The following is a 114395-nucleotide window of genomic DNA, read 5'->3' on the forward strand; positions in this document are numbered from 1 at the left end:
GTGCTCGACGCCGCGCGCTACTACGCCGACGTCACGGGCCGCCGGGTGTCCATCGAATACGCGTTGATCCGCGACGTCAACGACCAGCCTTGGCGCGCAGACCTTTTGGGCAAGAAACTGCACAGCAAGCTGGGGGCGCTGGTGCACGTGAACCTCATCCCGCTCAACCCCACGCCGGGCAGCAAGTGGGACGCCAGTCCCAAACCTGTCGAACGGGAGTTCGTTCGCCGGGTTCAGGCCAAAGGCGTGTCATGCACGGTTCGCGATACCCGGGGGCGTGAAATCGCCGCAGCCTGTGGTCAGTTGGCCGCCGAGGGCTGAGCCGTCACTGCTCTGACTCTGCGCGTACGGCGCTGTGTACTCGTGTTTTATCGCCAAGGATGCAGAATCAACGGGGCTGACGGAGCAGTCACTTCGTCGGCGGGTTGGCGAACCAGAGGTTCTCCTCACGCAGGCCGCGACTGCGCCAGCCGTCGGGTGTGCGAACCAGTTCGTGGTGGTAATACCCGCCGCACGCGCTGGTCTCTGTCATGCCCGGCAACTGCATGGGGTTGTAGAACATCGCGCGCACGGTCGCGTTGTCGCCGTCGTTCTCGAGGATCTCGACGTTGGTGATGTAGTGCATGCTCCACGGGATCACGCCGAAGTTGGCGGCGAACCAGTCGACGACGTCATCACGTGTCCCCACGATGGCGCCCGCCGACGAGTAGTCGATCTGGGCGTCCTCGGTGAACACCGACCGGTACAGCTCCCAGTCCTTGGTGTCGACTGCCCGGGCGTACCGGTACAGCAAGGCCTGGATCAGCAATTCGTCCATGGTCATCCTTCCCGAGCGTGCACACAGATCGCGTTCCGAGGCCAGATCGCGATCTGTGTGCACCGTCGGCGTAGTTACTCGGGCATGCCGATGGTCTTGGACTCGAAGTACTCCTTGAAACCTTCCTCGCCGTTACGCCGGCCCAGGCCGCTCTGCTTGGAACCGCCGAACGGGCTGTTGATGCCGAAGTGGCTGCGGCTGTTGATCGTGACGTTGCCGGTCCGGATGCGCCGCGCGATCGCGAATGCGCGGTCCACGTCGCCGGACGAAACCTCCCCGGACAAGCCATAAATGGAGTTGTTGGCGATGGCGACGGCCTCGTCGTCGGAGTCGTATGGGGTGACGGTCAGCACCGGGCCGAAGATCTCCTCCTGGGCGACCTGTGAGTCGGGGTCGACGTCGGCGAGCAGGGTGGGCTGGGTGTAGTAGCCCGTGGGCAGGTTCTCCGGAACGCCGCCACCGGTGACCAGCCGTGCACCCGAATCGATTCCGGACTTGATCAGGCCGAGCACCTTCTCGCGCTGGGTCTGGCTGATCTGTGGACCCTGCATGATGCCCGGGGTCCACGGGTCGCCGACCGGAAAGTTCTCCATCGCGCCCTTGAGCAACTCGACGCCCTCGTCGTAGCGGCTGCGGGGGAGCAGTATCCGGCTGGGCAGGATGCAGGACTGTCCGCTCATGACGCAGGCCATCATCGCCGCGATCGGCAACGCCGAGTTGAAGTCGGCGTCGTCGAGCACGATGTGGGCGGACTTGCCGCCCAGCTCGAGCATGGTCTTTTTGACCGTGGAAGCGCCGGCGGCCAGGATGGCGCGCCCGGTCGCGGTCGATCCGGTGAAGGTGATCATGTCGACCCGGGGGTCGGCGGACAGTGCGGCGCCGACCTCGTTGGCATTCGAGACGACGACGTTGAACACGCCGGCCGGGATGTCGGTGTGCTCGGCGACGATGCGGCCCAACTCGGTCCCCGACCACGGGGTCAGCTGGGCCGGCTTGAGCACCACGGTGTTGCCCGCCATCAGTGCCGGAACCGTCTCGGCGATGTTGAGGTAGAACGGCACGTTCCACGGGGTGATCGCCCCGACCACGCCCACGGGTTCGTAGGCGATCTTGCGCCGCGCCGGCCCCAGCTGGGTTTGGTGCACCCCGTTGTCGACGACGTAATCGAAATTCTTGCCGTGCTCTGCCCAGTGCTTGACCTCGCCGATCGGGTCCTCGATCTGCGAGCCGGTGACGGTGATCGGACAGCCGACCTCGGTGATCAGTACCCGCCGCAGCCGCTCCTTCTCGGCCTCCAGCGCATCGTGCAGCTGCATCAGGCAGTGGTACCGGAACTCGACGTCGCGGCTCCAGTCGGTTTCGTCGAAGGCACGCCGGGCGGCGCCCACCGCACGTTCGACGTCGGCCACCGTGCCATCGGTCGCCTGGCCGGCCACCTGCTCACTGGCGGGATGGATCACGTCGAATTTCGCACCGCTGCCGGTGTATTGGAGCTCGCCGTCGATGAGCATCCGCTCGTCGCCGGCCAGCACGCCGGTGTCGCTCTGCACCTGAGTCATACCGACAGCTTTACAAAATTTGCGTGTCGTGTCACCCCTTTGGGGAAACGATTGACCGATCGGCAAGTCTCTGCGATCGTAGAGTGTCACGAAAGGGTGGCGGTGGACATTCGAGAGTCATGCCAGTGTGGCGGAGCGGAGGTGCCCAGGGCTCCCCGAGGTCAAGTGCGGGAGCAGATCAGTTTGCGTCGGTCTGCTTGATGCCGACGGCGTGACGCAACTGCGCGAGGAACTGATCGCCGTCGTCGCTGCGCACGATGTAATGCGAGATCGCGACCCGGATCGCGGTGGCAGCCTTGACCGGGGCGTTGGCGCCCGACAGGAGTTTGAGCAGCCGAGCGCGCATCAGCGGTATCACGTTGGCCAGCTGGGCGATCACGACTTCGGGTTCGATGTCGACCAGCCGGACACCGGAATACGACTGCTGGTATCGCACGATGAAACGCAGTGCGGCGTCGAGCTTCTCGGTGCCCCGGAGGCCGACGGTGGCGCGGCTCATGCCATGGTCGAACATCTCGCGCTCATAGGTGCCGAAGGCGTCGAGAAGTTCCTGTTTGTCGGCGAACCAGCGGTACAGCGTGGGCCGGGAGACACCGGCCTGCAGTGCCACCTCGGAAAGGCTCAATTTGGTCTGGCCGCTACGGGCCAGCACCTCGGCCGTCGCGACCAATATCCGGTGTCGCGTCGAGGTGTCTTCGACTGATGCGTCCCGCTGTGCGGGTACAGGTTCATTCACGTCCTGGCCTTGGTTCATGGTGGTTCACCAAATGGTAGGACCATCAGAGCAACTTCTTGAGTATTGCCACAGTCTCCAGGTCGGCCAAAGCAGCTACGCCCCGCCGCGCGCCTTCCAATGCGATGCCTTCGTCCTGCATACCGCCGAGTCCGGCGGTGATGACCGGTGCGGCGTACGCGTAGATCGCCCCTAGTCGGTATCGCTCCCACAAGTCGTCACGATCGAGCGCCGGACCACCGGCCGCGGCCAGCGCGCGGCGGTATTCGTCGAGCAGGTCACGTTCGGCGGCCTGCCGATCCGGCGTGGTCATGCAGGTGGCGAGCGTATACGCCAGCTCGCGGCCGGGATGGCCGCGGCGTACGGCCTGCCAGTCGAGCAGGCCCGCCTCGCCGTTGCGGAAGAACAAATTGCCCGGATGCGCGTCGCCGTGCATCACCGTGTGCGGCGGACGGTCGAGGAGTTGGGCCGCCGCCCGATAGTTCTCGTCGATGAACCGGCCGTCGGCCACGGGGATGTCGGTGGTCTCGGCCAGCCGTTTGGTCGCCAGCTTGAGCAGGGAGCCGGTCATCAGCGAGGTGTGATCACCCGATGCCGAGTACAGCCATCCGAGCGGTCCGCTGCCGGGGCGCGCCGGCAGCCGATTCCAGAACGCCGCATGCACCCGGGCCAGTAGCTCGACGGTCTGTGCCGCACGGTCCTTGTCCAGGGGGTGCAGGGTATCGAGGAACTCACAGGGGCTCGACCCCAGGTCCTCCAACACCACGACGTACCGGCCGGTGAGGCCGTCGAAGGCCGCGCCGTAGGCACGCGGAACCCCGGGCAGCCCACCGGCCAGTTGTTGATAGAAACGCACCTCGGTGTGCCCCAGCCGGCCCAGCTCGCCCATCATGCGGGTGGCCGCGGTTTCGGCCGGCATCTTCACGAACACCGATTCGGGCACCCCGGCACCCGTCAGCGCCAGCCGGGCGCGCGACGACGTACCCGCATCGCCGCCGATGACCGACACCGATTCGACCTTGCTCCCGGTCAGTTCCGACAGGTACGCCGCATCGAGGTCTGCGATGCGGCGGGGCAGTGCCCGCATGCGCCCGATGACCGCGTCGGTTGCGATACGTTGCACGCCGTGGCCGATGTGTGCGGCCAGGCCCGCGACAGGGACGAGGCGGCGGGCCGGTGTGAGCATTCGTCAAGTTTACAAATGTGCGACAGATTGTAAAGCGCTTTCGGAAAGGGAAATGCGATGGCGGGTCCGTTGGAGGGGTTTCGGGTCATCGAGTTGGGTGTCTGGGTGGCCGCGCCGGCCGCCGGAGCGATCCTGGCCGACTGGGGTGCCGACGTCGTCAAGATCGAGCCGCCGTCGGGCGACCCGGCGCGAACGTTCGGGCGGATGCTCGGCCTGGATCCGGACCTGGGTGTGGCGGCCAACCCGCCCTTCGAGATGGACAACCGGTCCAAACGCAGCATCGTGCTCGACCTGGGGACCGCTGATGGACTCGGTATCGCAAGCGAATTACTTTCCAGCGCAGATGTTTTCCTGACAAACGTGCGCCCTGCCGCGTTGCGGCGGCTGCAACTCGACTTCGACACCGTCGCGGCACGCAACCCGCGTCTGGTGTACGGACTTCTCACCGGATACGGACTGACCGGACCAGAGGCCGACCGGGCGGCCTATGACGTCGCCGCCTTCTGGGCTCGCGCGGGCTTGGCCGATCTGCTGACCCGCCCCGGAGACACCCCACCCTTCCAGCGCGGCGGTATGGGGGACCACTCCGCGGGAATGACGCTGGCCGCCGCCGTGTGCGCTGCGCTGCTGGCCAGAAACCGCACGGGCACAGGACAATTGGTCAGCACCTCACTGTACCGCCAGGGTGCCTACACCGTCAGCTTCGACCTCAACACGCTGCTGATGAGCGGTCAGCAGATCGCGATCGGACAGCGCGAGGCGATGGCCAACCCCTGTATGAACAACTACACCGCAGGCGACGGGAAACGGTTCTGGATCGTCGGACTGCAAACGGACCGGCACTGGCCCGCACTGTGTCGGGTGGTGGCTCGCGAAGAGTGGTTGACCGATGAACGTTTTGCCACTGCGCGGGACCGATACGTCAACGCGCGCACGTTGATCAGTGAGCTGGACGCCATCTTCGCCGGCCGGCCCATGGAGCACTGGGCCGGATTGTTCGACGAGGAACCCGACTTCTTCTGGTCACCGATCAACAGCCTCGACGACGTCATCGCCGACGAACAGTTCCATGCCGCAGGAGGCATCGTCGAAGTCCCCGACGGGGTTTCGACAGTGCCGATGGTTGCCAGCCCGGCCGACTTCTCGAACACCCCATGGCAACCGCGCACGGTCGCCCCTGCGCTCGGGGCGCACACCGACGAAATTCTTGCCGAGCTACGGGCGGTCAGGCTCGCTGAGCGTTGATCCCGGCGAGCAGCTCATCGAGCTGCTCACCGGTGACCTTGCCCGCCGAGAAGCCGGCCATCCGTCCGATCGGTACGGATTCCAGCATCCGCAGCAGGTTCATGCCGAGTGCGGAATCGTCTGTGCCGAAAGGGGAAGCGCTGCTCAGCACCGTCGCGATCGTTTGTGCGGCTACCGGGTCGGCGAGCAGCTCACCCAGCGTTGATTCGCGGGTGAACGGTCGCAGCGGCTCGTCACCCTCCACTGTCACCGACACACTCAGCCGCAGGTCCCGGCTCGACGCGCCGATCGACACCAGATACTCGCCGGATTCGAGCACCCAGCGTCCGGCATCTAGACTCCAGTACGCGAGATCGGCTCGGCTGACCGGGATTTCGACCTTGCTTCGCTCACCCGGGTCGAGGGTGACGGAGCCGAACCCGGCCAGCCATCGGACCGGCCTGCCGACGGCGGAGCCGGGGTGCCCGGCGTAGACCTGCACCACCTCACGGCCCGACCGGGTGCCGATGTTGGTCACCGTCAGGCGCACGACGAGCCCCTCGCCGGTGGCGGCCACCTCAAGACCGGAGTAGTCGAACCGCGTGTAGGACAAGCCGTGTCCGAACGGGAACGTCACCGGCATGTCCCGGGCGTCGTACCAGCGGTAGCCCACGAACATCCGTTCCCCGTAGACGGTATGGCCCGCTTCGGACGGAAAGTTGAGATAGGCCGGAGAATCCTGCAGTCGCAGAGGCACCGTCTCGGCCAGCCGGCCCGACGGGTTGACGGCGCCGAACAGTACATCGGCCAACGCTCCGCCGCCGGCCTGCCCCAGCAAGGCTCCGTCCAGCAGAGCCGGGGCCAGGCCGGCGACAGCGTCGAGGCGCACCACGCCGCCATGGGACAGCACCAACACCGTGCGGGGCTGGGCCGCGACCACGGCGCGGAGCAGGTCGAGTTGGGGCGCGGGCAGGTCGATGTGCTCGCGGTCGTATCCCTCGGACTCCTCTTCGGCGGTGAGGCCGAGGAATACGATTGCGGCATCGGCAGATTCAGCGGTTGCCACCGCAGCGGCGATGTCGGTTCCCTGGGAGTAGCTCACCGGGTGATCGCCTGCGAACCTACGGATCTCGTCGAGCGGAACGTCGAGGCGCGTGGGATTCACATGGGAACTGCCACCGCCCTGATATCTGGGCTCCTGGGCGAATCCGCCGATGACCGCCAGTGGTGACGGCTCCAGTGGCAGCAGATCATCATCGTTCTTCAGCAATACGATCGCCCGCTGTGCCGCCTCGCGGGCGAGTTGGTGATGTGCATCGACATCAAAAGATGTTGCGGTGCCGGCCGTTTCAGTAGCCTTCGTGGCCAGCCGGGCCACTCGGCCCGCCGCCTGGGCGACCACATCCGCGTCCAGTGTGCCGGCACGTACTGCGTGCACCACCTCGGCGTCGGAGATGCCTCCGGTTGTCGGCATCTCCAGATCCAAACCAGCGGCCACGGCGGCCACCCGGTCTGCCACTGCGCCCCAGTCGCTGACCACCACGCCGTCGAATCCCCATTCGTCGCGCAGCACCGTGGTCAGCAGCCACGCGTTCTCCGACGCGTAGACCCCGTTGATCCGGTTGTAGGAGCACATCACCGTCCACGGCTGGGCCTGGCACACCACGATCTCGAACGTCCGCAGGTAAAGCTCACGCAGTGTGCGAGCGTCGACGTCGGAACTGGCCCGCATCCGGTCGTGTTCGGCGTTGTTCACCGCGAAATGCTTGAGCGATGCGCCGACACCGCGGCTCTGCACCCCGCGGACCCACGCAGCACCAAGCGTGCCCGACAGCAGTGGGTCCTCCGAGTAGTACTCGAAGTTGCGCCCACAGCGTGGATCACGCTTGATGTTGACTCCGGGGCCCAGAAGCACATGCACACCGAGCGCGCGGCTTTCGTCGCCCAGCGCCCGACCGACGCGTTCGACCAGTGCGGGATCCCACGTCTGGCTGAGACCCACCGCAGGCGGAAAGCACGTCGCCGGTTCGCTGCCGGACAGACCCAGATGATCTGTCGCGCTACCTGATTGCCTGCGCACGCCGTGCGGGCCGTCGGTCAGCACGATCTCCGGCACGGGGCCGACCGCCTTCGTGGTCCAGAAGCTCGCGCCGCTGCCCAGCGCGGCCTGTTCGGCCAGATCGAGTCCGGCGGTGGGATCAGCTGAGTCGGTCACCGAGCCCAGGGTAGCGTCGTACGTGGAAAGCCCTGGTCAATGCTGGTTCTTGACCCCGGCAGCATGGCGGAGCTGCGCGAGAAAGTCGTCGGCGTCGTCGCTGCGCACCAGGTAGTGGCAGACCGCCACCCGCACCGCGGTGGCCGCCGCGATGTCGGCATCCGGTCCGGTTGTCAGGCGTTGCAGGCGTTCGCGCATCAGGGGGATCACCTGGGTGAGCCGCTTGATGACGTGTTCGGGTTCGATGTCGACCATCCGCAGCCCCGGATACGACTGCTGATATTCGACGACCGTCCGCAGTGCGGCGTCCAGGTGTTCGTCGTCGGGAAGTTCCGCGGAGGCCTGCGCCACGGCCTGCTCATAGGTCTTTCGCTCCCACACGACGAACGCGTCGAGAAGTTCCTGTTTGGAGGCGAACCAGCGGTAGAGCGTGGGCCGGGAAACCCCGGCCTGCAGGGCGACCTCGGACAGGCTGAGTTTGGTCATCCCGTTGGCCCCGAGCACCTCGGCGGTGGCAGCCAGGATCCGTCCTCGAGTGCTGCTGTCGTCATCGGTGGACGATACTTCCGCCATGCCCACAGCTTTACAAACTATTGCTCAACTGTCACGCTAATTCGTGGCGCGACATCGTCGTCGGACGCCCGTGGAGGAGGGAATCCCAGTGACAGTTGCCAGCTCACCGCAGGCGCGCGAGTACAGCCCGTTCGACATCACGTCGCACGATTTCTGGAGCCGGTCCTTCGCCGAACGTGACGAGACGTTCGCGCAGTTGCGTGCTCGTGACGGCCTGAGTTGGCACCAGCCGCTGCCGACCCTGTTCGACGTCGAAGAGCCCGGCTTCTGGGCGGTGACCCGACGTGCCGACATCCAGTTCGTCAGCCAGCACCCCGAGCTGTTCACCTCCACCAAGGGCGTGGCGCTGGATCCGATGCCGGCCGACGTGCAGAAATTCGCGACCTTCTTTCTGATGATGGATCCGCCGGAGCACACCACCTACCGGCGCCTGATCAGTTCGGCGTTCACCCCACGCAACGTGCGCCGGATCGAGGAGCAGATCCACGCGAACGCGGTCGCTGTCGTCGATGACCTGATCGGTGCCGGGGACGTCGACTTCGTCGAGGCATGCTCGGCGCAACTGCCGATGCGGACCATCTCCGACATGCTCGGTGTGCCGACCGCCGATCAACCGGCGCTGGCCAAGGCCGCCGAGAAGTTGTTCAGCATGAGCGACGACGAGTACTCGACGCTCGAAGAACGCGCCATGGCCACCATCAACGAAATCATGCTGATCTCGAACACGGGCGTGGAGCTGGCCAAGTTCCGGCGCACCAATCCCGGTGACGATCTGATGACCAGCATCGTCAACGCCGAAATCGACGGTCACCGGCTGACCGACGAGGAGATCGGCGCGTTCCTGATCCTGCTGGCCTCGGCGGGCAACGACACCACCAAACAGACCACCACTCACGCGATGCTGGCCTTGGCCGCGAATCCAGACCAGAAGGATTGGCTGTTAGAGGATTTCGACAACCGAATAGGTCTGGCCACCGAGGAGTTCGTGCGATGGGCCACCCCGGTCATCCAGTTCGCGCGGCACGCCACCGAGGATGTCGAGCTGGCCGGCCAGCAGATCCGAGCCGGCGACAAGGTGGGCCTGTTCTACTGTTCGGGCAACCGGGATGAATCGGTGTTCGCCGACCCACAGCGATTCGACCTGAGCCGTTCGCCCAATCCGCAGATCGGATTCGGCGGCGGCGGTCCACACTTCTGTCTGGGCAATCAGCTGGCCAAGACCGAGTTGCGGCACTTGTTCCGCGAGTTGCTGACTCGGCTCAAGTCCATCGAATTCGGTGAACCCGAACTGTTGTACAGCAGCTTCGTGCACGGCATCAAGCGCGTGCCGGCGCACATCGCCTAGGTCGGTACACGCTTCCGGCCGAGTGGCCAGTTATGTCACGCCCACCGCGAAATGCCGTGACATAACTGGCCATTCGGCACCTATTTGGGTGGGCGGGGGCGCACCAGCACCGACTGCTGGATCGCGCCCACCGCGCCGGTCTGGTCGAACAGCGTGCCCACCGTGGCACCGATGCCGTCGGGCCCGTAGTTGGTGTCGGCGCGGATGCCGATCCAGTCCCCGTCGGGGACCCGGTGGATGTGCACCACCAGATCGGTGTTGAGAAATGTCCACTTGCGGATGTCGATCTTGGAGCCGATGCCGTTGGCGTCGTCGGCCACCGCGAACAACCGTTGCAGCGGCGTCATCGACTCACCCTGGACCACGTCGACCGTCGGTCTGAGCCAGGATTCGCCCGGGCCGGGGGCCTGCGGGACGGTCAGCCAGCGCCAGTCCACGCTGTGCACGTAGTTGGGCTCCCAGTTCTTGGCCATGTCGCGGCTGCGGGCCCGCTCCAGCGGCGGCAGTGGCTCGACGCCGGTGTGGGCGATCGCGCTGGTGTCCAGTTGCAGCATCCGCCACCCGCTGGCCCGCGCCACTGTTCGGGGTGCCCCGTCGGGCCCGGGGGCCAGCATTTCGGCGCTGACCAGTTCGATCTGCTTGCCGGGCCTTTCCAGTTGTGCACGCACCCACAGGTCACCCTCCGATGGCACGCCACCCATGAGGTCGATGGCGACCCGGCTCAGCCGGGTATCCGCGCGGTGCTCGCAGCGTTCGAGGGCACGCACCAGCAAGGCCGAGACCGGCGCGCCGTGCTGGATGTCGGCAGACCAGGTGCCGCGGGCCATATCGGTCGCAGCGAATTTCTCACCGATCGGGTCGTTCTCGTCGATCAGCTCGTAGTAGGCGTCGGACATATCTACCGTTCTGGTGGTGGTCTTCAATGATGGTGAAGCATGTCGTGATCGCCCGGTGCCGGTGTTTCGACCATCAGCGCGTCGACCCGTGACAACTTGGTGCCGATCAGGCGCTCCGGATACGCGTCGGTGGTGGTGACCATGAACAGGGTGCGTCCCTCGACGCCGCCGAGGGCACACGCGATCGCGGTGCGTCCGTCCGCATCGATTCGGTCGGTGACCCCGGAGCCATCGGGCGCGATGCGCTGGAATTCGTGTGCCAATGTCAACGCCGCCCACACCCCGCCCTCGGCATCGACGGCGATACCGTCCGGCGGCCCGTCCAGGCCTTCGGCGAACACCCGCCGGCCGGTGAGGCCGCCGTCGGGGCGGATGGTGAATGCGCTGAGCCGTCGCGCGGTGGACTCCGCGACGATCAGAGTGGTGCCGTCCGGGGTGATCGCCATGCCGTTCGGGAAGTCGAGATGCTCGGCGACAACGGTCGCCCGGTTGTCGGGGTCGATGCGCACGATCACCCCGCCGGTTCGGGCTTGCGATCCGACATAGGCCCGGCCGTGTTCGTCCACCACCATGTCGCCGAGGGCTGCTGGGACCAGATCGCTGAGATCGACCAGCAGCTCCACGGTGTCGCCGTCGTAGCGCAGCACCTGACGGCGCTCGGTGGACACGATCAGCAGGGTGCCGTCGGGCCGAAAACCCAAACCCGACGGGGAATGTCCGGGAACGGGCAGGGTGGTCATGGAACCTGACAACGTGACCGTGTGTAGGGCTTCGCCGAGCATGTCGGAAAACCACAGCAGTCCTTCGAACCACCGCGGCCCCTCGCCGAAACAGAAACCCTGCGCCAGTTCAGTTGTCCCGGTTTGTTCCGTTCCTGCAGTCATGTCTCCGCACCTTTACAAAACACGTCACAAGTGTCACGCTCGCAGGGTGCCACTGTCAACCACCGGAGCGCCCTAGATGAAGAAGTTCTATGGCCACACGCTGCTGTATCTGCACGAAACCATCGATCTGGGGTCGGCTCGAACCGACCAGTTCGTGGAGACGTTCGGTGAGACCTACCAACCGATGATGGAGGATCTCGGCGCTCGGTTGTTCGCGATCTGGGAAACCACGCCGTACAACGGACACTGGCCGCAGGTGACGATCATCTGGGAGATCGACGCCTTCGCCGACTACGCCCGGATCGGCAAGGCGCAGGCAGTCGGCGGCACTCACGAGAAGCCCGCACTCCAGTGGGCGGCATACCTGTCCGAGCTCGGCGCCCGTGGTGAGGGCCGAATCATGTACGCGGGCAAGTACAACAGGACCCTCGCGCAGCTGCGAGAGGCGAACTTCGGGGCAGGCCTGGTGATTCAGGAAATCATGCAGACCAAGCCCGGCCGCCAGGACGACTACATCCGCGAGCTGGAGCGGCTGTATGTGCCGTGGTCGGAAAGCACCGGCAAACGCTGGCTGGGCTCGTTCATCACCACCTTCCGGTTCAACGAGGTGATCCACTATTGGGCGCTCGACGGTGACTGGGATTGTTTCGAGAACCATTACCCATCGTGGAAGGGCAACCCGCCCGCGGAGATCGTCACCTGGATGAGCGTGGCCCCCGCCCTTCGTGACGGCTGGGAGGATTCCATCCTCTCGGCCTTGCCGCCCTCGCCACTGAAGTAGGTCTGCTGTGAATCAACCTGTGCTGCAGGATTTCACCTACGATCCGTTTGATCCAGACGTGATGGCCAACCCGCTGCCGTACTACCGGATCCTGCGTGACGAGTACCCGGTGTACTACATCGACAAATGGGACACCTACGCGCTGTCCCGGTTCGGCGACATCTGGGACATGCTCGGGGTCAACGACGGAACCTTCGTGGCGTCCGAGGGCACCCTGCCCGCCGCGAACGTGCTGGCGCATCGCAACGACAGCGCGGTGCCCGACCCATCGCTGCACCCGATGCCCTTCCACGCCAACTTCGATTCGCCCATCTACGAGGACGTGCGGCGCTGCACGTCGGCACAGTTCCGGCCGCGGTCGGCGGCCAAGCTGGCCGATCGGATCAGGACGCTGGCCAACGAGCGCCTCGACGAGCTGCTGCCGCGCGGCACCTTCGACCTGACGCAGGACTACGGCGGCATCGTCGCGGCGGCCATGGTCTGCGAATTCGTGGGTCTGCCAGTCGATCTGGCGCCGGACGTGCTGGCCACCGTCAACGCGGGCAGTCTCGCGCAACCCGGAGAAGGAGTCGAGGTCGGCAATGCCCGCCCCGGTTACCTGTCTTACCTCACCCCGATCATCGAGAACCGGCGCGCAGAAGGCCACGACGGCAGCGTGCCGATCGCCGATGCCCTCATCGATTACCGGCTGCCCGATGGCTCTGCGTTGGGTGACACGGAGGCCGCGGTTCAGATGCTCGGTGTGTTCATCGGTGGTACGGAAACCGTCCCGAAGATCACCGCGGCCGGTCTGTGGGAGCTCCTTCGCCACCCAGACCAATTGGCCGCAGTACGTTCAGACCTCGACGGAAATGTGCCCGTCGCCCGCGAAGAGATCATCCGGTACAGCGCTCCCGCGCAGTGGTTCGCCCGAACAGTGCGGCGGCCGTACACCGTGCACGGCACCACGATCAAACCCGGCCAACGGGTGATCACCCTGCTGGCCTCCGCGGCGCGCGACGAGCGCGAGTACGACAACCCCGACGCATTCGTGTGGAACCGGCGCATCGAACGGCTGTTGTCGTTCGGCCACGGGCAGCATTTTTGCCTCGGTGTACACGTGGCCCGCCTCGAGATCACGATCCTGATTCAGGAGTTCCTCAAACGCGTGCCCGAGTATCGCATCGACGAGGCCGCGGCATCGCGGCCACCGTCGAGTTTCCAGTGGGGCTGGAACAACATTCCCGTGGAGGTCTGACGTGTGGTCCTACCGGCTCGTCGCCCCGTATACGTTTGAGCGGAGCGAGGTTTCAGAGCCCTCACCGGAATCGTTGACAGATGGCCAGGTGCTGCTCGACTTCCTGGCCGCCGGCATCTGCGGCAGCGATCTACCCGGATTCCGTGGCACCCAGGGCAAGCTGCCGGGGGACACCGGATGCTGCGCGGCAGAGATGGATGGCTTTCCGATCCACGAAATCGTCGGTGAGGTACTGGCCAGCCGGCATTCCGATCACCGGCCGGGGGAGCGCGTGGTGGGCTGGGCTTCGGGCTTTGACGGGCTGATGGGCCGCGTGATCGCGGACGGAGCCGGGCTGGTGTCCTACGATCCGGCGCTGGCGCCGGAACTGGCTGTCGGCCTGCAACCGTTGGCCTGTGTCCTCTATGCCGTCGAACAACTGCCGGATCTTCGAGGGTGCCATGTGGCGGTCATCGGGCAGGGCTCGATCGGGTTGCTGTTCTCCTATGTGGCAAAGGCTTTCGGCGCATCACGGGTCACCGGTGTCGACCCGGTGGACCGGTCATCGGTGAGTGCCGGCTTCGGGGTCGACGACTCCGTCCGGGCCACCAGCGACCGTTGGGTGAGGCACTTGGGGCCGACCGGCAGGCCCGACATCGTCATCGAGGCCGTCGGGCATCAGGTCGCCACGCTCAACCACGCGCTGGAAGCCTGTGCTTTCGGGGGCACGGTGTTCTATTTCGGGGTGCCCGACGACGACAGCTACCCCGTCAGTATGCGCACCATGCTCCGCAACAATCTGACCCTGAAATCCGGTGTCACACTGGACCGTCAGCGGGTGCTGCGGCGTGCCGACGAGTTCGCCCGGGCGCATCCCGACCTGCTACCGGGCTACGTGACCCACACCTTCGGCTCCGGCGACGTGCAGGCGGCATTCGAGCTCGCCTGCGCTCCGGTGCCCGAGCGCGTCAAGATTGCGATCACCCGATGAACCCCAGCAGGTTGCAGGTTGCGCTGGCAACCCATGCCCAGGTATGGGGCGGGTGGGTCGTCGGTCCGACCATCCTGGGTCCCGAGGAGTTCGCGGCGGCCGGTTACCACTACGTCGGATTCGACGTACAGCACGGCTATCTCGACGACGCCGACGTGGCGCTGCTGTTGCGTCGCCTCGAGCATGTCCCGATCGCCACCGCGGTACGGCTGCCCTCGGCTGATCCTGCTCCGATCGGCCGGGTGCTCGACGCCGGCGCCGACGCGGTGATCATCGCCATGGTCGAATCCGCCGAGCAGGCTGCCGCGGCGGTCGCGGCCACCAAGTACGCCCCGGCCGGGGTGCGCAGCTTCGGACCGCTTCGGGCGAGCCTGGGACACGACACCGCCGAACTCGAAGACCGGGTGAGTGTGTTCGCGATGATCGAGACGGCCCGCGGCCTGGCCGCGGCCGAGGAGATCTGCGCGGTGCCCGGCCTCACCGGGATCTACGTCGGTCCGGCAGATTTGGCGATCTCCATGGGGTACCGGCTCGCCGATGCCTGGACACAGCCCGAAGTGCGTGCCGCGATGGTGGCCATCCAGTCCGCCGCGCACGGCGCCGGGCTGATCGCCGGAATCCACGCCGGGGCGGGGAAACTCGGAAAAATGCTGGGCGACTTGGGATTCCAGATGATCACGCTGGCCTCGGAATCTCAAGCGCTGCGCCGCGGCGCCGGCGAACACCTCACCGAGGCAACAGGACAGGCCGAAGGCGCAACCCCATCCGGGCACACCGCGACCGGCACCGATCGAGGAGGCTACAACTGAACGCAGGAGCAGGGAATGGCAGCCGCGTCGCGCTGGTGACCGGGGCCGCCCGTGGCCAGGGCGCGGCCATCGTGCGCAGACTGGTGTCCGACGGCTACCGGGTGACCGCCGGGGATCACCTGATCGACGAACTCACCCCCACTACAACCACGTTCGGCGACAGCGTGTTGGCAGTCGAACTGGACGTGACATCGCCAGAGCACTGGCAGGCCGCAGTAGCAGCCACGGTGGCCCGATTCGGCGGGCTCAACGCACTGGTCAACAACGCCGGTGCATTGCACCGCGCACCGATCGCCGAGGAAACGCCGGCCGGGTTCGAAGGTTCTTGGCGGGTCAACTGTCTGGGACCGTTCCTCGGATTGCAGGCAGCCCTCGAACCGCTGCGCCGCGCAGAAGGCGCCGCTGTGGTGAACACCTGCAGCACTGGCGCGATCCGCCCGTTTCCGCACCACGCGGCCTACGGTTCGTCGAAGTGGGCGCTGCGCGGGCTCACCCAGCTGGCCGCCGCCGAACTCGGTCGTGACGGCATCCGGGTCAACGCGATCTTTCCCGGACCCGTCGAGACGCCGATGCTCGACGCGTCCACCCAGGCCAGGCTGGCGGAGCGGGCGACGTTGGGGCGGCTGGGCAAGCCGAGCGAGATGGCCGACGCCGTGGCGTTCCTGTTGTCGGACCAGGCGGCGTTCATCACCGGCTCGGAACTCGTCATCGACGGCGGCCAATGTCTGCGGATCGGATGACGCAGGTGCCGAGTTCGTCATCACCGTCGGTGGGCATCATCGGCGCCGGCCCTGGCGGGCTGGCACTCGGAATCTTCCTGAAAAAGGCCGGTTTCGACGATTTCACGATCTTCGACCGCGAAGACGGGGTCGGTGGAACGTGGCGGATCAACACGTATCCGGGGCTGGCCTGCGACGTGAAATCGCACCTGTACTCGTATTCGTTCGATCTGAATGCCGACTGGAGCCGGCTGTGGGCGGGGCAACCGGAGATCTTGGCGTACTTCGAACGGTGCGCCGAGCGCTATCGATTGGGTCCGCATCTGCGGCTGAAGACCGAGATCACCGCGGCTCGGTGGGATGCCCGCGCGAACAGTTGGGTGTTGACCACCGGATCGGGTGAGCAGCACCGGTTCGACATCGTGGTCTCGGCGATCGGACTGTTCACCCAGCCGCTGCGACCGGAACTGGTGACCGAAGAACCGTTCACCGGCACTCTCATGCACACCGCCGAATGGGATCACGACGTCGCGCTCGAGGGCGCGCGGGTCGCCGTTCTCGGTACGGGATCAACTGCCTCACAGGTGGTTCCGGAACTGGCGAAGGTCGCCGAGAAGGTGTACTCGGTGCAGCGCTCGGCGACCTGGGTACTGCCGAAACCCGACCGCCCGTACACCGAACGGGAACGCTGGCTGTTCGCCCACGTGCCGTTCGCGAAGAAGATCTACCGGACTCGGCTCTGGCTGCGTAGTGAGTCCAACATCGCCGTCATCGAGAACGGCAGCGACAAGACGCAGGAGTTCAAGGCACTCGCCCTCAACCTCCTCGAATCGACCGTCGCCGATGACCGATTGCGGGCCCAACTGACCCCGGACCATCCGCTGGGTTGCAAGCGGCTGGTGTTCTCACCCGATTTCATCGCCACCCTGACCAGGCCCAACGTCGAGGTGGTGTCCAGCCCGGCCCGCGCGCTACGGGCCCGGTCGCTGGTCACCGAAGATGGTCGGGAACTCGAGGTCGACGTGGTGGTGTGCGCCACCGGGTACGCAGCCGCGGACTACCTGGGACAGATCGAGGTGTCCGGTGAAGGCGGGGTGTCGCTGCACGACACCTGGCGTGACGGGGCATTCGCCTACCTCGGGATGACGGTGCCGGGCTTCCCGAACTTCTTCATGCTCTACGGACCCAACACGAATGTCGGCTCGAACAGCGTCATCTTCATCCTCGAAGCACAGGCCCGGTATGTGGTGCGGGCTCTGAAATATCTTCGGCGCAAACGCAAGTCATACCTCGCGGTGCGTCCCAGCACGATGGCCGCATTCCTCGCCGACATCGACCGGTGGATGCAGGGCACGGTGTGGCTGACCCGGTGCAGCAGTTATTTCCGGGCACCCAGTGGCCGGGTGGTCACGCAATGGCCACGCAGTGCACGAGCATTCTGGTCGATGACCCGGCGGTTCCGGTCCGCGGACTACACTTTCGAACCGCCCACCAACTACCCGGCCCCGGTCACCGCGGCCGCCGATCGGACGGACGGCTGAGCCATGGCGTGGCTGGAGCGCCTCGACACCGCCCTACACGGGTTCGCCGAGGCCCGCACGGACCTGACCACTGAACAGTTGGGTGTGGTGCGTGCCTCGCTGGATCAACGGCGCCGCGACGCCGCGCAGGTCCTGGACACCCCAGGGGTGGAGATCGTCGGGGCTCGCGTCGCACTGGGGCGACGCACCATCCCGGTGCGGATCTACCGGGGAGGCCCCTCGCCGTCACCCGCGGTGGTCTACTGCCACTCGGGCGCCTTCGTCCTCGGCAATCTCGACACCGACCAGATCCAATGTGTGGAGCTGGCCCGGCGGGCCCGCTGCACGGTGATCGCGATGGACTACCGGCTGGCGCCCGAGTATCCCTACCCGGCCGCCTTCGACGACGCGATGGTGGTGCTCAACTGGACGGCCACGCTGGCAGGCGACCTCGACATCGACCCGGGGCGCATCGCGGTGGCCGGAAGCAGCGCCGGTGCCGCGCTCGCCGCGCTGCTGGCGCAGCATTCCACTGCCGGCTCCGCACCGCCGATCGTGTTCCAGGCACTACATCAGCCGGTGCTCGACGACCGGCCCACGCGGTCCAAGGAGGAGTTCGCCGACACCCCGGGCTTCGACGGTCCGGCGACGGTGGCGATGTGGCGCCACTATGCCGGTGGCCGGGACGTGCCGGAGCCTGCCGTGCCAAGCCGGGCTGGCTCGCTGACCGGAGTGGCTCCGGCGCTGATCACCTGTTCGGAACTCGATCCGCTGCGCGACGAAGCGCTCGACTACGCGCGCCGATTGTTGGCCGCGGAGGTTGCCACCGAACTCCATCTCTTTCCCGGGACGTGCCACGGCTTCGATTCGCTGCTTCCGGACTGGGAGGTCAGCCAACAGCTTTTCGCGCTGCAGGGCGCGGCGCTGCGCCGTGCACTGCACGGTTGAGCTGATAGCTGGGCCACCCCGGCGGACGCTCGGCTGTGGTTGTGATCGACGTTGTGGGCAATAATGCAGGTCTGTTGCAAGTGAAACTCGTGCGGACAGTCGAAGCGGCCGGTGCGCCGGTGGCCTTGACGGTGCGTCAGCACATCGGACGGTCAATCGGGTATGCCGTAGCGAGTGAGCGATTGAGAGGTAAACATGTCGGCCGACGACGACCGGCTCATGTACTCCGGAGACGCCAAACACGCCAGGGATCCGCTGGCCTACGGCGGGCTTGACGCCCTGCTCGGCGGCCCGGTGGCAGCGCTGCCCAACGGGCGATCCCGGCACGGCGACGCCAGGGTATCCACCCCGCCAGTCGTGCTGACCTCGAATTTCGCCGCCCCCCGCGAAGCGGAGATCACCACCCAGCTCCCGGTCGTCCCGGGCCGCCCGATCAGCGGGTCCTCCTCGGCCGGCAGCTGGATCCTCGAACAGCCGATTCCCGCGGCCGCACCCGGTGAGGCCCGCGCCATCGACAATCTGTCCCGCGTCGGCGTGCGCTCGTCGGTCAAGATGCAGCCACGACGCGGCTGGCGGCGGGCGGTCTACGTCACCACCCGGCTCAATCTCGGCCTTTCCCGTGACGAACTCTATGAACTCGACCTGTACGCCAGGGTGCGCCGCACGGCCCGGGAGTCCCATCAGATCGGCGTCTTCGGCCTCAAGGGCGGCGTGGGTAAAACAGCCGTCACCGTGGCGCTCGGATCCGTGCTGGCCGCGGTGCGTGGCGACCGGATCCTGGCCGTCGATGCCGATCCCGCCAGCGGCAACCTGGCCGACCGGGCCGGACGGCAGTCCGCGGCGACGGTGCGCGATCTGCTGGCCGCCGGCGACCTGTCGCGCTACAACGATGTCCGGGCGTTCACCAGCATGAACGAGTCCAAGCTCGAGGTCCTCGCCGGCGATGAGTACAGCGGCGCGAGCCGGGCCTTCAACGATGCCGACTGGAACGCCGCGACCGCCGCCGTCTCCAAGCACTACAACCTGGTGCTGGCCGATTGCGCGGCGGACATGTTCGCCCCGGCCGGCCGCGGCGTCCTCGCGACGGTGTCCGGCGCGGTCATCGTCGCCAGCGCCTCGATCGACGGTGCCCGGCAGGCCGCGGTGACGATGGACTGGCTGCGGCACAACGGCTATCAGGATCTGCTGAACCGCTCCTGCGTCGTGGTCAACCACGTCGGGCCACGCAAACCCAACGTGAACACCGGCGACCTGGTGCATCAGTTCCAGAAACATGTGGCGCCCGGCCGGGTGTTCGTATTGCCGTGGGACAAGCACATCGCCGCGGGCACCGAGATCCATTTCGACCTGCTGCGGCCGGCGTTCCGGCGCCGCACGCTGGAGTTGGCGGCGGCGCTTTCCGACGATTTCGACGGCGGCGCGGCGCTGGCTTGATTCTCGGCTCGCCGAGGTGGCTTGATTCTGGGCCCCGCCGAGGTGGCTTGATTCTCGGCTCAGCCGAGCGCCAACTCCCGCGCCACCGCGGCGTGATAGGCGTCGATGTTGGCCGGATTGACCACGCGGAACAAGGCGTCCGGCAGCGGCGCATCCTTGTAAGCCTCGATGGTCATCGTGCGGCTGAACAGTGTGATGTCGTTGCCGGGGCGGGTGAACTGATATTGCACGGTGATGCGGCCTTCCATACCGCCGTTGCCGTCACTGTCGTGACCGAGCCGGCCGACCGAGTTGAACACCCACATGCGGGGGCGCATGGCGATCGCCAGGTGCCAGGTATAGATGTGTGCCCCGTCCGGTCCGGCCTCGGTCCAGGTGTCACCCACCTGCAGTGGCAGCCGCTCCGGTAATCCGCCGATGTGGGCGCTGCCGGGATAGGTCTTGACCCAGTTCGCCGGATTGGTCACGAAGTCGTAGACCTCCTCGGCGGACTGGGTGAAAGCCGTCTCGGAGCTGCTGGTCACGATTCCCAATGGTGTTCGCTTTCCTCGGTTTTGCCGGTCAGAGTTCGCAACCGCACGTGGCCGTCGTCCCGGACGACGGGAGTTCGGCCAGCACGTCCACGCGCGTTGCGTCGAAGCTGAGGAATCCCTGGATGGGCAGGGATTCCGGAGGGGTTTCGGGGTAGCTCCACGCCACATCGGCGATGACGGTGTCGCCGACGACCGCTGACCAGTAGGTGGCGGTGCCCTTGTAGTTGCAGTACGACGTGGTCTGACTGGGCTGCAGAAGGTCCGTGCGGACCCGGGCGGGAGCCACGTAGAGCCGCGGCTGAAGGGACGTCTCGAAGACGATGACGGTGTCGTCGGTGTCGACCAGAACGGTGTCGCCTGCCGTGACCCGCAAGCCGCGGCGGGTCGGCCGGCAGTCGACGCGGTGGTAGGGGTTCGGCGGGTAGTGCACCAGTTTGCGGCCCTCTTCGAACCACGCGTCGACGGCATCCCAGGGCACCGAGACGTATCCCGGTGCCTCGATCACCGGCTCGTGCGGAAGGTTGCCGACCTCATCGCTGGGGAACGCGTAGCTCAGCGGGTGCCCGGCCCGGTGGACCATCAGGGCGTGCTCGGTGTCGATCTGTACGGTATCGCCGCGGAACGCCTGGATGCGGCGCGGATGCGGCTCGATGTAGACGGTGCCCTCAGCCAACGGAGGGGTGAACCAACCGGCCGGTTGTGCACTCAACGGCCCCCGTCCTGCGACGAGACTCATTGCAGCACCTCCAATTTGGCTGATCGACCTGACCGTACGGCTCTGCTGGACGCGTCGGCGGCCATGTGCGCGGCCGGTCGACGCGTCACGATAGAAGCTTTACAGATTCTCTTGAGAATGTCACGCTGTTGGGTGAGGCGGACCACACCGCAACAACCTGTCGAGAGTGCCGGCCGCACAGGCCTTGGACCCGGAATGGATGCACCTATGTCCCTACAGTCAGGAATGTCCGCGCAGTTGTCCGAGGTGCCCGGCGGCAACACGGTCGCAGTCCCGTTCGCCCGGCCGTTGGTGCGTCCCGAAAACGCCCTGCAGTACGAGGTGAAGGTGGTGGCACCCGATGTCGCCGGCACCGTGTCAGGAATCGGTGGATGGTTGTTCGACCGGGCGATGGCAGGTTGGCGGGTCGGCGTCGTCGTCGAGGAGGGTGGAGATGAGCGTGCATTGCGCGTCCTGGGCCTGAATGCCGTTGGTCTGAATGCTCTGTGGTCATCGGCGGGGGCGGACTCGGTGGCGATGACGGTGATCGGTACCTCCTGCTTCGAATCTGGTGACCACGGACTCACCGCGAGCTGTGCCGTCGGAGATGTGGTCTTCTTCGGGTCGCACGCTCCGGATGGCTTCGGCGAACAGATCAAGCGGGTGGAGTACCGGCCGAGTGCGGCGGCGCTGGCGTTCAAGGCCCACGCGTGGGCCATGGCCGGGGGAGACCCCGGGCCCGTCGGTAGCGTCGAGACCCTGTTCCGGTACGGCCGGTCGGCGGGCTTGCCCGACGCCGACCTGGCTCCGGTGTGTTGATCCCGGCGCAGGCGTCGGTGGACGGCCTTCTCGAGGTGTTCGATGTGGCACCCGACGGACCGGATCGATTCGTCGGCGTGACCGGACCGGCCGGAACTGACGGCAGGCGGGTGGCCAAAGGGGCGCAGGCGCTGGGCCAGGCCATCGTCGCGACGGCAAAACGATTCCCGGACAAGACGATTAGGTCAGCACATGCGGTCTTCGCCAGGCCGGTCGACATCGATTCCATTGTCGAACTGTCCGTCGGTGTCGTACATGAGGGCCGATCTGTGGCGACCGCGGTCGTCACCGTCGGCCAGGGTTCACGGCTGTGCGCAACGGTGACAGTGCTGGCGGACGTGCCCACGCCCGATGTCGTCAGGCACCACGCCTTGCGTCCCGATGTCGGGACGCCCGACGACGCCTGCCCCGCCGGTCCGGCCATGGCTGGGCAGGAGCTGCGCCTCGTCGACGTGGTCGACGTCAACAGCCCTGACGAAGTCGGGCCGCCCGAACTCTATGCCTGGCTGGCGTGTGACCCGGTACCCGAACGGGACGATCTCGCCAAGGCACTACTGTCGTATTTCACTGGGCAACTTGGTATTTCGACCACCATGCGGCCGCACCGCGGGATCGGTACAGCGCAGGCGCACGCGACTGTGTCGACGGCGTTGATGTCGGCGTCGGTCTGCTTCCATGAATCGGTGCAGTGGGATGGCTGGTTGCTGTACAGCCATGAGAGCACCGCGGCCGGACACGGCATGTCGTATGTCCGCGGTCAGGTGCACACCGAGGACGGTGACCTGCTGGCGTCATTCACCCAGGAGGGGATGATCCGCCCGATGCGACCGGTGGATACCGCTATCGACATGCCGGCCCGGTTGTAGGGACGGCATGCGGGGTGAGCGGCTAGCGAATCCAGCCGCGGCGACGCAACCAGATGTTGCGGACGACGGCCAGGAGGATGAGCGCCGCGAACGTGATGAGGAACCAGTTCTCGACGTGTCCGATGTGATTGCCGCGCATCATGACCAGCAGGAAGATCGCGGAGAGAATGCCGCCGAGGTGGATCACCCTGATGTTGAGTTCCGACCAGCCCCACGCTGCGGACGGCACTTCCTCGACGTCGACGCCGTTGTTGCGCTCCACTTCGGTGCTGGCCACGGTTGCTCCTCCGGATCGAACTGGCTTCAGGCTTGGCTTGCGGACATTCTGACATACGACGCTGCGTCGTATGCCGGCCCTGGGGGGTCAACCCCGGCGTCGGTATCTCCGCAGCGCCTCCAGCCGCTCCTCGCCGTGGTCGACGATCGGTTCCGGATAGGACGCCGGCCGGTCGACACCGAGTTTGTGCACGTCGATGACATCGCTCAGCTCCGGTACCCATCGCCGGATGTAGGCGCCGTCGGGGTCGAACTTGGCCCCCTGCAGGGTGGGGTTGAAAACGCGGAAGTAGGGGGCGGCGTCGGTGCCGCAACCGGCCGCCCACTGCCACCCATGTTGGTTGTTGGCGAGATCACCGTCGATCAACTGATCGAGAAACCAGCGCGCGCCCCATTGCCAGGGCAGGTGCAGGTCCTTGACCAGAAACGAGGCCACGATCATGCGCACCCGGTTGTGCATGAACCCGGTCGAGGCCAGCTGGCGCACCCCGGCATCGACGATCGGGAATCCCGTCCGGCCCGCCTTCCACGCTTCGAAGGCCTGCCGGGCGGCCTCGTCGTCGTCTACTTCGATCGCGTCGAAATCGCGGTTCCAGTTTCGCCAGGCGCTGTCGGGCCAGTGATACAGGACCGTCGCATAGAAGTCGCGGAAGGCCAGCTCCCGCAGGTAGGCGTCGGCACCGGAGTCGAGGTCGACAGCCATGGTCCTTGGGTGGATGGCGCCGAACTTGAGGTGCGCCGACATCCGGCTGGTGGCGTCGAGGTCGGGGCGATCGCGCCGGCTGGGATAGTCGGCCAATCCGTGCTCCACGAATTCTCGCCACTGCGACCTCGCCGCCCGCTCGCCCGCATCGAACATCAGAATGTCTGTGGCAGAAGGTATTTCGATGCGCTCGCCGATCTCGGCAGATATTGCGTCGGGGTCGATCCAGCGGGCCGACGCGGGTCCGGAGTCGGCGGGAGCGCGCCGGCCATGAGCGCGCCAGGCGCGGTAGAAGGGGGTGAACACCTGGTAGGGCGCGCCATCCGCCTTGGTTATTCGACCGGGCGACACGAGATGACCCGATCCCGTTGCGCACAGGGTGGTCTCACCGAGGGCTGCCCGGACCGCGTCGTCGCGACGCCGCCCGAACGGCGAGTAGTCCTGCGAGATGTGCACCGAGGTAGCGCCGACGGCTCGGGCCAGCGCAGGAATCCGCCGTTCGGGCCGGCCGCGGGTGACCAGCAGATTCCCGTCGAGGGTGGCGGACAACTCGTGCAGCGCCCCGTACAGATATCGCAGCCGGCGCGCGCCCGAAGATGCCTCCAGTCGTGGATCGAGCACGTAACAGGCCAGTACCTCACCGTCCTGCTCGGCAGCCTCGAGCAGGGCTGGATGGTCGGAGCAGCGCAGGTCTCGGCGAAACCAGAGCACGGTGGGCATGCACTACATGGTGCCCACGCACACACCGGAAAACACGGAAGGTCTTCAGATGCAGTTTTGGGGCGGTACGGCGTTCATGGACACCACCGACGCGCTGACGGTGGCGCCGTTGCTCGACGAAGCCGGTTACCACGGCATCGTGTGCTCCGACCACATGATCTACCCGCGCGAACTGTCTTCGCCCTACCCGGATTCTCCGACCGGCAAGCCCCCGTGGGCACCCGAGACCGGCTGGCCGGACTCCTGGGTCCTGATCGGCGCGATGGCCGCCCTCACCCGCCGGCTGCGGTTCTCCAACGCCGTGTACGTGGCGCCGGCTCGTCCGCTGCTGGAGGTCGCCAAGCAGGTCGCGACAGCAGCGGTGATCTCGGGCGGGCGGGTGTCCCTCGGTGTCGGCGTCGGCTGGATGCGGGAGGAATTCGAGCTCATGGGCCAGGATTTCGACACCCGCGGTAAACGCCTCGACGAGATGATCCCGGCGTTGCGCGAGATCTGGCGCGGTGGCTGGGTGTCCTACGAGGGGCACTATTTACAGGTTCCGGAGATGATGATCGAGCCTCACCCGCCCGCGCCGGTCCCCATCCTGTGCGGCGGCGAATCCGAGGCGGCACTGCGACGCGCGGCACGGTCGTGCGACGGCTGGATCGGTTACGCCTACACCCTCGAACAGGCCACCCGTTACACCACGCGACTGGCTGAACTACGTCGCCACTACGGCCGGGAGCGCGAACCGTTCGAGATCATCCTGGCCCTGCTGGATCCGCCCTCGCCCGATCTGTACCGGCGCGCCGAGGATCTGGGAATCACCGCGGTGATGTGTGCGCCGTGGCTCGCCATGCCCAACGGTGCGACGGGCGTCGACCGGTTCCGTGGTCCCATCGAGCAGTTCGCCGAGACCGTCATCGCCAAGGCGGGGTAGACGGAGGCGGTCGGTCGCGCACCGGTCGTCACTATGATCACGCAAAAACCGGTGGGAACGGGGGCGCTCATGAATCGCGCGCTGCGAGTCGGTCGGTCCGGTGCTGCCGGTGCCGTCATCGCGCTCGGTGTCGGGATCGGCGCGTACAACGCGTGGTGGGTGGCGCTGTGTGTGTCGATTCCGCTCGTCGTGGTGGGGCTTTTGCTGGTGCCGAGGTCAACTCGCACGTCCGAGTTGGACGTGTTCGACACTGCGCCACACGACCGGTCGGTACCTGTCCGTGTCGAAGCCCTGACTCGCAGCAGCCTCACCGATGACGACCTGCAGCCGACGTTGGTGACGGCGACGGTCAGCCCGCCGCACGACACCGCATTCCAGGCGCGATGGATCACACCGATGGCCGGCGATCACTTTCGGTCGCTGACCGCGAGTCCGAGCATCGCCTTGGCGCCGGATCGGCTGCCAGCTAGGGATCTGACCCGCACACCGGAATTCGGCGATCAGCCCGGCAAATGGGCCGTGATCTACCCGGCTGTCACCGTCCTGGTGGCGCTGACGGTGCTGTTCGGTGTCGGCGACGCCTGGCATATCTCCTTCGACCGGCCGACATCGCCGCCTTCGCGGGCCGCCGACACCGGACCAGAGTCCAAGGACATGAACTTGAACGCCCGCCGAGACGGCATGATCCGGGCCATCGTCGAGCAATTCGGGCCCGCCGCCGCCAACAATCTGCTCAGCCTGCGCTTCACCGGCAGCGGGTCCGATTACGGCACGGTCCTCGACCCGACCAACGGCGACACCACGATCGTCTACCTCAACAACAGTGGGGACGCGTTCACCACGCCATCTGCGCAGGTGCTGCGCAAGGACAGCACCTTCACCGCCGCTGACATCGCGTCCGCCGATCTGACGGCGATCGCCGACAAGATGGCACAGCAGCTCGACGCTGCGGGGCGGCGCAGCGATCTGGAAACCCTTGAGATCAAACGTTCAGGTCCCGGCGCCATGGTGATTGTGAGCGGCGACTTCGGCGGCAAGACCATCAACGGCCTGCCGAACGGCACCGTCGGCGAGATCTTCGATCCGGCCGATTTCGCGGTGTCGTTCCAACGTGCGCGAGATGCCCTGGCATTGGCGGGAATTGCGCCGTCGGACCGGGTACTGACGAACTTCGAGATCCGGGGCACCCATCGGGCGACACCCACGGCCCACGCCAGTGAACTCCAGAGCAGCGGAGGCGTGATGCTCGAGTTCCACACCGGTGACCGGTCCGGTCAGATCGTCATCGTGCCCGGTGAACTCCCTGAGGTCACCGACACGTCGTACCAATCCCGATCGCAGCCGTTTGCTTTCGACGAGATCTCCCGGGACGCCTTCGAATCCGTTCGTACCCAGGCGATGCAGCGGGGCGCGCTGGAACCCTACGAACGCGAAGCCGTCGAAATCTGGATGACAGACAGGGAGATCGATCAGCACCGGTTGGCGATCCGGATCGAGTTGGCCGGGGTGGAAGCGGCAGCCGGGACCTACTCGGTCACCGGCGAGTTCCTGACGTCGGGGGCCACCTGACCGGTCAGCGGGGCTTCGCCGCCACTGAGTTCAGCTCGACCTTGCGGCCACTGAGTTCAGCTCGACCTTGCGGCCTCGATAGCCCGCCGGGTGACGCCTTCCAGTTGCGCGAGTTGAACTTTGGGCGGGTGTAGCACGCCGCGGTCAGTGAGGTTTCTGACGATGTCGCGGACGCGGCCGTAGTAGGTCGCCTGCTCGGCAAGTGTCGTACTGGACGCGGCGTGGTTGTACAGCTTGAGCGCGGTATCCAGGTCAGCGCGTTCGGTCGCATCCAGGTAGGAGGTGCCGACCTTCTTCCCGTGCGATTCGCAGGCAATCCACGCCCGGCGGAGCGCGACGACAGCCTGTTGGTAGGCGTCGGCCAGTCCTCGGTTGCCGGGATAGCTGTCCGTGCGCAAAGCGGCGGCCTCGTCGAGCGCGACGTGGAACGTCTGGGTGGGTTCGACGGTCACGTCGGTGATGGCCGGGTAGCGCAACAACATCGCCGGATCGAGTTCGTATGCGCCGTACGCGCCGAGGATGTCGTCGTGACGTCGGAAGGCTTCCTCCCACAATCGTTTCGCGGCCTCATCGGTACCGGCGTCGGCGATGCGCGCGCCCGAACCAGTGCTCTCGGTACCGGATTCACCGTCGGCGTCGGTTTCGTTGAGTGTCGCCTTCAGGCGACGCAGTACCTCTTCCGCCGCGGGATCGGGTCCGACGACCGCCACCCGCCACTCATCGGTCCCGATGCCATCAGTGGCGAAGGTCAGCGTCAGGTACTTCTGCCCGCGGATCGTCAGCCTCCGGTTGTTCGACCGGGTTTGGTCGGCCGGACCCGCCAGGCTCACCGCGACGAGGGAGGACAACGGGTATGCGGTGATGTCGCGGGCCTCGTCGCCGAGGTAGACGGTCTCGTCGTCGACTGTGATCAACACCGCTCCCGGCGTTCGGAGCCGTCCGAAGGCCAGGGCGCCGAGTGCGACGGCGACGAGCGCCATCGCCACAGTGGCCGTGACGGGCCCGGGTGTCCCGGCGTAGTTGAGTGCGACCAGCGCGACCATGGCGGTGATCAGCGCCGTGCCCGACGCGGTGGCGGCCAGTCGGTGGTGACCGGTCAGATACTCGGTCCGAGCGGTCACGGGGACGACCCGGGCATCCTCGGCGGCATTCATCCGAATCACCTTACGGGCACCTCGGGGCAGGTATTTGAGGTCCGTCGCGGCATGCAGGCGCCGGTATGACACTTGCGGTGACATCAAAATGATGTCACCATGACACCATGGACTTGCAGCCATATGTCGAGACCGTCCGGCACGAACTCGGTATCGCAGCCGCAGCGGGAGGTGCCGATGCCGAGGCGTTGGCCCAGCGGCTGACCGCCCCGCTGGAATCCGCGTTACGGCTCGCGCTGCTGGAAGCCCTGTCCGAGGCGGCCGAGCAGATCACGCGCGACCTCGCGCCCGGATCCGTGCATGTCCGGCTCAATGGTCGCGATCCTGAGTTCACCGTCGACCCGGCCGAGGTCGAGGCTCCCGTGACCGAACCTGCAGTGGACCTGCCTGACGACGACGGCGGCGGGACCTGGCGGGTGTCCTTGCGACTCCCGGAGAGCCTGCGTGCCGGCGTGGAGGGCGCCGCTCGCCGTGACGGCGTATCGGTGAACGCGTGGCTCGTCCGTTCCGCTGCGGCCGCCCTCGGCGGGAGCGGGCGCCCGAGTCGTGGCGACGACAAGACGTTCAGCGGCTGGGTCCGCTGAACCTGACAGAGCTGAACCCGACAGATAGGAGATTTCCGATGCCCACTTTCCACACACCCGAACCCATCACCGCTGTCGTCGAAGTCGTGGCCGGTGCGGTGCACCTGGCATCCACCGACCGCGACGACACCGTCGTCGACGTCCAGCCGCGCGATCCCGAACGCGCATCTGACGTGCGCGCGGCCGAGCAGGCCCGCGTCGATTTTCACAACGGCAACCTTGTGGTGACCGCGGGCAGAAAAGTCTTGTCGTTGGGGCGCGGGGGAGCGGTCCGCGTCGACATCGCCCTGCCGACAGGTTCGCGGCTCAACCTTTCCTCCGCATCGGCCGACATCGACGCGCACGGCGCTTACTCGGACTGCCGCTGCGCCTCTGCCAGCGGTGCGATGCGGGTGGCGACCGTCACCGGGAACATCAAGGCGGACAGCGCATCCGGAGACATTGCGATCGGCGATGTCGCGGGGAACGCGCGGATCGCCACGGCCTCCGGTGATGTTTCGATCGATCGCATCGACGGCGACGTCAAGTTCCAGGCGGCCAGCGGCAGCCTGGCGATCGGGACACTGCGTGGGCACGTCCAGCACCAGAGCGCGTCGGGTTCGGTCACGGTCGGTGTCGGCGTCAGCGGTGCCCTGAGCACTCAAACCGGTAGCGGTGAAGTCGAAATCGGCATACCGCAGGGCACCGCGGCGCGACTCGAACTCAAGACCCGCTCCGGCACCGTCGACAACGGCCTGCACACTTCGGACGGCCCCGCCGACGGCGATGAGACGTTCGTCGTACACGCCCGCACCGGTTCGGGGGACATCTCGATCCGCCGCGCCGTGTCGTCGGCGGCCACGTCCTAGGCCGGGTCGAACCGGAACACCGTCAAACGTCCTGCCAATGCCTCGAATTCGTCAGGTGTACCGTCGACGACGAGGCCGCTGCGCTTGGCGAACCCGACGCCGACGGGCACCTTGACCGCGAAAGCGCGCAGCACCGGGCGTGACTGGTCGGCGGTGAGTTCGATGATCCTGACCGGTCGCGACCGGCGGCCCCGCGTCAGCGTCCCGGCCCCGGCGGCGCGGGCGTTGGCCGCCCAGTCCGAGCCGGGATAGCCCGCGACCGTGTAGAGGCCGCCGTCGAGGTCGAACGGGGTCATGGGAGTGCTGCGGAGCTTCCCGGTCTTGCGGCCGGGAACGGTCAGCACCATGGCCGGCCCGGTGGGGAGTCCGAGGCGCTGTACCGCCATCATCACCCGGTTCATCGGCTTGAGCCATCGTGGCGGCTGCAGGCCGGTCTTGTGTCCTGACATGTCCTGTGCTCCTTAGCTGTTGGCGAAGAACTCGCGGTGGTCGGCCACCCAGTCGGCGAACGTGGTCGCCGGCCGGCCGAGAATCTTGTCCACCTCATGAGTGACGAGCGCAGGCCGCTCGACGGTGTCGGCCAGCAGGCCCATGTATGCGTCGGCGAACGCGGCGCCAAAGCCCAGATCGACGAACCGTCGGCGCACCACATCGGTAGGCGCCTCCTGGTAGCTCAGCGTCCTGTGCAGGACCCGCCCGATCGTCTCCACCAGTTCGGTGTTGGTCAGCGCCTGCGGTCCGGTCAGTGGAATACGCTGTCCCACAAGATCGTCGGTGAGCAGGGCGACCGCGGCCACCGCCGAGATGTCGGCGTCGACGATCACCGCTGTGGACGCCGCGGCGTACGGGCCGCTCACCACATCGCCGGCCCGGATCTGCGCCGACCACATTCCGGCGAAATTGGAGGCGAACACGGTGGGGCGCAGGCTGACCCATTCCAATCCGGAGGCAACGGCCAGCTGTTCGACTTCCCGGTTGCGGTCCCCGCGCACGCGTGACGGCTGCCGGGAATCGTCGTCGTCGGCGTTGATCGCCGACAATGCGACCAGGCGTTTCACCCCCGCCGCGCGGGCCAGGTCGACCGTCACGGCCAGCTCCTGACCCAACGCACGCGAATTGAGGAAGACCGCCGAGACGCCCGCGAGCCCGTCGGCCGCGGATCGGACCTGTTCGACGCCGGGTGGGAAGCCGGCCGTTTCGGGACTGCGGGTGACCGCGCGCACGGGGGCACCGGCACGGACGAGTTCGGTGACAAGCGGGCGGCCGACGTTCCCGGTTGCGCCCGTGACGAGAATTGTGTTCATGCCATCAAGGACGGGGCGGCCGTCCGAAAAGTTACAGCAGAAGTCGATCGGACATCCGGTAACTTTTCCGCCGTCGGATTCGTCGTAGTCTCATGAACGATGTAGTCACATGAACGATTCCGCGGGCCTCGAAGCGGCATGGCGCGACCACCACCCATATCTGGTCAACCTCGCCTACCGGATGCTCGGCGACATCGGCGACGCCGAAGACGTCGCACAAGAGGCCTTTCTACGGCTGGCCCGGGCCGACCCGGACCATCTCGACGATGTCCGGGCCTGGTTGACCGTGGTGGCCGGCCGGCTGTCGCTGGACATCCTGCGGTCGGCACGCGCCCGGCTCGAACGCCCCGACGGCTCGGCCGCGCTCGAGATCACCGCGGTCGACGGCTCCGACCCCGCCGACCGCGTCACGCTCGATGATCGGGTCGGCTCGGCACTGCTGGCAGTGCTTTCCCGGCTCAGCCCCGGTGAGCGCGTCGCGTTCGTCCTGCACGACATCTTCCGGATCCCGTTCGACGAGATCGCCGACACGGTGGGACGGCCGGTCGGGACGTGCCGGCAGCTGGCGCGCCGCGCTCGAACGAAGGTGACCGGCGCCGCGCCGACGTCGGCCGAGGTCAGCGCCGACGAGCACCGGCAGGTCACCGAGGCGTTCATCTCAGCGTGCGCCAACGGGGATCTGGACGCGTTGGCGTCGGTTCTCGACCCGAGCGTCTGGGGTGTCGGCACGGTGCTCACCGACCCCGCGCTCCGCCAGGTCAACCACGGCCGCCGCGACGTCGCGACCAATCTGCTGCGCTACCTCGGCCCGGGGGCGACAGTGGTGTGCGCGGCCGAGCCGGTGCTACTCGCTTACGACCGGCGGCGGTTGTTCGCCGTGGTGGTGCTGACCATCCGCGACGGACTGGTGCTCAAGATCGAGGCGACCGCCGACCCTTCCGCGCGGGAGCCCCGGAAGTCTCCGGAGCCGGGCCGGGCCTGAGCCCGACAGGACGGTGGCCGGTACGCGGTGACGGCACATTAGGGAAGGCCCGCCACAGCGCGGCACAATGGACTGGTGAGCGACAGAATGCGCGTGCTGATACTCGGGAGCACCGGCTCGATCGGCACCCAGGCGCTCGAGGTCATCGCGGCCAACCCCGACCGGTTCGAGGTCGTCGGTCTGGCCGCCGGCGGCGGCAACCCCGACCTGCTCGCCGCCCAGCGAGCCGCGACCGGCGTCACCAACATCGCCGTCGCCCACCAGGTGGCGGCCGACCAGATCGGCGACGTGACGTACGCCGGGCCTGACGCGGCCACCCGCCTGGTCGAGAACACCGAGGCTGACGTGGTGCTCAACGCGCTGGTCGGAGCTTTGGGCCTGAAGCCGACACTGGCCGCCCTCGGCACCGGCGCGCGCCTGGCCCTGGCCAACAAGGAATCGCTGGTCGCGGGCGGCCCGCTGGTGCTCAAGGCGGCCGCACCGGGGCAGATCGTCCCCGTGGACTCCGAACATTCGGCGATGGCGCAGTGCCTACGCGGTGGCACTGCCGACGAGGTCGCCAAGATCGTGCTCACCGCCTCGGGCGGGCCGTTCCTGGGGTGGTCGGCCGCGGACCTGGAATCGGTCACCCCGGAACAGGCCGGTAAGCACCCGACCTGGTCGATGGGCCCGATGAACACACTGAATTCGGCGACCCTGGTGAACAAGGGCCTGGAGCTCATCGAGACGCACCTGTTGTTCGGCATCGACTACGAGCGCATCGAGGTGGTGGTCCATCCGCAGTCGATCGTGCACTCGATGGCCACCTTCACCGATGGTTCGACACTGGCTCAAGCCAGCCCACCGGATATGAAACTGCCGATCGCGCTGGCACTGGGCTGGCCGGAGCGGGTTCCCGGCGCGGCAATGGCCTGCGACTTCACCACCGCCTCCACCTGGGAGTTCCTGCCGCTGGACCACGAGGTGTTCCCCGCGGTGCAGCTGGCCGCCCACGCCGGAACCCGCGGCGGCTGCCTGACCGCGGTGTACAACGCCGCCAACGAAGAGGCAGCGGAGGCGTTCCTTCAGGGTCGGATCCGTTTCCCTGCCATCGTGCAAACCGTCGGTGACGTGTTGCACGCTGCCGACCAGTGGGCCGATGAACCCGCTACCGTGGAAGACGTACTCGATGCGCAGCGGTGGGCCAGAGAAACGGCACGGCAGGCCATCGATACGCGCCTTGAGCAGAAATCCGTCAGAAAAGGGCTCGTCACCAAATGATGTTCGTCATCGGCATCGCGCTGTTCGCGCTGGCCATCCTGGTATCGGTGGCCTTGCACGAATGCGGGCACATGTGGGTGGCGCGCGCCACCGGGATGAAGGTCCGTCGCTATTTCGTCGGATTCGGCCCGACGCTGTGGTCGACGCGGCGCCCCAATGAACTGGGTGAGACCGAGTACGGCATCAAGGCCATCCCGCTGGGTGGGTTCTGCGACATCGCGGGCATGACATCGGTCGACGAAATCGCGCCGGAAGACCGGCCCTACGCGATGTACAAACAGAAGGTCTGGAAGCGCGTCGCGGTGCTGTTCGCCGGGCCCGCGATGAACTTCATCATCGGCCTGGTGCTCCTCTATGCCATCGCGATCATGTGGGGCCTACCCAACATCAAGCAGCCCACCACCGCGATCGTCGGCGAAACCGGTTGTGTCGCCGCACAAGTGAGCCTCGACAAGATGGGTGAGTGCACGGGGCCCGGCCCCGCGGCGCAGGCCGGTATCCGGGCGGGCGACGAGATCGTCAAGGTTGGTGACACCACGGTCTCCGATTTCAGCCAGATGGCCGCCGCGGTGCGCAAGCTCAACGGCCCGGTGCCCATCGAGCTCAAGCGTGACGGCCAGACCATCAACACCGTTGTCGACGTGACCCAGACGCAGCGCTTCACGAGTGCGGACGCGAAGGCGCCTGCCACCGTCGGGGCGATCGGCGTCAGCGCGGTCCCCGTCCAGCCGCCAACCCCGTACAACCCGATCGAGGCGGTGCCGGCGACCGTCTCGTTCACCGGGGACATGATCGTCGAGTTGGGCAAGTCCCTGGCCAAGATCCCCACCAAGATCGGCGCCCTGGTGGACGCCATCGGAGGCGGCGAGCGCGACAAGGAAACGCCGATCAGCGTCGTCGGCGCAAGCATCATCGGCGGCGAGACCGTCGAAGCCGGGTTGTGGGTGGCGTTCTGGTTCTTCCTGGCGCAGTTGAACTTTGTGCTCGGCGCGGTGAACCTCGTGCCGCTGCTCCCGTTCGACGGCGGCCACATTGCGGTGGCGACGTACGAGAAGATCCGCAACATGATCCGTGCGGCCTTCGGCAAAGTCGCCGCGGGCCCGGTCAACTACCTCAAACTCATGCCGGCCACCTACGTGGTGTTGTTGGTCGTGCTGGGCTACACGTTGCTGACCGTCACTGCCGACCTGGTCAACCCACTCAGCATCTTCCAGTAGGAGATCCCACATGACAGCGTCCATCGGTTTGGGAATGCCCGCACCCCCGGCGCCCACCCTGGCGCCACGGCGTAAGACCCGCCAGCTCGACGTGGGCGGCGTCGGCATCGGCAGCGAGCACCCGATCGCGGTGCAGTCCATGTGCACCACCAAGACTCACGACATCAACTCGACGCTGCAGCAGATCGCCGAGCTGACCGCGTCCGGTTGCGACATCGTGCGGGTGGCCTGCCCCCGCCAGGAGGACGCCGACGCGCTCGCCGAGATCGCCCGGCACAGTCAGATCCCGGTGATCGCCGACATCCACTTCCAGCCCAAGTACATCTTCGCCGCGATCGACGCCGGCTGCGCCGCCGTGCGCGTCAACCCAGGCAACATCAAGGAGTTCGACGGCCGGGTCAAAGAGGTGGCCAAGGCTGCGGGAGACGCGGGCATCCCCATCAGGATCGGTGTCAATGCCGGCTCGCTGGACCCGCGGTTGATGAAGAAGTACGGCAAGGCCACACCCGAGGCGCTCGTCGAGTCGGCGCTGTGGGAAGCCTCGCTGTTCGAGGAGCACGGCTTCGGCGATATCAAGATCAGCGTCAAGCACAACGACCCGGTGATCATGGTCGAGGCCTACACGCAGCTGGCCGCCCAGTGCGACTACCCCCTGCACCTCGGTGTCACCGAAGCCGGCCCGGCCTTCCAGGGCACCATCAAGTCCGCGGTGGCCTTCGGTGCCTTGCTGTCCAAGGGCATCGGCGACACCATCCGGGTCTCCCTGTCGGCGCCGCCGGCCGAAGAGGTCAAGGTCGGCAACCAGATCCTGGAGTCGCTGAACCTGCGGCCCCGTGGTCTGGAGATCGTGTCGTGTCCGTCCTGCGGACGCGCCCAGGTCGACGTCTACACGCTGGCCAACGCGGTGAGCGCGGGCCTGGATGGGCTCGACGTCCCGTTGCGGGTCGCGGTGATGGGATGTGTGGTGAACGGTCCCGGCGAGGCCCGCGAAGCTGATCTCGGGGTTGCCTCCGGCAACGGCAAGGGCCAGATCTTCGTCAAGGGTGAAGTCATCAAGACCGTCCCGGAGGCGCAGATCGTGGAGACGCTGATCGAAGAGGCGATGCGGTTGGCCGAACAGGCGGGTTCCGATGATGCCTCCGGTTCGCCAGTGGTGACCGTAAGCTGATAACGACCCTGTGAGCGGGGTCACCCAGCCTCGGCTTCAACAGAGAGAATCGTCCATGTCGGCTCCGCCACTGTTCCGCCTCGTCGACGAGCGCCGAGTTTCGGTGGTGCGTGACGCCGCCGCCTGTCTGCAGGTGTTCGACGACGACCCGGTGGGGTCGTGCATGGTGGCTGCACGCGTGGCCGACTTCGGTGTCGAACCGGGCGCCATCGGCGGGGAATTGTGGACCAGGCGCGGCGTCGCCGAGTCACTGTGTTACGCCGGGCCCAACCTGATCCCGTTGCGTGGGGACGCCGAGGATCTCAAGGCGTTCTCCGACAAGGCGATGAGCACCGCTCGTCGCTGTTCTTCCCTGGTCGGTCGTGCCGAGTTGGTGATGCCGATGTGGCGGCGGCTGGAATCGGTGTGGGGCACCGCGCGTGACGTCCGCGAGCAACAACCGTTGATGGCGCTGAACTCGATGCCGCAGTGCATGATCGACCCGGCGGTCCGCCCGGTGCGCATGGACGAGCTCGACGCCTACCTGGTGGCCGCCGTCGACATGTTCATCGGTGAGGTCGGTGTCGACCCTCGGCTGGGCGACGGCGGCCGCGGCTACCGCCGCCGCATCGCCGGCCTGATCGCGGCGGGACGGGCATGGGCCCGGTTCGAGCGGGGCGAGGTGGTGTTCAAAGCCGAGGTCGGGTCGCAATCGCCGTCGGTCGGCCAGATCCAGGGTGTGTGGGTGCATCCCGAGTGGCGCGGCCATGGCATGGGGACCGCCGGAACCGCGGCGCTTGCGGCAGCCGTGGTGGGTTCGGGCCGCATCGCCAGCCTGTACGTCAACAGCTACAACACCGTGGCGCGATCAACGTACGCCCGCATCGGATTCGAACAGGTCGGCACGTTCGCCACGGTGTTGCTGGACTGAACCGTCGGCCTGACCCAGGTCGCTACGACCGGGCCTTCGCTGTCTTGTATTCGGCCGCGTATTGCTCCGCCGCGGCGATCATCGCCCTACCGATCTCCTCGTACTGGACGTCACGAAGGTTCGCCAGCGAGACGCGTATCGACCACTCCGGTCCCTCGAATCCGCCGCCGTTCAACAACACCACGCCGGTCTGCTCCGCCAGCCGAAACAGAATGTCGGTCGGCTCGTAGTTCGCCTTTACCCAATCGATGAACCCCGGATCGCCGCGTTCGGCGGCCCAATTGAGGAAATCGAGTTCGACGTAGTAGGCCACGCGATTCGGATCCTTGGCGAGCTGGATCTGCATGCCGTCCTGCAGCGACTTGAACCGTCTGGCGATCAGCTCCTGCGCCTCATGCTTGTAGTGGTTCGCCTGGTCCAGCAGGCAGTAGGCGCTGAACAGCAGCATCTGGCACTGCTGAGGCAGCGACAGTCCTGCGGTGTGGTTGAGCGCGACGTTGCGGCTGTCTGCGACCAGCCGGTCGATGAACCTGATCTTGCGAGGCTCAAGCGTCAGCGGGCTGTAGCGCTTGTCGAGTATCAGTTTGTCTTCTTCCGGGAGATCGGCGAGCTTCTCGTCGAACACGTTGTCCCGGGCGATTCCGATGGTGCCCAGGCGCCAACCGGTCGCGCCGAAGTACTTGGAGAACGAGTAGACCGTGATCGTGTTGCGCGGTGCGACGCCCATGAGCGACTGGAATCCGTCGATGAACGTGCTGTACACGTCATCGGTGATGACGATCAGATCCTGCCGCTTGGTGTTGACGATCTCGGCGATCCGGTCGAGAGTGTCCGCAGCGATGCGCACCGACGGCGGGTTGGTGGGATTCACGCAGTAGAGCACCTTGATATCGGGATCCAGAAGCTTGTCGATCTCGGAATCGGGGAACTGCCAATTGTGCCGTCCGTCTTCGTAGGTGCCCGACGCCTGGATGAAGACCTGCTCGAAGTTGAACTCGTCGAGTTCGGTGATCTCGAGGTAGGGGGTGAAGATCGGCGTCATCAGCGCGACCTTGTCGCCGCGGTGGACCAGCCGGTTGAGCATGAGCGAGTTGAAGATGTAGCACATTGCCGCGGTGCCGCCTTCGACGGCGAACAGGTCGTACTCGCCGAGGTCTCTGCCCGGAGCCAGTTCCTGCATGAGGTACCGCTTGGTGATCTCTTCGTTGTGCACCAGCATCCGGTCCGGCGAGGGATAGTGGTCGCCGATGATCGAGTCGGCCAGCTCCCACACGAAGGAGTCGGGGTTGAAGTCGCACTGCTCGATCCCGTATTTGAGGACGCGACTGAGCAATTCGATGCCCGGCTCACCTTGATGCTTGTCCAGCCAGTTGCTGAACCGGTCGGCGATACCGTCCTTCTGCGGTACGCCGACGAGTTCGGGATCCCACTCGCGGTTGGCCCGGGATTCCTCCAGGGCGAATCCGCCCAAAGCGAAGAACGCCTCCCGTGGGGTGGGCGCGATGAAGTTCGGGTTGCCGCGTCCGGCGTTGAGCATCTGAAACGTGGTGCGTTGCTCGTGCTCACCGGCGAGCTGGATCAGCTTGGATTTGAGTTCGAACGGCGAAAGATGCTGCAGCTCGGCGATTTCCTCGCGGGAGATGTGCTTGATGGTCACGTGCTGTCCTTCCGGTCTGTGCGGGTCGAGGTTGAGCCGGTGCTAAGCCATGAAGGCGACGACGATCGCGCCGCCGACGGACAAGAAGATGTTTCCGATCGCGTAGGGAACGGTGAATCCCAAAAGCGGCACACTCGATTTCGCTGCTTCGCGCACCGAGCCGACCGCCGCGGTCGTGGTCTGTGCACCGGTGAGCATGCCGAGCGTCAAGACCGGATCGAACTTGAACACGTAACGGGCCAGGTAGGTCATCACGACCAGCGGGACCATCGTCACCACCACGCCGGCCACGAACAGCGATACACCATAGCTTTGTAGGCCTTTGACGAAGCCCGGTCCGGAGGTGATGCCGACAACTGCGATGAACGCGGTCAGCCCGACCCCTTCGAAAAACCATTGGGCACCCGGCGGGATCCGCCCGAACGTCGGCGATTTGGACCTGCGCCAGCCGATGAGCAGGCCCATCAGCAGCGCGCCCACACTGGTTGTCAGCGACATCGGAATGTTGTGAATCATCACCGTCGGCAGGCCGATGACGGCACCGGCCGCGATACCCAGTCCGATGGTGACCATGTCGGTCTCGGGAGTGGTGCGCTCCGGATAACCGATGGCCTTGATGGCACTTTCGACGAGGGAACGTTCGCCGACGAGCCGAACCTCGTCGCCCCGTTGCACTTTCACCTCGGGCGCTATGGGGATCTCCTGGCCGGCGCGCAAGATGCGTTTGAGGTACACCCCGCGGAATGCCGGGTCGACATAGGCTTCGCGGACGGTGATCCCGTCGGCGGTGTCGCTTGTCACGACGACGTCGAGCTCTTCGAGCGGGTACGAAAGCAGGCCGGGGTCATCGGTTTCGACGCAGAGCGCGGTCACCGGGCCGCCGATCATCCACTCCCGGCGCCCGTTGACCGCGACGTGGTCACCCGGGACCACCAGGAGGTCGGGATCGGCGGGTACCACCGTGTCGCCATGCCGTACCCGGGAGATGAACACCCGGCCGCCGGTCTCGTCGAACAGATACTGTTCGATCTCGGCCACTGTCATGCCCTCGCCGTGCCGGTCTGGCCTGCCGCGAACGATCTCGTAGGACCGGCGCACGATCTGGTCGTAGGCCGGTACGACGTTGGCCATTTCTTCTTCAAACCCCAGGCGCCGTTCCAGATCTCGGGCCGCTGCGGGCAGATTCTTGATGCCCAGCAGTCGGGGAGCGATGTTGCCGCAGTAGATCGCCGCGCCGATGGTGCCGAAGATGTAGGTGACGGCGTACCCCACGGACACCAGATCTTGCCATTGCGCAATCGTTTCGGCGTTTTCGCCGAGGCCGGCGATCGAGGTTTGCGCGACACCGATGATGGCCGACTGGGTGAGCGCTCCGGCGGCCAGGCCAGCGGCCAGACCGGGGTCGTACTTCAGCACCTTGGCCAGCACGATCACCGTTCCCAGACCGACGACGATGAGCACCACGGTGAAGATCGCCTGGGGCAGACCGTCGCCCTTCAGGCCTGCGAAGAACTGGGGGCCCAACTTGTAGCCGAGGGCGAACAGGAACAGCAGGAAGAACACCTGCTTGATCACGCCGTCGATGTGGATCGTGTGGCCGCCGGTCTGCAACACCGCGCCGATGAGGACGCCGCACAACAACGTTGCCGTCACGGCGCCCAAACCCAGCCCTTTGTACTGGAATTTCCCGAAGTAATATCCGCCGGCAAGTGCCAAGAAGATCGCTATTTCAGGATGATCGATAAATGCCTGGGCAATCGTGTGCAACGGCGAACTCCCCTCGGGCGGGTGGATTTCGATGCAGTGCAGTCCAGCAGATAGTGGCACAAATCGGTCGGAATGCGGGGCGCAATGCCCGGTGGCCTTCGGCGACGAACTACTCGATTATTTGCTGTATCTCGCATTGAGTGGCGCGAATATGCCGTCATTGCCGAACAATTGAGTTGTCGATGCGTCCGGCGCGCCCACAAACCGTGACCGGTTGACATTGACCGGATACGAATGGGCCGGCGGTCATCGCGTCCCGGCTCGCGGGGCAGGCGGATGCTGGTCTGGGGAAGATCTCGCGACAGTCTCGGTTCGGTCTCGGTGCGCCTCCGACGAAACCGGCGTCGAGGTTCCTAACATCAGCCTCAATGGCAACTCAAACATCACCAGTCACACGGACCACAGGCCTGCTGGCTGTCCTCGTGGTCCTCGGGGCAACCGCGCTCAGCGCCTGCACCCCGCGGCCCGACGGGCCCGAACCCACTGCCGAGCAGTTCTTCGCGGCACTGGCCACTGGTGACACCGCGGCCGCTGCGATGCTGGCCGACCGGCCCGAGGATGCCAAGACCGCTCTGAGCGAGGCATGGAACGGCTTGCAGGCCACCCGGCTGGACGCGCAGATCATCGGTTCGAAGTACGCCCAGGACACCGGGAGCGTCACCTACCGCTACACCTGGCACCTGCCGAAGGACCGCACCTGGACCTACGACGGACAGCTCAACATGATCCGCGACGAGGGCCGCTGGGAGGTGCGCTGGAGTGCCACCGGGCTGCACCCGAAACTGGGCGAACACCAAACCTTCGCCCTGCGGGCCGACGCACCGCGACGGGCCTCGATCAACGAGCGCGGCGGCACCGATGTGCTGGTGCCCGGCTACATCTATCACTTCGCGCTCGATGCCAGGACGGCCGGCTCCGCGCTGATGCCGACGGCCCGGGCGGTGGCCGACGCGCTGCGGGGCTTCGATCCGGCCCTGGGCGACCCCCAGCGACTTGCCGAACAGGCCAGCGCGTCAGCACAGCCGATGAGCCTGATCACCCTGAAGCAAGCGGACAACGACCGCGTAGCGCCTGCCATCGGCAGGCTGCCCGGCGTCGTCGTCACTCCGCAGCCCGAAATGTTGCCCACCGACGAATCTTTCGCCCCGGTCATCGTCAACGAGGTCAAGCGGTCGGTGTCCGACCAACTCGACGGTCAGCCGGGCTGGCGGGTGGTCTCGGTCAACCAGAACGGCGTCGACGTCGACGTGCTCAACGAGGTCCCGGGCGATCCGGCACCGTCGATCACCATCAGTCTCGACCGCGCCGTGCAGGACGCCGCGCAGAACGCCGTCAACACCACGGGCAAGCAGGCGATGATCGTCGCGATCAAACCGTCTACCGGTGAGATCCTGGCGGTCGCGCAGAACGCGGCCGCCGACGCCGTCGGGCCGCTCGCGACCATGGGACAGTTCCCGCCCGGCTCGACGTTCAAGATGATCACCGCGGGCGCCGCGATCGAACGTGACATGGCAACGCCCAACACACTTTTGGGCTGCCCCGGCACACTCGACATCGGGCACCGCACCGTCACCAACTATGACGCGTTCGATCTCGGCACGGTGCCGCTGTCACGGGCATTCGCCAATTCCTGCAACACCACCTTCGGCGAACTCGCCAGCCGGATGCCGCCGCGCGGCCTCACCCAGGCTGCGGCGCGCTACGGCATCGGCACCGACTATCAGGTGGACGGCATCTCCACGCTGACCGGTTCGGTACCCCCGACCGTCGATCTCGCCGAGCGCACAGAGGACGGATTCGGCCAGGGCAAGGTTCTGGTCAGTCCGTTCGGGATGGCACTGGCCGCGGCCACGGTGGCCGCCGGTAAGACGCCGGTGCCGCAACTCATCGCGGGACGCCAGACGATGGTCGACCGCGCAGGCGCCCCGATCAGCCCGAAGATGGTCGAGGGCTTGCGGCCGATGATGCGGTTGGTGGTGACCAACGGCACGGCCAAGGACCTCAACGGGCTCGGTGACGTGCGCGGTAAGACCGGTGAGGCCGAGTTCATGGGTGGCTCGCATTCCTGGTTCGCCGGCTACCGCGGGGACATGGCCTTTGCGGCACTCATCGTCGGCGGCGGCAGTTCGGAGTACGCGGTGCGGATGTGCAAGACCATGTTCGAGGGGTTGCCCCCGGCCTACCTGGCCTGAACGGCGGTACCGTTGAACCTGCCATGACTGGGATCAATGACCAATCCGTGCATCTGCGGGTCTCCGATGCCGATCGCAACGGCACGCTGCGGCGTCTGCACAACGCGGTCGCCCTCGGGCTGATCGACATCGCCGAGTTCGAGGAGCGTTCGGCGAGGGTGTCGCACGCCCGTCTGCATTCGGACCTGGATGCGTTGGTGGGGGACCTGCCCGGCCCCGGAGCGATCGTCACCACGGCGACCGACCGGGTCGAGTTGCGGGGCGTGCTCGGTTCCCTGAAACGGCAGGGTGAGTGGACGGTGCCGACCCGGCTGGCGTTGGTGCGCCGGATGGGTTCGGTCGAGCTGGACCTGACCCGGGCCCGATTCGCCGGGCCGATGGTGGTCATCGAGCTGGACATGAAATTCGGGTCCGTGGAGATCCGGCTGCCCGAAGGAGCCAGCGCATCGATCGACGATGTCGAGGTGATCGTGGGCAGCGCCGACGACCACCGCCGCGACGCGCCGGCCGACGGCACCCCGCACATCATCCTCACCGGCAAGGTGGTGTGCGGTTCGGTGGATATCCGCGGCCCGCGCCGGAACTGGAAGCTGACGCTGCGCCGGTCCTGAGCCCGGCGGCTCTCACCGCGGTTCGAGCACCGCGAACGTCAGCGTCGCGCGGGCGGCGAGCCGATCGCGGGTGACGTCGGTGACATCGACCGAGGTCACGATCAGGCGTTTGCCTGCCCGCACCACCTTCGCCTCCGCGCGGGCCGTGCCCATGATGGGTGCCAGGAAGTGGATGTTGAGGTCAGCGGTCGTCACGTCGTAACCGACACCGCTGGCATTGCCGGCCAGCATCCCCGCCGCGATGTCGATCAGGGTTGCCACCAGCCCGCCCTGCAGAGCGCCGCGGACGTTGGCGAGGTCGGGTCGGTTGTCCATCTCCAGGACCAACCGGTCGGCGGTCGACTCGACTTCGCGATAGTCCAGCATTTGCAAGACATGAACGGTCTCGGTCATCGCCGTGCCTCAGTCATTCCCGTACGGTAACACCATTACCGATAACCGAGAGCGGCACTCTCTCGTGGTCTCCCCGCAGCGCCCTGGCCCGATGGGGCGGCGATTAAGCTGTGCACATGCCTGTTCGTACCGCCCTGCGCCCCGGTGTGGTCTCACCTACCCTGCCGGTACCCAAGTCGATCCCGCGGCCGGAATATGCCTGGCAGCCCACCGTGCGCGAGGGCAGCGAACCGTGGGTGCAGACCCCCGAGGTGATCGAGAAGATGCGCGTGGCGGGACGCATCGCGGCCGCCGCCCTGGCCGAGGCCGGCAAGGCCGTGGCGCCGGGCATCACCACCGACGAGCTCGACCGCATCGCCCACGACTACATGATCGACCACGGTGCCTATCCATCGACGTTGGGCTACAAGGGCTTTCCCAAATCCTGCTGCACCTCGCTGAACGAGGTGATCTGCCACGGCATCCCGGACTCGACCGTCATCGAGGACGGTGACATCGTCAACATCGACGTCACCGCATACATCGAGGGCGTGCACGGCGACACCAATGCCACCTTCCTGGCCGGCGACGTTTCGGAGGAGCACAGGCTGCTCGTCGAGCGCACACACGAAGCGACCATGCGCGCCATCAAGGCGGTCAAGCCGGGGCGGGCGCTCTCCATCGTCGGCCGGGTCATCGAGGCTTACGCAAACCGGTTCGGCTACAACGTCGTTCGTGATTTCACCGGCCACGGCATCGGCACCACGTTCCACAACGGGCTGGTGGTGCTGCACTACGACCAGCCGGCGGTCGAGACCGTGCTGGAGCCGGGGATGACGTTCACCATCGAGCCGATGATCAACCTGGGCTCACTGGACTACGAAATCTGGGACGACGAGTGGACCGTGGTGACCAAGGACCGCAAATGGACCGCTCAGTTCGAGCACACCCTGGTGGTCACCGAGGACGGCGCCGACATCCTGACCCTGCCGTGAGACTCCTCCCGCGAGCAGACGTCAAAACCCCCTCAAACCCTGGATTTTGGGGGGTTTCACGTCTGCTCGCGCCAGAAAAATGAGCGGGGCGCTGCTGGTCGCGGGGACGACCTCCGACGCCGGCAAGTCGATGGTCGTCGCCGGGCTCTGTCGGCTCTTGGCCCGTAAGGGCCTGTCCGTGGCGCCGTTCAAGGCGCAGAACATGTCGAACAACTCGGCGGTCACCGTCGACGGCGGCGAGATCGGCCGCGCCCAGGCCATGCAGGCCCGTGCGGCTGGGCTGGCGCCCAGCACCCGGTTCAACCCGATCCTGCTCAAGCCCGGCGGGGACCGCACCTCGCAGTTGGTGATCAGGGGACAGGTGGCCGGAACCGTGGCCGCGGGCGACTACTTCACCCACCGAGACCGGCTCGCCACGGTCGTCGCCGAGGAGCTGGCCTCGCTGCGATCCGAATACGACGTGGTGATCTGTGAAGGTGCGGGCTCGCCGGCCGAGATCAACCTGCGCGCCACCGACCTGGCCAACATGGGGCTGGCCCGCGCCGCGGACCTGCCGGTGGTCGTGGTGGGCGACATCGACCGTGGCGGCCTGCTGGCCCACCTGCACGGCACCGTGGCGGTCCTGGACGCCGAGGATCAGGCGCTCATCGCCGGCTTCATCGTCAACAAGTTCCGCGGCGACCCGGCCCTGCTGGAACCCGGGTTGCGCCGACTGCAGGAGCTGACCGGTCGCCCCACCTACGGGGTGATCCCGTTCGATGACGGAATCTGGCTGGACACAGAAGATTCCGTTTCGGTCCGGCCGGGAGGCATGGTGGGGACACCGCAAGCGCCCCACGGCACCCAGACACTCACTGTCGCCGCGGTCAGACTGCCCCGAATCTCCAACTCCACCGACATCGAGGCACTGGCATGCGAGCCGGGTGTCGAGGTGCGGTGGGTCGCCGACGCCGCCGACCTCGCCGGTGCACACCTCGTGGTGATCCCGGGGAGCAAGGCCACCGTGAACGATCTGGCCTGGCTGCGACAACGCGGGCTGGCCGAGGCCATCCGCGCCCACGCGGCGCAGGGCAGGCCCGTACTCGGGGTGTGCGGCGGGTTCCAGATGTTGTGCCGTCGCATCGAGGACGCCGTAGAAGCGGGAGCGTCCGCGGCGGTCTGCGTCGAGGGCTTGGGTCTGCTCGACGCCGACATCGAGTTCGCCGCCGAGAAAACCCTACGGCATTGGGAAGAGCCCTTGTGGGGCTACGAGATTCATCATGGTCAGGTGACGCGTGCGGCCGCCGAGGACTGGCTCGGGGTGGGGCTGCGCCGCGGCGCGGTATACGGCACGCATTGGCACGGCCTGCTCGACAACGACCGGCTGCGCCGGACCTGGCTGACCGAGATCGCCGACAGTGCCGGGCGTGACGGATTCGTGGTTGCCGACGACACCGACGTCAGCGGTCGCCGCGATGCACAGCTGGACCTGATGGCCGACCTACTGGCCGCCCATCTCGACATCGACGCAGTGCTCGACCTCGTTCAGCACGGGACGCCGCCGCGGCCCACGATGAGCACTGCGCTCGTCACTCCGCCCCGGTAACCTGGGCAGATGATTCGGTGCCATCGACGGGTGGCAGCTTTGGCGGGGTTGGCCGCCCTATTCCTCTCCGGCTGTACGTCGGTGATCGCCGGTGCGCCCACCTGGCCCGGCGCCACCATGGAGAAGGTGTTGCTGACACCCGCCGACTTTCCGCCCGGCGTGCAGGTCGATCGGGTCACCGACGACGGCGCGGGCCCGGCGGAGCCCGGCGGTCCGTCGCCGATGCTGTCCACACCGGCCGGTTGCAGCGACGGGCTGACCAGAGTGATCGCCGGATCCGCCGAGCGGGGTCCGGGCAGTGCGGTGCAGATCATCGCCGCCTACGACGGTGCGCGCATGGTGCTGACCGTGATGACCTCGCCACTGCCGCTGGATCAGTTGGCGGCTACGGCGGAGCGCTGCGCGAAGTTCTCCACGTACTTCGATCCCGCGGACAAGGGCATCCCGATGACCACCACCAAGCTGAGCGCACCGCGTCCGTCGGCGTTGGCCTATCAGCAGACCATGCGGCTGGGCGCTAGTGAGCAGAGCATCTTCTTCGCCTTCGAAAACGTCGGCAACTGGGCGGTTTTCGGCATCGCGTTCCCCACGCCGAATCCGTCGATCGTCGCCAAAGGTGCATTGCCGCAGACATTTCTGGATGTTTTCGGTATGCAGGCCGAGCGTCTTACCGCCCGCTGACGCAGGCGTCAGGACAATGCTGATTCCCGCCCGCCCGCAGCTACTGGGCGGTAGTTTGTCCGAATGCTTACGACCGTCGCGACGATCGACGGATACACCACACCCGTCGACGTCTCGGGGCCCGAGAAGGGTTCCACCGTGGTGGTGCTGAGCGCAGGCCATCACGGCCCGGCCGCATACGAGCCGATCTGCCGGCGCCTTCACACCGCTTCGCTGCGCACTGTGATCATCGGTCCCGATCCGCGCCTGACCGCCAAGTCGGTGGTCGGCATTCTCGATTCACTCAACATCAAATGGGCGCTGTTGGTCGGCGACCGGCTCGGGGGAGAACTCGCCTGGGAGCTCGCCGCGACCCGGCTGGACAAGTTCATCGGTCTGGTGGTGGTGGATCGCGGCCATCCTCGGGTCGCCGATGCCACCGGGACGATCCGCGACGACGAATGCCCGCCGGTGGAGATGAACACCACGGTGCTCGTCAGCACACCCGCGGCCCGCGCCGTCGCCAAGGCCAGCCAGCGCTATGTGTACGGCGACTTCCGGCTGGTGGAGATAGCGGGCCGCCGCAACGCCGGCGACTCGACCGCCCAGCTCGCGGCGGAGATCGTGCTGCGCACCAGCAGTTGGTGAATAGCGCGAGCGCTCAGTCAGCCGCCACTGGGCTTGATACTCGGCGGCCTGCCTTCGCGCGAGCGCTCAGTCAGCCGCCACTGGGCTTGATACTCGGCGGCCTGCCTTCGCGCGAGCGCTCAGTCAGCCGCCTCGGAAGGCGTCCAGGCTTGCGGCAACCCCGGCTGCTGCGGAAACAGAAAGTCCACGAAGGCCGCGGCCGTCGGCTGCGGCTCATGATTGGCCAGGCCCGGCCGTTCATTGGCTTCGATGAAGACGTACTCCCGGCCCGTGACATCGGGTACCAGCAGGTCGATCCCCGTCACCGGGATACCGATGGCCGCGGCGGCGGTCACGGCGACCCGGCACAGCTCGGCGTTCACCTCCGCGGTGACGTCGTGAATGGTCCCGCCCTGATGCAGGTTCGCCGTTCGGCGCACACGCAGGCGCTCGCCCTCGGGCAGCACGTCGTCGAAGGACCAGCCGGCATCGGCGACCGTGCCCACGGTGACGTCGTCGATCGGGATGCGTGATTCTCCGCCGGTGGCCGCCGACCGGCGCCGCGACTGGGCCTCGATCAACTCGCCCACGGTGTGCCGTCCGGTGCCGACGACCTCGGCGGGCCTGCGAATAGCCGCGGCCACCACCTTGCCGTCGATCACCACCAGGCGAAGATCGTCGCCGGCGGCCCGCTGCTCGATCAGCACCTCGGGATACTGCTCGCGGGCCCGGTGCAACGCCGCGTCCAACTCGTCGCTGCCGTCCACCCCGACGGTGATGCCCTTACCCTGCTCGCCGCGGGTGGGCTTGACCACCACATCGCCGACTTCGGACAAGAAGTCGTGGTCCTCGTGGTCGAAAGTCGCCAGCCGCCCCTTGGGCACCGAGATGCCGGCCTCCGAAACGATCCGACGGGTCTGCCGCTTGTCGTCGCACCGGGCCATGGCCACCGCGGAAGTGAACTCCGACAGCGACTCTCGGGTGATGACTGTGCGCCCGCCATGAGACAGTCGCATCTCGCCCGCGCCCGCGTCGAGCACCTCGACCCGGATGCCGCGACGCATCGCCTCGTCAGCGATGATGCGCGCGTACGGATTCAGATCGTCGACCGTTTCGGGCGGGTGGGTGAACAACGGCTCGTTGATCGCGTTCTTGCGCTTGACGGCAAGCACCGGCACCCGTTGGAACCCCAACTTCTCGTAGAGCCCGATGGCCGCGGAATTGTCATGTGCCACTGACAGATCCAGATAAGCCCGGCCGCGCTCACGGAAGATTCCGGCCAGGGTCCGGGTCAGCGCGTCCCCGACGCCGGGCAGTCCGGCCGCCGGGTCCACGGCCAGGCTCCACAGGCTCGAGCCGTCCTCGGGGTCGGCGAACAGCCGCTTGTGGTCGACGCCGGTGACCGTGCCCACCACGGAGCCGTCGTCGTCGCGCACCGCGACGAGGTAGACCACTGCCGGCGTCAGGGTGTGGTTGTGCCAGATGACGTCGACCGGGGCGGGCACCATTCCGCACCGCACGTACACACGGTTCATCGCGTCGGCGTCGCTCGGCGTCTGCAGAGTGCGCACGGTGAACCCTAGGGGTTCTGCGGCGGTGAACTCGTCGGTGAACCGCAACCGGTAGGTGTGGCTCGGGTCGATGAACAACTCGGCGGGGGAGCGGGCGATGAGCACGTGCGATTCACGGGCGTAGATGCAGATGTCCCGCCGGCCGGGGCCCTCCTGCTGCAACACCTCGGCAAGTTGTTCGGGGTCGGCGAAGGTCTGCCCGAATATGAGACGGCCCCAGCCGAGTTCGAGCACCACGTCGTCGGCCATGGCGTCAACCAGGTGTTGCGGGGACGCGTCGTGCAGGCCCAGCGTGATCGCCTCGGTGTGATCGGCGCCCAGCGAGTCTGCCGATGCATCATGATCAGTTGCGGTCACGCCGCGGCCCCCGTCACACCGTGGCGCTGCAACCACAACTCGAGCAGCGCGATCTGCCACAACTCATTGCCCCGCAGCGGGGTGAGCCTGCCGTTCGGGTCGGCCAGCAACCGGTCGACGGCCTCGGGGCGAAACAGACCGCGCTCCTTGGCTTCTGGCGCATACAGGGCATCGCGGACCATGTCCAGGTACGGCCCCTCGAGGTGGGTCAGTGCCGGAACCGGGAAGTAGCCCTTCGGGCGATCGATCACGGCTGCCGGAATCACCCGGCGCGCAGCCTGTTTGAGCACGCCTTTGCCCCCGTAGGCGGTCTTCAGGCCCGGAGGGCAGGTGGCGGCCAACTCGACGAGCTCGTGGTCGAGGAACGGCACCCGGCCTTCCAGGCCCCATGCCATCGTCATGTTGTCGACCCGCTTGACCGGGTCGTCGACCAGCATCACGGTGGTATCCAGACGCAACGCCCGGTCCACACCGGTCTGCGCTCCCGCCGCGGCGAAATGCTCGGTGACGAACACCCCGCTGGGATCGCCGTCGGCCCGGTATGCCTGGCTGATCAGCGCGCCCACGCCGGTGCTGTCCCGGTCGAAGAATGCGCCGCGGTAACTGGACACCGAGCCTTCGAGGCCGGCTGCGCCGGGTTCGGCCATCGGCGGATACCAGTGGTACCCGGCGAAGACCTCGTCGGCGCCCTGCCCCGATTGCACCACCTTGACGTGCTTGGCGACTTCCTGGCTGAGCAGATAGAAGGCCACGCAGTCATGGCTGACCATCGGCTCGCTCATCGCGGCGATGGCGCCGTCGAGTGCGGGCAGCATGCGGTCGGTGCCGATGCGGATCTGGTGATGGTCGGTCTCGAAGTGTTCGGCGATGATGTCGGAGTACTTGAACTCGTCACCGGCCACCCCGCCGACCGACTCGAAGCCGATCGAGAAGGTGGACAGGCCGTGCTGGCCGGCCTCGGCGAGCAGTCCGACGATCAGGCTGGAGTCGACACCGCCGGACAGCAGGCATCCGACGGGCACGTCGGCCACGAGCCGGCGCTCGACCGCGCGCCGCAGCGACTCAAGTACCGCGTCCTCCCAATCCCGTTCCGACCAGTCGGCCCGGTCGGCCTGCCGGGTGAAGTCCGGTGACCAGTAGACCGTGGTGTGCCGGCTGCCGTCGGGTTCGATGGCCACCACCGATGCGGGCGGCACCTTCTTGATGCCCTGCAGGATCGTCAGCGGGGGTGGGACCACGGAATGGAACGTGAGGTAGTGGTGCAGCGCGACCGGATCGATCCGGGTGTCGACGCCACCGCCGGCCAGCAGGGCGGGCAGTGAGGACGCGAACCGGATCCGGTGCGTGTCCTCGGTGATGTAGAGCGGCTTGATGCCCAGCCGATCGCGACCCAGCAGGACGCGGCCGGTGTCGCGCTCGACGATCGCGAACGCGAACATCCCCATCAGGTGCTCGACGAACCGGTCACCCCAGTGGTGATAGGCCTTGAGCAACACTTCGGTGTCGCTGTGCGAGAAGAACCGGTACCCGTGCCCGGACAGTTCGCGGCGCAACTCCTGGTAGTTGTAGATGCAGCCGTTCCAGCAAACGGTCAACCCGAGTTCGGGATCGACCATGGGCTGGGCGCCCGCTTCGGTCAGGTCAATGATTTTCAGGCGGCGGTGACCCAGTGCGACCCGGCCTTGCGACCACACACCGGCCGCGTCCGGACCTCTGGGTGCCATCGCGTCAGCCATGGCCGACACCGCTGATATATCCGGTGTCCGGCCATCGAGACGCACCTCCCCGGCGGCTCCACACATCGATATCGACCCTACAAGGATCTCGCTGCGGTGTCGCAACCAAGGTGGGTCGGCCCGTCGCGACGGCGTGTCCCGGTCTTGTCGGCAGGCAGCCGTATTCTCCTCGCATGAGGCCTGGATTCGGCTTCCGGATAGCTCGTGACGAGCTGATTCGCGATTTCGGCGCGCAGGCGACCGTGCGGGGTGAGCGCTATGCCGCCGAAGGCCGCGTGCGTGACATCGAGTTCGATGACGACGAGCACCTGCTGCGTGGACGGTGCGTGGGTTCGCATGGTCAGCTCTATGTCCTTGAGGTCGGGCTGTCACCGGGCAGCCGGGCTGTCGTCGAATGGGCTCTGTGTTCATGCCCGGTCGGCTCGTTCTGCAAACACGCGGTCGCCCTGGTGACGGCGGCCTCGCCCGCCGACCCGGCCGCCCCGGCGGTCGAGCGCTGGCGCTACGTGTTGGACAAGGTGCTCGACGAGGTGGCGGTTCCCGCGGGCGGCGGCAAACCGATCGCGCTGGAGTTCTCCGTGGGCACCCCGACGCGCTACCGCCCGGGGACATTGCTGATGCTGCGCCCGCTGACGATGGGGAAACGGGGCAACTGGATCTCCCGGGCGTTGACGTGGCGGCGCCTCATGGATCATCCCGACGCGGGCGAGTTCGACCGTGACCAGTACCGGGCGGTGCGGGCACTGGTGTCGGAGATGGAGCGGTACTACCCGTCGCGCGGCAGCGAGGGGATGTTGCTCAACGGAATGCCGGCCACCCTGTGGCCCCGGCTGGACGAGGCGCTGGATGCGGGCGTGACGGTTCTGGCCGACGACTCGAGCGGGATCCGCGCGGTCGAGCTGGTCAAGAACGTCCACCTGCGGTTGGATTTCGCCGCCGACAACGGTGGCGGTGCCGTGATGTCGGTCGCGCTGATCGTCGACGGCGAGGACAGCGACCCTGACGGCGTCGGGCTGATCGGGATGCCCGCTCCGCACGGAATGTTTCAGGTTGTCGATTCGGTGCTGCGCCTTGGCGCCTTCGACCCGGTGCCGGGGCGCACCATGGCCGAGTTGCTCGGGCATCACGAGCAGGTGCACATCCCGGCCGACATGGCGCGCGAACTCGCCGTCGACATCCTGCCGCGCCTGGCGGGCACCGTGGACACCGAAGTCGCAGACGGTCTGTTCGTCCCGCCGACCATCACGGGTCCGATTCCCGCGCTGACGGTCAAGGTGGTCGACGGCGGCGCACGGGCGTTCTGGAGTACGCGGTACGAGGTCAACGATCAGCATCACGACTTCGACCCGATGTCGTCGGCGGGTTTGATCGGTTACCGCGATGCTGCCGCCGAACAGGCACTCTGGCAGCGGGTGATGCCCGCGTTGCAGGCGGTGGCAGCGGCCGCGCAGGACTGGAAAAGGCAAGCGGCACAGCATGTGAACCGCCGTATCACCACGACGCTGGACACCGATGCAGTCCACGAGATGCGGGCCATCGTCAACGCGCAGAGCGCCCGGGATGCGGTCGCCGTGGCGTCCCGGCAGACGCTGCTGGGCGGCGTGAACCTCACCCTCGTGGAGGCTGCCGTGCTGTGCGATCAAACCCTGCCCCAGCTGGACTGTTTCGCCGATCTGACGGTCGATGCCGACGAGCGATACCGCGCGGCCGGCGCCGATCCGGTGCTGACGTTTGCCGGGGACACCTCGCTTCCGGGCGATTGGTTCAGCCTCAACGTCACGGTGAGCGTTGACGGCGAGACCGTGGCGCTGGCCGAGGTGATCCGCGAATTATCCTCTGGCGCAACCCATATGCTTCTTCCGTCCGGCATCTATTTCCGGCTGGACACCCCCGAGCTGGTCCGGTTGCGAGCCCTGCTCGACGAGGCACGCGCGCTCGGCGAGATCGACGGGGACCGGGTCAATGCCGCCTCGATGAACATCACCCTGTGGGACGAGCTTCTCGAGCTCGGTGTCGTCGACGAGCAACTCGCCCGGTGGCGGACCAACCTGGCGCGGCTGGCCGCAGCCCGCCCGCCGGTCCCCGTCGACCTGCCCGCGGGCCTCGATGCCGAATTGCGTGACTACCAGCGTGACGGGCTGGACTGGCTGTCGTTCTTGTGGGACAACGGAATCGGCGGAGTGCTCGCCGACGACATGGGTCTGGGCAAGACCGTGCAGACCTTGGCGCTCATCGCCCGTGCCGTGGCGGGCGGGGCCGGCAAGTTCCTGGTGGTGGCACCGACCAGCGTGGCGCGCAACTGGGTGGCCGAGTGCTGCAAGTTCACCCCGGGTCTGAACGCGGTGGTGATCACCTCTACCGACGCGCGGGCCGGAGTGGGACTGGCCGAGCAGGTGGCGGAGGCGGATATCGTCGTCACCTCCTACACCCTGCTGCGCATGGATGTCGCCGCATACTCTCAGATCCAATGGGCCGGAATGGTTCTCGATGAAGCGCAGTTCGTGAAGAACCACGACAGCAAGACCCATCAGGCCGCGCGGCTCCTCGACGTGCCGTTCAAGTTGGCGATCACCGGCACCCCGATGGAGAACAACCTGATGGAGTTGTGGTCGCTGCTGTCGATCACGGTGCCCGGGCTGTTTCCGTCACCGAAGGTGTTCGAGACGTATTTCCGCAAGCCGATCGAGTCGGGCTCGGCCGACGATCTGCTCCCGGTACTGCGCAGGCGGATCAAGCCGGTGCTGCTGCGTCGCACCAAAGGCCAGGTGGTCCGCGAGCTTCCGCCGAAGAGTGAACAGGTTCTCACCATCGGCTTGACCGCCAAACACCGCAAGATCTACGACACCCGACTGGCCAGGGAACGGCAGAAGGTGCTGGGGCTGCTGGGGGACTGGGAGAAGAACCGGTTCCAGATCTTCCGGTCGCTGACCCTGCTGCGGCAATTGAGTCTGCATCCGGGGTTGGTCGACGACTCCGCACGTTCGGTGGGGTCGGCCAAGATCGACTTCCTGGTCGAACAACTCGATCAGCTGGTCGCCGAGGGGCACAGCGCGCTGGTGTTCAGCCAGTTCACCGGATTCCTCGCCATCGTGCGGGCACACCTGGACTCGGCGGGTATCGCCTACAGCTACCTTGACGGCTCCGTCGACTCCGACGGAAGGGCCAGAGCCATCGAGGAATTCGGTGACGGCACCAAGCAGGTGTTTCTGATCAGCCTGAAGGCGGGCGGATTCGGGCTCAATCTCACCGCCGCCGACTACTGCTTCCTGTGCGACCCGTGGTGGAGCCCGGCCGCCGAGGCGCAGGCCGTCGACCGGGCCCACCGCATCGGGCAGACCCGGCCGGTGACCGTCTACCGCCTGGTCGCGGAGAACACCATCGAGGAGAAGGTGGTCGCCCTGCAGGACCGCAAGCGGGCCCTGTTCGCCGCCGTCGTCGACGACGGAGATCTGTTCGGCTCCACCATCTCCGCCTCCGACATCCGTGAGCTGCTCGGGTGATCAGCGGGGCAGGCCAGCGGCCGGGGCCTCCACCTGCTTGATCGGCCCGGTGAACCAGTGCTTCACCGACACGTGCCAGTAGACGAACAGCAGCACCAGCACGCCGCCGACCAGCAGCGGGGTGTAATTCACGAACTTCCAATGGAAACTCGGGTCCCACGGCATGCCGCCCAGCGACGTCGGAAACATCGCGATGATCGAGGTCACGATGATCTCGATGATCGCCACCGGTGCCATCCACTTGTATCTGTTGCCGACGTTCCAGCGGCCCCGCTCGAAGGAGTCGCCCGCCTTCCACCGGTAATAGATCGGCACTGCGAAGCACAGGTACAGCCCCACCACGCCGATCGAGACGACCGCGTAGAACGCCACCGGTGAGGGCACCTCGACGCCGTTGACGGGAATTTTCACGGGCACGATGGCGGGCAGCGTGATGATCGCCGCGATCACCGCGGTGATCATGACGGCGTTGGCCGGTACGCGCGTCGCGTTGACCTTCGACCACAGCTGGTGTCCCGGGACCGCTCGGTCCCGGCTGAACGCGAACAACATTCGCGAGGCGCTGGTCTGGCAGGCGGTGGTGCAGAACAGCTGACCGGCGGTGGCGATCAGCAGCACCACGCCGGCCCACTTCGATCCCAGCGCCTGGGTGAAGATGGTCGCCACCGCCCCACCGTTGGCCGACACCTCATCGGAGTTCTGCACCGCGAACAGGAACGAGAGCAACAGGATCCAGCCGCCGATCGCCGAGTAGAAGATCGACTGCCAAATCCCCTTCGCGGCGGCATTGGCCGCGCTCTTGGTCTCTTCGGACAGATGCGCGGACGCGTCATAACCGGTGATCGTGTACTGCGTCAGGATTGCCGAGATCGGCAGCACGAAAAGCAGGAAGCCCCAACCGGACGTGGAACCGGAGAAGATCCCGGAGTTGTTGATGGTCTTGGCGAAAACCTCGGAGACCCCGGCGTGTTGGTCGGGCAGCAGCCACAGGATGGCGATCACAGCGGTGGCGCCCGCGACGTGCCACCACACCGAGACATTGTTGATGACCGCCAGCAGGTGCGACGAGAAGATGTTGATCACGGCCGAGGCCGCCAGAATGATCAGGAACATGATGAAAACCCGGGTCAGGCTGTAACCGGCCAGCCAGGTTTCACTGAAGGTGCCCAGGGTCAGGTCCAGGAATGTCGCGCTGCCGTAGGACACCGACGCCAGAATCGCGATCAGGCCGATGAGGTTGAGCCAGCCGGTGTAGAAGCCGGCCTTGGGGCCGCCCAGTTTGGATGCCCACCAATAGATTCCGCCCGAGGTCGGATAGGCGGAGACGAGTTCGGCCAGGCAGAACCCGATGATGAGGATGAAGACCGAGATGATCGGCCACCCCCAGGCGATGGCGGCCGGCCCGCCGTTGTTCCAGCCGAGTCCGAATGAGGTGAAGCAGCCCGCCAGGATCGAGATGATCGAGAACGAGATGGCGAAGTTGGAGAATCCGGACCAGGACCGCTGGAGTTCCTGGACGTAACCGAGCTTGGCGAGATGTTGTTCGTCGTCACTGAGTTGAGCGGTCGGTTCTTCGTGGCCCTCGGGCATGGCGGCTCCTCGTGATGCGGGCGGGTTGAGCGGATGAATCTGCGCTGAACACGGAGAATAGGGCGTTATTGGTCTGTTGTCCTACCTTTTGAGCGTGACAATCATGCTAATTCGGTGCACGATCGTCACGTCATACGCGAGGCAATGGTCGGCTTGAGGGCGGGTTGGCCGGCGAGTCCCCACACGGGCAGGAGGGTGCGCAATGAGCCAGAACCCCGGCATGCTGGCAAAGGCCGACCTGGAGCAAATGGTGGCGGCCGGTGAGGTCGACACCGTGATCGTCGCCTTTTGCGATATGCAGGGCCGGCTCACGGGCAAGCGGGTTTCCGGCCGGTTGTTCGTCGAGGAGGTCGCCGCGCACGGCGCCGAGTGTTGCAACTATCTGCTCTCGGTAGATGTCGACATGAACACGGTCGGCGGCTACTCGATGTCGAGTTGGGACACCGGGTACGGCGACATGGTGATGACCGCCGACTTCACCACCTTGCGGTTGATCCCGTGGCTACCCGGCACCGCGCTGGTGATGGCGGACCTGTCGTGGCTCGACGGTCGCCCGGTCGAGCAAGCGCCGCGCAGCATCCTCAACCGCCAGATCGACCGGCTGGCCGAGCGGAAGCTGATCCCTTACGTCGGTACCGAGCTCGAATTCATGGTGTTCGACAACACGTTCCGAGAGGCCTGGGCTGCCGGTTACCGCGACCTGACCCCGGCCACCGACTACAACGTCGACTACGCCGTGATGGCATCGACCCGGATGGAGCCGCTCCTGCGCGACATCCGGCGCGGTATGGAGGGCGCCGGGCTGTACTGCGAGGGCGTCAAGGGCGAGTGCAACCTGGGCCAGCAGGAGATCGCGTTCCGCTACGACCACGCCCGCACCACGTGTGACAACCACACCATCTACAAGAACGGTGCCAAGGAGATCGCCGAGCAGCACGGCAAGAGCCTGACGTTCATGGCGAAATTCGATGAGCGCGAGGGCAACAGCTGCCACATCCACATCTCGCTGCGCGGCGAGGACGGCAGCCCGGTGTTCGCCGACCAGGACGACCCCCAGGGGATGTCGCCGATGTTTCGCAGTTTCGTCGCCGGCCAGCTGGCCACGTTGCGCGAGCTGACGCTCATGTATGCGCCGAACATCAACTCTTACAAGAGGTTTGCCGAGGGCAGCTTTGCGCCCACGGCCATCGCCTGGGGTCTGGACAACCGCACCTGCGCGCTGCGTGTGGTCGGCCACGGCTCCGGCATGCGGGTGGAATGCCGGGCGCCCGGCGGCGACGTCAACCAGTACCTTGCGGTGTCGGCGCTGATCGCGGGCGGTCTGTACGGCATCGATCACGAGCTGAAGCTGACCGATCCGTTGCCGGGCAACGCCTATGCCAGTGAGGCGCAACGGTTACCCACCACACTGGCCGAGGCGGCCGAGCTGTTCGAGAAATCCGAGGTGGCGCGTACCGCGTTCGGGAACGACGTCGTCGAGCACTACCTCAACAACGCGCGGGTTGAGCTGGCGGCCTTCAACTCTGCGGTGACCGACTGGGAAAGGGTACGTGGTTTTGAGCGGCTCTGAGATGGGTGCAAGCCCGGTCCGCCCCGTCCTCGGCATGACGACGTATCTGCAGCGGGCGCAGACCGGGGTGTGGGATGTGCAGGCGAGCTTCCTGCCCCAGATCTACTTCGAAGGTGTCACCCGCGCCGGCGGCGTTGCGGTGCTGTTGGCGCCGCAGCCGGTGAACCACGACATCGCCGACCGGGTGCTCGACAGCGTCGATGGCCTGGTGATCACCGGGGGGCCGGACGTTGACCCGGCGCGCTACGGACAGGAGCCGCATCCGGCCACCAACGAGCCGGCCACCGCGCGCGACGACTGGGAGTTCGCGCTACTGGAAGCTGCACTGCGGCGCGGCATCCCGGTGCTCGGCGTATGCCGGGGAGCCCAGGTGCTCAACACCGCACTGGGCGGCACCCTGCACCAGCATCTGCCCGACGTGATCGGGCACACCCACCATCAGAAGGGCAATGCGGTGTTCGGCACGTCGGCCGTGCACACCGTGCCCGGCACCCGGCTGGCCGGGCTGATCGGCGAGACATCCGACGCGCAGTGCTATCACCACCAGGCCATCGACAGGCTCGGTGAAGGCCTGGTGGTCAGCGCCCGTGACACGGACGGCGTGATCGAGGCTGTCGAGGTGCCCGGCGACGCCTTCGTGGTCGGCGTGCAATGGCACCCCGAGGAAACCCTTGACGACCTGCGGCTGTTCGCCGCCGTGGTCGATGCCGCCAGAAACTATGCGACAGAAAGGATCTCATGACTTCCAGCCAGGTCGTCAATCCCGCCACCGAGCAGGTGTTGACCACCGTCGAGCACCTTGACGTGGGTGCCGTCGACGATGCGGTGGCCCGTGCCGCCGTGGCGCAACGGTCGTGGGCACGGCTGGCTCCGGCCGAGCGGGCTGCGGCGCTACGCGCGTTCGCCGCCGCCGTCGACGCCCACATCGACGAGCTGGCCAACCTGGAGGTCGCCAATTCGGGGCATCCGATCGGTCAGGCTGAATGGGAGGCCGGGCATGTCCGGGATGTCCTGCAGTTCTATTCGGCCACCCCGGAACGGTTGAGCGGCAAGCAGATCCCGGTGGCCGGGGGGCTGGATGTCACGTTCAACGAGCCGCTGGGTGTCGTCGGGATCATCACGCCGTGGAACTTCCCGATGACCATCGCCGCGTGGGGCTTTGCCCCGGCGTTGGCGGCCGGGAACGCGGTCGTGCTCAAGCCCGCCGAATGGACACCGCTCACCTCCATCCGGCTCGGTGAACTCGCGGCCGAGGCCGGTCTGGACCCGGATCTGTTCCAGGTGCTGCCGGGCCGGGGTTCCGTGGTGGGTGAGCGGTTCGTCACCAATCCCGGCGTGCGCAAGGTGGTGTTCACCGGCTCCACCGAGGTGGGGATGCGCGTGATGGCCGGCGCGGCGGCTCAGGTCAAGCGTGTGACACTGGAATTGGGCGGCAAGAGCGCCAACATCGTGTTCGACGACTGTGATCTGGAGAAGGCTGCCGCCACCGCACCGTACGGGGTCTTCGACAACGCTGGGCAGGACTGTTGTGCGCGTAGTCGGATCCTGGTGCAGCGCAGTGTCTATGACCGATTCATGGAACTGCTGGAACCGGCGGTCAAGGGTGTTGCCGTGGGGGATCCGACGGCGCGTGACACCGAGATGGGGCCCTTGGTCTCACGTCCGCACTGGGAGTCCGTGTCGGCCTACGTGCCCGACGGCGCCCCCGTGGCATTCCGGGGCAGCGCCCCCGATGGCCCCGGGTTCTGGTTCCCGCCAACGGTATTGACGCCGCAGCGCAGCGACCGCACCGTGACCGAGGAGATCTTCGGCCCGGTGGTGACGGTGCTCGCCTTCGAGGACGAGGCCGACGCGATCGCGCTCGCCAATGACACCCCCTACGGGCTGTCGGGCTCGATCTGGACCGATAATCTCTCGCGCGCCCTCCGGGTGTCGCGCGCGGTGGAATCGGGCAATCTCAGCGTCAATTCGCACTCGTCGGTGCGCTACAACACACCGTTCGGCGGTTTCAAGCAGTCCGGGCTGGGACGCGAATTGGGGCCCGACGCGCCACTGTCTTTCACCGAGACCAAGAACGTCTTCATCGCCGTCCAAGACTCACAGTAGAGATTCGCAGTAGAGGAGCAACAGATGGATCTGACCCAACGCCTGGCCGGCAAGGTCGCCGTCATCACCGGCGGTGCCAGCGGTATCGGGCTGGCGACCGGCAAGCGGCTGCGGGCCGAAGGGGCCACGATCGTGGTGGGCGACATCGATCCCACCACCGGAAAGGCCGCGGCCGACGATCTCGGCGGATTGTTCGTGGAGGTCGATGTGGCCGATGAGGCCGCGGTGGACAACCTCTTCGACACCGCCGCGGCCACATTCGGCTCGGTCGACATCGCCTTCAACAATGCCGGTATCTCCCCGCCAGAGGACGACCTGATCGAGAACACCGAATTGCCGGCCTGGCAGCGGGTGCAGGACATCAATCTGAAATCGGTGTATCTGTCCTGCCGGGCGGCACTGCGTCACATGGTTCCGGCCGGTAAGGGTTCGATCATCAACACCGCGTCGTTCGTGGCGGTGATGGGTTCGGCCACCTCGCAGATCTCCTACACCGCCTCCAAGGGCGGCGTCCTGGCGATGTCGCGCGAGCTGGGCGTGCAGTACGCGCGCCAGGGCATCCGCGTCAACGCCCTGTGCCCGGGCCCGGTGAACACCCCGCTACTGCAGGAGCTGTTCGCCAAGGACCCTGAGCGCGCCGCGCGGCGGTTGGTGCACATACCGCTGGGCCGCTTCGCCGAGCCAGAAGAACTGGCCGCCGCGGTCGCGTTCCTGGCCAGTGAAGACGCGTCGTTCATCACCGGCTCGACGTTCCTGGTCGACGGTGGCATCAGCTCCGCGTACGTGACACCTCTGTGACACCCTGGTAAGTCGCCATGACAGCCGAACCGGATCCACAGCAACCGACCGCCGGGTCATCTGATTCGCGGCTGGCCGGGGAGGCGGCCACGGGTGCACTGCTGCGTCCGGTCCGGCTGGGCAACGCGTTCGAGGACACCGTCGGCCGGCTGTTGGAGACGATTCGGCTGGGAGTGCTCGGTCCGGGGGAGTCGTTGCCGCCCGAGCGTGAACTCGCCGCACGCCTCGGCGTCAGCCGCGACACCGTTCGCGAGGCGATCAAATCGCTTGCCGACGCCGGTTACCTGGTGTCCAAGCGGGGGCGGTACGGCGGCACATTCCTGGCAGCCGAGTTGCCCCGGCACACCGCCGACGGGCCGCGCCCGACGCGCGAGGAGATCGACGATGCACTGCGGTTGCGCGAGATTCTGGAGGTCGGGGCGGCGCGGATGGCGGCCGGTCGCACCTTGAGCGCGGCCGAGCGGGACGGATTGTGGTCGAGGCTGGCCGATGTCCGCGCTGCCGAACCCGACGACTACCGCCGGCTGGACTCGCGTCTGCACCTGGCCATCGCCGAGGCGGCGGGCTCCCCGTCGCTGGTGCCGCTGGTGGCCGAGAACCGGATGCGGCTCAACGCCCTGCTGGATCGGATCCCGCTGTTGTCCCGCAACATCGCCCACTCCGACGAACAGCATGAGGCGATCGTCATGGCGATCCTGGCCGGGGACAGCGAGCGGGCCGCGGCGGCCATGCTGGCCCATGTCGGGGGATCGTCGGCATTGCTGCACGGCTTCCTGGACTAGATTCGAACGGTGGACCAGCCCGGGAACGAAACCCAGGTAGCGCGTGCGTCGTCGGCTCTGGCCGATGTCGATACGCCGGCATGGGCACAGCGTTTCGACCTGCTGTCCGACCCGCATCGGTTGGAGATCCTGCTCAGCCTGCACCGGGCGCCGGATATCTGCGTGAGCGATCTGGCCGCCGCGCTCGGCCGGTCCGAGAACGCGGTCTCTCAGGCGCTTCGGGTCCTGCGCGACCAAGGATGGGTGAGTTCGGCCCGCGTCGGGCGGATGGTGAGGTATCGGCTTGACGACGACATCGTGCACGACCTGCTGCATTGGATCGGTGCCAGGCACGGCTGACTTTCATCTGTTCACATAGACAGATGACACGTTGAGCCCTACGCTCGGCCGATGACCATCGGCGCGCCGACCGAAACGATCACTGGACCCGCTCGATTGGACCGCGCCGACTGGATGTCGATCGCCACGATGGCCGGTGTCGTGCTGTTGCTGCACGTATTTGGCTGGGGCGTGTTGGTTTTCGGTGTCGCACCGCAACACATCACGCTCGGATCCGCCGGAGTGTTCGGGGTCGGTCTGGGGGTGACCGCCTATCTGCTGGGCGTGCGACATGCCTTCGACGCCGACCACATCGCCGTCATCGACAACACCACCCGAAAGCTCGTGGGGGAGGGCACCCGCTCGCTGTCGTCGGGCTTCTGGTTCTCGCTGGGGCATTCCAGCGTGGTCTTCGGGCTTGCTTTCCTGTTGGCGCTCGGGGTCAGGGCCCTTGTCGGCCCGGTGCAGGACGAGGGCTCACCGATGCTGCAGACCCTGGGACTGATCGGTTCGCTGGTGGCCGGGACGTTCCTCATCCTGATCGGGTTGACCAATCTGGTTGCCGCGGTGGGTATCGCCAAGGTGTTCCGCGCCATGCGCAGCGGTGAATTCGACGAGGCCGAGTTGGAACGTCAACTGCAGCAACGCGGATTCCTGGCCCGGCTGCTCGGCCGGGTGATGCGGCGGGTCAACAAGCCGTGGCACCTGTATCCGGTCGGCTTCCTGATGGGTCTCGGCTTCGACACCGCGTCCCAGGTGGCGCTGTTGGTTCTCGCGGCCGGAACAGCGGCGTTCACGCTGCCGTGGTACGCCATCCTGGTGCTGCCGGTCCTGTTCGCCGCCGGGATGAGCCTGTTCGACAGCCTGGACGGCATTTTCATGGCGCGCGCGTACGGCTGGGCGTTCCTGCAGCCGATCCGCAAGGTCTACTACAACCTGACCGTCACCGTGCTGTCGGTGATCGTCGCGCTCGTTGTCGGCGTCATCGTGCTGGCCGGATTGCTGGTCGAACGACTCGGTGTCACCTCCGGACCGCTCGCCCTGATCGGCGCGGCGGACCTGGAATTCGCCGGCTTCGCGATCGTCGGCATTTTCGTGGCCAGTTGGGTCGTGGCTCTGGCCATCTGGCATTTCGGCCGGATCGAGCAGCGCTGGAGCACCAGCGTCTGATCGACCTCGCCGAAATCACCGCGTGACTGCGCTTCTGCAGCAGCCATTTCGTTGATCTCGCGGTATCAGCCCTCGGTCAGACCCAGCAGGGCGTTCTCGATCACCTCGGGCAGTGCCGGGTGAATCCAGTACTGGCCCCGGGCAACCTCTTCGGCGGTCTGCCCGAAGCTCATCGCCTGGATCAGCGGCTGGATGATCGAGGAGGCCTGATAGCCCATGATGTGCGCGCCCAGGATCCTGCCGGTGTCGCGATCACCGATCAGCTTGGCGATGCCGGTGGTGTCCTCCATCGCCCAGCCGTAGGCGGTGTCGCCGTAGGCCTGAACTTTGGTGACGTAGTCGTAGCCCTCATCGCGGGCCTGGGCCTCGGACAAGCCGACCATGGCGATCTGCGGTTCGGTGAACACCGCCGACGGTACGAACCGGTGATCACTGCGCACCATCGTCTCGGTGGCGTCCCAGTCACGCAGCAGGTTCTCCTTGACCACGCGTGATTCGTGGTTGGCCACATGCTTGAGCTGATACTCCGACGACACGTCGCCGAGCGCGAAAATGCCACGCGCCGTGGTGCGTTGGTACTCATCGACGATCACCAGGCCGTCCTCGTCGACTTCCACGCCGGCCAGTTCGGCGTCGAGCAGATCGCCGTTGGGAACCCGGCCGGTGGCCACCAGCAGCATGTCGGCGGGCAGTGTCTTGCCGTCGTCGAGTTCGAGCACGATCTTGTCGCCCTCGTGGTGGGAGCCGATCACGTTCTCGTGGGTGCGAACGTCCCACTTCTCGGCGGCCAGGGCGCTGAACCGGTGGCAGATCGTCTCGTCGCAATGACTGAGCAGGCAGTCGCCACGCACCACGATGGTGACCCGCACACCCAGCGCCGAGAACACGTGGGCGAACTCGGCCGAGACGAACCCGCCGCCGACGATCACCAAGTGCTCGGGCAGCTCGGGGATGCGCATGATGTCGTCGCTGGTGTAATAAGTGACACCGCAGTCCACGATGGCCGGTGGTACGTAGGCGCGGGATCCGGCGGCGATCACCACCTGATCGCTGCTGAACTCGTCACCGGCCTCGGTGCGCAGCGTGTACCGCCCGTCGGCGGTCTTCGGGCCGAACCGGGTGTGGCTGGCGTACACCGTGATGTGCGGGTCGTTGCGGCGGTAGTCTTCGCCGCCGGCCGCGATCGGATCGATACGGCCGAACACCCGCGAGACGATCTCGGGCCAGCGCACCTTGTCGATGTGGGCATCGACGCCGTACTTGGCGCCGGCCTTGATGGTGTCAGCGACGTCGGCGGCGTAGACGAGCATCTTGGTCGGGATGCAGCCGACGTTGAGGCAGGTGCCGCCGAACGTGCCCTGCTCGCAGATCGCGACCTTCTTGCCGGCGTAGCGCTCATCGAGAATGCTGTTGCCCGAGCCCGTGCCGATGATCGTCAGGTCGTAATGTTCCATGTGCGCTCCCTATCCGGAAGATGTTGTGCTCGGTAGGTTTTGCAGGCTCAGGTAGAAATCCAGCCAGCGGTCGAGCTCGCGATAGGCCGCCGTCCGGGCGTCGGCCATGGACAGGAAGACGTCGTGTTTGGCGTCGGTTATCGGGGCGATCGTGCTGTGGTTGCCCACGCAACCGGACCACCGCGCGATCTGACGGACGTCGAGCACGGCATCGCCGCGCTGCATCGCTGCCGAATCCGTTGATTCGGTGACACTGCGGTTCGAACGCAGGATCAGGTTAGGTACCCCGACGTCCAGGCCTCGATGCAGCCGGGCCTGCCCGCGACGGATGGCGTTGATCCAGCCGAGGGTGATGGGGAAGCCGCCCAACGGTTTCCACTCGAGGTTGTAGTCGAACTCGCCGTCGTAGTCGCGGTGCAGTGTGGTGCCGTAACCACCTTCGGTGGGCTTACGGATCACCGACAGCTTGCGCAGCCGGGCCAGGGCGATCAGAGCGGCCGACGTGGGTGCGGTGCGCAGGATGGCCGGTCCGTGCAGATCGAAGAACGGGCTGTTGAGGACCAGCCCGCCGACGTGGTGGGCGGCCAGCTTGCCTCTCCGGCGCAAACGGTCGGCGAACAACGTCAGAATCAGCCCGCCCGCCGAATGCCCGTACAGGCACACCGTGGCGTTGCCGGTGTCGGCGGCGATGGTGGCCAGGGCACGCTCCAGTTCGGTGTCGTAACGGGCCAGGTCGGTGGTGAAGTGCGGGGTCTGCCCCTCTTGGCGGGAGCGTCCGCATTTGGACAGATCCAGCGCGTAGAACGCGAACCCGCGGTCGGCGAATCGATCCGCGAGCTCGGTGTGGAAGAAGTAATCCGTGTAGCCGTGCAACGCCAGCACGGCGTGGGCCTGCGGGGCCGCTTCACCGCGGCGCACCAGGGTGGCGGTCAGGTGGCCTTCGCCATCGGGATCGGGCCCCACGTCGATGGTCTGCTGCCAGAACCCCGGCAATACATCCGGCTCCCACGCGGGCTCCCGTGACGTCACGGTTCCACCCTAGCTGCGCGCCGAAAGCCAGAGCAGCAACGTATGCCCCCGACCGGCAAATATGTGGACACGGTCTCCGCTTGTCGGGTCGAGTTCGGGAGCACCGGTGGCTACTTGTCGGCTGGTGGCGGCCGATGGGTGACAGACAGCACTACCATGCCCGGCCAACTGGGATTCGTCGCGCGATAACCTTGGCATAACAGCAAGCCGTCGACGTCGACGGGCAGCGCGATACGAAGGACGAGCGATCAGGGTGTCTGAGGCAAACGTGGGTACGACCGTGAAGACAGACGTCGTGCTGGTTGGCGCCGGCATCATGAGCGCAACCCTGGGCGCCCTGATCCGCCTGTTGGAGCCAGACTGGTCCATCACCATGATCGAGCGCCTCGACGGTGCCGCCGCGGAGAGCAGTGACCCGTGGAACAACGCGGGTACCGGGCACTCGGCGCTGTGTGAGCTGAACTACACGCCCGAGCTGTCCGATGGCTCCATCGACACCACCAAGGCCATCAACGTCAACGAGCAGTTCCAGGTGTCGCGGCAGTTCTGGGCCTACGCGGCCGAGAACGGCGTGCTGCCCGACGTGCGCGGCTTCCTCAACCCGATCCCGCACGTCAGTTTCGTTCACGGCGCCGCCAACGTCGATTACCTCAAGCGCCGTCACGAGGCGCTCGTCGGCAATCCGCTGTTCGCCTCGATGGAGTTCATCGCCGACAAGGACGAGTTCGCCCGCCGTCTGCCGTTCATGGCCGCCAAGCGGGACTTCTCCGATCCGGTCGGGCTGAACTGGTCGCAGCACGGTACCGACGTCGATTTCGGCGCGCTCTCGCGCCAGCTGATCGGCTTCACCGCGCAGCGCGGTATGGACACCCTGTTCGGCCACGAGGTGCGCAACCTGCGCAAGGAGTCGGACGGCACCTGGACGCTGAAGGTGACCAACCGGCGCACGGGACTCAAGCGCAAGTTCAACGCCAAGTTCGTGTTCGTCGGTGCCGGCGGCGGTGCACTGCCGTTGCTCCAGAAGTCCGGTATCCCGGAGGCCAAGGGCTTCGGCGGATTCCCGGTGGGTGGTGCGTTCCTGCGCACCAACAACCAGGCGCTGACAGCGGGCCATCAGGCCAAGGTGTACGGGTTGCCGCCCCTGGGCGCCCCGCCGATGTCGGTGCCCCACCTGGACACCCGCGTGATCAACGGCAAATCCTGGCTGCTGTTCGGTCCGTTCGCGGGCTGGACGCCGAAGTTCCTCAAGCAGGGCAAATTCACCGACCTGCCGTTGTCGGTCAAACCCAACAACATCATGTCCATGCTCGGTGTCGGACTCACCGAGATGGGCTTGGTCAACTACCTGGTCGGCCAGCTGCTGCTCAGCGAGGCCGCGCGGGTCGACACCTTGCGCGAATTCGCGCCCAGCGCAGTCGATTCCGATTGGGAGTTGGACATTGCGGGCCAGCGGGTGCAGGTGATCCGCCGCAAGGGCGCCGGTGGTGTGCTCGAGTTCGGCACCACTGTGCTCACGGCTGCCGACGGCAGCATCGCCGGTCTGCTGGGCGCCTCACCCGGCGCGTCCACCGCGGTGCCGGCCATGCTCGACGTGCTTGAGCGCTGCTTCACCGACCGCTACCAGAGCTGGCTGCCCAAGCTCAAGGAGATGGTGCCGTCACTGGGTACCAAGTTGTCCGACGAGCCCGGCCTGTTCGACGAAGTCTGGGCGTGGGGGACCAAGGCGCTCAAGCTGGACGAACCTGTGACTGCGTGACCGGGGCGGGCGGATGACGGTCGCACTACGCCGTAGCTGGGCCAAAGACCTCGACGTGCCAACGCTTTACGAGCTGCTCAAGCTCCGTGTCGAGGTGTTCGTGGTCGAGCAGGCGACGCCTTACCCAGAGCTCGACGGCCGCGACCTGCTCGCCGAGACCCGCCACTTTTGGCTGGAAAGCCCCGATGGAGAAGTCATTTCGACTTTGCGGCTGATGGAGGAGCACCCCGGCGGCGAAAAGGCGTTCCGGATCGGCCGGGTGTGCACCAAACGCAGTGCCCGGGGGAGCGGACACACCACCCGGCTCATGCAGGCCGCGTTGGCCGAGGTCGGCGACTACCCGTGCCACATCAACGCCCAGACTTACCTGATCGATATGTACGGCCGGCACGGATTCGTCCGCGACGGCGACGAATTCCTTGACGACGGAATCCCGCATGTGGCGATGGTGCGGCCCGGAGCCGATGCGACGCGAGAGCGAGTCTGATGACGGCGGAGAGCCACGCGTACCCCTTCAGCGCGCTGGTCGGCCAGGACCGGCTGCGGCTGGCATTGCTGCTGTGCGCAGTCCACCCTGAGATCGGCGGCGTGCTGATCCGCGGCGAGAAGGGCACGGCGAAATCCACAGCGGTCCGCGGCTTGGCCGCGGTGCTGTCCGCGGTCGACGACGATGCCCGGTTGGTCGAACTGCCCATCGGCGCGACTGAGGACCGGGTGGTCGGTTCACTCGACCTGCAGAAGGTGCTGCGCGACGGCGAGCACGCCTTTTCGCCGGGCCTGCTGGCCCGCGCCCACGGTGGTGTGCTCTACGTCGACGAGGTCAACCTGCTGCACGACCATCTGGTCGACGTGCTGCTCGATGCGGCTGCCATGGGCCGGGTACATGTTGAGCGCGAAGGGATTTCGCACTCGCACGAGTCTCGGTTCGTCCTCATCGGCACCATGAACCCCGAGGAAGGCGAGTTGCGCCCGCAATTGCTCGACCGCTTCGGGCTGACGGTGGATGTGGCTGCCTCCCGCGACGTCGACGTTCGCGTCGAGGTGATTCGGGCCCGCATGGCCTACGAGGCCGACCCGCGGGCTTTCGTCGATCGTCATGCGGCTGCCGACGCCGAGCTGGCCGAGCGAATAGCCACGGCCAGGGCGGCTATCGGCTCGGTGGTACTGCCCGACACCGAACTGCGCCGCATCGCCGCCCTGTGCGCGGCATTCGACGTCGACGGGATGCGCGCCGATCTGGTGGTCGCACGCACCGCCGTCGCCCACGCGGCGTGGCGCGGCGCCACCACGGTTGCCGAAGACGACATCCGGGTGGCGGCCGAACTGGCGCTGCCGCACAGGCGCCGCCGCGATCCGTTCGACGATCCGGGACTGGACCCCGAGCGTCTTGAGGAGGCCATGCAGCAGGCGGGGGAGTCCGCGGCGCAGACGGAGCCAGAGGCGGGGCCCGAGCCCGATCCGGACTTCGATCCCGATTTCGACCCGCCCGGCGGCGGGGCCGACTCCGCTCCTGAAAATGCTGCACCGCAGGGTAATTCGAAGTCGTCTACGCGTCCGAGTGCCCCGCCGGCGGCGGTGTTCCGGACCAGGGCGCTGGTGGTCCCTGGTGTCGGGGAGGGCGCCCCGGGCCGTCGATCGCGGGCCCGCAACCGCACCGGCACGCCGATCGCGGCGACCGCCGAAACCGGTAGCGGGCACGGGCTGCACATGTTCGCCACCCTGCTCGCCACCGTCGGTCGCCAACAGGATGCGGGTCGTCCGCGGCCCCGTCCCGAGGACATTCGTCGTGCGGTACGTGAAGGCCGCGAAGGCAATCTGGTGATCTTCGTCGTCGATGCCTCCGGGTCCATGGCCGCCCGCGACCGGATGTCGGCCGTCACCGGTGCGACGCTGTCGCTGCTGCGTGACGCCTACCAGCGCCGGGACAAAGTCGCGGTGATCACGTTCCGCCGGCAGGACGCCCAGGTGCTGCTTCCGCCCACCACCTCGGTACACATCGCCGGCCGGCGGCTGGCCCGGTTCGACACCGGGGGCAAGACCCCGTTGGCCCAGGGTCTGATGGCGGCCCGCGATCTCGTCATCCGGGAGAAGGCCCGCGACCGCGCTCGGCGCAGCCTGGTGGTGGTCCTCACCGACGGGCGCGCGACCGGTGGCCCGGATCCGCTGGGCCGCACCAGGCAAGCCGCGGCCGCGTTGGTGGCCGAGGGTGCCGCCGCCGTGGTGGTCGACTGTGAAACATCGTTTGTGCGCCTGGGATTGGCCGGACAACTGGCCGAACAACTGGGGGCGCCGGCGGTACGGCTCGAGCAGTTGCGCGCGGCCGAGCTGACCCGGCTCGTCCAGCACCAGACCGCCGCTTGACCGGCCCCAGACTCCGCGCAGGAAGGACCGCACCATGCCACAGGGACAGCCGCTGACCGTCCCCGACGACGGCCTGACCACCAAGGCCCGCCGCAATGCGCCGCTGCTCGCGGTGCACACCGGTCCGGGGAAGGGAAAGTCGACCGCGGCGTTCGGGATGGCGCTGCGGGCGTGGAACCAGGGCTTCTCGGTGGCGGTGTTCCAGTTCGTGAAGAGCGCGAAGTGGAAAGTCGGGGAGGAGGCCGTGTTCGGACAACTCGGTCGGCTGCACGACGAACACGGGGCCGGCGGACCGGTGGAATGGCACAAGATGGGATCGGGCTGGTCCTGGACCCGCAAGCACGGCAGTGACATCGACCATGCGGCGGCCGCCGCAGACGGCTGGGCCGAGATCCGCCGTCGCCTGGCCGAGGAGCGCCACGGCTTCTACGTGCTCGACGAGTTCACCTACCCGCTCAAGTGGGGGTGGGTCTCGGTGGAAGAAGTCGTCGAGGTGCTCAGCACGCGGCCCGGCACGCAGCACGTGGTGATCACCGGACGCGACGCCCCGCAGGCCCTGATCGATGCCGCGGATCTGGTGACGGAGATGACCAAGATCAAGCATCCGATGGATGCCGGCCGCAAGGGCCAGAAGGGCATCGAGTGGTAGGCGGGACGTGGTGAGCGCGGTGCGCGGGTGACCACTCCGGCGGTGGTGATCGCCGCACCGGCCTCGGGCAGCGGGAAGACCACGGTGGCAACGGGTCTCATCGGTGCACTGCGCCAGGCCGGTCATGCGGTGGCCCCGTTCAAGGTCGGGCCGGACTTCATCGACCCCGGATACCACGCCCTGGCCGCTGGCCGTCCTGGCCGCAACCTGGATCCGGTTCTGGTTGGCGAGGATCTGATCGGTCCGCTGTACCGGCACGGCTGCGCGGGTGCCGACATCGCGGTCGTCGAGGGCGTCATGGGCCTGTTCGATGGCCGCATCGAGGGACAGATGACCGGTATTCCGCGCGGTTCGGCCGCCCAGGCCGCCGGTCTGCTGGGAGCTCCGGTGGTGCTGGTGGTCGACGCCCGCGGGCAGAGCCACAGCATCGCCGCGCTGCTGCACGGATTCGTCACGTTCGACCCCGCGGTGCGGATCGCCGGGGTGATCCTCAACCGGGTCGGCTCGGACCGGCACGAGGCGGTATTGCGCCAAGCCTGTGAGCACGCCGGGGTCGCGGTACTCGGCTCGATCCCGCGGGCCTATGAATTGACGGTTCCCTCAAGGCATCTCGGGCTCATCACCGCTGTCGAACACGGCCGTCAGGCGCGCGACGCGGTGGCCGCCATGACCGCGCTGGTGGCCCGTCACGTCGACCTGGACGCCGTTGTCGCCGCATCGGCCGCCCACGTGACTGCCGAGCCGTGGAGTCCGGCGGTGGAGTCGGTGACCGATGTCACGGTGGCGCTGGCCGCCGGGAAGGCGTTCAGCTTCAGCTACGCCGAACATGCCGAACTGTTGCGCGGTGCCGGGGCTCAGGTGGCCGAGTTCGACCCGCTGACCGAACCGCTGCCCGCAGGTGCCGACGCACTGGTGCTGCCGGGAGGGTTCCCCGAACAGTTCACCGCCGAACTGTCGGCCAACGATCTTGTCCGCCAGCAGATCAGGGACCTGGCCGCCCGCGGCGCCCCGGTGCATGCCGAATGTGCGGGCCTGACCTATCTGGTCGACGACCTCGACGGGGTACCGATGTGCGGTGTGCTGGCCGGCTCGGCGCGGTTCACCGAGCGCCTGACCCTGGGATACCGCGATGCCGTCGCTGTCGTCGATTCCTGTCTGCATGCCGCCGGTGACCGCGTCACAGGGCATGAATTCCACCGAACCACAGTGGAATTCGTCGACGACGTGCCACCGGCGTGGGCCTTTGCCGGTCCCGGGCAGGCGGTTCGGCGCGACGGCACGGTTCGGGGCGGCGTGCACGCCGGTTACCTGCACACCCACCCCGCGGCGCACCCCGAGGCCATCGCCCGCTTCGTGGCGTCGGCGGTGCCGACCCAGCGGGCCCGCAGTAGCAACCTCTAAGCTCGGCGGGTGATCCGCACGCGAGGAGGAATGTGGACGCCGCGCACGCGAGGAGCAATATGAACCCGGAGAATGCCTACCTCGTCGGCCTGCGGTTGTCCGGCAAGAAGGTCGTCGTTGTCGGCGGCGGGACCGTCGCGCAACGTCGGCTGCCCCTGCTGATCGCCCACGGCGCCGACGTGCACGTGATTGCCCGGGCGGCCAGCCCCGCGGTCGAAGCGCTGTCGCACGACGAACCGGGGATCACGCTGCAGCTGCGCGACTTCCGCGCCGGCGACCTCGAGGGTGCCTGGTATGTGCTCGCGGCCACCGACGACTCCGAGGTCAATGCCGCCATCGCCGCCGAAGCCGACGAACGGCGGATCTTCTGTGTCCGGGCCGACGTGGCCCGCGAGGGATCCGCAGTCACCCCGGCCACGTTCGACTCCGACGGCCTCTCGGTGGGTGTCCTCGCCGGTGGCGAGCATCGCCGCTCGGCGGCCATCCGCACCGCGATCCACGAAGCACTGCAGCGCGGCGTGCTCTCCGCCGATGCCGGTGCGGAGCCGGGAGAGGCCCCCAAGGGCGTGGCGCTTGTCGGCGGCGGTCCCGGCGACCCCGAGCTGATCACTGTGCGGGGACGGCGCCTGCTGGCGCGCGCCGACGTCGTCGTCGCCGACCGGTTGGCCCCTCAGGAGCTGTTGGCCGAACTCGGACCCCATGTCGAGGTGATCGACGCGGCCAAGATCCCCTACGGCCGGGCGATGGCGCAGGAGGCCATCAACCAGGTTCTGGTCGACCGCGCCCGCGCCGGAAAATTCGTGGTCCGCCTCAAAGGCGGCGATCCGTTCGTCTTCGCCCGCGGTTATGAAGAGGTCCTGGCGTGCACCGAGGCCGGTATCCCGGTCACCGTCGTTCCCGGTGTGACCAGCGCCATATCGGTACCGGCGCTGGCCGGGGTTCCGGTCACCCACCGGGGCATGACGCACGAGTTCGTGGTGGTCAGCGGCCATGTTGCGCCCGGCCACCCCGAATCGTTAGTGAATTGGGATGCGCTGGCGGCGATGACCGGCACGATAGTGCTGCTGATGGCGGTCGAACGCATCGAGTTGTTCACCAAGGCGCTCCTGGATGGCGGCCGACCTGCGGATACGCCAGTCCTGGTGGTGCAACACGGCACCACCGTCGCGCAGCGCACCATGCGGGCCACCCTCGCGGACGCGCCCGAGAGGATTCGTGCGGACGGCATTCGACCTCCGGCGATCATCGTGATCGGCCCCGTGGCCGCCTTCGCTGGTTAAAGGATTCTTAAGATTCCGGTAAGGTGGCGCGGTATGACGGCACTCAACGACGCCGAGCGCCAGGGCCTCGCTGCCCGCCTCCCGTCCTGGTTCCCGTCCTGGGGCTTCCTTTCCGCAGTCATCGCGATCGGCGGTATGCAACTGCTGGCCACCATGGACAGCACGGTCGCGATCGTCGCGTTGCCACAGATCCAGGACGAACTCGGCCTTTCCGACGCCGGGCGCAGCTGGGTCATCACCGCCTACGTCCTCACCTTCGGCGGCCTGATGCTCCTCGGCGGACGGCTCGGGGACACGATCGGCCGCAAACGCACCTTCATCGTCGGTGTCGGCTTGTTCATCATCGCGTCGATCCTGTGCGGCATCGCCTGGAATGAGACCACCCTGGTCATCGCCCGGCTGCTGCAGGGCGTCGGCGCCGCTATCGCGGCACCTACAGGGCTCGCGCTCGTCGCGACGACGTTCCCCAAAGGCCCGGCCCGCAACGCCGCCACCGCGGTGTTCGGCGCCATGACCGCAATCGGTTCGGTGATGGGCCTGGTGGTCGGCGGAGCTCTCACCGAGGTGTCCTGGCGGTGGGCCTTCCTGGTCAACGTGCCCATCGGGCTGGTGATGCTGTACCTGGCCCGTACCTCGCTGCAGGAAACGCACCGCGAGCGCATGAAGTTGGATGCCGCCGGCGCGCTGCTGGCCACCCTGGCCTGTACGGCTGCGGTGTTCGCCTTCACCCAGGGCCCCGAGAGCGGCTGGTTGTCCCCGATCACGCTCGGCTCCGGCGCTGCGGCAGCAGTCTTCGGCATTGCCTTCCTCATCGCCGAACGCAGCGCCGAGAACCCGGTGGTGCCGTTCGACCTGTTCCACGAGCGCAACCGCGTCGCCACGTTCGCGGCGATCTTCCTGGCCGGCGGCGTTCTATTCACCCTGACCGTGCTCATCGGCCTGTACGTGCAGGACATCCTGGGCTACAGCGCGTTGCACGCCGGCATCGGCTTCATCCCGTTCGTGATCGGTATGGGCATCGGGCTGGGGGTCTCGTCGCAAATCGTGCGGTTCTTCCAGCCGCGGCTCGTGGTCATCGCGGGCGGCATCCTGGTGCTCGGAGCGATGCTCTACGGCTCCACGCTGCACGCCGGTATTCCGTACTTCCCGAACCTGGTGGTGCCGATCACCATCGGCGGTATCGGCATCGGCATGATCGTGGTGCCGCTGACCCTGTCGGCCATAGCCGGTGTCGACATCGACCGGATCGGTCCGGCCTCGGCCATCGCGCTGATGCTGCAGAATCTCGGTGGTCCACTGGTCCTGGCGATCATCCAGGCCGTCATCACCTCGCGCACCCTCTATCTGGGCGGGATCACCGGGCCGGTCAAGGACATGAACGGGCCGCAGCTGGCAGCACTTGATGCCGGCTACACCTACGGGTTGTTGTGGGTGGCCGCGGTCGCGGTCCTCGTCGGCATCGCGGCACTGTTCATCGGTTACAGCTCTGCTCAGGTGGCCCACGCCCAGGACGTCAAGGACGCGATCGACGCCGGAGAACTCGAGGTCGACTGACGGCTTGAGAGGTCGACGCCGATGAATCGCCGGGAGATTTCCGAGGCCATTGGCCCGCTGGGCTGGCGCCTGGTGTTGGGAGCGCTCTACACCGAGGTGTTGGCGCCGTCGATGGCCGATGCCGCCGCTGCGGCCTCTCATGCTGTGCACGCGGCCGGTCCCGATGCGTCGGGCCACCTTTCGATCGACATCCGGGCCGACCGGGCCGTGCTGCGGCTGCGCACCCGCGACGCCCATGCGGTGACCGAACGGGATCTGACGCTCGCCGGCGCGGTGTCACAGGCGCTCGCGGCACACGGCTTCGAGCTGACCACCGGGCCCGGCGCGATCCAGGCATTCGAGATCGCGATCGACGCTCTCGACATCGGCGCCATCCGCCCGTTCTGGAAGGCCGTCACGGGCTATGTCGACGAGCCGGGCGACATCGACCTCAATGCGGGGCTTGTCGATCCGTTCGGTCGCGGCCCGGCCATCTGGTTCCAGCAAATGGATTCCCCACGGCCGCAGAGAAATCGGATCCACCTCGACATCGACGTCATCCACGATGCGGCGCAGGCCCGCGTCGACGCGGCATTGGCCGCCGGCGGCAGATTGGTCAGTGACCGGGTGGCGCCACGCTTCTGGGTGCTGGCCGACGCGGAGGGCAACGAGGCCTGCATCTGTACCTGGCAGGGCCGTGACTGAAGACACGCCTTAAGGTTGTCGCCTGTGATCACCCGCATGTCCGAGCTGTTCCTGCGAACTCTGCGCGACGACCCCGCTGATGCCGAAGTACCCAGCCACAAGCTGCTGATCCGGGCCGGCTATGTCCGTCCGGTCGGCCCCGGCATCTACAGCTGGCTGCCGCTGGGTCTGCGTGTGCTGCGCCGGATCGAGAAGATCGTGCGGGAAGAGATGAACGCGATCGGCGGCCAGGAGATCCTGCTGCCCGCGCTGCTGCCGCGCGGCCCGTACGAGACCACCAACCGCTGGACCGAGTACGGCGACACGCTTTTCCGGCTGCAGGACCGCCGGGGCAACGACTATCTGCTCGGGCCGACGCACGAGGAGATCTTCACGCTGACGGTCAAGGGGGAGTACTCCTCCTACAAGGACTTCCCGGTGATCCTCTACCAGGTCCAGACCAAGTACCGCGACGAGGCGCGGCCGCGCGCGGGCATCCTGCGTGGCCGGGAGTTCGTGATGAAGGACTCGTATTCGTTCGACGTGGACGAAGACGGGCTCAAGAACGCCTACCACGCCCACCGCGAGGCGTACCAGAAGATCTTCGGCCGCCTCGGTGTGCGCTACGTGATCGTGTCGGCGGTCTCCGGCGCGATGGGCGGCAGTGCCTCGGAGGAGTTCCTGGCCGAGAGCGAGGTCGGTGAGGACACCTTCGTGCGCTGCCTGGATTCCGGGTACGCCGCAAACGTCGAAGCGGTGATCACCCGGGCTCCTGCGCCGCTGCCCATCGAGGGGCAGCCCGCGGCGCAGGTGCACGACACCCCGGATACCCCGACCATCGCGACCCTGGTCGACTGGGCCAATTCGGCTGGCCTGGAGCAGTTCTCGGGCCGAGAGGTGACCGCCGCCGACACCTTGAAGAACGTCCTGCTCAAGACCCGTGAGCCCGGTGGCGAGTGGGAGCTGCTGGCCGTGGGCGTCCCCGGTGACCGTGAGGTCGACGAGAAGCGCCTCGGCGCTGCGCTGGAGCCGGCCGAGTTCGCGCTGCTCGACGACGCCGACTTCGCCAAGAACCCGTTTCTGGTCAAGGGATATGTCGGTCCGAAGGCGTTGTTGGACAACGGTGTTCGCTACCTCGTCGACCCGCGTGTGGTGGACGGCACGGCGTGGATCACCGGTGCCGACGCCTCCAACAAGCATGTGGTCGGCCTGGTCGCGGGCCGCGACTTCACCCCCGACGGCACCATCGAGGCCGCCGAGGTCCGCGACGGCGACCTGTCGCCGGATGGTGCCGGCCTGCTGACCTCGGCCCGGGGCATCGAGATCGGCCACATCTTCCAGCTGGGCCGCAAGTATGCCGATGCCTTCACCGCCGACGTGCTCGGCGAGGACGGCAAACCGGTGCGGCTCACGATGGGCTCGTACGGCATCGGGGTGTCGCGCATGGTCGCGGTGATCGCCGAGCAGCAGCACGACGAGCTGGGCCTGCGCTGGCCGAGCGCCGTCGCACCCTTTGATGTGCACGTGGTCGTGGCCAACAAGGACGATGCCGCGCGGACCGGAGCGACCGAACTCGTCGCCGCCCTCGACCGGCTGGGCCATGAGGTGCTGTTCGACGACCGCAAGGCCTCACCCGGCGTGAAGTTCAAGGACGCCGAGCTGCTGGGGATGCCGTGGATCGTGGTTGTCGGGCGCGGTTTCTCCGACGGTGTGGTCGAGCTGCGCAACCGGTTCACCGGCGAGAACCGCGAGATCGCCGTCGACGACGCGGCCGCGGAGATCTCGGCCGTACTCACCGCCGGCTGAGCGTCGTCGCTTTCCACCGCAGGGTCGCTGCGTCTCGCGCGCAGCAACCAAGGGGTGGAAATCGGCGAACGGCTATTCAGCTCCGCCGGGGAAGGCGACCGTCACCGGCCAGGCATTCACGATCGCGCGCCACTTCGCGGCGGTGACGGCTGTCTGCGAAAGCGCGGTCACCGCGAACGCGCGGTCCTCGGGGCTGGTGGCCTGTTCGAGCACGGCACGCCAGGCCACCGAGGTGTCCTCTTCCATGCGTATCGCCAGGTTGGCGGCGTCGGTCGGGTCGGACACCGGAGCGGGCAGCTGATAGCCGGCCGCGGGCAGCGGTGGGGTGACCGAGCGCGCTTCGAGCATGCTGATGGCCGATTCGCGGCGTGACCGGTGTTCGGCCATCGCCGTGGCCACCAAGGCGTTTTCCTCGACCGTCGAATGGGCCGACACCAGCCCGTAGCCGTAGATGGCCCCGTGCTCGACGGCCACGGCGTCGAACAGGGCGGCGTCGGCGGCCGTGGTCGGGCGGGTCGGCGATGTGGTCGATCGTGGTCCCGGTGAGGTCACTGTCCGCCTCCCAGTGCGACGGTGTAGGCGGCCGTGCATGCGGCCGCGATGGATCCGAGTAGGCCGGCGCGATAGCCGGAGAGCGTGCGGGCCAGACCCGAGGCGCTGTCGGCGGACTGCTTGAGCGCGTCGACCACGTCGTCGACGCCGGGTGCGGATGCATTGGTGCTCGGGGTGGGCTTGGCGGTGGTACCGGCCGCGTCGGCGGTGTCGCTCGCGGGGGCAGTACCCGTCATCCGGGTCAACTCATCGGACAGCGCCTCGGCGTGCGCGGTGCGGTCATTCGCCACCGCGGTCAATGCCCGTGTGGCCGCTGATTGCGCGGGCTGGGCGGCCGCCGCAGCTGCCGCCAGTGCGCTGTCGGCACGCGCCCGGTCCCACTGCTCGGTCAGGTCGTCCACTTCGGGCTGGGGCGTCGTCGTACCGCAGGCGGCGGCGGTGGCGCCCAACAGGGCAATCGCCGCGGCCGAGAGCAGTACGCGCCGCCGGCTGATGTCTGCATGGGCGCTCGGCACGTGAACATCCTGCCATTGCCCGAGGGCCGGTCTGACGCGGCGCTGACCGGCCGGCGAGCTCCGGGGCGACGACATTCGCCACGCACCAGCTCTCGATTGGCGGTTGCTGCGGCGGGCCTGGCGTATCGTGAATAGGCGATTCCGGGGCCGATCCAGGTGGCGGGCCCTGGCATTTGTGTCGGAGACAATTCAAGATGAGGAGCTCGCCGTGGCACCGGATCCAAAGTTGCGGTCTGCGGATTTGCCGTCGCAGTCGCAGGTGATCGAGCTACTTGACGGCGAGTTCGCGCGCGCCGGTTACGAAATCGACGATGTCGTGATCGACGCATCAGTTCGTCCGCCCCGCATCACCGTGATAGCCGACGGCGAACAGGGCCTGGATCTCGATTCCCTGGCGGCCCTGTCGCGTACGGCCTCGGAGCTGCTCGATCAGGTCGCCCACGGCGACACGCCGTATGTGCTCGACGTCACCTCCCGGGGTGTGGACCGGCCGCTGACCGAGGCCAAGCATTTTCGCCGCGCCCGTGGGCGCAAGGCCGAGCTGACGCTGACCGACGGATCGGTCTTCACCGGCAGGCTGGGCGAAACCGACGGCACGATGCTGAAAGTCGTGGTGCCAGAAGGGCGTGAGTTGACCGTCCGTGAGCTGGCACTTGCTGATATCGCCAAAGCCGTTGTGCAAGTGGAGTTTTCACCTCCAAACCGACGTGAACTGGAACTGTCGGGAGAAACCGGGAAGGGGGCCGGCGAATGAACATCGACATGGCGGCGCTGCATGCCATCGAAGCAGACAAAGGCATCACCGTCGACGTGGTCGTCGAGACCATCAAATCGGCATTGCTCACCGCGTATCGCCACACCGAAGGGCATGAGCCCGACGCGTACATCGACATCGACCGCAAGACCGGTGTGGTCAAGGTGATCGCCCGGCAGACCGATGCCGACGGCAACGTGCTGCACGAATGGGATGACACGCCTGAAGGATTCGGCCGGATCGCGGCCACCACGGCGCGCCAGGTGATCTTGCAGCGGCTGCGTGACGCGGAGAACGAGAAGACCTACGGCGAGTTCGCGGCCCATGAGGGCGACATCGTCGCCGGCGTGATCCAGCGCGATGCGCGGGCCAATGTCCGCGGACTGGTCGTCGTACGGATCGGCAGCGAGACCAAGGGCTCCGAAGGCGTGGTCCCCAGTGCCGAGCAGGTGCCGGGGGAGCGCTACGAGCACGGCGACCGGCTGCGCTGCTACGTCGTCGGCGTCACCCGGGGCGCCCGCGAGCCGTTGATCACACTGTCCCGCACCCACCCGAATCTGGTCCGCAAGCTGTTCTCACTGGAAGTACCCGAGATCGCCGACGGATCCGTGGAGATCGTGGCGGTGGCCCGCGAGGCCGGGCACCGGTCCAAGATCGCGGTGGCCTCCCGGGTCCCCGGTCTGAATGCCAAGGGCGCGTGTATCGGCCCGATGGGCCAGCGGGTGCGCAATGTGATGAGCGAACTGTCCGGCGAGAAGATCGACATCATCGACTACGACGAGGACCCGGCCCGCTTCGTCGCCAACGCCCTGTCGCCGGCCAAGGTGGTGTCGGTTTCGGTGATCGACGAGGCCGCCAGGGCCGCACGAGTGATCGTGCCGGATTTCCAGCTTTCCCTGGCGATCGGCAAAGAGGGCCAGAACGCCAGGTTGGCGGCTCGGCTCACCGGTTGGCGGATCGATATTCGCAGCGATGCGGCGCCGCACCCAGACCAGGATGTCCGGCCCGGGGCGGTACACGATTGACAGAAGTGCCCGGCGTTTCGGAGCACAGCCCCCGGGGCGGTAGACTCAGCCGTGATCCAGCGCGAGATTCCTGCTCTGACGCATCGAAGCACCTCCGACACCTCTGTCGGACCAGTGCGGACCTGCATCGGGTGCCGGAAGCGAGAGTTGGCCGCCGAGTTGCTCCGAGTGGTCGCGGTGACCGACGGGAACGGGAACACTTCCGTAACCGTTGACCCCACGGCAAGCCTGCCAGGGCGTGGTGCGTGGCTGCACCCCGACCAGCAGTGCGCACAGATGGCAGTGCGGCGACGAGCTTTCGTCCGAGCGTTGCGACTCACCGGTTCACCGGATACATCCGCGGTGATCGAGTACGTCGAACGGATCGCTGAAGATCTCGACAGCTCGATGCCCCGGCAACAGAACAGGTAGCGAAGAACATGAGCACACCGTGAAGTCCCGATGACCATGCGTCATAGCTAAACCCGAGGCGCGGCGCCTACCACCGCTGTTGCCTCCAGACGAGGAGATGTAGTGGCAGCAGGTAAGGCCCGTGTGCACGAGTTGGCGAAGGAACTCGGTGTCACCAGCAAGGAACTCTTGGCCAAGCTCAAGGAGCAGGGCGAGTTCGTAAAGTCGGGGTCCTCCACAGTCGAGGCGCCGGTCGCGCGTCGGCTGCGCGAATCGTTCGGCGCGAAAAACGGCGGTAAGAAGACCGAAGACAAGCCGCGTCCGCAGGCTGGGTCCACGTCCGCGGCACCCAAGCCCGGCGCTCCCAGCCCGGCGACGGCAGCCAAGCCGGCGGCGGCCAAGCCCGCCGCTCCGGCGGCTGAACCCGCGGCTCCGGCCGCAGAGGCCGCCCCGGCAGCGCCGCGGCCCGCAGCGCCCAAGCCCGCAGCTCCGCAGCCCCCGGCTGCGCCGAGTGAACCGGCTGCCGCCGCGCCCAGTGCCCCGGAAGCACCGGCACCGGGTGCTACGCCCGGTCCCCGGCCCAGCCCCGGTGCCACGCCCGGCCCGCGTCCCGGCCCGGCATCGGGCGCGCCGAAGCCGGCCCCGCGCGCTCCGCGGGTCGGCAACAACCCCTTCTCATCGCAGCAGCCCGTCGAGCGGCCCATCCCGCGTCCGCAGCCGCGGCCGGGTGCCCCGCGTCCCGGCGGCGGCCCGCGTCCGTCTCCGGGCAACATGCCCCCGCGTCCGGCAGGTGCCGGTGCTCCGGGTCGCGGCGGCCCACGTCCCGGACCTCGTCCGGGCGGTGGACCCCGTCCCGGCGGCGGCGGTCAGGGAGCTCGTCCCGGTGGTGGCGGCGGCGGTAACTACCGCGGCGGCGGCGCCGGTGGCGGTGCCGGTGCCGGTGCAGGCGGAGCGGCTGCCGGAGGTTTCCGGGGTCGTCCCGGTGGCGGTGGCGGCGGTCGTCCCGGTCAGCGCGGTGGCGCGGCCGGTGCGTTCGGTCGGCCCGGCGGTGCCCCCAAGCGCGGCCGCAAGTCGAAGCGGGCGAAACGCGCCGAATACGAGAACATGCAGGCACCGGTCGTCGGTGGCGTGCGGTTGCCGAAGGGCAACGGCGAGACCATCCGCCTGGCCCGCGGCGCATCGCTCTCCGACTTCGCCGAGAAGATCGACGCCAACCCGGCCGCACTGGTCCAGGCGCTGTTCAACCTCGGTGAGATGGTCACCGCGACCCAGTCGGTCGGTGACGACACCCTGGAGCTGCTCGGCAGCGAGATGAACTTCAAGGTGCAGGTCGTCTCGCCCGAGGACGAGGACCGCGAACTGCTGCAGTCCTTCGACCTCACCTACGGCGAGGACGAGGGCGGCGAGGACGACCTCGAGTTCCGGCCGCCGGTGGTCACCGTCATGGGTCACGTCGACCACGGCAAGACCCGACTGCTGGATACCATCCGTAACGCCACCGTCCGTGAGGGCGAGGCCGGCGGCATCACCCAGCACATCGGTGCCTACCAGGTCGAGGTCGATCTGGACGGCAACGTCCGGCCGATCACCTTCATCGACACCCCGGGCCACGAGGCGTTCACCGCCATGCGTGCCCGCGGTGCCAAGGCCACCGATATCGCGATCCTGGTGGTCGCGGCCGACGACGGCGTCATGCCGCAGACGGTGGAGGCCATCAACCACGCGCAGGCCGCTGACGTGCCGATCGTGGTGGCGGTCAACAAGATCGACAAGGAAGGCGCCGACCCGGCGAAGATCCGGGCTCAGCTCACCGAGTACAACCTGGTGGCCGAGGAGTACGGCGGCGAGACCATGTTCGTCGACATCTCGGCGAAGCAGGGCACCAACATCGAGGCGCTGCTGGAAGCGGTCGTCCTGACCGCCGACGCATCCCTGGACCTGCGGGCCAACCCCGACATGGAGGCCCAGGGTGTGGCGATCGAGGCGCACCTGGACCGCGGTCGCGGCCCGGTGGCCACCGTGCTCATCCAGCGCGGCACGCTGCGCGTCGGCGACTCGGTGGTGGCAGGCGATGCCTATGGTCGCGTCCGCCGCATGGTCGACGAGCACGGCGAGGACGTCGAAGAGGCGCTGCCCTCGCGTCCGGTCCAGGTCATCGGCTTCACGTCGGTGCCCGGTGCCGGTGACAACTTCCTGGTTGTCGACGAGGATCGCATCGCCCGCCAGATCGCCGACCGGCGCAGCGCGCGCAAGCGCAACGCCCTGGCCGCGCGCAGCCGCAAGCGGATCAGCCTGGAAGACCTGGATTCGGCGCTGAAGGAAACCAGCCAGCTGAACCTGATCCTCAAGGGCGACAACGCCGGTACGGTCGAAGCCCTCGAGGAAGCCTTGATGGGCATCGAGATCGACGACGAAGTGGAACTGCGGGTCATCGACCGCGGTGTCGGTGGCGTCACCGAGACCAACGTCAACCTGGCCTCGGCTTCGGACGCGATCATCATCGGGTTCAACGTCCGTGCCGAGGGCAAGGCGACCGAACTGGCCAACCGCGAGGGTGTGGAGATCCGGTACTACTCGGTGATCTACCAGGCCATCGACGAGATCGAGAAGGCCCTCAAGGGCATGCTCAAGCCGGTCTACGAGGAGAAGGAGCTCGGCCGCGCCGAGATCCGCGCAATCTTCCGGTCGTCCAAGGTCGGCAACATCGCCGGCTGCCTGGTCACCTCGGGGATCATGCGTCGTAACGCCAAGGCCCGGCTGCTGCGGGACAACCTGGTGGTCGCGCAGAACCTCACGGTGTCCTCGCTCAAGCGGGAGAAGGACGACGCCACCGAGGTCCGCGAAGGTTACGAGTGCGGTCTGACTCTGACCTACAACGACATCAAGGAAGGCGACGTCATCGAGACGTACGAACTCGTCGAGAAGGTGCGGACCTAAGGCATGGCTGACGAGCGCTTGCGCGAGGAGCATGATGCCTGATCCGGCACGGGCCAAGCGGCTCGCCAAACGGATCTCCACCATCGTCGCCTCGGCGATCGAGTACGAGATCAAGGATCCCCGCCTGGCGGGGGTCACCATCACCGACGCGAAGGTGTCGGGCGATCTGCACGACGCCACGCTGTACTACACGGTGCTGGGGTCCTCACTCGAAGACGAGCCGGACTATGCCGGTGCGGCGGCGGCGCTGGAGAGCGCCAAGGGCGTGTTGCGGACCAAGGTGGGCGCCGGGACCGGGGTGCGATTCACCCCGACCCTGGCGTTCGTCCGCGATACCGTGCCCGACGCGGCGCACCGGATGGAGGAGCTGCTGGCCCGGGCCCGGGCTGCCGACGAGGATTTGGCGAGAGTTCGGGAGGGCGCCAAGCACGCCGGCGACGCGGACCCGTACCGTGTGAGCGGGGCGGAAGACATGGACGGGCTTGCCGACGGGGCAGACACAGAGGATGCCGGTGACCGCGATCGAACGGATGACTGATACTGCTCGACCTTCCGGTCTGCGCGTCGACGCGCAGACGGCCGCGGACCTGCTTGCGGACGCGGCGAGCGTCAGTGTGGTGTGCCACGTCTATCCCGATGCCGACACCATCGGCGCCGGTCTGGCGCTGGCACAGGTGCTCGACGACGCGGGCAAGCAGGTCGAGGTAGCCTTCGCGGCGCCCGACCAGCTGCCCGAATCCCTGCAGACCCTGCCGGGCGGGCATCTCATGGTTGCGCCGAGCGCGATCCGCGATGACGCGGACCTGGTTGTCACAGTGGACATTCCGAGTATCAACCGCCTCGGTGCGTTGCGCGCGCTGGCCGAGGACGGCCGCCAGGTGCTGGTCATCGACCATCATGCGTCCAACCAGCTGTTCGGCACCGCCAACTATGTCGATCCCACGGCGGACTCCACCACCATGCTGGTGGCCGAGCTTCTCGACGCCTGGGACAAGCCCATCGACAAGTGGGTGGCGCACTGCCTGTACGCCGGACTGACCACCGACACCGGTTCGTTCCGCTGGGCCACCGCTCGGGCGCACCGGCTGGCGGCCCGACTGGTCGAACTCGGGGTGGACAACGCCTCGATCAGCCGTGCCCTGCTCGACACCCACCCATTCGCGTGGCTGCCCATGCTGTCACGGGTATTGGCCTCGGCGCGCCTGCTGCCGGACGCCGTCGGGGGTCGCGGGCTGGTGTATGCCGTTGTACCGCATGACGAATGGTCCAGTGCCCGGCCCGAGGAAGTGGAGAGCATCGTCGACATCGTGCGCACCACCCAGCAGGCTGAGGTCGCGGCGGTATTCAAAGAGATTGAGCCGCAACACTGGTCGGTGTCGATGCGGGCGAAGTCGCTCAATCTGGCCACGGTCGCAAGCTCATTCGGGGGCGGTGGCCATCCGCATGCCGCCGGATACTCCGCGGCCGGGCCCGCCGACGACGTCGTTGAGGCCCTTGCGCAGGCTCTTGCCTGACTCCATCAGAGGGCATCTTGCTTCACTGCATCATGGGCGCCTCGCCTGGTGAATCACATGGTTGAGCCCGAAGGGGACGTTCCGGTCGCCCCGGCCACCACCCGTCGTATCGCCGGCCTGGCGCTTCCGGCGCTGGGAGTCCTGGCGGCCGAGCCCATCTACTTGTTGTTCGACATCGCGATCGTCGGCCGTCTCGGCGCACTGAGCCTCGCCGGGTTGGCCATCGGCGGCTTGATCCTCGGGCTGGTCAACTCGCAGGGGACATTCCTGTCCTACGGCACGACATCACGCTCTGCCCGTCTCTTCGGCGCCGGTGACCGGAAGTCCGCGGTGGGTGAAGGCGTGCAGGCCACCTGGTTGGCGCTCGGGCTGGGGCTGCTCATCATCACGGTGGTGCAGGCCGCGGCGGTGCCGCTGCTGGCGGCCATCGCCGGACGATCAGACATCGCCGACGCCGCGTTGCCGTGGCTGCGCATCGCCATCCTGGCCGCCCCCGCGATTCTGGTGTCCCTGGCCGGCAACGGCTGGATGCGCGGGGTGCAGGACACCGCCCGCCCACTGCGTTACGTGGTGTTCGGGTTCGCGGTGTCGGCAGTGTTGTGTCCGCTGTTGGTCTACGGCTGGCTGGGACTGCCGCGGCGGGGGCTGGCAGGTTCGGCGGTGGCCAACGTGGTGGGGCAGTGGTTGGCGGCCCTGCTGTTTCTGCGTGCCCTGGTGATCGAGAAGGTGCCGCTGCGGGTACAGCCGGCGGTCCTGCGGGCCCAGCTCACCATGGGCCGCGATCTGTTGCTGCGCTCGATCGCCTTCCAAGCCTGCTTCCTGTCCGCAGGGGCGGTGGCAGCGCGATTCGGTGCGGCCGCCGTGGCAGCGCATCAGGTCGTCCTGCAGGTGTGGAGTTTTCTCGCGCTGGTGTTGGATTCGCTGGCGATTGCCGCGCAGTCACTGGTGGGCGCGGCGCTCGGTGCCGGTCAACTCGCACATGCCAAGAGCGTGGCCTGGCGGGTCACACTGTTCTCCACGATGGCCGGAGTGGCGCTGGCCGTGCTGTTCGCCGTCGGCTCCTCGGTGCTGCCGGCGGTGTTCACCGACGACCAATCGGTGCTGGCCGCCATCGACGTGCCGTGGTGGTTCATGGTCGCCCAATTGCCCGTGGCCGGCATCGTCTTCGCGCTCGACGGCGTGCTGTTGGGTGCGGGCGACGCGAAGTTCATGCGCAACGCCACCCTGACCAGTGCGCTGGTCGGCTTCCTGCCGCTGATCTGGTTGTCGCTGATCTACGGATGGGGTCTGTTCGGCATCTGGTCGGGCCTCAGCACGTTCATGGTGCTGCGACTGATCTTCGTCGGCTGGCGGGCGTTCTCAGGTCGGTGGCTGGTCCCCGGGACCGCGTAGCTCACCGCCGGGTGCCGCTGACCACCCATACTGCGCCGCGACCCTTGCCTTGCCCCGCAACGCGCACGTCGCCGAGCCCGGCGTCGCGGCACACCGCGCCGAAGGCCTCGGCCTGCTGGTCGGTCCAGCCGTGGCTGGCCAGTCCGGTGGCATCGTCAGGTGATTGCCGTTCGATCGCGATCAACCGCCCACCCTGCGACAGCACCCGGTGTGCCTCGGCAACCGCTGTTTCGACGTTCTGCCAGTGGTGCACGGTGGCCAGCGCCCACACCACCGTCGCTGAGCCGTCCGGCACGGGCAGGGCTTCCGCCGTGCCCTCGCGCCAGGTGACGGGCCTGCGCCTCGGGGTGACCAGGCGCGCGAGTCGCAGCATGCTCGAGGCGGGGTCGACACCCGTCACCCGGGCACCTCGGCGGACGGCCACTCGGGCGGCTGTACCCGGTCCGCAACCCACATCGACGACATGGTCCGCGGCCGAGACCTGCGCGATATCGGAGGCCAGCCGGGCCTTCGCCCGGCCCATCATCAGGAAGATCAGCCCGCACAGCACCCCGGTGACACCCGCGAATCCGGGGTGATCGGCATGGTGATTGATCGCACGCCCGGCGTTCATGATGTAGACCTTGCCGGTTCAAGGTGGGTTGAAGTCAAATGGCGGCATGGACGTGATCCCGATCGGCGAGGCCGCCGCGCGGTTGCAGATGAGCCCGTCGGCGTTGCGGTACTACGACGAACGCGGACTGGTCTCCCCGCGGGAGCGGCGCGCGGGCAAGCGTATGTACGGACCCGAAGAGCTTCGCCGGCTCGCGTTGCTCAAGATCGTGAACCGGCTGGGACTTCCGCTCGACACCGCCGCGGCCGTGCTCGACGCGCCGAGCGAGCAGTGGCGCGAGACCGTGCGCGAGCAGATCGCCGCGCTGGACCGCGTGATCGCGCAAGCCCAAGGGGCGCAACAGTTTCTGACCCATGCGCTGCGCTGTCCGAAAGACCACCCCGCCCGTGAGTGCGCCACGATGATCGGAGCGCTGGACCGGCTCATCGACGGGATGAGCGTCGAAGAACTCGCCATCGATCAGACCGGAAACGGGTGGCTGGCCGACTGACCAGCCCGGCCCGCCTGTCACGCCTGACTCGGCGTCAGCGCACCTGCGAACGTCCCCGCTCGATCACGGCGCTGCGGCTGGCCGCGATGTCGTCACCGCTCGCCGTCGCCATCCACTCGCGGGCCGAGGCCGCTTCGATCCATAGCCCCTGGTCGGTCTGGGACTGGTCGATGCGGTGATACGAGGCCAGCAGGGCGCGGACGGCGGCCTGATTGTTGGCGACGATCGAAGCGGCGATCTTCCGGGCGGCGGGCAGAAGCTCGTCGTGGGGGACCACCTCGGTGACCAGGCCGGCGCGCAACGCGTCGGTAGCCGACAGGTAGTCGCCGGTCAGGCTCATCCGCCGGGCCAGGCCCACCCCGACCTTCTGTGGCAGGCGCACACTCAGGCCCCAGGTCGGCAGCAACCCCACCCGGGCGTGGGTGTCGGCGAACTTGGCCTGCTCGGAGGCGATCAGGATGTCGCAGTACAGCGCCAGTTCCAGGCCTCCGGTGACCGCGGCGCCGTTGATCGCGCCGATCACGGGCTTGGTCATGGCGGGCCACTTCGGGGAGATGTCGGGCAGCTCCGTGGTGTCGCCCAACTCCTTGAGATCCAAGCCCGCGCAGAACACGGGGTCGGCGCCGGTGAGGATGACGACGTCGACATCGTCGTCCGCCTGAGCGGTGCGCAGTGCAGCGTAGAACTCGGTGCGCAGCTGCGCCGAGAGCGCATTGCGCGACTGGGGCCGATTCAGCGTCAGGGTACGAACACGGTCGGTGGTGTCGACGAGCAGCACTGGGTCGGTCATCCGCTCACCGTAACCGCCGGGCCCAACGCGCCTATCGTGGGTGGCATGTGCCGCAACATCACAGAACTGCGAGGTCTGCAACCCGCCGCCACCGACGAAGAAATCGAGGCCGCGGCCCGCCAGTACGTGCGCAAGGTCAGTGGCATCACCCGGCCGACCGGCGCCAATGTCGAGGCGTTCGAGGCCGCGGTCGCCGAGGTCACCGCGACCACCACGCGGCTGCTCGACAGGCTGGCGCCACGGCGTCAGCCGCCCAAGACCGTTCCGCCACTGCGCCGGCCGGAGGTCCGCGCCCGGCTGGCCGCACAGTGAGCGAAAGCCTCGCGACTCAGCCCGCGCTCAAGGAGTGGAGCGCGGCGGTGCACGCGCTGCTCGACGGCCGGCAGACCGTGCTGCTGCGCAAGGGCGGCATCCATGAGAAGCGGTTCTCGGTGGCGGCACCCGAGTTCGTCCTGTTCCCGACGATCGCGCACAGCCATGCCGAACGGGTGCGGCCACAACACGCAGACCTGCTCGACGCCGCGGCGCCAGACAGCACCGACGATGCGGTGACCATTCGAGCCGGAGCGAAAGTTGTTGCGGCAGTGGAGGTCAACCGGCCCGACGCGATCGACGAGCTGGCGTCGTTACACATCTGGACCGCCGAGTCCGTGCGGGCGGACCGGCTCGATTTTCGCCCCAAACATCGACTGACCGTCCTGGTCGTCCAAGTGAACCCGCTACGCGCGCCGATCACGCTGGCCCGCAAGCCCGAGTTCGCCGGCTGCAAGAGCTGGGTCGACCTGCCGGTGCGGGCGGACTGGGGCACACCGGTGCACGACGACGCGGTACTGCGTGACGTCGCCGAGCGGGTGCGCCGAGCAGTGGGCTGACAGCGACAGTGCTGAGGATTGGAGTCACCACGTGACCGCAACCTTCAGCACTGTTCGCGCTCATCCGAACGGGTGCGCGCCTCAGCCGGCTGACGGCGGGACGGGGCCTGCCGGCAGCACCACCCTGGACACGCCATCGCGACCGTGATGCACGGTATGGGTGGCCCGCACCAGCTGAGAACCGGAGACCGGTGGCTCAGCGGTTCCCAGGTTGCGGGCGAACCGCGGATGTGAGCCGCCGGCGATCATCACCCGGATCCGCGACCCGGCCCGGAACCGATGGGCGACGGCATCGAGCTCGAGCCGAACCGGCCCGGTATGGCCGTTCAACCGGCGGAATCCGTCGGTTACGTTGCGGGACCGGCCTTTTGCGTCCACCTCGCTGATCCGGACGAAGATGTCGTGATAGGGGTTGTCGCAGCTGTGGGCCAGCTCGACGACAGGGCTGCCCGCCACATAGAGGTCGGTCGCAAGCGGGTCGCCGGTGAACGTCAGCACATCGCTGCGCCGGGCGAGGCGGGTGTCGTCGCGGTAGCCGCCGGTAGCTGCCAGCAACCGGCCGCCGACCGTGGGAGTGGGGTCGGCGGGGTGATAGACAAATGACGAGCCGGGTGCGGTTTCCGGGGGCGCGGCGGCACCGAGCCGTCCCATCGGCTGCAAGAACAACTCGTGCTCCGGCATGGCAGGCGGCCAGTCCGACAGCTCCACCCACCCGCGCCCGTTGATGTGAACACGGACCGGGCTGCGGGTGGTCTCGCCCTGGCCGGCCAGATGGGCCCCCAGCCAGTCGAGCGATTCGCCGACCACGGTGGCGACTCCCTTGGTCATCAACTGCGTGTGCGTCCAAGGGCCGACGGTCAACGCCACCGGGACACCGCGTCGGTGGAGCTGCTCGTACTGCTTCAGGCTCTGGTCCAGGAACAGGTCCTGCCATCCACTGAGCAACAGGATGGGTATCTCGGCCCGCTCCAATGCCTCGTCGAACCGCAGCTGGTCCCAGAACGGATCGTCGAGTTCGGGATGTTCCAGCCAGGACTCGAACCACGGTGCACCGCTGCCCAGCAACTGGCGGGCGGCCGTACCCATCGGCAGTCCGGCGGTCGCTTTGGCGAGCTCGGCGGGCCCGCGCAGCTGCCGGGAGAGGGCTTGCAATACGCCGGGCTCCTCCTGGCGGGCCACCATCGCGCTCCAGCCCAGGAAGTCGTTGAGGCTGAAGGCTCCGGTGCCCCAGGATGATGTGCTGAAATCGTGCGGCCCGACGGTGATGACGGCGGCCTTCATCTCCGGTGGCGGGTCGGCCAGCAGTGCCCACTGGGTGAAGCCGAGATAGGACAGGCCCACCGTGGCGAACGAGCCGGTGAACCACGGCTGGTCGCGTAGCCAGGCCACGGTGTCGGCGCCGTCGGCCATCTCGTGGACCATCGGCGTGAACGTCCCGCCCGAGCCGAACGTGCCGCGCACGCTCTGCAGCACGACGTGGTACCCGCGCGCCGCGTAGACCTGTGCGAACAACGGCGAGAAGGGAAACCTCCGGCCGTACGGCCCGCGGACCAGCAGTGTGCCCGCAGGGGAGTCGGTGACGGGTGCGTAATGGTCCGCGACCAGCTCGACGCCGTCGCGCATCGGCACCCGCAACCCGTGGTGCACGGTGAAGTCGGTCTGGTGCGGGGGCAGCCCCAGAACCCTGCTGGCGGCCTTACCGGCGAAGCGGTGGAATCTGTTCACGCGACCAGGCTACGGATCGGACACCGCCGTTCTCAGAACTTGTAGTACGGCGCCAGTTCATGGGCGCGCTGCAGGTTGGTCTGCAGGCAGTCCGGCCGGTCCGGGGAGTGGATGGGCGAGTAGAACAGCGACTGCTGGATGAGGCCGTAGCTGGTGTCGAACGCGATCATGCAGGTGATCCACCAGCGGTCGTTCCAGTCGGTGGGCTTCATGATCCAGTACTGGGCGGCCCGGTGGCCGTCGATATCCAGTTCGACCGCGTCGGGTGGGATGGTCTGCTCATAGGTGCGCCAGACGAATGCCTCGACCGCCATCTGGTAATTGCCCGCGTCGTAGTGGCAGCGCAGGCTGTCCTCGGGCTCCGGCGGGGTGACGGCCAGGCCGATCCGCTGGACCACGTCGAACGGGATGTCGTTGCAGGGATCGAACGGTGACGGGTCCGTGGTCTCGATGACCGGCCACTTGATCGTCGTGGACACGTTGGTCATCGGCAGATCCGTGACATCGAGGTGTAGTGGGCCGGCACCGGCGCCTTCGGAGGGGCTCGACTGCCACACGACTATCACCGCCGACACCAGCGCCGTCAATGCCGACAACAGGCGCAACTTGGCGGCCATCACACTCCCTCGCAGATTGGTGGCAAAACGTTCCCCGGCTTGCGGGGAGTGTAGCGGTCAGTCGCAACGGACTCGACCATAAACGAGAACCTGTTCTAGTTGTCAACGGCCCGCGATGCCGGCGCCCGGTTAGGCTGGTCCGTTGTGGTGGTGCAACTGTGATGGATCACGAGTCGAGGGACCGGCAGCCGATTCTGTGGGCGATCAGCGATCTGCATACCGGGCACAACGGGAACAAGCCGGTCACCGAGTCGTTGTACCCGGCCTCGCCCGACGATTGGCTGATCGTCGCCGGTGACGTCGGGGAGCGCACCGACGAGATCCGCTGGGCTCTGGACCTGCTGCGCAAGCGGTTCGCGAAAGTCATCTGGGTTCCGGGCAACCACGAATTGTGGACCACCAACAAGGACCCGATGCAGATCTTCGGCCGGGCGCGTTACGACTATCTGGTCGACATGTGCGACCAGATGGGTGTGGTCACGCCCGAGCACCCGTATCCGGTGTGGACCGAACAGGGTGGCCCGGCCACCATCGTGCCGATGTTCCTGCTCTACGACTACACGTTCCTGCCCGAGGGGGCTTCGACGAAAGCCGAGGGCCTGGCCATCGCCCGGGACCGCAACGTCGTCGGCACCGACGAGTTCCTTCTGTCCAGCGAGCCCTATGCGACTCGCGACGCCTGGTGCCGTGAGCGGGTGGCGGCCACCCGCAAGCGGCTCGACGATCTGGACTGGATGACCCCGACGGTTCTGGTCAACCACTTCCCGCTGGTCCGCGAACCTTGCGATGCGATGTTCTATCCCGAGTTCTCGCTGTGGTGTGGCACGACGGCCACCAAGGATTGGCACACCCGTTACAACGCGATCTGCTCGGTGTACGGCCACCTGCATATTCCGCGTACCACCTGGTATGACGACGTGCGCTTCGAAGAGGTCTCGGTCGGCTATCCGCGAGAGTGGCGCCGCCGCAAGCCTTTCCGCTGGCTGCGCCAGATCCTGCCTGATCCGAATTACGCACCCGGTTATCTCAACGAGTTCGGCGGACACTTTCAGATCACGGCCGAGATGCGTGCTCACGCTCAGCAGATGCAGGACCGGATCAAGGCCAGGCGCGCATGAGCGGCGCGTTGCTGGGCCAGGTGCTGCCCGACATGCCCGAGAAGATCGCCTGGGCCGAGTTGTATGACGATCCGCCGGGATTGACGGCGCTGCCCGAGGAGGCGGCACTGGTGGCCCGTGCGGTGGCCAAGCGCCGCAACGAGTTCACCACGGTGCGCTATTGCGCTCGCCAGGCGCTGGGCGAACTGGGCGTGGGCCCGGTGCCCATCCTCAAGGGAGACAAGGGTGAACCGTGCTGGCCCGACGGCATCGTCGGCAGCCTGACCCACTGTCAGGGCTTTCGCGGTGCCGTGGTCGGCCGCGTCGGCGGCGTGCGTTCGGTCGGCATCGATGCCGAACCGCACGATGTGCTTCCCGACGGGGTGCTGGGCGCCATCTCGCTGCCATTGGAGCGATCCGAGCTCGGCGGGCTGCCCGACGGCCTGCATTGGGACCGAATCCTGTTCTGCGCCAAGGAAGCCACCTACAAGGCGTGGTATCCGCTGACCCATCGCTGGCTCGGGTTCGAGGATGCCCACATCACGTTCACGGTGAACGGGAACGGTGCGGGCGGAACGTTCCGGTCTCAGATCCTGATCGATCCGGCCGCCGAACACGGCCCGCCGCTGACGGCGCTGGACGGCCGATGGTCGGTGCGAGACGGTGTGACGCTGACGGCGATCGTGCTGTGAGCGTTCCGGAACCCGCGCACGTGAGGAGCAGCCCAGATCCGGGCCTGGTGATCGTCGACAAGCCGGCTGGGATGACCAGCCACGACGTGGTGGGCCGGTGCCGCCGGCTGTTCGGTACCCGCAAGGTCGGGCACGCCGGAACGCTCGATCCGATGGCGACCGGGGTGCTCGTGGTCGGTATCGAACGCGCCACCAAGATCCTCGGCCTGCTCACTGCCACCGCGAAGTCCTATTCGGCGACCATCCGGCTCGGTCAGACCACCACTACCGAAGACGCCGAAGGCGAAGTGCTGCAGACGGTCTCAGCTGTGCACGTCAGTGACGCGCAGATCGAGTCCGCGGTCGCGGCGCTGCGCGGTGACATCGAGCAGGTGCCGTCGGCGGTCAGCGCCATCAAGGTCGCCGGGCAGCGGGCCTACAAACTGGCCCGCGAAGGACAGGTCGTCGAGCTGGCCGCCCGGCCGGTGCGCATCGATCGGTTCGAGGTGCTCGCGGTGCGGGGGGTGGACGAATTCGTCGACGTGGATGTCGACGTGGACTGTTCGTCGGGCACTTATATCCGAGCCCTGGCCCGCGACGTGGGTGTGGCGCTCGGTGTCGGCGGCCATCTGACGGCGTTGCGCCGCACCAGAGTCGGCCGATACGGCTTGGATGAGGCGCGGACGTTGGACGACCTCGCCGAAGAGGCGAGGCTGAGTTACTCACTCGACGAGGCCTGCCTGGTCGGATTTCCGCGCCGTGATCTCACCGCCGAGGAAACCGAGGACACCCGCCACGGCCGGCCGCTGAACCCGGCCGGGATCGACGGGATCTACGCCGCCACCGCGCCCGACGGCCGGGTGATCGCGCTGCTCGAAGACGGGCCGAAGCGCACCAAGAATGTGGTGGTGTTGCGGCCGGCGACGCTGTAACAGCGTCCAGGGGCTACTGACATGCAATCAAGTTGGTATGTTAAGTCGAAGGTGGCGTCCACCCCGGTCGACTAGGATTCCGACAATGTCGGAAGTGGTCAGTAATCGGGGCGGGCGGCGCACGCAGGCCGAGCGCAGCGCAGCGATGCGTACCCGACTGCTGGATGCCACTGTGGACTGTCTGGTCACCTACGGTTATGCCGGCACGACCACGCAGCGGGTCGCCGAAGTTGCAGGCGTTACGCGGGGCGCCCAGGTTCATCACTTCCGGTCCAAGGAAGACCTGGTGGTGGCGGCGATCGAGCATTTGGCCGAACAACGAGTGCAGGCCGCGGTACGTGATCTCGGGCGGGTGGCGGCGAACCCTGACGCTGCTTCGATGGTCCTCGATTATCTGTGGGAATCGCATCAGGGGCCGGTTTTCGTTGCCACACTTGAGCTTTGGGTGGCAGCACGCACCGATGAGGTGTTGGCCGCCCAGATCGAGCGCGTCGAACCGATCGTCACCGGCGCGTTGGTCGGTGCACTTGCGCAACTGGTCCCGGACCGGGTTGCGCAGAAAGAGTTGCGGGACCTGGCGTACACGGCCATGGATGCGCTGCGGGGGATCCTGCTGTCGAGTTTCGCTGACCGCGATCCCCGCCGGGCCAGAAAACGCTGGGACCGGGTGTGTGCGCACCTGCGCCGCATGCTCTCCGACACCCTGAGCGCTGAAGTCTCGTCGTAGTCCGCGCCACGGCCGGCCGTCGGTAATTCACTGCAGATCAGAAGGGCACCGTCAGCCCTCTTGTTAACATACAAACAGGTTGGTATGTTTCTGGCACCGCACAGAAAGAGAGGGTTTCATGCCCAACAAGGTGTATGTGATCGGTGTCGGGATGACGAAGTTCGAGAAGCCCGGTCAGCGTGTGAACGACGACGGATCGGCCTGGGACTATCCCGACATGGCGCGTGAGTCGGGTTCAAAGGCTTTGGCAGACGCGGGAATCGACTACCGCGAGGTCCAGGAGGCTTACGTCGGCTACGTCTACGGAGAGTCGACCTCAGGCCAGCGGGCGGTCTATGAGCTTGGTATGACCGGCATTCCGGTAGTGAATGTCAACAACAACTGCTCCACCGGGTCGACAGCGTTGTATCTGGCCACCCGCGCGGTGCGCAGTGGTATGGCTGACTGCGCGCTGGCGCTCGGATTCGAGAAGATGCAACCAGGTTCCCTCGGCTCGACATACGACGACCGGGAACAACCGATGGCCAAGCACTTCCTGGCGCTGGCCGAGATTTCCGAGGTGCTGTTCCCGCCGGCGCCGTGGATGTTCGGCGCCGCGGGTCGTGAGCACATGAAGCAATACGGCTCCACCGCTGAGCATTTCGCAAAGATCGGCCACAAGAACCACAAGCATTCGGTGAATAATCCGTACGCGCAGTTCCAGCAGGAGTACAGCCTGGACGACATCCTCGGCGCGCGCATGATCTACGACCCGCTCACCAAACTGCAGTGTTCGCCGACTTCTGATGGTTCGGGCGCGGCGATCCTGGCGAGCGAGGAATTCGTCGACGAGCACGGACTGGCCGAGCAGGCCGTCGAGATCGTGGGTCAGGCGATGACCACCGATTTCGAGAACAGCTTCGACGGTACCTGCAAGGCGTTGATCGGGTATCACATGAATGTCGCTGCCGCCCGGCAGGTTTACGACGAGTCTGGTCTCGGACCTGATGACTTCCAGGTGATCGAGCTGCACGACTGCTTCAGCGCGAACGAGCTGTTGCTCTACGAGGCGCTGGGGTTGTGCGCCGAGGGTGAAGCCGCGAAGTTGATCGACAACGGCGACACCACGTATGGGGGTCGTTGGGTGGTCAACCCGTCCGGCGGGCTGATCTCCAAGGGTCATCCGCTCGGTGCCACGGGCCTGGCTCAGTGCGCCGAGCTCACCTGGCAGCTGAGGGGAACTGCCGACAAGCGGCAGGTGGACAACGTGACTGCCGCTTTGCAACACAACATCGGCCTGGGCGGGGCCGCCGTGGTGACCGCCTATCAGCGGGCCGACCGGTAATCAACCAGAACACAAGGAGTAACGACAATGGGACACATCGAAGCGACCCGCGACCTGGCGGCCGGCCCCGATGCGCTGTGGGCGACCGTCTCTGACCCGCAGTCTTGGGACAAGTGGTTCACCGTGCACGACAAGTGGCTCGAAGAGCCGCCCGCCACGCTGACGGCCGGTGCGAAGCTCTCCGCCAAGATTGTCATGCTGGGTATGGCCAACAAAGTCGACTGGACCATCGAGTCGGTCGACGCGCCCCACAGCCTGGTTCTCGGCGGCACCGGAATGGCCGGGGTCAAGGCGAAGTTCGCCTTCACCATCGAGCCGGTGGGCACAGGGTCCCGGTTCACTGTCAGCGGAGACTTCGAAGGGGCCCTGGTCAAGGGCGCCCTTGCCAAAGCAGTGGAGAAGGACGGCGTCAAGCAACTCGACAAGAGCCTGAACGCGCTCGACGAGCTGGCATCGGCGTCGGCATGACCGCGGCGAAGCACGCCGCGGCAGACGAAGAGCTGCGGTTCGACGACAGCGGCCTGAACACCTGGACCGACGAGGAACGTTTCGAGGTCACACGGGAGCGGCTCGCCGAATACGCTGCCGCGACCAATGATCCGATTCCGTCGCACCGTGCCGGAGACGTTGCGCCACCGGTGTTCGCGATCGTTCCGGTGTTCGAGGCATTGCTGGTACCCGCGGTCGACGTGCTGCCCGTGGAGCTGATTCCCCGGGTGGTACACGGCGAACAGGACTTCCATTTCCACCGACCGATCCGGCCGGGAGACAAGTTGGTGTCCCGCGGCAAGATGATCGGCTACGAGGGGCTGGAGAACGGCACCCGTGCCGCGATCTACCTCGAATGCCGCACCGAGGACGGTGAGCTGGTCAACGAGCAGTACGTCACAACCTTCGTGCGGGGCTTCGACGCCGGTAAGTCGGTGGGGGAACTGAGCCCGAGTCACCGGTTCGACGAGACATTGCGCGAGGGTGCCCCGGTGGCCACCGTCATCCAGCATGTCGACGACGATCAAACATTCCGCTACAGCCCCGCCTCGGGTGATCCCATGCCGATCCACCTCGACGACGAGGTGGCGCGCGACGCCGGTTTGCCCGGGATCATCGCGCACGGACTGTGCACCATGGCGTTCGCGTCATGGGCGGTGCTCACCGAGGTTGCCAGCTCAGATGTCAACCGGCTCAAGCGGTTTGCCGTGCGGTTCTCCAAGATGGTGCTGCCCGGAGACGACCTTGAAACCCGCATCTGGCGAAAAGGGGTGACCGACGGCGTCACGACGTACGGGTTCGAAACCGCCAGGGGGTCCGATTTCGTCATCACCGACGGCCTGGCCGAAATAACTGAGGAGGCATAACCATGGGTGCATTGGAAGGACGCGTCGCGATCATCACCGGCGCGGGCCGGGGCATCGGCCGCGAACACGCACTGCTGTTCGCATCGGAAGGGGCCAGCGTCGTCGTCAACGATCTCGGTGGCAGCAATGCCGGCGAGGGCACTGATGCCGGGCCGGCCCACGAGGTGGTGGCCGAGATCAGCGCTGCCGGCGGCAAGGCAGTGGCCAACACCGAGAACATCGCCACCTGGGACGGCGCCAGATCATTGGTGCGACAGGCGGTCGACGAGTTCGGCCGGCTCGATGTCGTGGTCAACAACGCCGGAATCCTGCGGGATTCCTTCATCCCGACGATGACCGAATCTGATTGGGATGCCGTAGTTTCCGTGCATCTCAAAGGGCACTTCTCGGTGCTACGCCATGCAGCTGAGTACTGGAAGGCGCAATCGAAGGCAGGCGATCAGCCGAATGCCGCGGTGATCAATACCGCGTCGGGTTCTGGGACGACGATTCCGAATGCGGGCCAGGCGAACTACGGATCGGCCAAGGCCGCGATCGCCGCGCTGACTTTGGTAGCCGCCGACGAGTTGGAACGCTACGGCGTGCGGGTCAACGCCATCGCGCCGATCGCGCGGACCCGGCTGACCCTCGCCACCCCGGGGATGGGCGCGCTGATGGCCGAGCCGGAGGATGAGAGTGAGGCGGATCTGTTCAGCCCGGCCAACATCTCTCCTCTGGTCGCCTATCTCGCGACGGAGAAGTGCCCGATCACCGGCCGGGTCTACGCCGTGCAGGGCGGCGCGATCTCGCAGCTGGCGGGCTGGCACGATGTCGAGACCATCGAGACCGACGGGTTGTGGCTGATCGATGACATCGCCGAGAGGCTGCCGTCATGATCGAATGGTCCGACACCGATGTCATCATGCGCGACACCGTGCGTGAGTTCATCGACAAGGAGATCCGGCCCCATCTCGACGGTTTGGAGAGCGGCGAGCTTTCGCCGTATCCCTTCGCCCGCAAGCTGTTCAGCGAGTTCGGCCTTGATGTGATGGCGGCAGAGGCCGTCAAGACGATGCTCGACAAGGAGCGTGAGCGCGGATCCGGCGAACGCGGGCAGAAATCCGGTGGCATCGGCGGTCTCGGCGAACAGGCATCCATGGCCGCGGTCATGGTCTCGGAGCTGGCAGGGGTGAGTATCGGGCTGTTGAGCACGATCGGGGTCAGCCTGGGCTTGGGTGCGGCGACCATCATGAGCCGCGGCACCCTCGCACAGAAAGAGCGCTGGTTGCCGGAGCTGATGACGCTCGAGAAGATCGCGGCATGGGCGATCACCGAACCCGATGCGGGATCGGATGCGTTCGGGGGCATGAAAACCTATGTCAAACGTGACGGCTCTGATTACATCCTCAACGGTCAGAAGACCTTCATCTCCAACGGTCCCTACGCCGACGTGCTGATCGTCTACGCCAAACTCGACAACGGCGATGCGGGAATCGACCGGCGTGATCGGCCGGTGTTGACCTTCGTGCTGGACTCAGGCATGCCCGGCCTGACCCAGGGCAAGCCGTTCAAGAAAATGGGCATGATGTCGTCGCCCACAGGGGAGTTGTTCTTCGACAACATCCGGATCAGCCCGGACCGGCTGCTCGGTGAGACCGAATCCCACTCCAGCGGCGACGGGCGCGACAGTGCGCGGGCGAATTTCGTTGCGGAACGGGTCGGGGTGGCGCTGCTGTCGCTGGGCATCATCAACGAGTGTCATCGGTTGTGCCTGGACTACGCGAAGGCCCGCACGCTGTGGGGTAAGAGGATCGCCGAGTTCCAGCTGATCCAATTGAAGCTGGCCCGCATGGAGATCGCCCGGATCAACGTGCAGAACATGGTGTTCCAGTCTCTGGAACGGCTGAAGACCGGTTCGCTCCCGACGCTTTCCGAGGCTTCGGCGATCAAGCTGTACTCGTCGGAGGCCGCGACCGAGGTCGCCATGGAGGCCGTTCAGCTCTTTGGCGGCAACGGCTATATGGCCGAATACCGGGTGGAACAACTCGCCCGCGATGCCAAATCGCTGATGATCTACGCGGGCAGTAACGAGGTGCAGGTGACGCACATCGCGAAGGGGCTGCTGGCGGGATGATCGCCGAGACGCGGGCCACGTTCGGTGGCGTCGCGACCAGGGTGCTGTCGGTCTCGGGCAGCGGGACTCCGGTGGTTCTGCTGCACGGCTACGCCGACAGTGCCGACACCTGGCGCGCGGTGCTCACGCGACTGGAGGCGTTGGGGCGCAGGGCATTCGCCGTTGATCTGCCCGGCTTCGGCCGGGCAGAGCGCCGCCACCCCGGCCCATTGCTGCCGCAGTTCGACGCGTTCGCCGACGCGGTCCTCGCTGATCTCGGACCTGCGATTCTGGTCGGCAACTCGCTTGGCGCAGCGACCGCGGTTCGCGCGGCCATCCGTAACCCTGAGGCGGTCTACGGGCTGGTGGCACTTGACGATCCGCTCAACGCGGGGCACTGGATCGCGAAACTGGCCCGAAAGCGCGCTGTGCCTGCGAGTTTCTGGTCATGTGTCGCCCGCATCCCGGTTCCGGCGCGTACGCTGCGGTGGCTCACCGTGAACGCCGTGCCGAGGGCGCTCTACGGTCCTGGATCCATCGCAGATCCCGAGGTCGTGGCTTATTGGTCCGGTTTGGCGTCGGGGCTCTCCGATGTCGCGGATATGGGCCGGGACGCCTTCCGGTACGCGCACGAAGCCCTGGGTACCCATCGGGACGTCCGCGTCGGCTGCCCCACCGTGGTTGTCCACGGCGCGCACGACCGCATCATCCCTGTCAAAGCGAGTCGAATACTGCACCAACAGATTCCAGGAAGTGAGCTCGTCGTGCTGTCCCGTTCAGGTCATTGCCCGCAACTCGACGACCCCGATGCCGTGGTTCGGCTCATCACGGGGATCGGAGCGGCCGCATGATGGATGCACTGCATCAGCTCCGTGATCTCGTGGCAGCGGCACTGGTGCTGCAGCGGCGCGGTCTGGTCAATCTGAGCCGGCCCGTCGAAGCTCTCCGCGCCTCTCATGCGCTACGCAGATACGGGTCGTTCGGCGGCCTCGTCAGGCACACTGCCTCGCGCTATGGTGATGCGACCGCACTGGTGGATGAAGCCGGAACCATGAGCTTCCGCGATCTCGAGCGGACCTCGAATGCGTTGGCCCGTGGTCTGTCTCGCAAGGGAATCAGCGCCGGTGCGGTGCTCGGTGTCCTGGAGCGGAATCACCGGGGACTGATGCTCGCGTTGGCCGCGGCCGGCAAGATCGGCGCCAGGGTGGTACTTCTCAACACCGGATTCGCCGCACCACAGCTGGCTGATGTCTGTGCGCGGGAGAACGTTTCGGCGGTCATCGCCGATGAAGAGTTCGCATCGCTCCTCGACGTGTTGCCGCCTGATATTGAGCGGATCGTCGGATGGGCTGGTGACATGTCGACACTTCCCACGCTGCACAGCATCGCGGGGGACGAGTGGACCGATCCGTTGCCCGCACCGGGCACGCTGGGTGGGATGGTGTTGTTGACGAGCGGCACCACCGGAACCCCCAAGGGAGCACCGCGAAACAAGGTGAGCCCGCTTCAATCCGCCCAACTGCTCGACCGGATCCCATGGCCGGCCGACAGTACATACTTCGTGGCCGCGCCGATGTTTCACGCCACAGGTCTGGCGACCTGTTCGTTGGGACTTGCGTTGGGCAACCGGGTCGTGCTCACCCGACGGTTCGAGCCCGAGACCACGCTCGCATCGATCGAAGACTACGAGGTCACCACACTGATTCTCGTTCCCACCATGCTGCAGCGCATTCTCGATCTCGGCCCCGACGTGCTGGCTCGTTACGACACCTCTTCATTGAAGGTCATCTTCGCCGCAGGCTCTGCGCTGTCCCCTGACTTGTGCCGGCGGACCGCTGACGCCTTCGGTGATGTGCTGTACAACCTGTATGGGTCCACGGAGGTGGCCGTCGCGGCGGTCGCCACCCCGGGCGAGTTGCGCGCGGCGCCCGGGACCGTCGGCCGTCCGCCGGTCGGCTGCAGGCTGGCCGCCTACGACGAGCAGCGCCGAAAGATCACCGAACCGGGCCGAACCGGAACGCTTTTCGTGTCGAGCGGACTGAGTTTCTCGGGGTACACCGATGGCAGACAGAAGGAGATCGTCGACGGGCTGTTGTCGTCAGGGGATACCGGACACTTCAACGCCGACGGCCTGTGGTTCGTCGACGGGCGCGACGACGACATGATCGTTTCGGGCGGAGAGAACGTTTTTCCGCTCGAAGTCGAGAATCTGCTCGCCGACCATCCCGCAGTCGCCGAGGCATGCGTACTGGGGGTCGACGATAACGAATTCGGGAAACGACTGCGGGCCTTCGTGGTCCGGCAATCTGATGCAGACCTGGATGCAGACGGTGTGAGAACCCACGTGCGTTCCGGGCTGGCTCGGCACAAGGTGCCAAGGGACGTCATCTTCCTTGACTCGCTGCCGCGTAACGAGACCGGGAAGGTTCTCAAAGGTGTGTTGCGGAAGGAGTTTCGATGAGGTCGGACGCGTATCAAGGTGGCCGAGTGGTGGCGATCACCGGCGGGGCACGGGGGATCGGCAAGGCAACGGGGGCCGCATTTCTGCGGGCAGGTGCGCGGGTTGCTCTCGGCGACATCGACGCAGAACTGGTCGAGAAGACCGCGGTGCAGCTCGCCGAAGCCACCGGTGGCGTGGTGTGTGGCCTACCGCTCGACGTCACTGACCGGGCGTCGTTCTCGGCGTTTCTGGACGATGCCGAGCAACGGCTGGGCCGGCTCGATGTGTTGGTGAACAATGCCGGGATCATGCCCACCGGGCTGTTCGTCGATGAATCCGATGAGATGACGGACCGTATGGTCGCGATCAATCTGTTCGGCGTCCTGAACGGGTCGAAGCTGGCCGCCGTACGGATGGCAGGGCGACGTGGCCATATCGTCAATGTGGCTTCGCTGGGGGGAGCGGGTGCGTTTCCCGGTCTGGCCACCTACTGCGCCACCAAGCATGCGGTGGTGGGTTTTTCCGAGACCTTGCAGCTGGAACTTGAGGCCAAGGGCATCGGTGTCACCGCGGTTCTGCCGGGGGTGGTGAAAACCGAGCTCTCCGCGGGCCACAGCGCCCCGAAGTGGGTTCGGCCGGTGGCCGAGGTGGAACCCGAGGATGTGGCCGCCGCGATCGTCGCATCCGTCGGTAGCCGACGGACCAAGGTGGCGGTGCCCAGGCCGCTCGGCGCGGTCATCAAGGTCGCCTCGACGCTGCCCGACCGGCTTCGGCATCGCGCCATGCAGGCGGCTCGCTTCGACACCGCATTCGTCGACGTCGACCCCGCTGTCCGGGCGGCCTACCAGCACCGTCTGCAACCCTGACTCGCGCCTGATCGCTGCGTTTCCGCTTGGCTTGCTTGATGATTCGATGACTCTGAGCACGTGCAAAACCTGAGGCTCGGGACGGCGCGAGGATTGCATCCGAGGATTCTGGGGCGGGCCGACCCAAGAACGATGTTTGATAGATTCGGACAGGTGGGCAGCGAGGCAGATTGGGATGTCCCGCGGCCGGCGGCCACCTGTCGGCATCTCGTGGACGCCGCCCGCCTGCACGGTGTTCCCGTCGCGGAGTGCCTGGCCGGAACGGGTCTGACACCGGCAGACATCGAGAATGTTTCGACCGAGGTGCAGGCCGGCCAGGAGCTGGCGGTGCTGCGAAACATCTTGGCCCGCATCGAGGATCGCAGCGGGTTCGCCCGAGACGTCGGGGTCCGGTACAACTTCGCGAACATGGGTATCTTCGGCTACGCGCTGCTGGCGAGCCTCACCCTGGGCGACGCGGTCAACGTCGCCTGTCGCTTCGCAACGCTGTCGTCGAGCTTCCTTCGGCTCATCCGACGTGACACCGACGCGGGTGCCGTCATCGAGTTCGACATCGGTCACATGCCCTCCGACGTTCGGGATTTCATGCTTGAGCGTGACCTGTGGGCGCTGCTCAACATGGCGCCGCTACTGATCGGGCAACTCGACTCCGATGCGGTGGTCACCGCGGAGGTTCCGGGAATCGAGCTGCCGGCTGACCGGCTGGAGTTCTCGGGCTTGGCCGTCGAGATCGACACGTCGGCGATGCGCAGTGCCATCACCATCCCCGCCGAGGTACTGGCGTTGCCGATGCCGGCCGCCGATGCCGCGACCGCGGCGATGTGCATGCAGCAGTGCCAGGATCTCCTGGACGCCCGCCGCCGGCGCCGGGGCGTGGCCGCGCAGGTGCGCACTCGACTGGTTCGCGACCCCGGTCGTTTGCCGCCAATGGCCGTCATCGCCGACGAGTTCTGCGTCACGGAACGAACCCTGCATCGTCGCCTGGCCGCCGAACACACCAGCTACCGCGCCTTGGTCGACGAGGTCCGTGCCACGCTCGCCGCCGCGCTGCTGGAGTCCGGGCTCACCGTCGAGGAGACGGCCCGACAACTGGGGTATTCCGAGACCGCCGCATTCACCCGAGCGTTCATCCGGTGGACCGGCACCCCGCCGAGCAGACACCGCGGCCACTGACCGCGGCCGGGATTAGCTGTCCGAAAACATCAACTCGCTGTCCGGACGGGTCATTCCACCGTCCGGAGTTCCGAACCTAACGTCGTGTCCATGGGAAACGCAGCGGTGGATTTGACGGTGCGTCGGATGAAGTTCGGATTCGACGCCCGCCCTACTGGCGACAAGTACTTCGCCGACGGCAGCATCGTATTCAGTCACACTGTGGCGCTCCTGTCGGCCATCTTCCCGCCGGGGGAGGACATCTTCGTGCGCTCAGTGCGCCGCTACCTGGACGAGATCACCGACCCTGAGCTGCGGAAACGGGTGTTGGGGTTCATCGGTCAGGAGAAGACCCACGGGCTGCAGCATCGGGAACTCAACGAACAACTTGCGGCGATGGGTTACCCAACGGCCTGGTTCGAGTATCTGCTGCAGAGCACCGAACGAATGGAGAAGTTCCTCGACAAGCAGTACCCCAGCCCCGACCGGCTGGTGCGACTGCGGCACTTCTTCCTCGGGTTCACCGTGGCCGCAGAGCATTTCACCGCCGTGTGGGCGGAGAACATTCTGAACAGCCCAGAGATCCAGACGATGATGTACGACCCGGAGATCCGCAACCTGCTGAACTGGCATGCGCTGGAGGAGTTGGAGCACAAGTCCGTCGCCTTCGACGTGTACCGGGCGCTAGGCGTTCCGGAATCGACGCGGATCCGCTGGATGCGGTTCGACTCCAACTTCGGGATTCCGATCTTGTTGGCGTTCGCATGGCTGTCGATCATCGCCACCGACGCCGACGGGCGCCGCCAGCCGTGGCGGATTCTGCGTGAAACCGTGCAGATGCTGCGTAACCCGATGTGGAAGGGCTTCTACTCGGCGATGCGACCGTTCAAGGACCCGGGCTTCCATCCCGACCAGATCGACAACACCGAGCTACTGGAAACCTGGCACCGAGAGCTCTTCGGCGACGACGGACAGCTGGCCGGCCACCTGAAGTAGGACAGGTCCGGTCGTCAGACGAGGTACCGCGAGGGCCTCAAAGTTGGCCGTGGCGAGGCGGTTTCGTGCCCGACAGGGTGTAGTTGCCGATGTGGCGGACCTTCCACCGGGTGGCGTCGTGCAGGGTGTGGGTGCGGGCGTCACGCCAGTACCGCGACAGGTTGCCCGAAGCCGACGCGCTGCGGGTCCCGCCGAATTCGAACAGCGCGCTGCCGGCTTCCACCGCGGCGCGTGCGGCGGACACCTTGGCGATCGCCACCGCGATCGAGGCGGCCGCGGCGCTGTCCTCGGTGAGATCGGCGCGGGCCGCGTCGACCTGGCGGGCAGCGTCGGCGATCAACGCCTGGGCCGCGCGCACCGTCACGGTCAGCTCGCCTGCCACCTGCACCAGCGTCGGGTCTTCCACGGCGCTCGAGACCGACGCCTCGAAATGCGGCCGAGCCTTTGCGGCCTGACGCACCCCTTCCTCCAACGCCGCCGTCGCGATCCCCGCGTCGAGGGCCGCATGCAGCAGCTGCGCTCGCGCCCCGTACACCGTGGGGCGCGTGAAGATCGGACTGAAATCGATGACGTGGGCGGCCGGCACCTCCACGTCGGTGAGCGTGACGGTGCCCGAGGCCGTGGTCCGCTGACCCATGCCGTCCCAGTCGTCGACGATCTCGACCCCGGGGGCGTCACGCGGCACGAACGCGATGGCTTTCGGCGTGGCAGCTGTGGGCACCTGGCCCGAGCCATCGGAACGCGAGGCCCGCACGATCAGCCAGTCGGCGAACAACGCCCCGGTCGAGTAGTACTTGCGGCCGCTCAGCACATATTCGGCGCCCGCCGCGGTGAGCGTGGTGGTGTCCACATCGACGGGATGCGGCCCGCGTTCGGACTGGGCATTGGCGAACAACGCTCCGTCGAGCACGAGCCCATAGAAGTACGCCTGCTGCGCCGGCGTGCCCTGCAATCGCAGAGCCTCCAGGAACGTGAAATGCGAGTGCGGGATCTGGCCGATGGACGGGTCGCCGTGCGCGATCAATCGCAGCACCTCGGCGAGGACGGCTACGGGCACGTCGAGCCCGCCGTGCTCGGCCGGCACACTCAGGGCCAGCAGCCCCGACTCCTTGAGTGCCCGGACCTGGTCGTGCGGAAGTATCCGGTGCGCGTCACGGGCGCCGGCACCCTCGGCGAACGACCTCGACAACTGCGCTGCTGCGGCCAGCGCCGCTGGAGCTGACGAAATGCGAGCCGACGAGATGCGGGTGGCACCGGCCAGTTCGGTCATCGCGGTGCGCCGACGAAGGGGATCGAAGTTGGAGTGCCGGGTTGCGTGCCACCGCCGAACAGGCCGCGCTCGCGCAGGATCGGCACCACGCCCTCACCGAACCAGAACAGCTCCTCCAGATGCGGATAGCCGGAGAAGATGAACTCGTCGATGCCGATCTCGGCGTACTCGGCGATCCGGTCGGCCACCTCGGTGTGGGAGCCCACCAGCGCGGTGCCCGCCCCGCCGCGCACCAATCCGACGCCCGACCACAGGTTGGGGGCGATCTCCAGGCTGCGGGCATCACTCCAGGTGCCGTTGGCGCGGTTGGCCTCGTGCAGGGCCAGCATGCGCTTCTGGCCCTCGGACTGGCTGCGGGCCAGCCCGGCCTGTGCCGCGGCGACGGTCTCCTCGTCGAGCGCGGCCACCAGTCGGTCGGCCTGGGCCCACGCCTCCTCGGAGGTGTCCCGCGAGATGGTGTGCAGGCGGATGCCGAAACGCAGTTTGCGTCCCTGCTCCTCACCGAGCGCCCGGATCCATTCGATCTTCTCGCGCACCGCGGCAGGCGGCTCGCCCCAGGTCAGGTAGACGTCGGAATGCCGGGCCGCCACCGGGCCGGCGGCCTTCGAGCTGCCACCGAAGTACAGCGGCGGCACCGGGGTGGGCGGCAACGCCAGCGAGGCCTCCTCGACGTCGATGTACTCGCCTTTGTGCGTGACGGTCTCGCCGGCCCACAGCCGGCGGACCACGTCGAGAAACTCGTCGCAGCGCGCGTACCGCGCGTCTTTGTCCAGGTGGTCGCCGAAGGCCCGCTGTTCGTGCGCCTCCCCGCCGACGACGACGTTGAGCAGGATCCGGCCCGGCGCGTGCCGGGCGAACGTCGCTGCCATCTGCGCCGAGAGGGTCGGGCTCACCAGGCCCGGGCGGAACGCCACCAGGAAAGCCAGCGACGTGGTCTCGCGGGCCAGCAGCGCCGCGGTGACGAAGGCGTCCTCGCACCAGGCCCCGGTCGGGATGAGTGCGCCGGTGAAGCCGAACCGCTCGGCCGAGCGGACGATCGACGCCAGATAGTCGATCGAGGCCTCACGGTCACCACCGGCGGAGCCGGCCGGAGTGCCGTGGCCGCCGCCGACGATGAGCCGGCTGTCGCCGTAGGTGGGCAGGAACCAGTGCAGAGAAACAGTCACGAACAGGACATCCTGGTGCGGAACCCGCTATCGCACACGGGTAAAAATCGCCGTGATCTCCTCCCGCGTGCCGTCAGCTCGCGGCGACCACCCAGATCGCCTCGGCCGCCGGATTGCCCAGTTCGACCAGGACGCTCGTATCGTCCGCGCCGGACGGATCGTCGGGTTCACCCGGTCTTCCAACGGCCACCGAGATCACCCCGGCGAAATCGCGGCGCGCGAGCACGCGCACCCGTGAATCGAGGCTGATGCCGACGCTGTCGAAGTAGCGCAGCATCTCCGGATCGGCATCGGAGATGCGGGCCACCGTGCCGGCGTCGCCGTCCTGGCATGCCGAGAGCTGGCGGGCCGGCGGGGTGGGCACCTGGCCGTCGGCCGCCGGGATCGGATCGCCATGCGGATCGCGGGTGGGGTGCCCCAGTTTGGCATCGATCCGGTCGAGCATCCGGTCGGAGACCGCGTGCTCGAGGATCTCCGCCTCGTCGTGCACCTCGTCCCAGCCGTAGCCCAGCTCCTGAACGAGGAAGGTCTCCATCAGCCGGTGCCGACGGACCATCGCCAACGCGGCGTGCCGGCCTGCATCGGTCAGCGTCACCGCGCCGTATTTCTCGTGGTGGACCAGCCCCTGGTCGGCGAGCTTGCGGATCGACTCCGACGCCGTGGATGCGGACACGCCGATCCGCTCGGCCAGCAGTTTGGTGCTGACCTTGTCGCGAGACCATTCCTGGGCCGTCCAGATGACTTTCAGATAGTCCTGGGCAACCGTGGACAGGTCTTGATGGTTACCGTCGGGACTCACAGTAGGAAAGTTTAGGCAATCATCACCTGATCGGGGGATCTAGAGCAGACCGCGCCGCGTTCGGGTCGTAGTCTGAACGCGTGCAGCGCTGGCGTGGGCAGGACGAGATCCCCACGGACTGGGGCAGGTGTGTGGTCACCATCGGGGTGTTCGACGGGGTTCACCGTGGACACGCGGAGCTGATCAGCCATGCGGTGAAAGCGGGCCGATCACGCGGAGTGCCGGTGGTTCTCATGACCTTCGACCCCCATCCGATGGAGGTGGTGTTTCCGGGGAGTCATCCGGCGCAGTTGACCACGCTGACTCGGCGTGCCGAGTTGGTCGAGGAACTGGGCGTCGACGTGTTTCTGGTGATGCCGTTCACCTCCGATTTCATGAAGCTCACTCCTGAGCGCTACATCCACGAGTTGTTGGTGGAAGACCTGCACGTGGTGGAGGTCGTGGTGGGGGAGAACTTCACCTTCGGCAAGAAGGCGGCAGGCAACGTCGCCATGCTTCGTGCGGCCGGCGAGCGCTTCGGGTTCGCCGTCGAGAGCATGTCTCTGGTGACCGAGACGCTCGACGCCGAGCATCGCGACGAGCGGGTCACCTTTTCGTCGACATACATCCGTTCCTGTGTCGACGCCGGTGACGTCGTGGCCGCTACTGAGGCGCTGGGGCGCCCGCATCGCGTGGAGGGCGTGGTGGTGCGCGGTGACGGGCGCGGCCGGGTGTTGGGTTTCCCGACGGCCAACGTGGCGCCGCCGATGTTCTCGGCGATTCCGGCCGATGGGGTCTACGCCGCCTGGTTCACGGTGCTGGGGCACGGCCCGGTGATGGGAACCGTGATCCCCGGTGAGCGGTACGAGGCGGCCGTGTCGGTGGGCACCAACCCGACGTTCTCGGGGCGGACCCGTACGGTCGAGGCGTTCGTGCTCGACACCAACGCCGACCTGTACGGACAGCATGTCGCGGTCGATTTCGTGGCCCGGATCCGCGGCCAGGAGAAGTTCGAATCCGTCAAGGATCTGGTGGTCGCCATGGAGGGTGACACCGACCGGGCCCGCGCGATTCTGGCTGCGCAATAGAGGCTGCTAGACTTTGCTCCGATCCGGCGCATGCTGCAGTCCGCGGTGGCTGTGCCGAGAATATGTTCGCGGGACTGAATTGATGGAGTTATTTCGTGGCGCTTACCGCCGAGCAGAAAAAAGAAATCCTGGGCAGCTACGGTCTGCATGAGACCGACACCGGTTCGCCGGAGGCCCAGGTCGCCCTGCTGACCAAGCGGATCTCGGATCTGACCGAGCACCTCAAGCAGCACAAGCATGACCACCACTCGCGTCGCGGCCTGCTGCTGCTGGTCGGCCGTCGTCGCCGGTTGCTGAAGTACGTCGCCCAGGTTGACGTGGCGCGTTACCGCTCGCTGATCGAGCGCCTCGGGCTGCGTCGCTGACGCGGCGTCGATGCCACAACTTTCCGCGGCTGCCCCTCTGGGGGCAGCCGCGATACTTTTCGTCGGCGGGTTGACCGCGTGCTCGTCAGCGGCGGCCGCGGACATGCAGGCAGGGGACTGCTTGAAGATGAGCGGCACGTACGAGCGTCCGGACGCCAGTCCGGCCCAGTGCGGCAGCGACGCGTCCAATTACAAGGTGATTTCCACGGTTACCGACAGTGACCAGTGCCCCGGCGACGTCGACACCTATTACTCGGTGCGTAGCGCATTCAGTGAGGAGACCCAGACGCTCTGTCTGGACATCGACTGGACCACCGGCGGCTGCATGAGTATCGATCCGGAGAACGACAAAGACCCGTACCGGGTGGACTGCGCGGATTCGTCTGCGCCGCACCGCCAACGGGCCACCGAGGTCCTTCGTGGAGTGTCGAACGTCGACCAGTGCGCCAGCGGAGTGGGCTACGCGTACCCGGAACGCCAGTTCACCGTATGCGTGGAGGACGTCTCCTAAGCAGGTCTGCAATAGCGGTCGTGCTGTTGCTGCCGTGTAACATGAGGTCGTTCGCCGGCTGAAAGCTGCGCTGAACGAGGTGCAACGCCCGCATTCCGCGGGAGTTGTTCCTGCGAGTCATATCGGGCCCGCCTGGTCGGGCGGTCTTCGGTAGTGGCTGCCGGAACCCCGGTCACAGGGTTTTCTCTGGGGGTTCATCCGGCCGCTTCGATCGACGGCCGTAGCCGTATCCAGGCCCCGTGGCCTAGCGCCATCGTGACGCCGCGAAACAGTTGAAGATTTCGAAAGAGGCCAACGGACTCTATGTCTGTAGTTGAACTTGAAGACGGTGTGTTCGAATCCACCGCAACCCTCGACAACGGGAGCTTCGGCACCCGCACCATTCGTTTCGAGGCGGGCCGGCTCGCGCAGCAGGCCGCAGGCTCCGTCGTCGCCTACCTTGACGACGAGACCATGCTGTTGAGCGCCACCACCGCCAGTAAGACGCCGAAGGATCACTTCGACTTCTTCCCGCTGACCATCGACGTCGAGGAGCGGATGTACGCCGCGGGCCGGATCCCCGGCTCGTTCTTCCGTCGTGAGGGCCGCCCCTCCACCGATGCGATCCTGACCTGTCGCCTGATCGACCGGCCGCTGCGCCCGTCGTTCGTCAGCGGTCTGCGTAACGAGATCCAGGTCGTGGTGACCGTGCTGAGCCTGGATCCCAAGGATCTGTACGACGTGCTCGCCATCAATGCCGCCTCGGCATCGACGCAGATCTCCGGTCTGCCGTTCTCCGGTCCGGTCGGCGGCGTGCGCGTCGCCCTGATTGACGGCCAGTGGGTCGCCTTCCCGACCGTCGAGCAGCTTGAGAAGGCTGTCTTCGACATGGTTGTTGCCGGCCGCAAGGTGGGCGACGACGTCGCCATCATGATGGTCGAGGCCGAAGCTACCGAGAACGTGATCGAGTTGGTCGCCGGCGGCGCCCAGGCTCCCACCGAAGCCGTCGTCGCCGAGGGCCTCGAGGCGGCCAAACCGTTCATCGCGACGCTGTGCGATGCCCAGGCCGCGCTGGCCGAGAAGGCCGCCAAGGAGATCGCCGAGTACCCGTTGTTCCCGGACTACGCCGACGACGTCTACGACGCCGTGGCCGCGGTGGCAACCGAGGCGCTCGGGGAGGCGCTGACCATCGCGGGCAAGCACGAGCGCGATGACCGCACCAACGAGATCAAGGTCGAGGTGCTCGAGCGCCTGGCCGATCAGTTCGCCGGCCGGGAGAAGGAGATCGGCGCGGCTTACCGATCGCTGACCAAGAAGCTTGTGCGCCAGCGCATCCTGACCGACCACTTCCGTATCGACGGCCGTGGCGTCACTGACATCCGCGCGCTGAGTGCCGAGGTGGCCATCATCCCGCGGGCGCACGGCAGCGCGCTGTTCGAGCGCGGCGAGACCCAGATCATGGGTGTCACCACGCTGGACATGGTCAAGATGGCCCAGCAGATCGACTCGCTGGGGCCCGAGACCAGCAAGCGCTACATGCACCACTACAACTTCCCGCCGTTCTCGACCGGTGAGACCGGCCGCGTCGGCTCGCCCAAGCGTCGCGAGATCGGCCACGGCGCGCTCGCCGAGCGTGCGCTGGTGCCGGTGCTGCCGAGCGTCGAGGAGTTCCCGTACGCCATCCGTCAGGTGTCAGAAGCGTTGGGCTCCAACGGTTCCACCTCGATGGGCTCGGTGTGTGCCTCGACCCTGTCACTGCTGAACGCCGGTGTGCCGCTCAAGGCGCCGGTGGCCGGCATCGCCATGGGCCTGGTCTCCGACCAGGTCAACGGCGAGACCCGCTACGTGACGCTGACCGACATCCTCGGCGCCGAGGATGCCTTCGGCGACATGGACTTCAAGTGTGCAGGCACCAAGGACTTCGTCACCGCGCTGCAGCTGGACACCAAGCTTGACGGCATCCCGTCCAAGGTGCTGGCCGGTGCGCTGGCGCAGGCCAAGGACGCACGGCTGACCATTCTCGACGTGATGGCCGAGGCCATCGACGCTCCCGACGAGATGAGCCCGTTCGCACCGCGGATCACCACCATCAAGGTGCCGGTCGACAAGATCGGTGAGGTCATCGGGCCCAAGGGCAAGATGATCAACTCGATCACCGAGGAGACCGGCGCGTCGATCTCGATCGAGGATGACGGCACCGTGTTCGTCGGCGCCTCCAACGGCGAGGCGGCGCAGGCCGCGATCGACAAGATCAACGCCATCGCCAACCCGCAGCTGCCGAAGATCGGTGAGCGGTTCCTCGGAACCGTGGTCAAGACCACCGATTTCGGTGCGTTCGTGTCGCTGCTGCCCGGCCGTGACGGCCTGGTCCACATCTCCAAGCTGGGCCGCGGCAAGCGGATCAACAAGGTCGAAGATGTGGTGAAGGTGGGCGACAAGCTGCGCGTCGAGATCGCCGATATCGACAACCGCGGCAAGATCTCGCTGGTGCTCGTCGACGAGGACCAAGCGGAGCAGGCCACCGACGGCGCGCAGGCGCCGGCCGAAGCCGCACCCGCTGCCGAGTCCTGATCACCTCGGCTCGATAAGGCGTTTGCACTGAACACCGCACATGTCCGCCGGACAGTTCTGCCCGGCGGACTCCGGGTGGTCACTGAGTACCTCCCTTCGGTGCGCTCCGCGTCCGTCGGGGTTTGGGTGGGTGTCGGTTCCCGCGACGAGGGACGAAGCGTCGCGGGTGCCGCCCACTTCCTGGAGCACCTGTTGTTCAAGGCCACCCCGACCCGTAGCGCGGTCGACATAGCGCAGGCTGTCGACGCGGTCGGCGGTGAGTTGAATGCGTTCACCGCACGTGAGCACACCTGCTACTACGCGCATGTGCTCGACTCGGACCTGGAACTCGCGGTCGACCTGGTCGCCGATGTGGTGCTGCGGGGTCGTTGTGCCACCGAGGATGTCGAGGTGGAACGCGACGTCGTTCTCGAAGAGATCGCCATGCGCGACGACGATCCTGAGGACAGTCTCGGCGATGTCTTCTTGTCGGCGATGTTCGGCGATCACCCGGTCGGACGTCCGGTGATCGGCAGTGTCGAGTCGATCGAGACGATGACCCGGGCACAACTTCATTCGTTCCACGTCCGCCGCTACACACCCGAACGCATGATCGTGGCGGTGGCGGGCAACGTCGACCACGACGTGGTCGTGTCGCTGGTGCGGCAGCATTTCGGTCCACGTCTGGAGGCGGGGCGTACCGCGGTGGCCCCACGCAAGGGATCGGGACGTATCGGCGGCAAGCCGTCTCTGCTCGTGGTCGACCGCGATGGGGAACAGACCCACGTGTCGCTGGGTGTACGCACGCCCGGCCGGCACTGGGAACACCGGTGGGCGTTGTCGGTGCTGAACACCGCACTCGGCGGTGGCCTGAGTTCGCGTCTGTTCCAACAGATTCGGGAATCACGTGGCCTTGCCTACTCGGTGTACTCCACGGTGGATACCTTCTCCGACAGCGGTGCGCTCTCGGTGTACGCCGGTTGCCAGCCCGAGCGGTTCGACGAAGTTGTCCGGGTGACCACCGATGTTCTCGAAGGCGTTGCCCGAGACGGGATCACCGCCGACGAATGCCGGATCGCCAAGGGCTCGTTGCGCGGTGGGCTGGTGCTCGGGCTGGAGGATTCCGGATCACGCATGCACCGGATCGGTCGAAGCGAGCTCAACTACGGTGAGCACCGGACGATCGACCACACACTGGCCCAGATCGAGGCGGTGACTCTCGAAGAGGTCAATGCTGTGGCGCACCAGTTGCTCTCCCGCGACTATGGCGCTGCGGTGCTCGGGCCGCATACTTCGAAAAAGTCTCTGCCGCAGCGACTTCGAAAACTCGCCGGCTGACCCGCTAGGCTTGGCGCGATGACCGGACTCTCGCGACGCAATGTTCTGATCGGTTCGCTCGTGGCGGTGGCTGCCGTCGGTGCCGGTGTGGGTAACGCCGCACCGGCTTTCGCGGCCCCCATCGACGACCAGATCGCGGAACTGGAACGTCGTGACAACGCCTTGATCGGCCTGTATGCGACCAACCTGGATTCCGGGCGGACGATCACCCACCGGCCCGATGAGATGTTCGCGATGTGCTCGACATTCAAGGGGTACGCCGCCGCGCGTGTGCTGCAGATGGTCGGGCGCAGGCAGATATCGTTGGACAACCGGGTGTTCGTCGACCCGGATGCGATTGTCGAGTACTCGCCGGTGACCGAGCCACGGGCGGGTGGGGAGATGACGCTCGGTGAACTCTGCCGGGCCGCGTTGCAACAGAGCGACAACACCGCGGGCAACCTGCTGCTGAAGACCATCGACGGTCCGCCGGGCATCACCGCATTCGCACGCAGTATCGGTGATCAGCGCACCCGCCTGGACCGCTGGGAGACTGAGCTGAACTCGGCCATACCGGGCGATCCGAGGGACACTTCCACCCCGGCCGCGCTGGCGGGTGGGTACCGCGAGATCCTGGCCGGTGACGCGTTGAGCCCGCCGCAGCGCCGTCAATTGCAGGACTGGATGCGGGCCAATGAGACGTCGAGCGTGCGCGCCGGACTGCCCGAGGGCTGGACCACGGCCGATAAGACCGGCAGCGGGGATTTCGGCAGCACCAACGACGTCGGGATCGCCTATGGGCCCGACGGGCAACAGCTGTTGCTGGCGGTGATGACACGGTCGCAGGCCGACGACCCGAAGGCCGACAACCTGCGCCCGCTCATCGGGGAGCTGGCGGCTCTTATGCTGCCGTCGCTACTCTGAGTGCTCGGCGGTTGCGATTGCGGCCGAGCCGTTCTCGGCGCCCTGGATCTCGATCTGGCGGGCTCCTGCGGGGGTCTGCGACAGCGGCACACGCACGGTCAGGATGCCGCGGTCATAGCCGGCGGTGATGTTGTCCTCGTCGGCCTCGGCCGGCAGCGTCACGGTGCGCAGGAACGAACCGTAGGAGAACTCCGACCGGGCCGTGGTGTCGGCGCGTTCGGAACGCTCGGCCTTCACGGTCAGCCGGCCGTCAGCGACGGTGATCTGAACATCAGCGGCCGGGTCGATGCCGGGG

108 protein-coding genes (2 of these 108 cut by a window edge) are annotated in these 114395 nt (G+C 66.9%); 75 read left to right on the forward strand and 33 right to left on the reverse strand.

Annotation, left to right across the window (positions count from 1 at the left end; all coding sequences use genetic code 11):
- Window positions 1–321, forward strand: partial view of a dual-specificity RNA methyltransferase RlmN gene (gene rlmN, locus QQ25_RS13110; RefSeq protein WP_039318969.1) — the 3' end only. The gene continues 771 nt to the left of window position 1, outside the view; 321 of the gene's 1092 nt are visible here — the last part of the coding sequence; the start codon falls outside the window, past its left edge; it ends in the stop codon at window positions 319–321.
- Window positions 322–409: 88 nt separating this feature from the next.
- Here rlmN and QQ25_RS13115 read toward each other — a convergent pair whose 3' ends face one another.
- The 4 genes from QQ25_RS13115 to QQ25_RS13130 form a co-directional block, all read right to left on the reverse strand.
- The gene (locus QQ25_RS13115) at window positions 410–823 is read right to left on the reverse strand and encodes a nuclear transport factor 2 family protein (protein ID WP_039379908.1); all 414 of its coding nucleotides are present in this window, start codon (window positions 821–823) and stop codon (window positions 410–412) included.
- A gap of 68 nt (window positions 824–891) precedes the next feature.
- Window positions 892–2376 carry an aldehyde dehydrogenase family protein gene (locus QQ25_RS13120; RefSeq protein WP_039379031.1) on the reverse strand — a complete coding sequence of 495 codons (1485 nt, stop codon included), beginning with the start codon at window positions 2374–2376 and terminating at the stop codon, window positions 892–894.
- Window positions 2377–2554: 178 nt separating this feature from the next.
- The gene (locus QQ25_RS13125) at window positions 2555–3112 is read right to left on the reverse strand and encodes a TetR/AcrR family transcriptional regulator (RefSeq protein ID WP_039320416.1); all 558 of its coding nucleotides are present in this window, start codon (window positions 3110–3112) and stop codon (window positions 2555–2557) included.
- 43 nt (window positions 3113–3155) lie between these two features.
- The gene (locus QQ25_RS13130) at window positions 3156–4295 is read right to left on the reverse strand and encodes a phosphotransferase (RefSeq protein ID WP_039318974.1); all 1140 of its coding nucleotides are present in this window, start codon (window positions 4293–4295) and stop codon (window positions 3156–3158) included.
- A 57-nt stretch (window positions 4296–4352) separates the two neighbouring features.
- Here QQ25_RS13130 and QQ25_RS13135 point away from each other — a divergent pair, with 57 nt between their 5' ends.
- Complete coding sequence (locus QQ25_RS13135) at window positions 4353–5540, forward strand: CoA transferase (RefSeq protein WP_039379032.1); 1188 nt, start codon at window positions 4353–4355, stop codon at window positions 5538–5540.
- On the opposite strand, the gene QQ25_RS13140 is transcribed toward QQ25_RS13135, so the two are convergent.
- Window positions 5521–7734 (reverse strand): glycoside hydrolase family 3 C-terminal domain-containing protein, encoded by a 2214-nt coding sequence (locus QQ25_RS13140; protein WP_039379034.1) that lies wholly within the window; start codon window positions 7732–7734, stop codon window positions 5521–5523. The genes QQ25_RS13135 and QQ25_RS13140 overlap by 20 nt on opposite strands.
- Before the next feature lie 36 nt (window positions 7735–7770).
- The gene (locus tag QQ25_RS13145; protein WP_039379036.1) at window positions 7771–8307 is read right to left on the reverse strand and encodes a TetR/AcrR family transcriptional regulator; all 537 of its coding nucleotides are present in this window, start codon (window positions 8305–8307) and stop codon (window positions 7771–7773) included.
- Window positions 8308–8395: 88 nt separating this feature from the next.
- On the opposite strand from QQ25_RS13145, the gene QQ25_RS13150 reads away from it, so the two are divergent.
- A complete protein-coding gene (locus tag QQ25_RS13150) occupies window positions 8396–9652 on the forward strand; it encodes a cytochrome P450 (RefSeq protein ID WP_039379038.1) in 1257 nt (418 codons plus the stop codon).
- 80 nt (window positions 9653–9732) lie between these two features.
- On the opposite strand, the gene QQ25_RS13155 is transcribed toward QQ25_RS13150, so the two are convergent.
- Window positions 9733–10548 carry a thioesterase family protein gene (locus QQ25_RS13155; RefSeq protein WP_039379040.1) on the reverse strand — a complete coding sequence of 272 codons (816 nt, stop codon included), beginning with the start codon at window positions 10546–10548 and terminating at the stop codon, window positions 9733–9735.
- Window positions 10549–10571: 23 nt separating this feature from the next.
- On the reverse strand, window positions 10572–11432 hold the full coding sequence (locus QQ25_RS13160) for an SMP-30/gluconolactonase/LRE family protein (protein ID WP_039319000.1): 861 nt from the start codon (window positions 11430–11432) through the stop codon (window positions 10572–10574).
- 76 nt (window positions 11433–11508) lie between these two features.
- Here QQ25_RS13160 and QQ25_RS13165 point away from each other — a divergent pair, with 76 nt between their 5' ends.
- The 8 genes from QQ25_RS13165 to QQ25_RS13200 all read left to right on the forward strand — a co-directional run bounded on the left by QQ25_RS13165 (window position 11509) and on the right by QQ25_RS13200 (window position 19850).
- Window positions 11509–12213, forward strand: a complete 705-nt coding sequence (locus tag QQ25_RS13165; RefSeq protein ID WP_039319003.1) for a hypothetical protein — start codon at window positions 11509–11511, stop codon at window positions 12211–12213.
- Window positions 12214–12274: 61 nt separating this feature from the next.
- Window positions 12275–13450 carry a cytochrome P450 gene (locus QQ25_RS13170; protein WP_039379910.1) on the forward strand — a complete coding sequence of 392 codons (1176 nt, stop codon included), beginning with the start codon at window positions 12275–12277 and terminating at the stop codon, window positions 13448–13450.
- Window position 13451: 1 nt separating this feature from the next.
- Window positions 13452–14420, forward strand: a complete 969-nt coding sequence (locus QQ25_RS13175) for a zinc-binding dehydrogenase (RefSeq protein WP_039379042.1) — start codon at window positions 13452–13454, stop codon at window positions 14418–14420.
- On the forward strand, window positions 14417–15229 hold the full coding sequence (locus QQ25_RS13180) for an HpcH/HpaI aldolase family protein (protein WP_052235802.1): 813 nt from the start codon (window positions 14417–14419) through the stop codon (window positions 15227–15229). The genes QQ25_RS13175 and QQ25_RS13180 overlap by 4 nt, the downstream gene beginning before the upstream one ends.
- A 35-nt stretch (window positions 15230–15264) precedes the next feature.
- On the forward strand, window positions 15265–15969 hold the full coding sequence (locus QQ25_RS13185) for an SDR family NAD(P)-dependent oxidoreductase (protein ID WP_234706088.1): 705 nt from the start codon (window positions 15265–15267) through the stop codon (window positions 15967–15969).
- A complete protein-coding gene (locus tag QQ25_RS13190) occupies window positions 15951–17489 on the forward strand; it encodes a flavin-containing monooxygenase (protein WP_039379044.1) in 1539 nt (512 codons plus the stop codon). Before QQ25_RS13185 ends, QQ25_RS13190 begins: the two co-directional genes overlap by 19 nt.
- Before the next feature lie 3 nt (window positions 17490–17492).
- On the forward strand, window positions 17493–18416 hold the full coding sequence (locus QQ25_RS13195) for an alpha/beta hydrolase (RefSeq protein WP_039319011.1): 924 nt from the start codon (window positions 17493–17495) through the stop codon (window positions 18414–18416).
- Window positions 18417–18611: 195 nt separating this feature from the next.
- A complete protein-coding gene (locus tag QQ25_RS13200; protein WP_082017520.1) occupies window positions 18612–19850 on the forward strand; it encodes a MinD/ParA family ATP-binding protein in 1239 nt (412 codons plus the stop codon).
- Between the two features lie 59 nt (window positions 19851–19909).
- On the opposite strand, the gene QQ25_RS13205 is transcribed toward QQ25_RS13200, so the two are convergent.
- Complete coding sequence (locus tag QQ25_RS13205; RefSeq protein WP_039379045.1) at window positions 19910–20383, reverse strand: hypothetical protein; 474 nt, start codon at window positions 20381–20383, stop codon at window positions 19910–19912.
- Window positions 20384–20411: 28 nt separating this feature from the next.
- Window positions 20412–21119 (reverse strand): DUF427 domain-containing protein, encoded by a 708-nt coding sequence (locus tag QQ25_RS13210; RefSeq protein WP_039379046.1) that lies wholly within the window; start codon window positions 21117–21119, stop codon window positions 20412–20414.
- Between the two features lie 207 nt (window positions 21120–21326).
- On the opposite strand from QQ25_RS13210, the gene QQ25_RS13215 reads away from it, so the two are divergent.
- Complete coding sequence (locus QQ25_RS13215; protein WP_131546159.1) at window positions 21327–21917, forward strand: hypothetical protein; 591 nt, start codon at window positions 21327–21329, stop codon at window positions 21915–21917.
- Window positions 21917–22783, forward strand: a complete 867-nt coding sequence (locus QQ25_RS13220) for an acyl-CoA thioesterase (protein ID WP_101906296.1) — start codon at window positions 21917–21919, stop codon at window positions 22781–22783. The genes QQ25_RS13215 and QQ25_RS13220 overlap by 1 nt, the downstream gene beginning before the upstream one ends.
- 22 nt (window positions 22784–22805) lie before the next feature.
- Here QQ25_RS13220 and QQ25_RS13225 read toward each other — a convergent pair whose 3' ends face one another.
- A complete protein-coding gene (locus QQ25_RS13225) occupies window positions 22806–23060 on the reverse strand; it encodes a DUF2631 domain-containing protein (RefSeq protein ID WP_039379049.1) in 255 nt (84 codons plus the stop codon).
- Between the two features lie 87 nt (window positions 23061–23147).
- The gene (locus tag QQ25_RS13230) at window positions 23148–24482 is read right to left on the reverse strand and encodes a cryptochrome/photolyase family protein (RefSeq protein ID WP_039379050.1); all 1335 of its coding nucleotides are present in this window, start codon (window positions 24480–24482) and stop codon (window positions 23148–23150) included.
- A gap of 49 nt (window positions 24483–24531) precedes the next feature.
- Between QQ25_RS13230 and QQ25_RS13235 the strand changes: the two genes are divergently transcribed.
- Both QQ25_RS13235 and QQ25_RS13240 read left to right on the forward strand, forming a co-directional pair.
- A complete protein-coding gene (locus tag QQ25_RS13235; protein ID WP_039379916.1) occupies window positions 24532–25401 on the forward strand; it encodes a TIGR03619 family F420-dependent LLM class oxidoreductase in 870 nt (289 codons plus the stop codon).
- Window positions 25402–25470: 69 nt separating this feature from the next.
- Window positions 25471–26970: a hypothetical protein gene (locus QQ25_RS13240; RefSeq protein WP_201774226.1), complete on the forward strand. Its 1500-nt coding sequence runs from the start codon at window positions 25471–25473 to the stop codon at window positions 26968–26970.
- 56 nt (window positions 26971–27026) lie between these two features.
- Here the strand turns inward: QQ25_RS13240 and QQ25_RS13245 are convergent, their stop codons facing one another.
- The gene (locus tag QQ25_RS13245; RefSeq protein ID WP_407661802.1) at window positions 27027–28013 is read right to left on the reverse strand and encodes a hypothetical protein; all 987 of its coding nucleotides are present in this window, start codon (window positions 28011–28013) and stop codon (window positions 27027–27029) included.
- A gap of 218 nt (window positions 28014–28231) precedes the next feature.
- Between QQ25_RS13245 and QQ25_RS13250 the strand changes: the two genes are divergently transcribed.
- A complete protein-coding gene (locus QQ25_RS13250; protein WP_039379051.1) occupies window positions 28232–28708 on the forward strand; it encodes a hypothetical protein in 477 nt (158 codons plus the stop codon).
- A gap of 38 nt (window positions 28709–28746) precedes the next feature.
- Entirely contained in the window at window positions 28747–29556 is an 810-nt protein-coding gene (locus tag QQ25_RS13255) for a DUF4097 family beta strand repeat-containing protein (RefSeq protein ID WP_039379053.1), read from the forward strand.
- On the opposite strand, the gene QQ25_RS13260 is transcribed toward QQ25_RS13255, so the two are convergent.
- Entirely contained in the window at window positions 29553–30005 is a 453-nt protein-coding gene (locus QQ25_RS13260; RefSeq protein ID WP_039319029.1) for a nitroreductase/quinone reductase family protein, read from the reverse strand. The genes QQ25_RS13255 and QQ25_RS13260 overlap by 4 nt on opposite strands.
- 12 nt (window positions 30006–30017) lie before the next feature.
- Window positions 30018–30860 carry an NmrA family NAD(P)-binding protein gene (locus QQ25_RS13265; protein WP_039379055.1) on the reverse strand — a complete coding sequence of 281 codons (843 nt, stop codon included), beginning with the start codon at window positions 30858–30860 and terminating at the stop codon, window positions 30018–30020.
- A gap of 109 nt (window positions 30861–30969) precedes the next feature.
- Here QQ25_RS13265 and sigI point away from each other — a divergent pair, with 109 nt between their 5' ends.
- The 5 genes from sigI to QQ25_RS13290 all read left to right on the forward strand — a co-directional run bounded on the left by sigI (window position 30970) and on the right by QQ25_RS13290 (window position 36397).
- Window positions 30970–31842: an RNA polymerase sigma factor SigI gene (gene sigI / locus QQ25_RS13270; protein ID WP_052235804.1), complete on the forward strand. Its 873-nt coding sequence runs from the start codon at window positions 30970–30972 to the stop codon at window positions 31840–31842.
- An 87-nt stretch (window positions 31843–31929) separates the two neighbouring features.
- Window positions 31930–33102 (forward strand): 1-deoxy-D-xylulose-5-phosphate reductoisomerase, encoded by a 1173-nt coding sequence (gene dxr, locus QQ25_RS13275; RefSeq protein WP_039319033.1) that lies wholly within the window; start codon window positions 31930–31932, stop codon window positions 33100–33102.
- On the forward strand, window positions 33099–34319 hold the full coding sequence (locus QQ25_RS13280) for a M50 family metallopeptidase (protein WP_039319034.1): 1221 nt from the start codon (window positions 33099–33101) through the stop codon (window positions 34317–34319). Before dxr ends, QQ25_RS13280 begins: the two co-directional genes overlap by 4 nt.
- Before the next feature lie 10 nt (window positions 34320–34329).
- Window positions 34330–35487, forward strand: coding sequence for a flavodoxin-dependent (E)-4-hydroxy-3-methylbut-2-enyl-diphosphate synthase (gene ispG, locus QQ25_RS13285; protein ID WP_198530792.1), 1158 nt, complete (start codon window positions 34330–34332; stop codon window positions 35485–35487).
- Window positions 35488–35542: 55 nt separating this feature from the next.
- Window positions 35543–36397, forward strand: a complete 855-nt coding sequence (locus QQ25_RS13290; protein ID WP_039379056.1) for a GNAT family N-acetyltransferase — start codon at window positions 35543–35545, stop codon at window positions 36395–36397.
- A gap of 22 nt (window positions 36398–36419) precedes the next feature.
- Here the strand turns inward: QQ25_RS13290 and QQ25_RS13295 are convergent, their stop codons facing one another.
- Together QQ25_RS13295 and aspT are read right to left on the reverse strand one after the other, a co-directional pair.
- Complete coding sequence (locus QQ25_RS13295) at window positions 36420–38054, reverse strand: bifunctional aspartate transaminase/aspartate 4-decarboxylase (protein WP_052235805.1); 1635 nt, start codon at window positions 38052–38054, stop codon at window positions 36420–36422.
- Window positions 38055–38096: 42 nt separating this feature from the next.
- Window positions 38097–39821, reverse strand: a complete 1725-nt coding sequence (gene aspT / locus QQ25_RS13300; RefSeq protein WP_039379058.1) for an aspartate-alanine antiporter — start codon at window positions 39819–39821, stop codon at window positions 38097–38099.
- Window positions 39822–40189: 368 nt separating this feature from the next.
- On the opposite strand from aspT, the gene QQ25_RS13305 reads away from it, so the two are divergent.
- Together QQ25_RS13305 and QQ25_RS13310 are read left to right on the forward strand one after the other, a co-directional pair.
- Window positions 40190–42013 (forward strand): penicillin-binding transpeptidase domain-containing protein, encoded by a 1824-nt coding sequence (locus QQ25_RS13305; protein ID WP_039319040.1) that lies wholly within the window; start codon window positions 40190–40192, stop codon window positions 42011–42013.
- A gap of 23 nt (window positions 42014–42036) precedes the next feature.
- Window positions 42037–42624 (forward strand): DUF1707 SHOCT-like domain-containing protein, encoded by a 588-nt coding sequence (locus QQ25_RS13310; protein WP_039379060.1) that lies wholly within the window; start codon window positions 42037–42039, stop codon window positions 42622–42624.
- A 12-nt stretch (window positions 42625–42636) separates the two neighbouring features.
- Here the strand turns inward: QQ25_RS13310 and QQ25_RS13315 are convergent, their stop codons facing one another.
- Window positions 42637–43017, reverse strand: coding sequence for a PaaI family thioesterase (locus tag QQ25_RS13315; protein WP_039319042.1), 381 nt, complete (start codon window positions 43015–43017; stop codon window positions 42637–42639).
- A 116-nt stretch (window positions 43018–43133) separates the two neighbouring features.
- Between QQ25_RS13315 and map the strand changes: the two genes are divergently transcribed.
- The 4 genes from map (at window position 43134) to QQ25_RS13335 (ending at window position 46884) form a co-directional block, all read left to right on the forward strand.
- A complete protein-coding gene (map, locus tag QQ25_RS13320; protein WP_039379061.1) occupies window positions 43134–43991 on the forward strand; it encodes a type I methionyl aminopeptidase in 858 nt (285 codons plus the stop codon).
- A 79-nt stretch (window positions 43992–44070) separates the two neighbouring features.
- The gene (locus QQ25_RS13325) at window positions 44071–45576 is read left to right on the forward strand and encodes a cobyric acid synthase (RefSeq protein WP_039319046.1); all 1506 of its coding nucleotides are present in this window, start codon (window positions 44071–44073) and stop codon (window positions 45574–45576) included.
- 9 nt (window positions 45577–45585) lie between these two features.
- The gene (locus tag QQ25_RS13330; RefSeq protein WP_052235807.1) at window positions 45586–46257 is read left to right on the forward strand and encodes a hypothetical protein; all 672 of its coding nucleotides are present in this window, start codon (window positions 45586–45588) and stop codon (window positions 46255–46257) included.
- A gap of 63 nt (window positions 46258–46320) precedes the next feature.
- Entirely contained in the window at window positions 46321–46884 is a 564-nt protein-coding gene (locus QQ25_RS13335) for an alpha/beta fold hydrolase (RefSeq protein WP_039319050.1), read from the forward strand.
- A gap of 119 nt (window positions 46885–47003) precedes the next feature.
- Here the strand turns inward: QQ25_RS13335 and ngg are convergent, their stop codons facing one another.
- Window positions 47004–48791 (reverse strand): N-acetylglutaminylglutamine synthetase, encoded by a 1788-nt coding sequence (gene ngg / locus QQ25_RS13340; RefSeq protein WP_052235808.1) that lies wholly within the window; start codon window positions 48789–48791, stop codon window positions 47004–47006.
- Window positions 48788–50593 (reverse strand): N-acetylglutaminylglutamine amidotransferase, encoded by a 1806-nt coding sequence (locus QQ25_RS13345; protein ID WP_039319053.1) that lies wholly within the window; start codon window positions 50591–50593, stop codon window positions 48788–48790. Before QQ25_RS13345 ends, ngg begins: the two co-directional genes overlap by 4 nt.
- A gap of 107 nt (window positions 50594–50700) precedes the next feature.
- On the opposite strand from QQ25_RS13345, the gene QQ25_RS13350 reads away from it, so the two are divergent.
- Window positions 50701–54027, forward strand: a complete 3327-nt coding sequence (locus QQ25_RS13350; protein WP_039379063.1) for a DEAD/DEAH box helicase — start codon at window positions 50701–50703, stop codon at window positions 54025–54027.
- On the opposite strand, the gene QQ25_RS13355 is transcribed toward QQ25_RS13350, so the two are convergent.
- A complete protein-coding gene (locus tag QQ25_RS13355; RefSeq protein ID WP_039319059.1) occupies window positions 54028–55617 on the reverse strand; it encodes an amino acid permease in 1590 nt (529 codons plus the stop codon).
- 202 nt (window positions 55618–55819) lie between these two features.
- Between QQ25_RS13355 and QQ25_RS13360 the strand changes: the two genes are divergently transcribed.
- The 7 genes from QQ25_RS13360 to nicT are packed head-to-tail and all read left to right on the forward strand — an operon-like array spanning window position 55820 to window position 62361.
- Window positions 55820–57187 carry a glutamine synthetase family protein gene (locus QQ25_RS13360; protein WP_039379065.1) on the forward strand — a complete coding sequence of 456 codons (1368 nt, stop codon included), beginning with the start codon at window positions 55820–55822 and terminating at the stop codon, window positions 57185–57187.
- A 1-nt stretch (window position 57188) separates the two neighbouring features.
- Window positions 57189–57929 (forward strand): gamma-glutamyl-gamma-aminobutyrate hydrolase family protein, encoded by a 741-nt coding sequence (locus QQ25_RS13365; protein ID WP_039379066.1) that lies wholly within the window; start codon window positions 57189–57191, stop codon window positions 57927–57929.
- Window positions 57926–59293, forward strand: a complete 1368-nt coding sequence (locus QQ25_RS13370; RefSeq protein WP_039379067.1) for an aldehyde dehydrogenase family protein — start codon at window positions 57926–57928, stop codon at window positions 59291–59293. The genes QQ25_RS13365 and QQ25_RS13370 overlap by 4 nt, the downstream gene beginning before the upstream one ends.
- A 24-nt stretch (window positions 59294–59317) precedes the next feature.
- Entirely contained in the window at window positions 59318–60091 is a 774-nt protein-coding gene (locus tag QQ25_RS13375) for a 3-oxoacyl-ACP reductase (protein WP_039379068.1), read from the forward strand.
- A gap of 17 nt (window positions 60092–60108) precedes the next feature.
- Window positions 60109–60873, forward strand: a complete 765-nt coding sequence (locus tag QQ25_RS13380) for a FadR/GntR family transcriptional regulator (protein WP_039379069.1) — start codon at window positions 60109–60111, stop codon at window positions 60871–60873.
- A 9-nt stretch (window positions 60874–60882) separates the two neighbouring features.
- Window positions 60883–61212, forward strand: a complete 330-nt coding sequence (locus tag QQ25_RS13385) for an ArsR/SmtB family transcription factor (RefSeq protein ID WP_039319072.1) — start codon at window positions 60883–60885, stop codon at window positions 61210–61212.
- Window positions 61213–61263: 51 nt separating this feature from the next.
- Entirely contained in the window at window positions 61264–62361 is a 1098-nt protein-coding gene (gene nicT / locus QQ25_RS13390; protein ID WP_039379070.1) for a Nickel transporter NicT, read from the forward strand.
- 65 nt (window positions 62362–62426) lie between these two features.
- On the opposite strand, the gene mtr is transcribed toward nicT, so the two are convergent.
- A complete protein-coding gene (gene mtr / locus QQ25_RS13395; RefSeq protein ID WP_039379071.1) occupies window positions 62427–63815 on the reverse strand; it encodes a mycothione reductase in 1389 nt (462 codons plus the stop codon).
- A 9-nt stretch (window positions 63816–63824) separates the two neighbouring features.
- Window positions 63825–64844 carry an alpha/beta hydrolase gene (locus tag QQ25_RS13400; RefSeq protein WP_039319077.1) on the reverse strand — a complete coding sequence of 340 codons (1020 nt, stop codon included), beginning with the start codon at window positions 64842–64844 and terminating at the stop codon, window positions 63825–63827.
- 316 nt (window positions 64845–65160) lie between these two features.
- On the opposite strand from QQ25_RS13400, the gene mqo reads away from it, so the two are divergent.
- The 9 genes from mqo to QQ25_RS13445 are packed head-to-tail and all read left to right on the forward strand — an operon-like array spanning window position 65161 to window position 76314.
- Window positions 65161–66600 carry a malate dehydrogenase (quinone) gene (mqo, locus tag QQ25_RS13405; protein WP_276015872.1) on the forward strand — a complete coding sequence of 480 codons (1440 nt, stop codon included), beginning with the start codon at window positions 65161–65163 and terminating at the stop codon, window positions 66598–66600.
- A gap of 13 nt (window positions 66601–66613) precedes the next feature.
- Entirely contained in the window at window positions 66614–67087 is a 474-nt protein-coding gene (locus QQ25_RS13410) for a GNAT family N-acetyltransferase (RefSeq protein ID WP_039379072.1), read from the forward strand.
- Window positions 67087–68961 (forward strand): magnesium chelatase subunit D family protein, encoded by a 1875-nt coding sequence (locus QQ25_RS13415; protein WP_039379073.1) that lies wholly within the window; start codon window positions 67087–67089, stop codon window positions 68959–68961. The genes QQ25_RS13410 and QQ25_RS13415 overlap by 1 nt, the downstream gene beginning before the upstream one ends.
- 34 nt (window positions 68962–68995) lie before the next feature.
- A complete protein-coding gene (cobO, locus tag QQ25_RS13420; protein WP_039379074.1) occupies window positions 68996–69610 on the forward strand; it encodes a cob(I)yrinic acid a,c-diamide adenosyltransferase in 615 nt (204 codons plus the stop codon).
- A 27-nt stretch (window positions 69611–69637) separates the two neighbouring features.
- Window positions 69638–71011 carry a cobyrinic acid a,c-diamide synthase CobB gene (locus tag QQ25_RS13425; protein ID WP_039379078.1) on the forward strand — a complete coding sequence of 458 codons (1374 nt, stop codon included), beginning with the start codon at window positions 69638–69640 and terminating at the stop codon, window positions 71009–71011.
- A gap of 59 nt (window positions 71012–71070) precedes the next feature.
- Window positions 71071–72291 carry a uroporphyrinogen-III C-methyltransferase gene (cobA, locus tag QQ25_RS13430; RefSeq protein WP_039379080.1) on the forward strand — a complete coding sequence of 407 codons (1221 nt, stop codon included), beginning with the start codon at window positions 71071–71073 and terminating at the stop codon, window positions 72289–72291.
- 33 nt (window positions 72292–72324) lie between these two features.
- Complete coding sequence (locus tag QQ25_RS13435; protein WP_039319092.1) at window positions 72325–73845, forward strand: MFS transporter; 1521 nt, start codon at window positions 72325–72327, stop codon at window positions 73843–73845.
- Between the two features lie 21 nt (window positions 73846–73866).
- Window positions 73867–74529, forward strand: coding sequence for a 4a-hydroxytetrahydrobiopterin dehydratase family protein (locus QQ25_RS13440; protein WP_039319093.1), 663 nt, complete (start codon window positions 73867–73869; stop codon window positions 74527–74529).
- A 24-nt stretch (window positions 74530–74553) separates the two neighbouring features.
- Window positions 74554–76314, forward strand: a complete 1761-nt coding sequence (locus QQ25_RS13445; protein ID WP_039379081.1) for a proline--tRNA ligase — start codon at window positions 74554–74556, stop codon at window positions 76312–76314.
- Window positions 76315–76386: 72 nt separating this feature from the next.
- Here the strand turns inward: QQ25_RS13445 and QQ25_RS13450 are convergent, their stop codons facing one another.
- Window positions 76387–76866 (reverse strand): ferritin-like domain-containing protein, encoded by a 480-nt coding sequence (locus QQ25_RS13450; protein WP_039319098.1) that lies wholly within the window; start codon window positions 76864–76866, stop codon window positions 76387–76389.
- Window positions 76863–77381: a hypothetical protein gene (locus QQ25_RS13455; RefSeq protein ID WP_039379924.1), complete on the reverse strand. Its 519-nt coding sequence runs from the start codon at window positions 77379–77381 to the stop codon at window positions 76863–76865. Before QQ25_RS13455 ends, QQ25_RS13450 begins: the two co-directional genes overlap by 4 nt.
- A gap of 208 nt (window positions 77382–77589) precedes the next feature.
- On the opposite strand from QQ25_RS13455, the gene rimP reads away from it, so the two are divergent.
- From rimP to QQ25_RS13490, 7 genes are all read left to right on the forward strand, one after another.
- A complete protein-coding gene (gene rimP, locus QQ25_RS13460; RefSeq protein ID WP_039320447.1) occupies window positions 77590–78135 on the forward strand; it encodes a ribosome maturation factor RimP in 546 nt (181 codons plus the stop codon).
- Complete coding sequence (nusA, locus tag QQ25_RS13465) at window positions 78132–79160, forward strand: transcription termination factor NusA (protein WP_039379082.1); 1029 nt, start codon at window positions 78132–78134, stop codon at window positions 79158–79160. Before rimP ends, nusA begins: the two co-directional genes overlap by 4 nt.
- Window positions 79161–79337: 177 nt before the next feature.
- Window positions 79338–79571, forward strand: coding sequence for a YlxR family protein (locus QQ25_RS13470; protein WP_234706118.1), 234 nt, complete (start codon window positions 79338–79340; stop codon window positions 79569–79571).
- Window positions 79572–79673: 102 nt separating this feature from the next.
- Window positions 79674–82487: a translation initiation factor IF-2 gene (infB, locus tag QQ25_RS13475; RefSeq protein WP_039379084.1), complete on the forward strand. Its 2814-nt coding sequence runs from the start codon at window positions 79674–79676 to the stop codon at window positions 82485–82487.
- A gap of 34 nt (window positions 82488–82521) precedes the next feature.
- Complete coding sequence (rbfA, locus tag QQ25_RS13480; RefSeq protein WP_039320453.1) at window positions 82522–83025, forward strand: 30S ribosome-binding factor RbfA; 504 nt, start codon at window positions 82522–82524, stop codon at window positions 83023–83025.
- A complete protein-coding gene (locus tag QQ25_RS13485; RefSeq protein WP_082017523.1) occupies window positions 82994–84001 on the forward strand; it encodes a DHH family phosphoesterase in 1008 nt (335 codons plus the stop codon). The genes rbfA and QQ25_RS13485 overlap by 32 nt, the downstream gene beginning before the upstream one ends.
- A gap of 57 nt (window positions 84002–84058) precedes the next feature.
- Window positions 84059–85393, forward strand: a complete 1335-nt coding sequence (locus tag QQ25_RS13490) for an MATE family efflux transporter (protein WP_039379088.1) — start codon at window positions 84059–84061, stop codon at window positions 85391–85393.
- 1 nt (window position 85394) lies between these two features.
- Here QQ25_RS13490 and QQ25_RS13495 read toward each other — a convergent pair whose 3' ends face one another.
- Window positions 85395–86006, reverse strand: coding sequence for a class I SAM-dependent methyltransferase (locus QQ25_RS13495; protein ID WP_039379089.1), 612 nt, complete (start codon window positions 86004–86006; stop codon window positions 85395–85397).
- 46 nt (window positions 86007–86052) lie between these two features.
- Here QQ25_RS13495 and QQ25_RS13500 point away from each other — a divergent pair, with 46 nt between their 5' ends.
- On the forward strand, window positions 86053–86496 hold the full coding sequence (locus QQ25_RS13500) for a MerR family transcriptional regulator (RefSeq protein ID WP_039319112.1): 444 nt from the start codon (window positions 86053–86055) through the stop codon (window positions 86494–86496).
- Window positions 86497–86530: 34 nt separating this feature from the next.
- Here QQ25_RS13500 and QQ25_RS13505 read toward each other — a convergent pair whose 3' ends face one another.
- A complete protein-coding gene (locus QQ25_RS13505; RefSeq protein WP_039319115.1) occupies window positions 86531–87286 on the reverse strand; it encodes an enoyl-CoA hydratase in 756 nt (251 codons plus the stop codon).
- A gap of 45 nt (window positions 87287–87331) precedes the next feature.
- Between QQ25_RS13505 and QQ25_RS13510 the strand changes: the two genes are divergently transcribed.
- Together QQ25_RS13510 and QQ25_RS13515 are read left to right on the forward strand one after the other, a co-directional pair.
- Entirely contained in the window at window positions 87332–87598 is a 267-nt protein-coding gene (locus QQ25_RS13510) for a DUF2277 domain-containing protein (protein ID WP_039379091.1), read from the forward strand.
- Window positions 87595–88158: a DUF1802 family protein gene (locus tag QQ25_RS13515; RefSeq protein ID WP_039319121.1), complete on the forward strand. Its 564-nt coding sequence runs from the start codon at window positions 87595–87597 to the stop codon at window positions 88156–88158. Before QQ25_RS13510 ends, QQ25_RS13515 begins: the two co-directional genes overlap by 4 nt.
- Before the next feature lie 81 nt (window positions 88159–88239).
- On the opposite strand, the gene QQ25_RS13520 is transcribed toward QQ25_RS13515, so the two are convergent.
- The gene (locus QQ25_RS13520; protein WP_039379093.1) at window positions 88240–89883 is read right to left on the reverse strand and encodes a CocE/NonD family hydrolase; all 1644 of its coding nucleotides are present in this window, start codon (window positions 89881–89883) and stop codon (window positions 88240–88242) included.
- A gap of 32 nt (window positions 89884–89915) precedes the next feature.
- Entirely contained in the window at window positions 89916–90500 is a 585-nt protein-coding gene (locus QQ25_RS13525) for a DUF3558 domain-containing protein (protein ID WP_039319127.1), read from the reverse strand.
- Between the two features lie 161 nt (window positions 90501–90661).
- Here QQ25_RS13525 and QQ25_RS13530 point away from each other — a divergent pair, with 161 nt between their 5' ends.
- The 14 genes from QQ25_RS13530 to QQ25_RS13595 all read left to right on the forward strand — a co-directional run bounded on the left by QQ25_RS13530 (window position 90662) and on the right by QQ25_RS13595 (window position 104152).
- Window positions 90662–91618, forward strand: coding sequence for an ACP phosphodiesterase PptH (locus tag QQ25_RS13530; protein WP_039319130.1), 957 nt, complete (start codon window positions 90662–90664; stop codon window positions 91616–91618).
- Window positions 91615–92289, forward strand: a complete 675-nt coding sequence (pptT, locus tag QQ25_RS13535; protein WP_039379097.1) for a 4'-phosphopantetheinyl transferase PptT — start codon at window positions 91615–91617, stop codon at window positions 92287–92289. The genes QQ25_RS13530 and pptT overlap by 4 nt, the downstream gene beginning before the upstream one ends.
- A complete protein-coding gene (truB, locus tag QQ25_RS13540; RefSeq protein ID WP_276015471.1) occupies window positions 92244–93200 on the forward strand; it encodes a tRNA pseudouridine(55) synthase TruB in 957 nt (318 codons plus the stop codon). Before pptT ends, truB begins: the two co-directional genes overlap by 46 nt.
- Before the next feature lie 85 nt (window positions 93201–93285).
- Window positions 93286–93927 carry a TetR/AcrR family transcriptional regulator gene (locus QQ25_RS13545; protein WP_039379098.1) on the forward strand — a complete coding sequence of 214 codons (642 nt, stop codon included), beginning with the start codon at window positions 93286–93288 and terminating at the stop codon, window positions 93925–93927.
- Between the two features lie 118 nt (window positions 93928–94045).
- The gene (locus tag QQ25_RS13550; protein ID WP_039379100.1) at window positions 94046–95251 is read left to right on the forward strand and encodes a lipid-transfer protein; all 1206 of its coding nucleotides are present in this window, start codon (window positions 94046–94048) and stop codon (window positions 95249–95251) included.
- Window positions 95252–95278: 27 nt separating this feature from the next.
- The gene (locus QQ25_RS13555; protein WP_039379101.1) at window positions 95279–95719 is read left to right on the forward strand and encodes a type II toxin-antitoxin system Rv0910 family toxin; all 441 of its coding nucleotides are present in this window, start codon (window positions 95279–95281) and stop codon (window positions 95717–95719) included.
- A complete protein-coding gene (locus QQ25_RS13560) occupies window positions 95716–96606 on the forward strand; it encodes a MaoC/PaaZ C-terminal domain-containing protein (protein WP_039379103.1) in 891 nt (296 codons plus the stop codon). The genes QQ25_RS13555 and QQ25_RS13560 overlap by 4 nt, the downstream gene beginning before the upstream one ends.
- Window positions 96607–96608: 2 nt before the next feature.
- Window positions 96609–97481, forward strand: coding sequence for an SDR family oxidoreductase (locus QQ25_RS13565; protein WP_039379105.1), 873 nt, complete (start codon window positions 96609–96611; stop codon window positions 97479–97481).
- The gene (locus tag QQ25_RS13570; protein WP_039379107.1) at window positions 97478–98719 is read left to right on the forward strand and encodes an acyl-CoA dehydrogenase family protein; all 1242 of its coding nucleotides are present in this window, start codon (window positions 97478–97480) and stop codon (window positions 98717–98719) included. The genes QQ25_RS13565 and QQ25_RS13570 overlap by 4 nt, the downstream gene beginning before the upstream one ends.
- Window positions 98716–99549 (forward strand): alpha/beta fold hydrolase, encoded by an 834-nt coding sequence (locus QQ25_RS13575; protein WP_039379109.1) that lies wholly within the window; start codon window positions 98716–98718, stop codon window positions 99547–99549. Before QQ25_RS13570 ends, QQ25_RS13575 begins: the two co-directional genes overlap by 4 nt.
- Complete coding sequence (locus tag QQ25_RS13580; protein ID WP_082017524.1) at window positions 99546–101159, forward strand: acyl-CoA synthetase; 1614 nt, start codon at window positions 99546–99548, stop codon at window positions 101157–101159. Before QQ25_RS13575 ends, QQ25_RS13580 begins: the two co-directional genes overlap by 4 nt.
- On the forward strand, window positions 101156–102004 hold the full coding sequence (locus QQ25_RS13585) for an SDR family oxidoreductase (RefSeq protein ID WP_039379112.1): 849 nt from the start codon (window positions 101156–101158) through the stop codon (window positions 102002–102004). Before QQ25_RS13580 ends, QQ25_RS13585 begins: the two co-directional genes overlap by 4 nt.
- 153 nt (window positions 102005–102157) lie before the next feature.
- Window positions 102158–103177 carry an AraC family transcriptional regulator gene (locus QQ25_RS13590; protein WP_052235809.1) on the forward strand — a complete coding sequence of 340 codons (1020 nt, stop codon included), beginning with the start codon at window positions 102158–102160 and terminating at the stop codon, window positions 103175–103177.
- 90 nt (window positions 103178–103267) lie between these two features.
- Window positions 103268–104152: a metal-dependent hydrolase gene (locus tag QQ25_RS13595; protein ID WP_039379115.1), complete on the forward strand. Its 885-nt coding sequence runs from the start codon at window positions 103268–103270 to the stop codon at window positions 104150–104152.
- A gap of 37 nt (window positions 104153–104189) precedes the next feature.
- On the opposite strand, the gene QQ25_RS13600 is transcribed toward QQ25_RS13595, so the two are convergent.
- From QQ25_RS13600 to mntR, 3 genes are all read right to left on the reverse strand, one after another.
- A complete protein-coding gene (locus QQ25_RS13600; RefSeq protein ID WP_052235810.1) occupies window positions 104190–105422 on the reverse strand; it encodes an SfnB family sulfur acquisition oxidoreductase in 1233 nt (410 codons plus the stop codon).
- Window positions 105419–106588 carry an LLM class flavin-dependent oxidoreductase gene (locus QQ25_RS13605; RefSeq protein WP_039379117.1) on the reverse strand — a complete coding sequence of 390 codons (1170 nt, stop codon included), beginning with the start codon at window positions 106586–106588 and terminating at the stop codon, window positions 105419–105421. The genes QQ25_RS13600 and QQ25_RS13605 overlap by 4 nt, the downstream gene beginning before the upstream one ends.
- A 73-nt stretch (window positions 106589–106661) precedes the next feature.
- Window positions 106662–107387 carry a manganese-binding transcriptional regulator MntR gene (gene mntR / locus QQ25_RS13610; protein ID WP_039379118.1) on the reverse strand — a complete coding sequence of 242 codons (726 nt, stop codon included), beginning with the start codon at window positions 107385–107387 and terminating at the stop codon, window positions 106662–106664.
- Between the two features lie 80 nt (window positions 107388–107467).
- On the opposite strand from mntR, the gene QQ25_RS13615 reads away from it, so the two are divergent.
- From QQ25_RS13615 to bla, 6 genes are all read left to right on the forward strand, one after another.
- Window positions 107468–108454: a bifunctional riboflavin kinase/FAD synthetase gene (locus QQ25_RS13615; RefSeq protein ID WP_039319177.1), complete on the forward strand. Its 987-nt coding sequence runs from the start codon at window positions 107468–107470 to the stop codon at window positions 108452–108454.
- A gap of 95 nt (window positions 108455–108549) precedes the next feature.
- Window positions 108550–108819: a 30S ribosomal protein S15 gene (gene rpsO, locus QQ25_RS13620; protein WP_039319178.1), complete on the forward strand. Its 270-nt coding sequence runs from the start codon at window positions 108550–108552 to the stop codon at window positions 108817–108819.
- A 10-nt stretch (window positions 108820–108829) separates the two neighbouring features.
- Complete coding sequence (lppU, locus tag QQ25_RS13625) at window positions 108830–109330, forward strand: LppU family putative lipoprotein (protein WP_407661797.1); 501 nt, start codon at window positions 108830–108832, stop codon at window positions 109328–109330.
- Between the two features lie 303 nt (window positions 109331–109633).
- On the forward strand, window positions 109634–111880 hold the full coding sequence (locus QQ25_RS13630; RefSeq protein ID WP_039319183.1) for a polyribonucleotide nucleotidyltransferase: 2247 nt from the start codon (window positions 109634–109636) through the stop codon (window positions 111878–111880).
- 27 nt (window positions 111881–111907) lie between these two features.
- Complete coding sequence (locus QQ25_RS13635; protein WP_039319185.1) at window positions 111908–113197, forward strand: M16 family metallopeptidase; 1290 nt, start codon at window positions 111908–111910, stop codon at window positions 113195–113197.
- 18 nt (window positions 113198–113215) lie between these two features.
- Window positions 113216–114100, forward strand: a complete 885-nt coding sequence (gene bla, locus QQ25_RS13640; protein ID WP_039379124.1) for a class A beta-lactamase — start codon at window positions 113216–113218, stop codon at window positions 114098–114100.
- Here the strand turns inward: bla and QQ25_RS13645 are convergent.
- Window positions 114092–114395: the 3' portion of an Hsp20/alpha crystallin family protein gene (locus tag QQ25_RS13645; RefSeq protein WP_039379126.1), read on the reverse strand. It continues 167 nt past the right edge of the window; the window shows 304 of its 471 coding nt (coding positions 168–471); its start codon lies beyond the right edge, outside the window — the gene reads right to left on this strand; the stop codon is at window positions 114092–114094. The genes bla and QQ25_RS13645 overlap by 9 nt on opposite strands.

This window comes from Mycolicibacterium setense, from assembly GCF_000805385.1.
GTDB classification, from domain to species: Bacteria; Actinomycetota; Actinomycetes; order Mycobacteriales; family Mycobacteriaceae; genus Mycobacterium; species Mycobacterium setense.

What these genes read in the sequence shown, in the direction of transcription:
- QQ25_RS13115 (WP_039379908.1), bottom strand. Translation starts at nt 823, where the DNA reads ATGACCATGGACGAATTGCTGATCCAGGCCTTGCTGTACCGGTACGCC.
- QQ25_RS13120 (WP_039379031.1), bottom strand. Translation starts at nt 2,376, where the DNA reads ATGACTCAGGTGCAGAGCGACACCGGCGTGCTGGCCGGCGACGAGCGG.
- QQ25_RS13130 (WP_039318974.1), bottom strand. Translation starts at nt 4,295, where the DNA reads ATGCTCACACCGGCCCGCCGCCTCGTCCCTGTCGCGGGCCTGGCCGCA.
- QQ25_RS13135 (WP_039379032.1), top strand. Translation starts at nt 4,353, where the DNA reads ATGGCGGGTCCGTTGGAGGGGTTTCGGGTCATCGAGTTGGGTGTCTGG.
- QQ25_RS13145 (WP_039379036.1), bottom strand. Translation starts at nt 8,307, where the DNA reads ATGGCGGAAGTATCGTCCACCGATGACGACAGCAGCACTCGAGGACGG.
- QQ25_RS13155 (WP_039379040.1), bottom strand. Translation starts at nt 10,548, where the DNA reads ATGTCCGACGCCTACTACGAGCTGATCGACGAGAACGACCCGATCGGT.
- QQ25_RS13160 (WP_039319000.1), bottom strand. Translation starts at nt 11,432, where the DNA reads ATGACTGCAGGAACGGAACAAACCGGGACAACTGAACTGGCGCAGGGT.
- QQ25_RS13165 (WP_039319003.1), top strand. Translation starts at nt 11,509, where the DNA reads ATGAAGAAGTTCTATGGCCACACGCTGCTGTATCTGCACGAAACCATC.
- QQ25_RS13170 (WP_039379910.1), top strand. Translation starts at nt 12,275, where the DNA reads ATGGCCAACCCGCTGCCGTACTACCGGATCCTGCGTGACGAGTACCCG.
- QQ25_RS13180 (WP_052235802.1), top strand. Translation starts at nt 14,417, where the DNA reads ATGAACCCCAGCAGGTTGCAGGTTGCGCTGGCAACCCATGCCCAGGTA.
- QQ25_RS13190 (WP_039379044.1), top strand. Translation starts at nt 15,951, where the DNA reads ATGTCTGCGGATCGGATGACGCAGGTGCCGAGTTCGTCATCACCGTCG.
- QQ25_RS13195 (WP_039319011.1), top strand. Translation starts at nt 17,493, where the DNA reads ATGGCGTGGCTGGAGCGCCTCGACACCGCCCTACACGGGTTCGCCGAG.
- QQ25_RS13200 (WP_082017520.1), top strand. Translation starts at nt 18,612, where the DNA reads ATGTCGGCCGACGACGACCGGCTCATGTACTCCGGAGACGCCAAACAC.
- QQ25_RS13210 (WP_039379046.1), bottom strand. Translation starts at nt 21,119, where the DNA reads ATGAGTCTCGTCGCAGGACGGGGGCCGTTGAGTGCACAACCGGCCGGT.
- QQ25_RS13215 (WP_131546159.1), top strand. Translation starts at nt 21,327, where the DNA reads ATGTCCCTACAGTCAGGAATGTCCGCGCAGTTGTCCGAGGTGCCCGGC.
- QQ25_RS13230 (WP_039379050.1), bottom strand. Translation starts at nt 24,482, where the DNA reads ATGCCCACCGTGCTCTGGTTTCGCCGAGACCTGCGCTGCTCCGACCAT.
- QQ25_RS13235 (WP_039379916.1), top strand. Translation starts at nt 24,532, where the DNA reads ATGCAGTTTTGGGGCGGTACGGCGTTCATGGACACCACCGACGCGCTG.
- QQ25_RS13240 (WP_201774226.1), top strand. Translation starts at nt 25,471, where the DNA reads ATGAATCGCGCGCTGCGAGTCGGTCGGTCCGGTGCTGCCGGTGCCGTC.
- QQ25_RS13245 (WP_407661802.1), bottom strand. Translation starts at nt 28,013, where the DNA reads ATGGTCGCGCTGGTCGCACTCAACTACGCCGGGACACCCGGGCCCGTC.
- QQ25_RS13250 (WP_039379051.1), top strand. Translation starts at nt 28,232, where the DNA reads ATGGACTTGCAGCCATATGTCGAGACCGTCCGGCACGAACTCGGTATC.
- QQ25_RS13255 (WP_039379053.1), top strand. Translation starts at nt 28,747, where the DNA reads ATGCCCACTTTCCACACACCCGAACCCATCACCGCTGTCGTCGAAGTC.
- QQ25_RS13260 (WP_039319029.1), bottom strand. Translation starts at nt 30,005, where the DNA reads ATGTCAGGACACAAGACCGGCCTGCAGCCGCCACGATGGCTCAAGCCG.
- QQ25_RS13265 (WP_039379055.1), bottom strand. Translation starts at nt 30,860, where the DNA reads ATGAACACAATTCTCGTCACGGGCGCAACCGGGAACGTCGGCCGCCCG.
- sigI (WP_052235804.1), top strand. Translation starts at nt 30,970, where the DNA reads ATGAACGATTCCGCGGGCCTCGAAGCGGCATGGCGCGACCACCACCCA.
- dxr (WP_039319033.1), top strand. Translation starts at nt 31,930, where the DNA reads ATGCGCGTGCTGATACTCGGGAGCACCGGCTCGATCGGCACCCAGGCG.
- QQ25_RS13280 (WP_039319034.1), top strand. Translation starts at nt 33,099, where the DNA reads ATGATGTTCGTCATCGGCATCGCGCTGTTCGCGCTGGCCATCCTGGTA.
- ispG (WP_198530792.1), top strand. Translation starts at nt 34,330, where the DNA reads ATGACAGCGTCCATCGGTTTGGGAATGCCCGCACCCCCGGCGCCCACC.
- QQ25_RS13290 (WP_039379056.1), top strand. Translation starts at nt 35,543, where the DNA reads ATGTCGGCTCCGCCACTGTTCCGCCTCGTCGACGAGCGCCGAGTTTCG.
- QQ25_RS13305 (WP_039319040.1), top strand. Translation starts at nt 40,190, where the DNA reads ATGGCAACTCAAACATCACCAGTCACACGGACCACAGGCCTGCTGGCT.
- QQ25_RS13310 (WP_039379060.1), top strand. Translation starts at nt 42,037, where the DNA reads ATGACTGGGATCAATGACCAATCCGTGCATCTGCGGGTCTCCGATGCC.
- QQ25_RS13315 (WP_039319042.1), bottom strand. Translation starts at nt 43,017, where the DNA reads ATGACCGAGACCGTTCATGTCTTGCAAATGCTGGACTATCGCGAAGTC.
- map (WP_039379061.1), top strand. Translation starts at nt 43,134, where the DNA reads ATGCCTGTTCGTACCGCCCTGCGCCCCGGTGTGGTCTCACCTACCCTG.
- QQ25_RS13325 (WP_039319046.1), top strand. Translation starts at nt 44,071, where the DNA reads ATGAGCGGGGCGCTGCTGGTCGCGGGGACGACCTCCGACGCCGGCAAG.
- QQ25_RS13330 (WP_052235807.1), top strand. Translation starts at nt 45,586, where the DNA reads ATGATTCGGTGCCATCGACGGGTGGCAGCTTTGGCGGGGTTGGCCGCC.
- QQ25_RS13335 (WP_039319050.1), top strand. Translation starts at nt 46,321, where the DNA reads ATGCTTACGACCGTCGCGACGATCGACGGATACACCACACCCGTCGAC.
- QQ25_RS13345 (WP_039319053.1), bottom strand. Translation starts at nt 50,593, where the DNA reads ATGTGTGGAGCCGCCGGGGAGGTGCGTCTCGATGGCCGGACACCGGAT.
- QQ25_RS13350 (WP_039379063.1), top strand. Translation starts at nt 50,701, where the DNA reads ATGAGGCCTGGATTCGGCTTCCGGATAGCTCGTGACGAGCTGATTCGC.
- QQ25_RS13355 (WP_039319059.1), bottom strand. Translation starts at nt 55,617, where the DNA reads ATGCCCGAGGGCCACGAAGAACCGACCGCTCAACTCAGTGACGACGAA.
- QQ25_RS13360 (WP_039379065.1), top strand. Translation starts at nt 55,820, where the DNA reads ATGAGCCAGAACCCCGGCATGCTGGCAAAGGCCGACCTGGAGCAAATG.
- QQ25_RS13365 (WP_039379066.1), top strand. Translation starts at nt 57,189, where the DNA reads ATGGGTGCAAGCCCGGTCCGCCCCGTCCTCGGCATGACGACGTATCTG.
- QQ25_RS13370 (WP_039379067.1), top strand. Translation starts at nt 57,926, where the DNA reads ATGACTTCCAGCCAGGTCGTCAATCCCGCCACCGAGCAGGTGTTGACC.
- QQ25_RS13375 (WP_039379068.1), top strand. Translation starts at nt 59,318, where the DNA reads ATGGATCTGACCCAACGCCTGGCCGGCAAGGTCGCCGTCATCACCGGC.
- QQ25_RS13380 (WP_039379069.1), top strand. Translation starts at nt 60,109, where the DNA reads ATGACAGCCGAACCGGATCCACAGCAACCGACCGCCGGGTCATCTGAT.
- nicT (WP_039379070.1), top strand. Translation starts at nt 61,264, where the DNA reads ATGACCATCGGCGCGCCGACCGAAACGATCACTGGACCCGCTCGATTG.
- mtr (WP_039379071.1), bottom strand. Translation starts at nt 63,815, where the DNA reads ATGGAACATTACGACCTGACGATCATCGGCACGGGCTCGGGCAACAGC.
- mqo (WP_276015872.1), top strand. Translation starts at nt 65,161, where the DNA reads ATGAGCGCAACCCTGGGCGCCCTGATCCGCCTGTTGGAGCCAGACTGG.
- QQ25_RS13410 (WP_039379072.1), top strand. Translation starts at nt 66,614, where the DNA reads ATGACGGTCGCACTACGCCGTAGCTGGGCCAAAGACCTCGACGTGCCA.
- QQ25_RS13415 (WP_039379073.1), top strand. Translation starts at nt 67,087, where the DNA reads ATGACGGCGGAGAGCCACGCGTACCCCTTCAGCGCGCTGGTCGGCCAG.
- cobO (WP_039379074.1), top strand. Translation starts at nt 68,996, where the DNA reads ATGCCACAGGGACAGCCGCTGACCGTCCCCGACGACGGCCTGACCACC.
- cobA (WP_039379080.1), top strand. Translation starts at nt 71,071, where the DNA reads ATGAACCCGGAGAATGCCTACCTCGTCGGCCTGCGGTTGTCCGGCAAG.
- QQ25_RS13435 (WP_039319092.1), top strand. Translation starts at nt 72,325, where the DNA reads ATGACGGCACTCAACGACGCCGAGCGCCAGGGCCTCGCTGCCCGCCTC.
- QQ25_RS13440 (WP_039319093.1), top strand. Translation starts at nt 73,867, where the DNA reads ATGAATCGCCGGGAGATTTCCGAGGCCATTGGCCCGCTGGGCTGGCGC.
- nusA (WP_039379082.1), top strand. Translation starts at nt 78,132, where the DNA reads ATGAACATCGACATGGCGGCGCTGCATGCCATCGAAGCAGACAAAGGC.
- rbfA (WP_039320453.1), top strand. Translation starts at nt 82,522, where the DNA reads ATGCCTGATCCGGCACGGGCCAAGCGGCTCGCCAAACGGATCTCCACC.
- QQ25_RS13485 (WP_082017523.1), top strand. Translation starts at nt 82,994, where the DNA reads ATGCCGGTGACCGCGATCGAACGGATGACTGATACTGCTCGACCTTCC.
- QQ25_RS13490 (WP_039379088.1), top strand. Translation starts at nt 84,059, where the DNA reads ATGGTTGAGCCCGAAGGGGACGTTCCGGTCGCCCCGGCCACCACCCGT.
- QQ25_RS13495 (WP_039379089.1), bottom strand. Translation starts at nt 86,006, where the DNA reads ATGAACGCCGGGCGTGCGATCAATCACCATGCCGATCACCCCGGATTC.
- QQ25_RS13500 (WP_039319112.1), top strand. Translation starts at nt 86,053, where the DNA reads ATGGACGTGATCCCGATCGGCGAGGCCGCCGCGCGGTTGCAGATGAGC.
- QQ25_RS13505 (WP_039319115.1), bottom strand. Translation starts at nt 87,286, where the DNA reads ATGACCGACCCAGTGCTGCTCGTCGACACCACCGACCGTGTTCGTACC.
- QQ25_RS13510 (WP_039379091.1), top strand. Translation starts at nt 87,332, where the DNA reads ATGTGCCGCAACATCACAGAACTGCGAGGTCTGCAACCCGCCGCCACC.
- QQ25_RS13525 (WP_039319127.1), bottom strand. Translation starts at nt 90,500, where the DNA reads ATGGCCGCCAAGTTGCGCCTGTTGTCGGCATTGACGGCGCTGGTGTCG.
- QQ25_RS13530 (WP_039319130.1), top strand. Translation starts at nt 90,662, where the DNA reads ATGGATCACGAGTCGAGGGACCGGCAGCCGATTCTGTGGGCGATCAGC.
- pptT (WP_039379097.1), top strand. Translation starts at nt 91,615, where the DNA reads ATGAGCGGCGCGTTGCTGGGCCAGGTGCTGCCCGACATGCCCGAGAAG.
- truB (WP_276015471.1), top strand. Translation starts at nt 92,244, where the DNA reads ATGGTCGGTGCGAGACGGTGTGACGCTGACGGCGATCGTGCTGTGAGC.
- QQ25_RS13545 (WP_039379098.1), top strand. Translation starts at nt 93,286, where the DNA reads ATGTCGGAAGTGGTCAGTAATCGGGGCGGGCGGCGCACGCAGGCCGAG.
- QQ25_RS13550 (WP_039379100.1), top strand. Translation starts at nt 94,046, where the DNA reads ATGCCCAACAAGGTGTATGTGATCGGTGTCGGGATGACGAAGTTCGAG.
- QQ25_RS13555 (WP_039379101.1), top strand. Translation starts at nt 95,279, where the DNA reads ATGGGACACATCGAAGCGACCCGCGACCTGGCGGCCGGCCCCGATGCG.
- QQ25_RS13560 (WP_039379103.1), top strand. Translation starts at nt 95,716, where the DNA reads ATGACCGCGGCGAAGCACGCCGCGGCAGACGAAGAGCTGCGGTTCGAC.
- QQ25_RS13565 (WP_039379105.1), top strand. Translation starts at nt 96,609, where the DNA reads ATGGGTGCATTGGAAGGACGCGTCGCGATCATCACCGGCGCGGGCCGG.
- QQ25_RS13570 (WP_039379107.1), top strand. Translation starts at nt 97,478, where the DNA reads ATGATCGAATGGTCCGACACCGATGTCATCATGCGCGACACCGTGCGT.
- QQ25_RS13575 (WP_039379109.1), top strand. Translation starts at nt 98,716, where the DNA reads ATGATCGCCGAGACGCGGGCCACGTTCGGTGGCGTCGCGACCAGGGTG.
- QQ25_RS13580 (WP_082017524.1), top strand. Translation starts at nt 99,546, where the DNA reads ATGATGGATGCACTGCATCAGCTCCGTGATCTCGTGGCAGCGGCACTG.
- QQ25_RS13585 (WP_039379112.1), top strand. Translation starts at nt 101,156, where the DNA reads ATGAGGTCGGACGCGTATCAAGGTGGCCGAGTGGTGGCGATCACCGGC.
- QQ25_RS13595 (WP_039379115.1), top strand. Translation starts at nt 103,268, where the DNA reads ATGGGAAACGCAGCGGTGGATTTGACGGTGCGTCGGATGAAGTTCGGA.
- QQ25_RS13600 (WP_052235810.1), bottom strand. Translation starts at nt 105,422, where the DNA reads ATGACCGAACTGGCCGGTGCCACCCGCATCTCGTCGGCTCGCATTTCG.
- lppU (WP_407661797.1), top strand. Translation starts at nt 108,830, where the DNA reads ATGCCACAACTTTCCGCGGCTGCCCCTCTGGGGGCAGCCGCGATACTT.
- QQ25_RS13630 (WP_039319183.1), top strand. Translation starts at nt 109,634, where the DNA reads ATGTCTGTAGTTGAACTTGAAGACGGTGTGTTCGAATCCACCGCAACC.
- bla (WP_039379124.1), top strand. Translation starts at nt 113,216, where the DNA reads ATGACCGGACTCTCGCGACGCAATGTTCTGATCGGTTCGCTCGTGGCG.